99 protein-coding genes and 10 pseudogenes are annotated in these 98,570 nt (G+C 60.7%); 72 read left to right on the top strand and 37 right to left on the bottom strand.

The annotated features are described in order from the left end of the window. The 10 genes and pseudogenes from NKJ08_RS12315 to tatB form a co-directional block, all read right to left on the bottom strand. A partial coding sequence (locus NKJ08_RS12315) for a UPF0149 family protein (protein WP_352781860.1) occupies nucleotides 1-270 on the bottom strand: 270 nt, incomplete at its 3' end. 71 nt (nucleotides 271-341) lie between these two features. Continuing rightward, complete coding sequence (gene tnpC / locus NKJ08_RS12310) at nucleotides 342-1,916, bottom strand: IS66 family transposase (protein ID WP_352780890.1); 1,575 nt, start codon at nucleotides 1,914-1,916, stop codon at nucleotides 342-344. Nucleotides 1,917-1,964: 48 nt separating this feature from the next. Continuing rightward, nucleotides 1,965-2,318, bottom strand: coding sequence for an IS66 family insertion sequence element accessory protein TnpB (gene tnpB / locus NKJ08_RS12305; RefSeq protein ID WP_352466297.1), 354 nt, complete (start codon nucleotides 2,316-2,318; stop codon nucleotides 1,965-1,967). After that, nucleotides 2,315-2,782: an IS66-like element accessory protein TnpA gene (gene tnpA, locus NKJ08_RS12300; RefSeq protein WP_352466296.1), complete on the bottom strand. Its 468-nt coding sequence runs from the start codon at nucleotides 2,780-2,782 to the stop codon at nucleotides 2,315-2,317. The genes tnpB and tnpA overlap by 4 nt, the downstream gene beginning before the upstream one ends. Nucleotides 2,783-2,826: 44 nt before the next feature. Beyond that, a pseudogene (locus NKJ08_RS12295) lies at nucleotides 2,827-3,228 on the bottom strand (ABC transporter permease); the annotation flags it as partial. An 88-nt stretch (nucleotides 3,229-3,316) separates the two neighbouring features. Next, a complete protein-coding gene (locus tag NKJ08_RS12290; protein ID WP_348625954.1) occupies nucleotides 3,317-3,994 on the bottom strand; it encodes an ABC transporter ATP-binding protein in 678 nt (225 codons plus the stop codon). A gap of 36 nt (nucleotides 3,995-4,030) precedes the next feature. Beyond that, nucleotides 4,031-4,501 carry a hypothetical protein gene (locus NKJ08_RS12285; RefSeq protein ID WP_352781859.1) on the bottom strand — a complete coding sequence of 157 codons (471 nt, stop codon included), beginning with the start codon at nucleotides 4,499-4,501 and terminating at the stop codon, nucleotides 4,031-4,033. A gap of 94 nt (nucleotides 4,502-4,595) precedes the next feature. Then, a pseudogene (locus NKJ08_RS12280) lies at nucleotides 4,596-6,339 on the bottom strand (alkaline phosphatase). Nucleotides 6,340-6,768: 429 nt separating this feature from the next. Further along, nucleotides 6,769-7,701: a CDP-diacylglycerol diphosphatase gene (locus NKJ08_RS12275; protein ID WP_352781858.1), complete on the bottom strand. Its 933-nt coding sequence runs from the start codon at nucleotides 7,699-7,701 to the stop codon at nucleotides 6,769-6,771. Next, complete coding sequence (gene tatB, locus NKJ08_RS12270; RefSeq protein ID WP_352781857.1) at nucleotides 7,676-8,044, bottom strand: Sec-independent protein translocase protein TatB; 369 nt, start codon at nucleotides 8,042-8,044, stop codon at nucleotides 7,676-7,678. The genes NKJ08_RS12275 and tatB overlap by 26 nt, the downstream gene beginning before the upstream one ends. A 226-nt stretch (nucleotides 8,045-8,270) precedes the next feature. On the opposite strand from tatB, the gene NKJ08_RS12265 reads away from it, so the two are divergent. Both NKJ08_RS12265 and NKJ08_RS12260 read left to right on the top strand, forming a co-directional pair. Further along, nucleotides 8,271-8,837, top strand: coding sequence for a hypothetical protein (locus tag NKJ08_RS12265; RefSeq protein ID WP_352452000.1), 567 nt, complete (start codon nucleotides 8,271-8,273; stop codon nucleotides 8,835-8,837). Between the two features lie 282 nt (nucleotides 8,838-9,119). Further along, nucleotides 9,120-9,437, top strand: a complete 318-nt coding sequence (locus NKJ08_RS12260; protein WP_352495680.1) for a hypothetical protein — start codon at nucleotides 9,120-9,122, stop codon at nucleotides 9,435-9,437. Between the two features lie 124 nt (nucleotides 9,438-9,561). Here NKJ08_RS12260 and NKJ08_RS12255 read toward each other — a convergent pair whose 3' ends face one another. Beyond that, nucleotides 9,562-10,164: an inorganic diphosphatase gene (locus NKJ08_RS12255; RefSeq protein ID WP_352508708.1), complete on the bottom strand. Its 603-nt coding sequence runs from the start codon at nucleotides 10,162-10,164 to the stop codon at nucleotides 9,562-9,564. 537 nt (nucleotides 10,165-10,701) lie between these two features. On the opposite strand from NKJ08_RS12255, the gene NKJ08_RS12250 reads away from it, so the two are divergent. Continuing rightward, nucleotides 10,702-12,057 (top strand): multicopper oxidase family protein, encoded by a 1,356-nt coding sequence (locus NKJ08_RS12250; RefSeq protein ID WP_352781856.1) that lies wholly within the window; start codon nucleotides 10,702-10,704, stop codon nucleotides 12,055-12,057. 294 nt (nucleotides 12,058-12,351) lie between these two features. Then, nucleotides 12,352-12,657 carry a hypothetical protein gene (locus NKJ08_RS12245; RefSeq protein ID WP_352495683.1) on the top strand — a complete coding sequence of 102 codons (306 nt, stop codon included), beginning with the start codon at nucleotides 12,352-12,354 and terminating at the stop codon, nucleotides 12,655-12,657. An 80-nt stretch (nucleotides 12,658-12,737) separates the two neighbouring features. On the opposite strand, the gene NKJ08_RS12240 is transcribed toward NKJ08_RS12245, so the two are convergent. Beyond that, on the bottom strand, nucleotides 12,738-13,358 hold the full coding sequence (locus tag NKJ08_RS12240; RefSeq protein ID WP_352781855.1) for a transglutaminase-like cysteine peptidase: 621 nt from the start codon (nucleotides 13,356-13,358) through the stop codon (nucleotides 12,738-12,740). A gap of 230 nt (nucleotides 13,359-13,588) precedes the next feature. Between NKJ08_RS12240 and NKJ08_RS12235 the strand changes: the two genes are divergently transcribed. Further along, nucleotides 13,589-14,116, top strand: a complete 528-nt coding sequence (locus NKJ08_RS12235; protein WP_352452006.1) for a DedA family protein — start codon at nucleotides 13,589-13,591, stop codon at nucleotides 14,114-14,116. A gap of 241 nt (nucleotides 14,117-14,357) precedes the next feature. On the opposite strand, the gene NKJ08_RS12230 is transcribed toward NKJ08_RS12235, so the two are convergent. After that, complete coding sequence (locus NKJ08_RS12230; RefSeq protein ID WP_352781854.1) at nucleotides 14,358-15,188, bottom strand: universal stress protein; 831 nt, start codon at nucleotides 15,186-15,188, stop codon at nucleotides 14,358-14,360. 467 nt (nucleotides 15,189-15,655) lie between these two features. On the opposite strand from NKJ08_RS12230, the gene NKJ08_RS12225 reads away from it, so the two are divergent. Continuing rightward, complete coding sequence (locus NKJ08_RS12225) at nucleotides 15,656-16,465, top strand: IclR family transcriptional regulator (protein ID WP_352781853.1); 810 nt, start codon at nucleotides 15,656-15,658, stop codon at nucleotides 16,463-16,465. A 99-nt stretch (nucleotides 16,466-16,564) separates the two neighbouring features. Next, nucleotides 16,565-17,620, top strand: coding sequence for a tetratricopeptide repeat protein (locus NKJ08_RS12220; RefSeq protein ID WP_352781852.1), 1,056 nt, complete (start codon nucleotides 16,565-16,567; stop codon nucleotides 17,618-17,620). 647 nt (nucleotides 17,621-18,267) lie between these two features. Here NKJ08_RS12220 and NKJ08_RS12215 read toward each other — a convergent pair. Continuing rightward, nucleotides 18,268-18,489 (bottom strand): hypothetical protein, encoded by a 222-nt coding sequence (locus NKJ08_RS12215; protein WP_352781851.1) that lies wholly within the window; start codon nucleotides 18,487-18,489, stop codon nucleotides 18,268-18,270. Between the two features lie 139 nt (nucleotides 18,490-18,628). Continuing rightward, nucleotides 18,629-19,975, bottom strand: a complete 1,347-nt coding sequence (locus NKJ08_RS12210; protein WP_352781850.1) for a hemolysin family protein — start codon at nucleotides 19,973-19,975, stop codon at nucleotides 18,629-18,631. Between the two features lie 11 nt (nucleotides 19,976-19,986). On the opposite strand from NKJ08_RS12210, the gene NKJ08_RS12205 reads away from it, so the two are divergent. From NKJ08_RS12205 to copD, 12 genes are all read left to right on the top strand, one after another. Continuing rightward, nucleotides 19,987-20,223, top strand: coding sequence for a hypothetical protein (locus NKJ08_RS12205; RefSeq protein WP_352781849.1), 237 nt, complete (start codon nucleotides 19,987-19,989; stop codon nucleotides 20,221-20,223). Beyond that, entirely contained in the window at nucleotides 20,220-20,360 is a 141-nt protein-coding gene (locus tag NKJ08_RS12200) for a hypothetical protein (protein ID WP_352781848.1), read from the top strand. The genes NKJ08_RS12205 and NKJ08_RS12200 overlap by 4 nt, the downstream gene beginning before the upstream one ends. 31 nt (nucleotides 20,361-20,391) lie before the next feature. Next, on the top strand, nucleotides 20,392-21,066 hold the full coding sequence (locus tag NKJ08_RS12195; protein ID WP_352623835.1) for a response regulator transcription factor: 675 nt from the start codon (nucleotides 20,392-20,394) through the stop codon (nucleotides 21,064-21,066). After that, complete coding sequence (locus tag NKJ08_RS12190; protein WP_352781847.1) at nucleotides 21,053-22,459, top strand: sensor histidine kinase; 1,407 nt, start codon at nucleotides 21,053-21,055, stop codon at nucleotides 22,457-22,459. The genes NKJ08_RS12195 and NKJ08_RS12190 overlap by 14 nt, the downstream gene beginning before the upstream one ends. A 26-nt stretch (nucleotides 22,460-22,485) precedes the next feature. Continuing rightward, the gene (locus tag NKJ08_RS12185; protein WP_352781846.1) at nucleotides 22,486-23,559 is read left to right on the top strand and encodes an ABC transporter substrate-binding protein; all 1,074 of its coding nucleotides are present in this window, start codon (nucleotides 22,486-22,488) and stop codon (nucleotides 23,557-23,559) included. 212 nt (nucleotides 23,560-23,771) lie between these two features. Next, a complete protein-coding gene (locus tag NKJ08_RS12180) occupies nucleotides 23,772-24,875 on the top strand; it encodes an ABC transporter substrate-binding protein (protein WP_352781845.1) in 1,104 nt (367 codons plus the stop codon). Between the two features lie 120 nt (nucleotides 24,876-24,995). Beyond that, the gene (locus NKJ08_RS12175; protein ID WP_352781844.1) at nucleotides 24,996-26,666 is read left to right on the top strand and encodes an ABC transporter permease; all 1,671 of its coding nucleotides are present in this window, start codon (nucleotides 24,996-24,998) and stop codon (nucleotides 26,664-26,666) included. Continuing rightward, complete coding sequence (locus NKJ08_RS12170) at nucleotides 26,659-27,723, top strand: ABC transporter ATP-binding protein (protein ID WP_352781843.1); 1,065 nt, start codon at nucleotides 26,659-26,661, stop codon at nucleotides 27,721-27,723. Before NKJ08_RS12175 ends, NKJ08_RS12170 begins: the two co-directional genes overlap by 8 nt. Before the next feature lie 333 nt (nucleotides 27,724-28,056). Beyond that, a complete protein-coding gene (locus tag NKJ08_RS12165; protein ID WP_352781842.1) occupies nucleotides 28,057-29,064 on the top strand; it encodes an AI-2E family transporter in 1,008 nt (335 codons plus the stop codon). A gap of 285 nt (nucleotides 29,065-29,349) precedes the next feature. After that, nucleotides 29,350-29,892 carry a hypothetical protein gene (locus NKJ08_RS12160; RefSeq protein WP_352452020.1) on the top strand — a complete coding sequence of 181 codons (543 nt, stop codon included), beginning with the start codon at nucleotides 29,350-29,352 and terminating at the stop codon, nucleotides 29,890-29,892. A 276-nt stretch (nucleotides 29,893-30,168) separates the two neighbouring features. Further along, on the top strand, nucleotides 30,169-30,510 hold the full coding sequence (gene copC / locus NKJ08_RS12155) for a copper homeostasis periplasmic binding protein CopC (protein WP_352781841.1): 342 nt from the start codon (nucleotides 30,169-30,171) through the stop codon (nucleotides 30,508-30,510). A gap of 2 nt (nucleotides 30,511-30,512) precedes the next feature. After that, a complete protein-coding gene (gene copD, locus NKJ08_RS12150) occupies nucleotides 30,513-31,370 on the top strand; it encodes a copper homeostasis membrane protein CopD (protein WP_352781840.1) in 858 nt (285 codons plus the stop codon). A gap of 780 nt (nucleotides 31,371-32,150) precedes the next feature. On the opposite strand, the gene NKJ08_RS12145 is transcribed toward copD, so the two are convergent. Further along, nucleotides 32,151-32,291 carry a hypothetical protein gene (locus NKJ08_RS12145; RefSeq protein WP_352577933.1) on the bottom strand — a complete coding sequence of 47 codons (141 nt, stop codon included), beginning with the start codon at nucleotides 32,289-32,291 and terminating at the stop codon, nucleotides 32,151-32,153. 400 nt (nucleotides 32,292-32,691) lie between these two features. Between NKJ08_RS12145 and NKJ08_RS12140 the strand changes: the two genes are divergently transcribed. After that, entirely contained in the window at nucleotides 32,692-33,336 is a 645-nt protein-coding gene (locus NKJ08_RS12140) for a DUF1007 family protein (RefSeq protein WP_502906326.1), read from the top strand. 21 nt (nucleotides 33,337-33,357) lie between these two features. Then, nucleotides 33,358-34,071, top strand: a complete 714-nt coding sequence (locus tag NKJ08_RS12135) for a HoxN/HupN/NixA family nickel/cobalt transporter (RefSeq protein WP_352527389.1) — start codon at nucleotides 33,358-33,360, stop codon at nucleotides 34,069-34,071. Nucleotides 34,072-34,235: 164 nt separating this feature from the next. Here NKJ08_RS12135 and NKJ08_RS12130 read toward each other — a convergent pair whose 3' ends face one another. Genes NKJ08_RS12130 through NKJ08_RS12120 form a run of 3 tightly spaced genes read right to left on the bottom strand, consistent with a single transcriptional unit; the run spans nucleotide 34,236 to nucleotide 36,205 of the window. Continuing rightward, entirely contained in the window at nucleotides 34,236-35,024 is a 789-nt protein-coding gene (locus tag NKJ08_RS12130) for a hypothetical protein (RefSeq protein ID WP_352527311.1), read from the bottom strand. Between the two features lie 11 nt (nucleotides 35,025-35,035). Continuing rightward, nucleotides 35,036-35,773, bottom strand: coding sequence for a HupE/UreJ family protein (locus NKJ08_RS12125; RefSeq protein ID WP_352495696.1), 738 nt, complete (start codon nucleotides 35,771-35,773; stop codon nucleotides 35,036-35,038). Between the two features lie 48 nt (nucleotides 35,774-35,821). Then, nucleotides 35,822-36,205, bottom strand: coding sequence for a hypothetical protein (locus NKJ08_RS12120; protein ID WP_352495698.1), 384 nt, complete (start codon nucleotides 36,203-36,205; stop codon nucleotides 35,822-35,824). 106 nt (nucleotides 36,206-36,311) lie between these two features. On the opposite strand from NKJ08_RS12120, the gene NKJ08_RS12115 reads away from it, so the two are divergent. From NKJ08_RS12115 to NKJ08_RS12070, 10 genes and pseudogenes are all read left to right on the top strand, one after another. Further along, complete coding sequence (locus tag NKJ08_RS12115) at nucleotides 36,312-36,593, top strand: metal-sensing transcriptional repressor (RefSeq protein WP_352495699.1); 282 nt, start codon at nucleotides 36,312-36,314, stop codon at nucleotides 36,591-36,593. Nucleotides 36,594-36,602: 9 nt separating this feature from the next. Next, nucleotides 36,603-37,946 carry a cation diffusion facilitator family transporter gene (locus NKJ08_RS12110; RefSeq protein ID WP_352495723.1) on the top strand — a complete coding sequence of 448 codons (1,344 nt, stop codon included), beginning with the start codon at nucleotides 36,603-36,605 and terminating at the stop codon, nucleotides 37,944-37,946. 67 nt (nucleotides 37,947-38,013) lie between these two features. Then, a complete protein-coding gene (locus NKJ08_RS12105) occupies nucleotides 38,014-39,336 on the top strand; it encodes an MFS transporter (protein ID WP_352781839.1) in 1,323 nt (440 codons plus the stop codon). Between the two features lie 9 nt (nucleotides 39,337-39,345). Next, the gene (locus NKJ08_RS12100; RefSeq protein ID WP_352781838.1) at nucleotides 39,346-39,786 is read left to right on the top strand and encodes a YqaA family protein; all 441 of its coding nucleotides are present in this window, start codon (nucleotides 39,346-39,348) and stop codon (nucleotides 39,784-39,786) included. Between the two features lie 163 nt (nucleotides 39,787-39,949). Then, a complete protein-coding gene (locus NKJ08_RS12095) occupies nucleotides 39,950-41,512 on the top strand; it encodes an ABC transporter substrate-binding protein (RefSeq protein WP_352781837.1) in 1,563 nt (520 codons plus the stop codon). Nucleotides 41,513-41,540: 28 nt separating this feature from the next. Continuing rightward, nucleotides 41,541-42,482: an ABC transporter permease gene (locus tag NKJ08_RS12090; RefSeq protein ID WP_352781836.1), complete on the top strand. Its 942-nt coding sequence runs from the start codon at nucleotides 41,541-41,543 to the stop codon at nucleotides 42,480-42,482. Between the two features lie 4 nt (nucleotides 42,483-42,486). After that, entirely contained in the window at nucleotides 42,487-43,398 is a 912-nt protein-coding gene (locus NKJ08_RS12085; protein ID WP_352781835.1) for an ABC transporter permease, read from the top strand. Further along, nucleotides 43,395-44,408, top strand: coding sequence for an ABC transporter ATP-binding protein (locus tag NKJ08_RS12080; RefSeq protein WP_352663507.1), 1,014 nt, complete (start codon nucleotides 43,395-43,397; stop codon nucleotides 44,406-44,408). The genes NKJ08_RS12085 and NKJ08_RS12080 overlap by 4 nt, the downstream gene beginning before the upstream one ends. Further along, entirely contained in the window at nucleotides 44,401-45,384 is a 984-nt protein-coding gene (locus tag NKJ08_RS12075) for an oligopeptide/dipeptide ABC transporter ATP-binding protein (RefSeq protein ID WP_352781834.1), read from the top strand. Before NKJ08_RS12080 ends, NKJ08_RS12075 begins: the two co-directional genes overlap by 8 nt. 36 nt (nucleotides 45,385-45,420) lie before the next feature. Continuing rightward, nucleotides 45,421-45,525, top strand: a pseudogene (locus NKJ08_RS12070) (YqaA family protein); the annotation flags it as partial. Between the two features lie 220 nt (nucleotides 45,526-45,745). Here the strand turns inward: NKJ08_RS12070 and NKJ08_RS12065 are convergent. The 7 genes from NKJ08_RS12065 to NKJ08_RS12035 form a co-directional block, all read right to left on the bottom strand. After that, nucleotides 45,746-46,519: a sulfite exporter TauE/SafE family protein gene (locus NKJ08_RS12065; RefSeq protein WP_352781863.1), complete on the bottom strand. Its 774-nt coding sequence runs from the start codon at nucleotides 46,517-46,519 to the stop codon at nucleotides 45,746-45,748. Between the two features lie 181 nt (nucleotides 46,520-46,700). Then, nucleotides 46,701-47,426 (bottom strand): LamG domain-containing protein, encoded by a 726-nt coding sequence (locus tag NKJ08_RS12060; RefSeq protein ID WP_352517440.1) that lies wholly within the window; start codon nucleotides 47,424-47,426, stop codon nucleotides 46,701-46,703. Next, nucleotides 47,410-48,807 carry an ABC transporter permease subunit gene (locus NKJ08_RS12055; protein WP_352527319.1) on the bottom strand — a complete coding sequence of 466 codons (1,398 nt, stop codon included), beginning with the start codon at nucleotides 48,805-48,807 and terminating at the stop codon, nucleotides 47,410-47,412. The genes NKJ08_RS12060 and NKJ08_RS12055 overlap by 17 nt, the downstream gene beginning before the upstream one ends. Next, nucleotides 48,794-49,588 carry an ABC transporter ATP-binding protein gene (locus NKJ08_RS12050; protein ID WP_352517438.1) on the bottom strand — a complete coding sequence of 265 codons (795 nt, stop codon included), beginning with the start codon at nucleotides 49,586-49,588 and terminating at the stop codon, nucleotides 48,794-48,796. Before NKJ08_RS12050 ends, NKJ08_RS12055 begins: the two co-directional genes overlap by 14 nt. A 45-nt stretch (nucleotides 49,589-49,633) precedes the next feature. Further along, on the bottom strand, nucleotides 49,634-50,527 hold the full coding sequence (locus NKJ08_RS12045; protein WP_352527320.1) for a DUF1259 domain-containing protein: 894 nt from the start codon (nucleotides 50,525-50,527) through the stop codon (nucleotides 49,634-49,636). 54 nt (nucleotides 50,528-50,581) lie between these two features. Beyond that, a complete protein-coding gene (locus NKJ08_RS12040) occupies nucleotides 50,582-50,989 on the bottom strand; it encodes a hypothetical protein (protein ID WP_352527321.1) in 408 nt (135 codons plus the stop codon). A gap of 3 nt (nucleotides 50,990-50,992) precedes the next feature. Beyond that, nucleotides 50,993-51,466, bottom strand: coding sequence for a chromate resistance protein ChrB domain-containing protein (locus NKJ08_RS12035; RefSeq protein WP_352517436.1), 474 nt, complete (start codon nucleotides 51,464-51,466; stop codon nucleotides 50,993-50,995). 132 nt (nucleotides 51,467-51,598) lie between these two features. On the opposite strand from NKJ08_RS12035, the gene NKJ08_RS12030 reads away from it, so the two are divergent. Next, entirely contained in the window at nucleotides 51,599-51,772 is a 174-nt protein-coding gene (locus NKJ08_RS12030) for a hypothetical protein (RefSeq protein WP_352517435.1), read from the top strand. Nucleotides 51,773-52,058: 286 nt separating this feature from the next. Here the strand turns inward: NKJ08_RS12030 and NKJ08_RS12025 are convergent, their stop codons facing one another. After that, nucleotides 52,059-52,877, bottom strand: coding sequence for a DUF1259 domain-containing protein (locus tag NKJ08_RS12025; protein ID WP_352527322.1), 819 nt, complete (start codon nucleotides 52,875-52,877; stop codon nucleotides 52,059-52,061). A 433-nt stretch (nucleotides 52,878-53,310) separates the two neighbouring features. Here NKJ08_RS12025 and NKJ08_RS12020 point away from each other — a divergent pair. From NKJ08_RS12020 to NKJ08_RS12010, 3 genes and pseudogenes are all read left to right on the top strand, one after another. Beyond that, nucleotides 53,311-54,290, top strand: a pseudogene (locus NKJ08_RS12020) (chromate resistance protein ChrB domain-containing protein). A gap of 10 nt (nucleotides 54,291-54,300) precedes the next feature. Further along, a complete protein-coding gene (gene chrA, locus NKJ08_RS12015; RefSeq protein ID WP_352527324.1) occupies nucleotides 54,301-55,710 on the top strand; it encodes a chromate efflux transporter in 1,410 nt (469 codons plus the stop codon). Nucleotides 55,711-55,799: 89 nt separating this feature from the next. After that, the gene (locus NKJ08_RS12010) at nucleotides 55,800-57,101 is read left to right on the top strand and encodes an MFS transporter (RefSeq protein WP_502906331.1); all 1,302 of its coding nucleotides are present in this window, start codon (nucleotides 55,800-55,802) and stop codon (nucleotides 57,099-57,101) included. Here the strand turns inward: NKJ08_RS12010 and NKJ08_RS12005 are convergent. The 3 genes and pseudogenes from NKJ08_RS12005 to NKJ08_RS11990 form a co-directional block, all read right to left on the bottom strand. Next, entirely contained in the window at nucleotides 57,048-57,590 is a 543-nt protein-coding gene (locus tag NKJ08_RS12005) for a hypothetical protein (RefSeq protein ID WP_352527325.1), read from the bottom strand. The genes NKJ08_RS12010 and NKJ08_RS12005 overlap by 54 nt on opposite strands. A 370-nt stretch (nucleotides 57,591-57,960) precedes the next feature. Next, nucleotides 57,961-58,293: pseudogene (locus NKJ08_RS12000) on the bottom strand (NAD/NADP octopine/nopaline dehydrogenase family protein); the annotation flags it as partial. Further along, a complete protein-coding gene (locus tag NKJ08_RS11990; RefSeq protein WP_502906325.1) occupies nucleotides 58,286-59,014 on the bottom strand; it encodes an NAD(P)-dependent oxidoreductase in 729 nt (242 codons plus the stop codon). The pseudogene NKJ08_RS12000 and the gene NKJ08_RS11990, both read right to left, overlap by 8 nt. 159 nt (nucleotides 59,015-59,173) lie before the next feature. Here NKJ08_RS11990 and otnC point away from each other — a divergent pair, with 159 nt between their 5' ends. The 14 genes from otnC (at nucleotide 59,174) to NKJ08_RS11920 (ending at nucleotide 71,302) form a co-directional block, all read left to right on the top strand. Continuing rightward, nucleotides 59,174-59,839, top strand: coding sequence for a 3-oxo-tetronate 4-phosphate decarboxylase (gene otnC, locus NKJ08_RS11985; protein ID WP_352527326.1), 666 nt, complete (start codon nucleotides 59,174-59,176; stop codon nucleotides 59,837-59,839). A 95-nt stretch (nucleotides 59,840-59,934) separates the two neighbouring features. After that, nucleotides 59,935-60,444 carry a flavin reductase family protein gene (locus NKJ08_RS11980; protein ID WP_352527327.1) on the top strand — a complete coding sequence of 170 codons (510 nt, stop codon included), beginning with the start codon at nucleotides 59,935-59,937 and terminating at the stop codon, nucleotides 60,442-60,444. Between the two features lie 52 nt (nucleotides 60,445-60,496). Further along, nucleotides 60,497-61,588: an LLM class flavin-dependent oxidoreductase gene (locus tag NKJ08_RS11975; protein WP_352527328.1), complete on the top strand. Its 1,092-nt coding sequence runs from the start codon at nucleotides 60,497-60,499 to the stop codon at nucleotides 61,586-61,588. A gap of 61 nt (nucleotides 61,589-61,649) precedes the next feature. Beyond that, nucleotides 61,650-62,474: an ABC transporter substrate-binding protein gene (locus tag NKJ08_RS11970; RefSeq protein WP_352527329.1), complete on the top strand. Its 825-nt coding sequence runs from the start codon at nucleotides 61,650-61,652 to the stop codon at nucleotides 62,472-62,474. 55 nt (nucleotides 62,475-62,529) lie between these two features. Further along, complete coding sequence (locus NKJ08_RS11965) at nucleotides 62,530-63,192, top strand: amino acid ABC transporter permease (protein WP_352527330.1); 663 nt, start codon at nucleotides 62,530-62,532, stop codon at nucleotides 63,190-63,192. A gap of 2 nt (nucleotides 63,193-63,194) precedes the next feature. Next, nucleotides 63,195-63,851, top strand: a complete 657-nt coding sequence (locus tag NKJ08_RS11960) for an amino acid ABC transporter permease (RefSeq protein WP_023718647.1) — start codon at nucleotides 63,195-63,197, stop codon at nucleotides 63,849-63,851. Further along, nucleotides 63,848-64,606, top strand: coding sequence for an amino acid ABC transporter ATP-binding protein (locus tag NKJ08_RS11955; RefSeq protein ID WP_352527331.1), 759 nt, complete (start codon nucleotides 63,848-63,850; stop codon nucleotides 64,604-64,606). Before NKJ08_RS11960 ends, NKJ08_RS11955 begins: the two co-directional genes overlap by 4 nt. A gap of 36 nt (nucleotides 64,607-64,642) precedes the next feature. Next, nucleotides 64,643-65,404 carry an SDR family NAD(P)-dependent oxidoreductase gene (locus NKJ08_RS11950; protein WP_352527332.1) on the top strand — a complete coding sequence of 254 codons (762 nt, stop codon included), beginning with the start codon at nucleotides 64,643-64,645 and terminating at the stop codon, nucleotides 65,402-65,404. A gap of 18 nt (nucleotides 65,405-65,422) precedes the next feature. After that, nucleotides 65,423-65,842, top strand: a complete 420-nt coding sequence (locus tag NKJ08_RS11945; protein WP_352527333.1) for a RidA family protein — start codon at nucleotides 65,423-65,425, stop codon at nucleotides 65,840-65,842. 149 nt (nucleotides 65,843-65,991) lie between these two features. Further along, entirely contained in the window at nucleotides 65,992-66,747 is a 756-nt protein-coding gene (locus NKJ08_RS11940) for a GntR family transcriptional regulator (protein ID WP_352781833.1), read from the top strand. A gap of 213 nt (nucleotides 66,748-66,960) precedes the next feature. Next, the gene (locus NKJ08_RS11935; RefSeq protein ID WP_031193895.1) at nucleotides 66,961-67,836 is read left to right on the top strand and encodes a MurR/RpiR family transcriptional regulator; all 876 of its coding nucleotides are present in this window, start codon (nucleotides 66,961-66,963) and stop codon (nucleotides 67,834-67,836) included. 270 nt (nucleotides 67,837-68,106) lie between these two features. Beyond that, entirely contained in the window at nucleotides 68,107-69,183 is a 1,077-nt protein-coding gene (locus NKJ08_RS11930; RefSeq protein WP_352781832.1) for an ABC transporter substrate-binding protein, read from the top strand. A 61-nt stretch (nucleotides 69,184-69,244) separates the two neighbouring features. Then, the gene (locus tag NKJ08_RS11925; protein ID WP_352781831.1) at nucleotides 69,245-70,060 is read left to right on the top strand and encodes an ATP-binding cassette domain-containing protein; all 816 of its coding nucleotides are present in this window, start codon (nucleotides 69,245-69,247) and stop codon (nucleotides 70,058-70,060) included. Between the two features lie 39 nt (nucleotides 70,061-70,099). Beyond that, nucleotides 70,100-71,302 carry a sugar ABC transporter permease gene (locus NKJ08_RS11920; RefSeq protein WP_352781830.1) on the top strand — a complete coding sequence of 401 codons (1,203 nt, stop codon included), beginning with the start codon at nucleotides 70,100-70,102 and terminating at the stop codon, nucleotides 71,300-71,302. A gap of 238 nt (nucleotides 71,303-71,540) precedes the next feature. On the opposite strand, the pseudogene NKJ08_RS11915 reads toward NKJ08_RS11920, so the two are convergent. The 6 genes and pseudogenes from NKJ08_RS11915 to iolD all read right to left on the bottom strand — a co-directional run bounded on the left by NKJ08_RS11915 (nucleotide 71,541) and on the right by iolD (nucleotide 78,699). Further along, nucleotides 71,541-72,550: pseudogene (locus tag NKJ08_RS11915) on the bottom strand (Gfo/Idh/MocA family oxidoreductase). 97 nt (nucleotides 72,551-72,647) lie between these two features. After that, nucleotides 72,648-73,781, bottom strand: coding sequence for a Gfo/Idh/MocA family protein (locus NKJ08_RS11910; RefSeq protein WP_352781861.1), 1,134 nt, complete (start codon nucleotides 73,779-73,781; stop codon nucleotides 72,648-72,650). 32 nt (nucleotides 73,782-73,813) lie between these two features. After that, nucleotides 73,814-74,884, bottom strand: a complete 1,071-nt coding sequence (locus tag NKJ08_RS11905) for a sugar phosphate isomerase/epimerase family protein (RefSeq protein ID WP_031193888.1) — start codon at nucleotides 74,882-74,884, stop codon at nucleotides 73,814-73,816. A 125-nt stretch (nucleotides 74,885-75,009) separates the two neighbouring features. Continuing rightward, nucleotides 75,010-75,825 (bottom strand): SDR family oxidoreductase, encoded by an 816-nt coding sequence (locus NKJ08_RS11900; protein WP_352494519.1) that lies wholly within the window; start codon nucleotides 75,823-75,825, stop codon nucleotides 75,010-75,012. Then, nucleotides 75,822-76,727 (bottom strand): myo-inosose-2 dehydratase, encoded by a 906-nt coding sequence (iolE, locus tag NKJ08_RS11895; protein WP_352527338.1) that lies wholly within the window; start codon nucleotides 76,725-76,727, stop codon nucleotides 75,822-75,824. The genes NKJ08_RS11900 and iolE overlap by 4 nt, the downstream gene beginning before the upstream one ends. A 127-nt stretch (nucleotides 76,728-76,854) precedes the next feature. Continuing rightward, complete coding sequence (gene iolD, locus NKJ08_RS11890; RefSeq protein WP_502906324.1) at nucleotides 76,855-78,699, bottom strand: 3D-(3,5/4)-trihydroxycyclohexane-1,2-dione acylhydrolase (decyclizing); 1,845 nt, start codon at nucleotides 78,697-78,699, stop codon at nucleotides 76,855-76,857. A 108-nt stretch (nucleotides 78,700-78,807) separates the two neighbouring features. On the opposite strand from iolD, the gene iolG reads away from it, so the two are divergent. The 11 genes from iolG to chrA (NKJ08_RS11840) all read left to right on the top strand — a co-directional run bounded on the left by iolG (nucleotide 78,808) and on the right by chrA (NKJ08_RS11840) (nucleotide 88,310). Beyond that, nucleotides 78,808-79,827, top strand: a complete 1,020-nt coding sequence (gene iolG / locus NKJ08_RS11885) for an inositol 2-dehydrogenase (protein ID WP_352527340.1) — start codon at nucleotides 78,808-78,810, stop codon at nucleotides 79,825-79,827. Beyond that, nucleotides 79,820-81,256 carry an NAD-dependent succinate-semialdehyde dehydrogenase gene (locus tag NKJ08_RS11880; protein ID WP_352527341.1) on the top strand — a complete coding sequence of 479 codons (1,437 nt, stop codon included), beginning with the start codon at nucleotides 79,820-79,822 and terminating at the stop codon, nucleotides 81,254-81,256. The genes iolG and NKJ08_RS11880 overlap by 8 nt, the downstream gene beginning before the upstream one ends. Before the next feature lie 12 nt (nucleotides 81,257-81,268). Continuing rightward, the gene (locus NKJ08_RS11875) at nucleotides 81,269-82,081 is read left to right on the top strand and encodes an HpcH/HpaI aldolase family protein (RefSeq protein WP_352527342.1); all 813 of its coding nucleotides are present in this window, start codon (nucleotides 81,269-81,271) and stop codon (nucleotides 82,079-82,081) included. Beyond that, nucleotides 82,081-83,067, top strand: coding sequence for a hydroxyacid dehydrogenase (locus NKJ08_RS11870; protein ID WP_352776818.1), 987 nt, complete (start codon nucleotides 82,081-82,083; stop codon nucleotides 83,065-83,067). The genes NKJ08_RS11875 and NKJ08_RS11870 overlap by 1 nt, the downstream gene beginning before the upstream one ends. A gap of 275 nt (nucleotides 83,068-83,342) precedes the next feature. Continuing rightward, nucleotides 83,343-83,897, top strand: a complete 555-nt coding sequence (locus NKJ08_RS11865; RefSeq protein WP_502906329.1) for an ATP-binding cassette domain-containing protein — start codon at nucleotides 83,343-83,345, stop codon at nucleotides 83,895-83,897. After that, entirely contained in the window at nucleotides 83,795-84,082 is a 288-nt protein-coding gene (locus NKJ08_RS39010; RefSeq protein ID WP_502906330.1) for a P-loop NTPase family protein, read from the top strand. The genes NKJ08_RS11865 and NKJ08_RS39010 overlap by 103 nt, the downstream gene beginning before the upstream one ends. Next, the gene (locus NKJ08_RS11860; protein ID WP_352781828.1) at nucleotides 84,072-84,794 is read left to right on the top strand and encodes an ABC transporter permease; all 723 of its coding nucleotides are present in this window, start codon (nucleotides 84,072-84,074) and stop codon (nucleotides 84,792-84,794) included. The genes NKJ08_RS39010 and NKJ08_RS11860 overlap by 11 nt, the downstream gene beginning before the upstream one ends. Beyond that, nucleotides 84,791-85,165, top strand: a complete 375-nt coding sequence (locus NKJ08_RS11855; protein WP_352781827.1) for an ABC transporter permease — start codon at nucleotides 84,791-84,793, stop codon at nucleotides 85,163-85,165. Before NKJ08_RS11860 ends, NKJ08_RS11855 begins: the two co-directional genes overlap by 4 nt. Nucleotides 85,166-85,227: 62 nt before the next feature. Then, complete coding sequence (locus tag NKJ08_RS11850; protein WP_352781826.1) at nucleotides 85,228-85,524, top strand: hypothetical protein; 297 nt, start codon at nucleotides 85,228-85,230, stop codon at nucleotides 85,522-85,524. A 384-nt stretch (nucleotides 85,525-85,908) separates the two neighbouring features. After that, nucleotides 85,909-86,886 (top strand): chromate resistance protein ChrB domain-containing protein, encoded by a 978-nt coding sequence (locus NKJ08_RS11845; protein WP_352781825.1) that lies wholly within the window; start codon nucleotides 85,909-85,911, stop codon nucleotides 86,884-86,886. Nucleotides 86,887-86,894: 8 nt separating this feature from the next. After that, entirely contained in the window at nucleotides 86,895-88,310 is a 1,416-nt protein-coding gene (gene chrA, locus NKJ08_RS11840; protein ID WP_352780190.1) for a chromate efflux transporter, read from the top strand. 560 nt (nucleotides 88,311-88,870) lie between these two features. Here the strand turns inward: chrA (NKJ08_RS11840) and NKJ08_RS11835 are convergent. Beyond that, nucleotides 88,871-90,226 carry a phosphatase PAP2 family protein gene (locus NKJ08_RS11835; protein WP_352531439.1) on the bottom strand — a complete coding sequence of 452 codons (1,356 nt, stop codon included), beginning with the start codon at nucleotides 90,224-90,226 and terminating at the stop codon, nucleotides 88,871-88,873. 515 nt (nucleotides 90,227-90,741) lie between these two features. Here NKJ08_RS11835 and NKJ08_RS11830 point away from each other — a divergent pair. The 12 genes and pseudogenes from NKJ08_RS11830 to NKJ08_RS11780 all read left to right on the top strand — a co-directional run bounded on the left by NKJ08_RS11830 (nucleotide 90,742) and on the right by NKJ08_RS11780 (nucleotide 98,534). Further along, a pseudogene (locus tag NKJ08_RS11830) lies at nucleotides 90,742-91,516 on the top strand (phytochelatin synthase family protein). 770 nt (nucleotides 91,517-92,286) lie between these two features. Further along, nucleotides 92,287-92,909 (top strand): annotated as a pseudogene (locus NKJ08_RS11825) (IS256 family transposase); the annotation flags it as partial. Nucleotides 92,910-93,043: 134 nt separating this feature from the next. Further along, entirely contained in the window at nucleotides 93,044-93,220 is a 177-nt protein-coding gene (locus tag NKJ08_RS39005) for a hypothetical protein (protein WP_502896259.1), read from the top strand. Nucleotides 93,221-93,231: 11 nt separating this feature from the next. After that, nucleotides 93,232-93,972: an ABC transporter ATP-binding protein gene (locus NKJ08_RS11815; protein WP_352532646.1), complete on the top strand. Its 741-nt coding sequence runs from the start codon at nucleotides 93,232-93,234 to the stop codon at nucleotides 93,970-93,972. After that, on the top strand, nucleotides 93,969-94,448 hold the full coding sequence (locus tag NKJ08_RS11810) for an ABC transporter ATP-binding protein (RefSeq protein ID WP_502900789.1): 480 nt from the start codon (nucleotides 93,969-93,971) through the stop codon (nucleotides 94,446-94,448). The genes NKJ08_RS11815 and NKJ08_RS11810 overlap by 4 nt, the downstream gene beginning before the upstream one ends. Nucleotides 94,449-94,485: 37 nt before the next feature. Next, on the top strand, nucleotides 94,486-94,680 hold the full coding sequence (locus NKJ08_RS39000) for a hypothetical protein (protein WP_502900788.1): 195 nt from the start codon (nucleotides 94,486-94,488) through the stop codon (nucleotides 94,678-94,680). 1 nt (nucleotide 94,681) lies between these two features. Further along, nucleotides 94,682-95,551 (top strand): branched-chain amino acid ABC transporter permease, encoded by an 870-nt coding sequence (locus tag NKJ08_RS11805; protein WP_352780871.1) that lies wholly within the window; start codon nucleotides 94,682-94,684, stop codon nucleotides 95,549-95,551. Then, nucleotides 95,548-95,952 (top strand): annotated as a pseudogene (locus NKJ08_RS38995) (ABC transporter permease subunit); the annotation flags it as partial. The gene NKJ08_RS11805 and the pseudogene NKJ08_RS38995, both read left to right, overlap by 4 nt. 249 nt (nucleotides 95,953-96,201) lie before the next feature. Next, nucleotides 96,202-96,393: pseudogene (locus NKJ08_RS11795) on the top strand (ABC transporter permease subunit); the annotation flags it as partial. A 98-nt stretch (nucleotides 96,394-96,491) separates the two neighbouring features. Next, nucleotides 96,492-97,112, top strand: coding sequence for an ATP-binding cassette domain-containing protein (locus tag NKJ08_RS11790; RefSeq protein ID WP_502906328.1), 621 nt, complete (start codon nucleotides 96,492-96,494; stop codon nucleotides 97,110-97,112). After that, nucleotides 97,046-97,444 carry an ATP-binding cassette domain-containing protein gene (locus NKJ08_RS11785; protein ID WP_502906327.1) on the top strand — a complete coding sequence of 133 codons (399 nt, stop codon included), beginning with the start codon at nucleotides 97,046-97,048 and terminating at the stop codon, nucleotides 97,442-97,444. Before NKJ08_RS11790 ends, NKJ08_RS11785 begins: the two co-directional genes overlap by 67 nt. 85 nt (nucleotides 97,445-97,529) lie before the next feature. Next, nucleotides 97,530-98,534: a Gfo/Idh/MocA family oxidoreductase gene (locus NKJ08_RS11780; RefSeq protein ID WP_352781824.1), complete on the top strand. Its 1,005-nt coding sequence runs from the start codon at nucleotides 97,530-97,532 to the stop codon at nucleotides 98,532-98,534. Nucleotides 98,535-98,570: the final 36 nt, after the last annotated feature.

Below are 98,570 nucleotides of genomic sequence, written 5' to 3'. Positions count from 1 at the left end.
CGGACGCCAGGTCTCCGGCGTTTCGCCGAGCCCGACCGAGATCCGGTTATAGTTGGCAACCAGCGTCTGAACGGCGAGCGCCTCGGTTGTACCTTCGAGCGCCATCAACGCTTGCTCGCCTGCAAACAAAGGAATCCATTGGCGCGGGTCGATAAAGCGCGGACCGATGATGAGCGCAGTCAGATAGCCGTCGAGCCCATCCATGCCGAAGACCGGCGGATGCGGCCGCTGCTTGTGCAGGAACGTCTCGAAGGCCGCATCGTCCAGCATCGGGCGCGAAGGCGCAATCGAGGACGCCGCAGCGGGCCGAGCGGCGACGGGCCCCCTTGACCGACGAGCGATCATGCCGCCACACGCTCCAGTTGGCCCCGTGCTTCCCGGTCCGTCTTCCAATTCCACGGCAAGAGCTCGTCGAGCCGATTGACCGGAATGGAACCCGAGACGATCTGCTCGAGCACGTCGGCGAGCCAGGTTTCGGGATCGAGACCATTGAGCCGTGCCGAGTTGACCAGTGATGCCAGCACCGCCCATGTCTCGCCACCGCGAGCGGATCCGGCAAAGAGGCTATTCTTCCTCGTCAGGCAAACTGGTTTGAGCGAACGCTCGACAACGTTGCTGTCGACTTCGATCCGGCCGTCCTCGAGGAAGGCGATCAGCCCATGCCAATGCGCCAGCGTGTAGGCAATGGCCTTGCCGAGCGACGACTTGGCCGAGACCTCATCGATCAGCATCTCCAACTGCTCCTTCAGTGCCGCCATGAGCGGAGCGCTCTCGGCCTTGCGCACCGACAGGCGCTGCTCGGCGCTCATGCCGCGGATGCATTCCTCGATCCGGTAGATCTCGGCAATAGCGGCGACCACCGCCAGCGCCTCGCTCGAGCCCGTCGTCTTGACCACCTCGACGAACTTGCGCCGAGCATGGGCCAGACAAAAGGCAAGCTGCAAGGGTGCGATATTGCTCTTGCGCCGCCGCTTCGCCAGGCTCTTGTAGGCCGCATAGCCATCGACCTGCAGAATGCCGTCGAATGTTGAAAGCTGTGCCTCGATCTCTCCGGTTCCCCGGCTTTCTGCAAACACATAGCCGACTGCCGGCGGTGCCGGTCCCTGCCAGGGACGATCATCGACGGCCTGCGCCCACAACTGGCAGACTTTCGTCCGCTTGCGTCCCGGATCAAGTCGCGGCAGAGGCGTTTCGTCACAAAACACCCGCGGCTGCGAGCGGATGAAGGCAAGCAGGCGATCGTAAAGCGGCCTCAGCCACCAGGCGGCCCGTCCGACCCAGCCGCCGAGCGTGCCACGGTCGAGATTGATGCCGTAACCCGAGAAGATCTGCGACTGGCGATAGAGAGGAAGATGCCAGGCGAACTTGGAGACGACCACATGCGCCACCAGCGCCGTCGTCGCCATGCCCCCGTCCATTACTCGCGCTCGCGCCGGCGCCTGGACGACATGGGCCTCACAGGCCCGGCAGGCGTATTTGGGCCGGATCGTGCGGATCACGCGTAGCAGTGCCGGAACGATATCGAGGGCCTCACTGATATCCTCGCCGATGCGATGGAGGGGAAGTCCGCAACACGAGCAGACCGCGCTCTGCGGCTCGATCACTTCCTCGCAGCGCGGCAGATGCTTCGGCAGGGCACCCATGTTGCGCGACGCCGACCGGTGCTTGCGTCGCGGCCGATCCTTGTCTTCGACGGCATCGTCGTTGGCCGCGGCCGGCACCTCGCAGAGGTCACCGAGATCGAGCGCGATCTGCACCGGATCGAGCACGGCCAGCTTCTCCGATTTTACCCCGAAGATCATCTGCCGAAGCAGATCGGCATAGACGCGCAGCTCCGCGTTCTCGGCTTTAAGAGCCAGAACCATTCTCTGCAATTCGGCAGGATCCGATGGCAACGAATCAGGGCGGGGCGACATGATCAACCCTACCAGGCGACCCCGAATCTTCAAGCAAATCCAGTCACTTCACGCCGCTCTGACCGGTCTTTTGACGTGTTTCTTCGCCACCCTCGTCCAGTCGAGGCCAGCCACCAGAAGGGCGAACTCCTCGCGCGTCAGCCGGACCTGGCCGTCGCGGATCGGCGGCCAGGTGAAGCGCCCCGATTCGAGCCATTTCGAGGCCAGAACCATGCCGCTTCCGTCCCAAAAAAGAAGGCGCAATCTGTCGCCGCGCTTGGGGCGGAAGACAAAGACGTCACCGCAATAGGGATCGGCTGCAAGAGCCGAGGCGACCAGGGCAACAAGGCCATTGATGCCGCGGCGGAAGTCGACCGGCTGCGTCGCCACCACCACCTTCACGTCGCCGGCTAACGCAATCACTGCGGCACACGCAAGGCACCCACGATGGCGGCCGCCAGGGCCGGATCGACCGAACCCGTCAGGACGAGGCGGCTTTCACCGATCTCGAGCTCGATCCGACCGGTCGACCTGGGCGCCTCCTTATTCCGTGCGTCACTATGCTCGAGCTGTCGCTCCTCGCCCGCGATCGTAATTGGCACAAACTGCAGGGCTGGCGTCGTCTCCGCAGCCGCTTTCGCCTGCACCAGCCCCACGTGCCGTCGCCAGACCGAAAGAAGACCTCGATTGATCCCCCAACGCCGCGCGACAGCCGAGATGTTGGCGCCCGGCTCCGCGCTTTCCGCAACAATCCGCGCCTTCTCCGCCGGCGTCCAGCTGCGCCGTTTCCGCCGGCCTGTGATCACCTCGACCCGGCGATAGTGACCCTCTTCATGCCTGCCTTGATGACTGTCTTGATGACTGGCATCAGGGTCCTCCCACTCCATGCGCCTGCGCTCCTCGCTGCCGCAAATCAGGCGGCAAATCTCCCCAGTGCATAGCCCTCAGGCAAGATGGGGTGCTCGTCACGCTCACCGTCGACCAGCGCTTGCGTCGTGCCGACGATCGGGAAATCCTCGACGAAATCACCGAACCCGACGGGGGCCGCCCAGGCCACACGTTCGTCCCTGATCAGCCCCGCCAGTACATTGCCCGGCATGAGCGTCAAGGGCGCTGCCTGTAGGAACACGGCGGACAGCAGCAATTGGGTCTCGCTGCCGGGCGCGCCGACGACCAGATCGAAGGCGCCCGCCGCACGTGCGCTACCCAACCGAAGCGCCCGCTCGCCGAGCGTGACAGCGACGCCGAGCGCGGTCGCGAGCGCGATGAGCAGCGCCACCGCAGCCACGCCGATCCAGTGTCGCTTCAAGTCCGCAGCGATAAACCGCAACAAGGGTCATTTCCTTCGCGTGAGGGCGGCCGCAGAACCGGCAGTATGGTTACCTCGGCTGATCGGATTCGCGACCGATCGTGCGCGGACGTCAAAGAAACGCCTCATCATGCGTGGCCGCGGGCTTGCCGGTGTCGCTGACGACGGCGCCAGACTCCAGATGGATCACGCGATCGAGGCCTTCGATGAGGCGTTTTTGGTGGCTCGCCACGATCAGCGTCGCACCCGCCTGGTTGGAGAGTCGCAGCAACAGGTCCGCGACAGAGGCCCCAGAATCGGCATCGAGACTGGCTGTCGGTTCGTCGGCCACGATGATTGCCGGCCGCCCGACCAATGCCCGAGCCACCGCGATCCGCTGCATCTGTCCACGAGACATGGTTTCGACCGGCTGATCGGGACGATCTATATCGACCAGCTCGAGCAACTGCATGCCGTCCGCTCTGAAGTCGGTATTCGAACGGAGCCGCGACAGTCGGCTCGGCAACAGCACGTTATCGAGCGCCGAGAGGCCGGGGAACAGGTGGATCTCCTGCATGACAAGGCCGACATGCATAGCGCGCCAACGGTCGCGACCAGCTTCCGAAAGACCGGAAAGATCGGTCTCGCCCCATCGAACCGAACCCTTCCGAACGCGATCGAGTCCGGTGACGACGTTCAGGAAGGTCGTCTTCCCGCACCCGGACGGACCGGTAACGGCAACCTTTTCGGTTGGCGCGATTTCCAGCGCCGACAGAGCCAGCGCAGGCCTGCCAAGACCCTGAAACGACATCTCAAGGTCACGGATCGTCAAACGGAGCATTTGCGGTCAGGCCGTGCGGAAATGCGCATCGACGATGCGAAGCAGGCTGACGAAGCCGGTTTCCGGGTCGGTCCATGAACCGACCTCCAGCCGCCCGCTCACCTCGATCGGGGCATTGGCCTGCTCGAAGGTCTGCGCCTCGTCGAGGTAGATGACCACGATGTTGTCCGGCCAGTCGGCGTCGGAGGAACAGAACGGGCAAAGCGCCATCGGGATTTCCGTGAGCACGAAGAAATTCGCCTCGGCCTTGAGCGGCGGCGCCATGAAGCCTTGCATGGAGACTTCCGCTTCCGCGAGCCCTTTCACCTTGTCCGAAAAGCTGAGCCCGAGAACGCTGATCTTTCCATAGAGCTCATCGAAGCCAAGGGTTGCCGTTGCCGTTGCCGTGGAAGCGGAACTCGCGCCAGTCATCTTGACCAGTGCGACGGCCGAGCCAAGCAGCACCAATTTGCGGCGGGTGATCGGGCGCTGTTTCATAAGCGAAACTTGCTTCCGGCGTTCTGCTCCAGGCGCCGTAGCGTCAGGAGCCATGGCGCGACTTGGTTCATCAAGCCAGATCGGCTAAAGTGCATCAGTTCGTTGCCGGCGCAAGAGCCAGGGTATCGGCAAGCACGCGATAGACGTCGCTCTCTTCCATATAGCCCTTGAATTCCTCGGCGCCAGGGCCGGTCGCCTGGAGCACGACATCGTCAACGGCGTGGACGGCCGTGCCGGCCGTCTTCGGCAGATTGCCGACGCGCAGGACCGCTCCCGGAACGTCCTTGTACTTCTCGTTGGCGATGTACTGCTTCGCCCCGTTCTGCACGGCCGGCTCGAACGGACCATCCAGCTTCGGACGGAAGGTTTCGTAGTAGTCGGGAAAGTTGCTGGCGAATATAGCCAGTCGCCGCGTGACGTCCACCTTGTCGGGATAACCGTCGCCGTTCTCGTCGGTGTAGTTCGGGAAGCCCGCATCGGCATAGACGCCGACCTTGTCGCGCATCTCCTCGCCCGGTTTCTGGTCGTCGATGGTACCGATGATCGACACGCCGTGCGTGTGATCGCCCGTGGCGACGATCAGCGTGTCCGGATGCGTCTTGGCGAACTCCATCCCGGTGCCGACGGCTTTGTCGAACTCGATGGTCTCGAACAGCGACCGCTCCCAGTCCATCGGATGCGACATCTTGTCGACGGACGCCGCTTCGACCATGAGGAAGAAGCCGTCCTCGTCCTTGGAAAGCTGATCGAGTGCGGTCTGCGTCATCTCGACAAGGCCGGGCTGGTTCGGGAACTTCTCGACGCTGCCCTTCTTGAGGAATTCACGGTCGAGTGTCGTGTCCATGTTGCCGGTGTGGAAAAGGCCGAGGATCTTGCCGGTGTTGGTTCCCTTGGCGGCCACGAGTTCGGTCTTGTCGGTCGCCAATGTGTAACCGGCATCCCTGAACATTGCGATGTAGTCCTTGTCGTCCTTGCGCTTCGAGCCCGGCGTGCTCTGCGGCAGGAAGTAGGCGGAGCCGCCGCCAAGGACGATTTCGGGCTTGACGACGAAGAACATGCCGACAATGTCAGCCTTGTCGGCGCGCAGGCGGGTATGGGCGACGACCGCCGCAGGGGTGGCGTCTTCCACCTCGGCGGTTGAGACAACGCCGATCGACTTGTTGCCGGTGCGCCGCAGCGCCTCTGCGATCGTCTCGACCCTGGGGTCGTCAAGGCTGGCCTTGGTGCGATCCGCATAGACGCCGAGCGCGTTGACAGCCGTCTTGTGGCCCGTCATGTAAGCCGACATCGTGTTGGCGCTATCGGTTGAGATCGCATTGGTCGCGGACGTGCCTATGAAGGCCATGTGATCGAGGGTCGTCCATGTTGAGGCGCCCGTTGGTTTTGCCTTCCGTCATGCCCTTCGACATGATGCGGGCGCCGGTGCGATGCGCGACCGAAAGCCCGTCGCCGAGGAAGAAGATGACGTTCTTGGCCTTGGGCGTTGCCGGGGTGCCGAAAACCTGCCAGCTCACCGACTTCATTTCGTCGCCGGCCTTCGCCTCCAGCTTGTAGGTACCAGGCTGCGAAATGCTGGCTGCGCGGATCAACAGCGCCGAAGCGTCGAAATCTTCTTCCTTCTCGAGGAATTCGAATTTCTTGCCCAACACGGTTTCCGCCGGCTGGCCGTTGATCGTAACCGTGACTTGGTCGGCGCTAACGACCTTGTCGAACTCGACCTTCACGTCGAAAGGCGACTGCGCCAGGATCGTGGCCCGATCAAGCGGGTAGACCGTCGCTGCCCCCGCAACGGTGTTCAAGCTTGTTGTTATTGCGAGTGCAGCGATAAGACGGTGCATGGCAGGCTCCGGGTGGGTTCACGGACAATGTTCGGCGATGTCCGTGTCAGCGATGTGACATGGCAGGAAACGCGCGCCGACCAAAAACGACGAATTTGCCACGTGTCGACGTCACAGACCACGAACAAGCGGTCATTATTGCGTCCGAGCGATGACAACCGCGACCCATCTTGCGCGTTTCGAGGCGCATGGTGCGCAGCTCGTCTCGGGCTGTCCCTTCATCGGATCGTCGAAGAGCCGACGTTAGCCGGTGCGGGCCTGCAGATAGGAGAGCATGAGGAACTGCGGGGCGGTCACGCAGCTTTGCTGCGCTGATCGGGTCTTGGATTGTCGTTTGCCATGCCCGGATACCATTCCGCGAAGACTGCTTTGAGACTTCCGTCGAATGTCCGGGTGCGGCTATTGCTTCGCCAGTTGCCTCGTGGGCGCTCAACGCGAGGTGCAGTCGTGATCAAAAAGGCGCTCGGCCGCTGAGCTTTCCCAATTGGTCAGGATGTAAAATCCCGGTCTTGCGCCGGCGAGTTCGGCGCCAACGACGACGACATTTACGTGATGCATGGCGCCCCGGGCCTGCGGCAGGCCGGAAGCGATGATGCCGACTACGTTGGTCGTTTCCAAATCCGGCTTGTCGACTGCCTTGATCCAATAGCGTTTCCCCATCAGAGCCAAAGGGAGAAGCTGCCACGGACCTTCCACCTTCGGCCCCTTCAGGACAAGTTTCTTTTCCACCGACACCGCAACGCAATCGATATGGATGTGGAACTGATCCTGGGATCGCTCAGTCCTGGAATTCACAGCCATGGCGATGGCCGTTCGTGGAAGGTGACGTCCGAGGCTCGCCGAGACCTTGCTTCGTGCTTTCCATGCCCGATTCCAGAGTTGGGAACTGCCCTGCCAACGGACAGACGGGGTTTCAAGGCCGGCAACAGCCGTAAGTGGCGTCAACAGAAACTCGGTCCGGTATCGGGGTGATTTAATGAGAGCTGATCCAGGCACGCCCTGCCTGGGCAGGATCACTTCCTCGCAGGGGAAAGCGCTGCCAAGATGCGCTGCGGCAAGAGCGCAGGTCTGCACAACCTGCCAGAGCGCGTTGCGATGCGCTGAAGCGGAGCCGACGTCGGTGACCGCCGCAGTCAGCAACACGATTGTCAAACAGACCACGGCTGCAGCACGGCAGTGCTGGAACAATGGTAACCTGTGAAGGGATTTTATAGCGAGGGGAATGCCCGAGATGAGGTTTTGAGTCCCGGCGCGCAGTCGGCGAAACCGAAACGGTGAAGGTGGAGCGGCTGGGAGCCTCGCGATGGTTCCGATGGGCGACTGCTCTTCTGCCCGATCACTGGTTTGATGACGTTTCGGCATTAAACCTCGCATCCTTGGCCGTGACCGACGTCAGTTCAGATTCTGCGCCCCGCTCAGCGGCCGGATCGAGATTGCTGTCCTTCCCTACTATGGCCTTGTCAGCGCTTCGCGGCACGTCGTCCATCGCATTCTGAAGCATCGAGCGGGTTTCCTGCAGGTCGAGTTCCTTCTCGGCTTGACGTACGGCGTCGTCAAACTGCTTTCGAAAATCGCCCGCAATCCGATTGAATGTCTTCATCATTGCCCCCGCCGATCGCATGACTTTTGGAAGCTCCTCCGGGCCGAAAACAACCAGCGCCACCACGAAGATAACCAACAGGTGGGTCATGCCAAGTCCGAACATCGGTACGTCCTCTCGCGCATATCGCCGGCAGCGACAACCTCTCCGCGGTTTGCGGCGACCGATCCGGTTGAATGCCTCGACCTACGGCGCCAAATCCAACCATCATACCCTCTCGCCTGAGCCATTCCAGTATGCGGCCGCGGGAATGTCGTTCATACTTCGAGCCATGTGGCACCACTCGTCAACCCGAATATCAGGCGCACGTCTGGTAGGGATATTCGCAACCGTGCTCGCAGCAAGCGGACTCCTCGCTGGAGCCGATGGCACAAGGCCCAGAATATTTGAAGCAGGCGCCTACTCCTTTTCCGACGAACTCGGCGGATTCCGGATCATTGCCGCTTCGGGAGCCGGAACAAGGGCCGATCCCGTCGTGATCACCGAGGAACTCGAGTCGGCAAGCCCGGTAACCCTCACCATACGCGCCATCCGGCCGGTTCAGCCATTCGGTGCCTCCGGCAACTATGCCACCGGGTTCATTTCCCTAAGGATCGTTGCCCTCAACAACAGCGGTCACGCCTGGGTCGAATTCGAGTTCGAGTTGCAGGAGATTCTCAACCAGCCAAGCGATTCCAGCGACGGGCTTTCGTTCGACCAGGCGCGCCGCGAAACGGATGCAATTCGGTCCGATAGTTTCGCCGAATTCAGTCGTGAATTCGAACCTTATGACCATCTTCTGTTCCGGAAAGGCGAGGTCGATCCGCTGAGCACGGTTTCGTTCTCATTCCTGGTGACTGATTTCACGCCGACTGCGCGGCTCTATCTCGTTCAGGACCCGCGCATTCCCTCAACCTGAACGTGTCGCGCATCATCGCGGCCGTTGGTTCGAACAACGCTGCTCGTCATGCATGCCGGCAGTTTGGCAGGTGTCGTTGGGCGCGGCATGCCGATGGATTTGCTGGTCATTTTGGTCGCTTGGCCGTGCCTTTGATTCGGGCCACAAAATACGGACAACAGGGCAAAAACCGACGCGAACGACGATTGAGGATCGTGAGCGCCCGCGGTACGAGTTCTCCGCCGAGTTACTTGTGAAGCGTTCACACTAGCGACAGTTCCGGATCGTGCTATGATCTTGCGCATGAGGACGATCACGGCCTCTTACATTCTGGTTTTCGCGGCGCTCGCTGCAACGCCCGCGCGGGCCGAATGCCAGTGCCTCGCCAACGGCCACATTTTCCATCACGGCGAAATCGCTTGTCTGCAATTGCCGTCAGGTCCTGAACTCGCGCAGTGCGACATGGTTCTCAACATTTCGTCATGGAAAAAAATTCAGGATGGATGCCCCGAGGCGACGGCGCCGTTTGGCTTGCCTGTCAAAGGGGACGAGCAGAAACCAGGCGAAGGCGGAGATAAAGCCAACGATTTGGCTTTATCAACAGCAAACGCCCGGAGCTAAAGCGAAGCGCAGTTTGCGCGCATCCAACAGTGCGACGCAAGCCCAACGCATACCCTAGCGGTGTTCCAACACCGCTAGGAACCAGCCCTATGGATGAGCTTCCTGTTGAGATTCTGCTTTCCTGTCAGTCCTTCTTGTTCCGGTAGCTTTCAATGGCTTTGCCAACCATGTCGATGGCGACGTTGGCGCCACCAAAGCCGTTCAGCTCAACGGCCTTGCGGCCTTCAGGTAGCTGCTTGTAAACTCGAAAGAATGCCTCGATGCGCTGTCGTTCGATGGCCGGAAGATCATCGATGGTCTTGACCCCGTCATATTGCGGATCGATATCCGTAGCCGGCACAGCGATGATCTTGTCATCCGCTTCGCCGCCGTCGACCATGTTGAGCACGCCGATGGCGCGGACTTTGATCAGAGCACCGGGCACAACGGGTTCCCGGGTGAAGACAAGCGCATCCAACGGGTCGCCGTCGCCGCCCAACGAACTGGTAACGGAACCATAGTTGGCCGGATAGACGACCGGCATGGACTGATATCGATCGACGACGACATGGCCTGTCTCGGCATCGATCTCATATTTGGTGAAGCTTCCCGCCGGAATCTCGATAACCGTGTAAAATTCGCTGGTGTCTTTCGGCTGCGGAAAATCGAAAGCTGTGACGAATTCGGCGAAAGCGGGCTGCGTGCCCAGCAGGGCCGCAAGCGCCATGACAGTCGGCAACGCGCGCATGGTTGTCTCCAAAGGTTGGACGGGCAGGGCGCCCTGCATCCGCCTAGCCACCGTATGTGACGGCAGCATTACAGGGTTCCGTTATTGAAATTGGATGACCGTATTTGCACCGATCCTGCGGCGAGCAGAAATGGGCCGAGATAGAGCGCTGACGAGTGATGAGCGTCTATGGGCGTTTGCGTTTATGGGCGTTTAAGAGACGGTGGCCGCTTCAAATGTGCTGTTTCAGGCGAGCCCATTTCCGGCAAGGGGATAGCTTGCGTCGTAACTCCTGCCAATCGGGCACGCTACACCCACAACACGCCGTTCGGCGAGAGCTGCCACGTAGACGCCTCGCGGCTCAGTGCGACGTTGTGTGGCAATCATCAAAAAGCAAGTGAAACTCCAACTTCAGTTGAAGTCCTTCGGAGACTACGCCACCTTGACCTTGAATCATTGCCAGGGTTCGAAATTCGTGAACGAAGAGACAACAACACCACGTCCGCTATACTCCATTGAAAGGGCTGCTTCATGTCGGGAATGTCGCGGAGGGGATTCTTGCTGGGCGGCACGGCAGCAGTAGCTGTCGGCGCTGCAGGCGGGCTGATTGCCGGCAGGGCCGTAGCAGCCGATCTGACCTTGCCGGTTTCAGCGATCAGTCGGTCGATTTTGCCCGGCACCGTCACCAAAGGGATGATGAGTTTCGGTGCGGGCGGGCCGCCGCCCACTCTGCGTTTATTGCGAGGTAGGCCGTTTTCCATAGACGTGGTCAATGATCTCGATGAAGCGACGAGTGTGCACTGGCATGGATTGCGCATCGCCAATGCCATGGACGGCGTGCCTTATCTCACCCAGCGTCCCATCGCGGCGGGCGAAAGCTTCCGTTACACTCTGACACCGCCGGATGCCGGCACCTATTGGTATCATCCGCATTGCAACACGCTCGATCAGATGGCCCGCGGTCTGACAGGCATGCTTGTTGTCGAAGATGACGAAGATGCCGGTTTCGACCAGGATTTGCCGCTCAATATACGCGACTTCCGTCTCGGCGAAGACGGCCAGTTCATCGAATTGTTCAAGGCACGCAACGCTGCGCGCGGCGGCACGCTGGGTACGGTCTCGACAGTAAATTGGGAAGTCACCCCGATTTACGATCTGCCGGCGGGCAGCCTTGTGCGCCTGCGTTTGGCAGTCACGGATGTCACCCGTATCGGCACTTATGACCTCGATGGCGGAACGGCCAAAGTGATCGCTCTTGATGCCAACCCGCTGCCGCAGCCTGTTGCGCCTCGGGGCATTGTCATCGCGCCCGGCCAGCGCGCCGATATCGCCCTCCGCGTGCCTGATGGCGAAGACGAGATCGTCAGCCTGAATCTCAGAACAGCCAAGGGACCTCGCGTTCTCGTCCGATTCCGGCCTATCGGCGCCAGCGCGGGGCGGACGCTTGGCGAACTCAAGCCGCTGCGGCCGAATCGCGTACCGGAGCCGGATCTTGCCGATCCCGAGACAATGGACTTCGTCTTTGGCTGGTCGCCCAATGGTGATGCGCCGGCGCCGGGTGTTTGCGGCACGCTCGGCTACACCTTCTGGTCGATCAACCGCGTCGCCTGGCGAGGGGACGCGCCGGGGCCAGTTGATCCGCTCGCGGCTCTAAGACGAGGCAAAAGCTATGTTCTGCGCCTTCGCAACGAAACGCCGAACGATCATCCGATCCATTTGCACGGTATGTCTTTCCGTCTGCTACGCTCCGACAAGCGCAAAATTGCGTCGCTTGTAACAGATACGGCCCTTCTTAAATCGCAAGAAGTGATGGAAGTGGCGTTGGTCGCTGACAATCCGGGTAATTGGGCATTCCATTGCCACGTCATTGAACATCAGAAGAGCGGCCTGACCGGTTATTTGCGTGTGGAATGACGCGGTCCTCATCCAGGGTTGCGTTGCCGAGGGCGTGAGAGGGTCGAAATTGGGCGAGGCGGAGCGTCCGAGTTCTCGCCGCGCTAATGGCGCTACTGCTCACGGGCGCCGGAGCGGCCGGCGACGGGTGCTGATCTGTGCATCTGATCGAGCCTCTGCTGAGTGGCCTCCCGGGCTCGCTCGCCAACGCCGGTTCCCATGCCACCGCGGTCGCGATTGCGTTCGTCATCATCACGGCGCTGTAGCTCATGCTGGGCGATCTGGCGCCCGCTCCGGATCGTGCTATGATTTCGCATGAGGACGTTCCATGCCTCTTGCATCCTGGTTTTCGCGGCGCTTGTTGCAACGCCCGCGCGGGCAGAATGTCAGTGCCTCGCCAACGGCCGGACGTTCCATCACGGTGAATTCGCCTGTCTGCAATTGCCGTCTGGACCGGAACTCGCGCAATGCGACATGGTTCTCAACATTTCGTCATGGAAAAAAATTCAGAGCGGCTGCCCGGAGGCGACAGCGCCATTGAGTGTGCTCGTCGAAGGGGGCGAGCAGCAATCAGGCGAAGCCGGACACAAAGCCTTAACAACGACGAACACTCCGACCTAAGACGAAGAGCAGGCTGCGCATCAGCCACAGAGATCTCTTTCGGCAAGGCGTCAACTTTGGGGTGAACTGTTACACTACCGTCACTTGATTGCGCTGACCAGCGGGTTGTCGCCATCGAGGGAGACCCAGCGCCCCGTGTCGGTGCCGGCTTGCCTCTTCAGGAAGCGGTAGCCGGTCTGGTCCCAGCGGCGCACCGTGTCGGTGAGGTTGTCGAGGATGAAGTCGCCCGTGTCGGTACGAACAGTCAGCACTGCATGACCCTCGCCGTCGGGCTTGCGAACAACCGTCATCAGCAGATCCGACACAGGAATGCCGCTGTTTATCAGACGGCGACGCTTTTCCAGCGCATAGTCTTCGCAATCGCCGAAACCACTGTCCGGATAAGCCCAGAATTCGTCCTGTCCGTACTGGTCGAGATCGCTCATCGGCTTGACGTTGTTGTTGACCGTCAGGTTAACGCTCGTAATCTGCCGCCAGAGTTTTCCGGTCATGTGCTCCGGACCATTGTCGCGTGAGCGGATCTCACATTCGGCCCGATGGGATTTGCAGAAATCGTAGTGACCGATCGGCTGCGAGGTAAAGCCACCGATCGGCATCGACTGTGAAGCCGTCGCCGCCGACCACGTGGACATTATCGCAATGATTGCAACGACCGCACCGCCGCCCAACCGTACGCCCAACCGCACTCGTGAGGAACTCATCCGACCCGCCCAACCACCTTTGTTAAGAATGAGTTAAGGTCGATCCCGTGGGTTCTGTCAATCAGAGCGGGAGGAAGATCCTTCTGAATGGTTACTTGCGCCGTGTGCGTTGCTCGGCCGCTACACGTCTGCACGATTTCCCTTTCCTGCGCGGCAGGTCTTTGCCAGAGGGACCGATATGGTGAGATGTCAACCGTCGGTCACGCTTGGTGCGAATTGGAAAGTGATGAATGAGCCTCGATGAGGTCACGCAAGCGACGATCGCGTTTATCCGGACGCATGAAGCATGGGGTGTTCCGCTGGTGCTCGTGCTGGCCTTTGGGGAATCGCTGGCGTTCATCTCTCTGTTGTTGCCTGCAACCGTGATCCTGATCGGTGTCGGTTTTCTCATCGGCGAAAGCGGTATCGCATTCTGGCCCCTGTGGCTTGCCGCCGCCATTGGGGCGGCATTGGGGGACTGGCTGTCCTTCTGGATCGGCACGCGGTTGGGAAACGGGGTTTCGCACTATTGGCCCCTGTCACGTTATCCAAACCTCATTCCGCGCGGTCACCTGTTCTTCGAGCGATGGGGGGTGGCCGGGGTGTTCTTTGGGCGCTTCTTCGGTCCTTTGCGCGCATCCGTGCCATTGGCGGCGGGCATCTGTAAGATGCCCGCCTTGACGTTTCAGATTGCCAACATCACCTCAGCCTTCGTCTGGGCCACAGGTATTCTGGCTCCCGGCGCCTTCGGCCTCAAATGGCTGCAGGCGTGGATTTGATGGGCACCAAAGGCGGACCGTCATTGTCTGCCTCTGGCAAGGGCAGGAATCAATCGTAGGCGGCGCGAACGGGTATGCTCCCCAGTTCAGTTCGAGTTCGAATTTCGAAGGCGAAACAATCCGCAACTCAAGAGAATTAGGCACGGTTTCGTCTTGAACTCGTAGCTGGTTCCTTTGACGCCGCTGGCGCAACCGTAGGAGCCAACTTGCCGCCGCTACTCGAGGCCAGATTTGCAGATTTCTAGTGCGACAAAAGGACAGGCAGGCGCAGATCGCCCAGAACGCCCTTGGTTGCGCCACCCACGACAAAATCTCTCATCCGGGAATGGCCGTACGCACCCATGACAAGCAGATCGGCGCCCATGCCGACAGCGCGCTCCTGAAGCGTAACGCCAATGGGGCGATCTTCCGCATCGATTGAGACTCCCTCAGCGGGAAGGCCACGCATTCTCAGGCTTAAAGCAAGGCTTTCGCCAATATCGCGCAGCGGCTTTTCGATTGTCACCGTCAGTACGGTTATCTTTGCCGCACATTGCAGAAACTCATACGCGTCGGCAACGGCCCGGGCCGCAACGCGACTCCCATCCCAAGCGATGATAACATGATCGATTGCACCAACATTTGCGCTTTCCGGCAGAATTATGGTCGGTCGGCCCGAACCAAACAGAACCGCGTCAACGGTCATGCGCGCAGTCTGGTTATTTGGCTCCAACCCAATCAAAGCAAAATCGAAATAGCGTGACTTCACTGCCGCAACATCGCTGACAGATGCCGGCTGAACAGCAATCTCCTCGGTTGTCAGGGACGATCCGACACGTGCCGCTTCAGCTTTCAATGCCTCCAGCAAATCGAGCCCGTGCTTGCGGCTGGTCGCTTCTGTCTCCCGGATCATTTCGGGAAGGTTGATCAAGTATCTCGACACCGGGTTGGAAATACCCGGGATATCGACATTGATCGTTAATGCGTGAAGCGCCGCGCCAATGTGCTTGACCACCGCGATTGCGTTTAAGACGATTTTGGTGGAATTCGCTTCCGGATACGTCACCAGAGGAAGTAAGGCAATCTTATTCATCAAACCTCAGCTCCATGATTTCGGCCGCTGTCGAGCGACCAATGGCCCAACGCGTGTTACACACCTCAAGCCTCCTACTTCAGCCCGCCAAAAAACTCAGACGACCGAGGTTCGCTATCGCCTACCTCGATATTCCAAGGCGATCTTGCGCCGCATCGATTCCGTCCTGAACGGTCGTGGCTATAATGGCAGGCATCGATGACGAGAAATGTCAACAAAGATTAGCCCGTTTGTTGCCATGAGCGCAGTGGCGCCCGCAAGCATTGTTTTGACAGTAGCGGCAGCCGAGGATGTGGCGGAAACTCCGCTGTTCACGATCCGCGCCGGGGACCATCGGGGTTTGACATCTGGAGATCCGCGTTCTGCGATCATCCTCCTGAATCCGGATACCGGCCAAACCTGGATGCCTAGCGAAGCTGTAACGCAGCCTGCCGCAACCGACGCGCCAGTGTTGTGCTCCCTACATTATGTCCGGCAGGCTCCAAGCAGACACAAGAGCGGGAGGGGTTGAAGCTGTCGATCGCGCGCTTTCGATCCTCGGGTGCTTCACAGAGCGCGACGAAGGTTTAAGCTTGGCCGAGATTTCTTCTAGAACAGGCCTCTACAAAAGCACGATCCTTCGGTTAACGGAATCCCTTGTCCGGAGTGGCTACATTGTTCGCATGGCGGACAAGCGCTTTGCTGCCGGCCCTACGCCGATGATATTGGGCTCATTCTACCGTCGTCGTTTTAAGATGGAGGCCTTCGTTCGGCCTCTCCTTTTGAGCCTTGTTGAACGGGCGAATGAAAGCGCATCGTTTTTTCGAAAGGAGGGAAATCGCAGCATTTGCCTGTTTCGTGCAGACTGTCGCCATTTGATCCGGGATCAAATCCGAGAGGGCGATGTGCTTTCGCTTGACCATCATGCAGCTGGCCAAGTGCTTGCTCGGTTTAGTCTCGCTAAGCCTAGAATGCGAATAGCTCTTATGGCGAAGATTCCGTTTGTATCGCTCGGGGAGGGAGATTCTGAAACAGCGACGATGGCCGTACCGGTTTTTTCTGGCAGCGAGGGCCTTGTCGGAGCGCTGGCTGTTTCTGGACCGCTGACCAGATTTACACCGGAAAAGCTGGTCAACATGAGACCACTTTTGCTGGCGAACGCCTATCGACATCCCTTGCGAGTAGCCAATATTTACAAGCGCGCTCATAGAATGGTCGCCACTAGCGCGTGTGTGCCCAAGGGCACGGGAGCAGCAGTTGGGGCGGATTGGTGGCCTTTTTGCCTTTGGAGCGGTTAAGCGTGATGACAAGCGAGGCTGCAAATCGGCTACTCTGCTCGATTTATGGCAAGCGGCCCCGCCAAACATGATTGGAATCGACATCGGGCGCTTGAGGACATGACTGCCAGTGAGTGTCCGAGCAACAACGCGCACAATCAAAGCGATAGTGGCGATCTGATCCGCTGGGCGGTGGCTGCTTTCAATTCCGGTAATCACGACCAAGCGATGCATCTGTGCGCATTGGGCCTGGGGCAGCACCCGGGCGATCCAGCGCTTTGCCATCTTCTGGCGGCGGTCCTGTTCGCAAGAGCAGACATGCCGGGGGCCCGTGCGCGCATCGAAGCGAGCCTTGCCGTTCGCCCGGACAATGTGCCTGCCTTGATTCTGGCATGCAGGATTGCCCGTGCCGAAGGCAGGTTTGAAGCGGCGTTGCAACAGCTGGATCGCGCAGCCAAGCTATCATTGCAGGCGGAAATCCTCATCGAGCGAGCACGTACCCTTGATCAGGCAGGCGACGCCCCGGCCGCGCGCGAATGCTGGACACTTGTCTTGCAGCGGGATCCGAAATCCCAGGAGGCAGCGGCGCGCCTCGGGCGCCTTGCCTGGCAACGCGGTGCGCCTGCCGAAGCGGAGGGCTTCCTCGAACGCGCTGCCGCCGGCGGTGGGCATCCGGCTGCGTGGTTTGACCTCGGGCTGGTGCGTCAGGACATGCGCAAGTTCGGCAGCGCCGCTCAAGCCTATCGGCGGGTGCTGAAGATGAGTCCGGACGCCCCGGAAGCTGCCGTCAATCTGGGTGTCGTCCTGCAGGAAGTCGGCGACCTCGACGGGGCCATGGCTGCGTATTCGATTGCCTTCTGCGCCCATCCACGTTCGGCGACATCGCCATGGCACTCACATCGGCGTCTAGCGGCCGGCTGTGGCTTGATGAGGAAGCGCTGTGTCGCTCACTCGCTGGTGGAGCGTCCCCGCCTGGCGCGAAACCGCTTGCGGTACACACCGGGCGTTGACAGGACATCCGTGACCGTCTGCGCATACGATGCCTGCCGCTTTTCGTCGAACACCTCGTATTCCAGCTGCGGCCCAATCCGTGGAACCGCAAAGCACTGCGCGACCGAGGTTCCTTTCCTGAGCACGCCGGAAACTCGGGCTCAGTCCAGACCGCCGGGAAATTGATGCCTCCATCGTTGAACCGGTCGGAATCCACCAGGCCCGTCACCAGCCTGAAGGGAAGATCCTCGCGATTGACCGGATGCGTCGCGAAGAGCGACCAGCCGTTCTCGACCTGTATGGTCCAGAAGCTGTTGAATTTGAGGGCGGCTTGACCGGGAGTGGCAAACGGGCTGCCGGCGAGTTGCCCCGGCGTGTGGAAGCTCAAAGGCGCTCGGGGATGGTTCCCGGTGACCGGGTCTGGAATCTGCCAGTCCCAGGAAAAGGTCCGTTTGTCGACGAGGACGTCGCATGGCAGGAGGATCATGAAGCCATAGGTCATTGCGTCGATGATCGGCGGGCACTGCTTGAGCGTACGAATGTCGCGGCCGTGGATCGCCGAAAAGGAAGTGGCGGGCATTGCGCGCAGCCAATCCGGTAGAGCGCCGCGCGCCAGGATCGGGCGTGGCAAATGCTCGACCAACATTGGATCACATCGGAAAATGACACGCATCGTCGTCTCCCGGCATTGCGGTACCATGATTGCCGATCACACTCCAAGCGGCGATAAGGTAAGGGCAATGCTCCGTTGACACTTTGGACAAGTTGGCGAGTTTTTCTTCAATACAGGCGAAACCCAGCCGTCCGCTAGCCCCAAGCCGTTCCAAAGGCCATCAGGGAAGGGAGCAACGCAGGTAACAAACTGCCGCGTCATCATGACCAACGGCAGAATCACCACCACGACTGCCGGGTTTACGGGATAAACGAAGGGCGCCGCCGAGCAACCAGGGAAAGATGAAAATGACGACGCCAACGACAATAACAATAACATGCAGGCGAAAAAGCTCGCAAATATCCGCCAGCCACCGTGTCTTTGCGAGAGCGACCGTCGACATCGTCGCTTGCGAAAACGAGGCAGCATTTTGTCGTCACGACAATCCGGGAATCCTGTCCCGCCTGATGCGTGATTTTCGATGATCGTTGAACGGGTCTCGGGGATTGTGCCACGTCTGCCTTGCAGGAACCCGGGCATTCTTACTCCGATGTTTCTTGCCGCTCCGTGGGAGAGTTCCTTCGTGCGAGCAGTTTCTCGATCCGCCGGCCATCCATGTTCACGATCTCGAAGTGCCAGCCGCCATAATCAAAATGTTCCCCGACCTCAGGCAGATGCCCTAGTCGAAACAGGGCAAATCCTGCGATCGTATGGAAGTCGCCTTCAGTTGGCCGTGCTCGAAAACCAAGGCGATCGAAGGCGTCCTGGGCCGACATCATACCATCCACGAGAAGGGAGCCGTCTTCACGCTCGACGATATCCGGCTCTTCGCCTTCAATGTCTGGCAGGTCGCCGGCGATGGCTTCGAGCAAATCGGTCTGGGTAACAATTCCTTCCAGGCCTCCGTACTCGTCGAGGACCATTGCTACCCTGACGGGCGCCTTCCTGAACTGCTCCAGCACCTTGAAGATCGGCGTTGATTCATGAACGACGAGCGGCTCACGGATGATCGCCATCGGATCGAGAGGCTGGCCGTCAAGGACTTGGTCGAGCAAGTCCTTCTTCAGGACCATGCCGAGCGGTTCATCGATACCGCCCTTGCCGACAAGGAGTTGCTCATGGCGGCAATCGCGGATCGTACGAAGAATCTCGGTTCGGTCATCGTCCACGTCGATCCAGTCGATATCCGGCCGAGGCGTCATGATGTCGCTGATGCGGCGCTCGCCGATATTGAAGACCCGCTCGACCATCTCCCGCTGCGCCTGCTGCAACAGCCCGCCTTCCTGACTGGCCGAGATCAGAAGCTTCAGCTCGTCTGGCGAGTGCAATGAATCCTCACCGGTTCCCGGGTGCAGGCCACAGAGTCGCAGAACGAGGTTGCCGAGACCATTCAGCATTAGAATCGCCGGCCTGAGCAGGAAGAGGAACAGACCGAGTGGACGCACGACCCAGAGCGCAGTGTCTTCGCTGCGCTGGAGTGCCAGACTTTTTGGTGCGAGCTCGCCAAGCACGATGTGAAGCGCGGTGATGATGATGAAAGCGATCGCGACGGCGACAGTATGTGAGCCCGCAGTCGCCAACGACCCCAGCAGCCCGACGAGGAGAGGCTCGACGAGATGCGCGAGCGCAGGTTCGCCGATCCAGCCGAGTGCCAGCGATGAAATGGTGATGCCGAGCTGGGTCGCCGCCAGATTGGCATCGAGGTTGTCGACGGCCCGCTGGAGCGCTGCCGCGTTCAGCCGCCCAGCCGCGGCAAGTTCGGCAACTCGGCTTCGGCGCACGGCGACCAGGGAAAACTCGGCGGCGACAAAGAAGCCGTTTGCGCCCACGAGTAGGAGAACCGACAAGATTCCAAGAATGTCGCTCAAACTGCCATCGCCTGTCGGCATGATATCCTCTTATGACGCAATTGGGTACGTTCTCTGAAGCGCAATTGATGGCATTGCGCAATCGCTATCAGCATCACGATCGCCAGAAGCATAATCCCCTGATGGCGATGGTGGTGCATCTACCAGCGACTGACCACGGTGCGGTCGAACACGTTGAATGCGGCAAAATGCGTATCCAGCCGTGGCTTGCAGCGCGGGTCATGTACCGACGCGCCCCGTTCTTGGCGTGGATGCAAGGATCAACATGACGGCAGACGACATCGCGCAGCCCGTCGATAAAGCACAAATGATTGGAGAGCTTGAACTGCTGACGGTAACAGGGCTGAAGCCAACGCGTGATCTGCAGATGATGTCAAGCGCCTCTCCGCAAAGAGGCGACGCTTGATAGGCTGCTGCTTCCGTGCAAATGCTCCGGCATGCGAATTCTCCTCGTCGAAGACACGCGCGACGTTGGCGAGGCTATCAGCCGCCGCTTCGAAACGATCGGCCACGCAGTCGATTGGGAGACGGACGGCCGTGCTGCCGCAGAAATCCTCGATTTCACCTGCTACGATCTCGTCATCCTCGACGTCATGCTGCCCAGCCTCGACGGGTTCGAAATCGTTCGAAGGCTCCGGCAGGCAAGAAATACAACCCCGGTTCTGATGTTGACGGCCCGTTCCGAGATAGAGGACCGCGTTGGCGCGCTCGATCTCGGCGCCGACGACTATCTGGTCAAACCGTTCGATTTCCGCGAATTGGAGGCGCGCGCCCGTGTTCTGCTGCGGCGAAAAAGCGGCGAGGCGACCAACATCGTACAATGCGGCGATGTCGTGCTCGACCGCGGCAGCCGCTCGGTCCGGGTAGGCAGGCGCGAGGTGCAATTGAAACGACGAGAAATGACGTTGCTTGAGATACTGGCGTCGCGGCCAGGCCGCGTCTTCAGCAAGGATGAACTTATCGATCAGCTTTTCGGGTTTGACGAGCCGGTCAATCAGAACGCGATCGAACTTTATGTCGGGCGGCTGCGCAAGAAACTGGAAGGCGCCAAGGCGCAGATCGTCACCGTGCGGGGCGTGGGATATCAGCTGGCTTCCGATGATACCGGCTGAGCCTTCCCTTTTCACGCGCCTGGCGGTCCGCATCTCGCTGGTGCTGGGCCTGGGCGCGGCTCTTCTGGTGAGTGCGGCGTGGTACTACGCACGAACCGCCGCCGATGACGCCTATGACCGGCTTCTGCTTGGTGCGGCCATCCAGATGGCAGACAGCCTTACGGTTGAATCCGGTTCGCTCATCGTCAACCTGCCGGTGTCGGCTTTTGAGCTCCTGGGCCTCGCCAGCCGCGATCGCATCTTCTATCGCGTCATCGACCCTTCCGGCGCGACGCTGACAGGTTATGCCGATCTGCAATTAGAAGTTGATCTGGCAGCAATACACGATGTTCCGGTATTGGAATCGGCGCATTATCGCGGCGAACCGGTCCGCATTGCGGTGGTGGCGCGCGCACTGTCCGATCCCGCCGTATCCGGTTGGGCGCATGTCATCGTTGGACAGACTACGGAAGCGCGCCGCGCGCTCGCAGGTGAACTGACGCTCAGAGCGACCGTCCTGCTGGCAATCATGAGCATATTGGCATTGGCTGGGGCGATGGTGGCCATTCGCTATTCTCTGCAACCGGTCAAGCACCTGGGAGCGACGCTCCGCCGTCGCGATCCACAAGACCTGACGCCGGTAACGGTCGTCGTCCCGCGAGAATTGCGGCCCTTCGTCACTTCCATCAATTATTTCATGAGTCGACTCGACGAGCGCGTGAAACTCCTGCAGCGTTTCATCGCCGACGCGGCGCACCAGATCAGAACGCCGCTGACGGCGCTAACCGCACAGCTCGATCTGTTGAGTCACGCCAAGCTGGACAAGTCGAGCCGCCAGCATCTCGATCGCGTACAGCAGCGCGCCGGTGAGCTTGCCCGCCTGACCAACCAGTTGCTCAGCCACGCCATGGTCATCCATCGTGCCGATTCCGTGCAGCTTCAGCCGCACCACCTGGCAGACGTCGCACGGCGCGCTTTCCGTGCGGCGGTTCCGATAACCATCGATCCGGACATCATCGTCTCCTTCGAGGCGCCTGACGACGAACCTGTCGTGCTTGCGGACGCCGTCAGCCTGCGTGAAGCGATCGTCAATATCATCGACAATGCCCTGCGCCATGGAGTGGTGTCGCGCCTTGAGGTCAGGGTACGCAGCGACGGTACGCTTGCCCATGTCGAGGTCGAGGATGACGGACAGGGCATTCCGCCGAGCGAGTGGGAGCGGGTTACGCAGCGCTTCGAAACGTCCAAATCTCACGACGGCAGCGCAGGTCTGGGTTTCGCCATCGCGTCGGAGGTGGCGGCGGCTCACGGTGGCGCGCTGACCTTCCGCGAGAAAAGCCAGGATGGCGGGAAGGGCACGCAAGGGTTCACCGTCACCTTGACGTTGCCCATCGCCAGGGAGAAGGCAGGGTGATAGCGGGAACATCGCGGACATTCGCTTTGCTGGCTGCAATCGTCTTGTGCATCGATCAGGCGGCAAGAGCTGCTGAAGGAAGCAGCGCATTTTTCCCTTCTCCGCAGCCGGAGAAGGATCGACTGTCGATCCACGCTGCGACCGATCTGGCGGCGATGGAACCACTGATCCGAGATTTTCAGTCCGTTTTCCCCGCCGTGGCAATCGACTACGTTGAATATGTCACCAACGACTTGCAAAAGCGTGCCAGCGAAGCCTGTCGGACGGGCGCGGTGCTGGGCGACATCTTGTTGTCGCCGTCGGTGGACCAACTCGTGAAGCTCGCCAATGACGGCTGCGCGGCGCCGCACGTGTCGGCGGAAACCGCGCATGTCGCCAATTGGGCAAACTGGCGCGACGAGGTATTCGGCTTTACCTACGAACCGGCCGTCTTCGTCTATAACGCCCGCCTCGTGCCGTCCGGCGACGTGCCGCGCACCCACATCGAACTCGCCGATCTTCTCAGGCGGCGGATCGATTTTTATCGCGGACGGGTCGGAACGTTCGACATCCGACTTTCGGGCATCGGCTACCTATTGGCGTTCAGTGATGCGCGGCAGACGACGGCGGTCTACGGTCGGCTTCTGGAAAGCATGAGCCGAGCGGAAACTGTGGTGCGCTGTTGCACCGCGGAGACCCTTCAGGACGTTGCAAACGGGAGCCTATATATAGGCTACAATATGATCGGGTCATACGCCTACGCGGCGGCCAGGGGCAATTCCGACTTGAGGGTCGTTGTCCCGCGGGACTATGCGCTGATACTCAGTCGTGGCGCGCTCATTCCGAAGACGGCACCGAATATGGACGTTGCCAAACGGTTTCTCGACTACGTTCTGTCAGCCCGGGGACAGAAGGTTGCCAGGGATAGCGCCTTCTTCTTTGCCGAGAACGGGCAATTGCCTGAGGGAGCGGACGGCCCGGAAAAACTTGGCGAGTCTGGTATCGCGCGCGCCATACGCATCGGCCCTGCGTTACTTGCCGTACAGGACGAGGCGTTGCGCCGCCGCTTCATCGAGGATTGGAGCAAGTCCATGATCGATGCGCAGGGCCACCGACCGTGACGCGCGTAGGATGCCGCCCCAAGATTTCAACAATCCGGCAGTACGTCGATGTGGCCGCTCCGGCTGTCGTCGACAATCTGATCACGACCCATCGGGCCCAGTCGCCTGAGCAAACCTCGACATCGCCGTGACAGGTTGGTGACAGGTCAGGATGATACTCGCCCTTTGTGCCTCGAGGAGGTACGATTTAGGCGAACTTGGAGGAGACCCTAATGAAAAATCGTCTTGCGACGATGATGGCCGCGTTTTCGCTATCAGCCGCTTTCGCGACGCTTGCCGCCGCTGCCGAGATCCCCGCCGGGTATCCGGACAACTACAAGGATCTGGTGGCCGCCGCCACCGCGGAAGGACACCTCAGCATCTATTCGACGACCGATGCGGCGCTGGTCCAGCCCTTGCTCAAGGACTTCGAAGCAGCATTCCCCGGCATCGCCGTCGAATATTCTGACCTCAATTCCACCGAACTCTACAATCGCGTCATTGCCGAAACCGCTTCGGGCCAAGGCACGGCAGATGTCGCATGGTCTTCGGCTCCCGATCTGCAGATCAAACTTGCCTCAGACGGCTATGCGCAGGAATACAAATCCGTGGAGGCGGCCCACCTTCCGGCCTGGGCGTCCTACAAGGACATGATCTATGGTGCCACCGCCGACCCGGTGACTTTCGTCTATAACAAGCGTCTCGTGCCTGAAGGCGATGTTCCCGCAACCCACGCCGATCTTCTCAAGCTGATGAGCGGGAAGACCGCAGAATATGATGGCAAGATCGCGTCCTACGATCCGGAAAAATCCGGTGTCGGCTTCTATTTCTACAACCAGGACGCCAAGAACTGGACCGATTCCTGGGCGCTTAACAAGGCTTTTGGCAAGGCCCATATCAAGCTCTACAGCTCCGCCGGCTCGATGATCGAGAAGGTCACGTCTGGCGAACATTCCATCGCCTATGGCATCTTCGGCTCATATGGCCTCGCCAAGCAAGCCAAGGACGAGAACCTTGGTGTGATAATCCCGAAGGACTATGTCCTGGTGACCACCCGCGCCACCGTCATTCCGGCGGAAGCCAAGGATCCCAATGCTGCGAAGCTATTCGTAGACTATCTGCTGTCGGCGCGCGCGCAGAAGCTGATCGCCGACGACATCAAGCTCTATGCCGTTCGTGATGACGTTGAAGGGGCAACCACGCTGGCGTCCATAAAAGCCGCCGCCGGTGACAACGTTCACCCGATCGCGCTCGACGACAAGCTGCTCGAAGGTCTCGACGAGACGACACGGCTGGCGTTCCTCAACGAGTGGCAGAAAGCCATGAAGGGCGAGTAATCGCTTGATCGGGAGTGCCTCCACAGTCGGCTCTCTCACCCTTCTTGCTGTTAAGAATCATCGGAACGGCGCGCTTGCGCTCTTGCTAGCGGACGGCCCCCGGCTTTGTTCGAGGCGATCATGCCCTTCCGTGTCTTTCGTGTCAGCACCAACCTCCTCGCCATCCTGGTGGTGCTGGCACCGGTCACCCTGATCATCTATCAGAGTTTTCTGTCCGCGCCTTTCTTCCAGAAAACCGCGCATCTGTCGCTGAACGCCTACAGCTTCATCCTCGCGGACGCGGATTTCTGGCTAGCGCTGACGACTTCGCTCAAGCTCGCGGTGGGCATGACGGTGATCGCAGTTCCGGTGGGAATCCTGCTCGCGTTCATCATCGTGCGCACCGACGTGCCGGGCAAGCGCTGGCTGGAGCCGATTATCCTGATCCCGGTTTTCATGTCGGCGGTGGTGCTGGCCTTCGGCTATGTGATGACACTGGGACCAGTCGGCTTCGTCTCGCTGGCGGTCAAGTCGATGATCGGCTACGTGCCCTGGAATGTCTATTCGGTGACATCGATCGCGATCATTGCCGGGCTGACCCATGTCCCACATGTCTATCTCTATGCATCGGCGGCGCTCCGCAACGTTGGCGCCGACCTCGAAGAGGCGGCACGCACCGCCGGCGCCGGCCCTTGGCGCGTCGCCGCCAGTGTGTCGCTGCCCATGGTGATGCCGGTGGTGCTCTATGCGGCGGTTCTGGTGTTCTTCCTCGGTTTCGAACTTTTCGGCCTGCCGCTGGTGCTTGGCGATCCGGAAGGCGTGCTGGTTCTCGCCACCTATCTCTACAAGCTCACCAACAAGCTCGGTGTTCCTTCCTACCAGTTGATGGCCGTAGTGGTGGTGGCGATCATCATGATCGCGCTGCCGCTGGTGGTGCTGCAGCGCTACATGCTGCGCAACGCCAGCCGCTATGTGTCTGTCAAAGGCAAGGGCAGTCGGCACAACCCCATCCGGCTGGGCGCTCTTCGCTGGCCGGCCTTCGCGCTTGTGGTGGCCTGGTTCGCGGCCACCGTGATCATACCGGTGGCCGGCGTCGCAATTCGTTCACTGGTGACAAGCTGGGGCGTCGGGGTGAATATCTTCCAGGTGCTGACGTTGGATCACTATCGCGATCTCGCTGACTATCCGAATGTCGTCAGCGCCATTGTCAACACGGTCGGCGTCGCGGTGGTCGGCGGCGCGGCTTCGATCGCGGCCTATACTGCCGTGGCACTCGCCGGTCATCGCTCGAGCGCACCCCTGACCAAAGTCGTCGACTACGTGGCCATGATACCGCGGGCGATGCCGGGCATTGTGGCTGGCCTCGCCATGCTGTGGATATTTCTGTTCTTCAAGCCGATCGCACCCCTGCGTGCCACGATGATCTCGGTATGGCTCGCCTATACCATTGTGTGGTTCGCCTATGGCATGCGGCTGATTTCCGGAACGCTCCTGCAGATCGGCAAGGAGCTCGAGGAAGCCGGCCGGTCAGTTGGCGCCAGCGAGGGCCAGGTTGCCAGGGACATCACCCTGCCGCTCATCCGCGGCGGCATGTTCTCAGCCTGGCTGTTGATCTTCCTGATCTTCGCCCGTGAATATTCGACGGGCGTCTATCTGCTCGGACCGGGAACCGAAGTGATCGGCTCGCTCATGGTTTCCCTTTGGGGCACCGGCGCGATCGATCTGGTCTCCGCTCTCGCCGTCATCAACACCGTCATTATCGTGACCGGTCTTGCCCTCGCGATGCGCTTTGGAGTCCGCCTCAATGACTGACATCATCATAGACGGTCTGCGCCTCAGTTACGGCAACCTTGAAATCCTGAAAGGTGTGTCCTTCTCGGTCGAACCGGGTCAGATCGTCGCCTTGCTCGGCGCTTCCGGGTCCGGCAAGACGACGCTCTTGCGAGCGGTCGCGGGTCTGGAGACACCCAACAGCGGCAAGATACTGCTCGGTGACAAACCGCTTTTCGATGCCGGGCGGAACATCAATCTGGCGCCGGAAACGCGCGGTCTCGGGCTAGTATTCCAGTCCTATGCGCTGTGGCCGCATCGGACGGTGTCCGAGAATGTGGGTTATCCCCTGAAGCTGCGCAAAGTGTCCCAGGCAGATGTTGCGAGCCGCGTCCAGAAGGCTTTGGACAGCATCGGCCTCGGCAAACTGGGCGAGCGCTATCCGCATCAGCTCTCCGGCGGACAGCAGCAGCGCGTGGCGCTGGCCCGTGCGCTGGTCTATGAGCCGAACGTGATTCTGCTCGATGAGCCGCTGTCCAATCTGGACGCCAAGCTACGCGAAGAAGCGCGGATCTGGCTGCGCCGCCTCATCACCAATCTCGGGCTATCGGCGCTGTGCGTCACCCATGATCAGGTGGAAGCGATGGCGCTCGCCGACCGCATCCTGCTGCTCAACGGCGGCCAGATCGAACAGGACGGAACGCCCAAGCAAATCTATAACAAGCCGAAGAGCCTGTTTGCAGCAGAGTTCATGGGTGCCAGCAATCGCCTTGACGGCGTGGTCACCGCCATCAACGGCAACCGTGCGGAAATTGTCGTGAACGGCATCCATCTTGTGGGCAGTGCCCAGCAGGAGTTGACCGTCGGCGCCAAAGTCACCGCACTCGTCCGGCTTGAGCGGGTGACATGGTCCGGGGAGGACGGCCCTGGACGTATCGCCATGACCTGCGTCGAGAGCCTTTTTCTTGGCGATCGGCATGAAGTCATTTTCGAAGGCAATGACCTGACCATCCGGACCTATTCCCGGGACGCCCTTCCGTCCGGCCAATACCATGTCGAGTTCCCGTTCGAGGATCTGATGGTCTTCGCGGCGGAATGAACTTCGGCGTTCACCACGAAGAGCATCATTCTTGCCAACCGGCATGAACATTCTCGAGCGGCTGACCTGCCACGAGCATTTCCTCCATCTGAGATTAGGGTCCGGCCTCGATTGAATGGCGGACTGATGAAGAGAAAGCGGTTTACCGAAAAGCTGATCATCGCGTCCTGCGTGAGCATGAGGCGGGGCAAAAGCGGGCAACCTGGCGCGCAAGCATGGGACCTCCGAGGCGGTTAGCCTTACACACGTGTTGAACGCGTGTTCGCTTGCGCATCACCGGGTATCAAAGCTAATGAAACCCGGAGAGGACTTGGCTGCTTCTGCAGGTGAAAAGTGCTGACTTTCTCACGGTTCTATCTCGCGTCGTGTCTGCTCGCGCTTATAGCGCTGGTCGCCGTTCTCGAACTCGGGCTGCTTCCGGCACTGCTTTCGGGCCTTCTCGTGTTCAATCTCGTTCATTTCGCCGCACCGATGCTCCATCGAATCGGCGTTTCCAACAGCCTGACGAAAAGCCTTGCGCTGACCTTGGTGGCATTGATTTTCACGCTCCTGATAGCCGCCGCTATCTTTAGCGGCATGTCGCAATTGACTGGCGGTTCGGAGAACGTCGTGACGCTCCTCAAGAAGATGGCCGAGATCATCGATACCGCGCGCGTCCATCTCCCGACCTGGGCGATGGCCTATTTTCCATCAAACATCGAGGAACTGGAAGTCTTCGCGGCCCGGTGGCTCCGCGAACATGCCGGCCAGCTTCAACTCGTCGGGCGGGATGTCGGCGTCCTTGTGGTCCACATTATCGTCGGCATGGTGATCGGCGGCTTGATCGCGGTGAGCTCGGCGGCGCCATCGCGCGAGCCCGGCCCACTGGCGGTCGCGCTGGCAGATCGTGTCAACATTCTGAGCAAGGCCTTTCGCAACATCGTGTTCTCGCAAATCCGGATTTCGGCGTTGAATACGTTTCTGACGGCGGTCTATCTCGTCGCTGTTCTGCCGTCCTTCGGCATCGATCTGCCATTCATCAGGACAATGATAGCGCTGACTTTCGTCGCCGGCCTTCTGCCGGTCATCGGCAATCTGATCTCCAACACCGTGATCGTGGTTGTCAGCCTCAGCATCTCCTTCCTTGCAGCACTCGGCTCGCTTGCCTTTCTCATCGTCATTCACAAGCTCGAATACTTTGTAAACGCCAAGATCATCGGTTCGCGGATCAATGCGCGTGCCTGGGAGCTACTTCTGGCGATGCTTTTTATGGAAGCGTGGTTTGGTATGCCAGGTCTTGTCGCCGCGCCGATCTATTATGCCTATCTGAAGGCTGAACTGACGATGCGCGGGCTAATCTAGGGTTGGGCAGGTGGCGATTTGACGACGCAAGCAAGGTTGCTGGGAAACCGCGCAAATTTGGCCACTCGCTGAACAGCACCATCTTGGTTAGTGAACCCTCAGGAGTTTCGTGACCGATTTGAAGGCCCCCGTTTAATAGCACGCCCCCTGCAAAGACATTAGACAGCGCTAAAACGTAAATTGTCCGGAGGCATGTAATCTGCTAGTGTTTGATCACCGACAAACGGCTTCGGAAAGCCGTGCGTCGGACATCATGCACAAGATCAACTCAACCGGAGAACGGCCATGAAACGGCTTCTGACGGTCGCTGCCCTTTTGGCGGCAGGCAGTTTGGTTACGATGCAAGGCGCAGCCGCCGACGACGCTGCGATGATCAAGAGCGCTGAATCTGCTGCACCCCCTGCCGTGGCAAGCGGCGCTGCGGTCTACGCCGCGGATGAAAAGGGCGCCATGCGCACCCTGCGCGAGGGCAAGAACGGCTTCTGGTGCATGCCAGACAGCCCGTCCACGCCCGGCCCGGACCCAATGTGCGGCGATGCCAACGCGATGGAATGGGCGATGGCATGGATGGAAAAGAAGGAACCGCCCAAGGGCAAGGTCGGCTTCATGTACATGCTGTCCGGCGGTACCGATGGCAGCAACACCGATCCCTATGCGACGAAGCCCGAGGAAGGCAACAATTGGATAGAGACCGGCCCGCATGTGATGATCGTCAACGCAATGGACATGATGCAGGGCTATCCGACGGACCCCAAGCCTGACACATCCAAGCCCTATGTGATGTGGCCGGGCACTCCATACGCACATCTCATGATCCCGGTTAAATAGCTGAAATGGAGTCACGCGGGCGCAAACGCTTGTTTCGCCCGCGCTTGTCCTGATAATTACAAACGCTTGCGGCGTCCGTGACCTTCAATCGAGAGTCTCGGCGGTCGGTAGCGTGTTGGCCTGATCTCCCATCACTTTTCCGGCAAATGGAAAATTTCGTGACAGCTCGAACGGTGGCGGCCCTGCAATACCAAATATTCGTATATTCGTCAGGAAGTGCATAGTCTTTGATGACCGTCGTCGCGGGAGGAGTTCGCGTTGAACCGGACTATCCGAATGATCGCCACACTTGCGCTGTGGAGCGTGCCATTATCCGGCCAGGCGCTTGCGCATGCTCGATTGGTCGAGGCTACTCCAGAGATCAATAGCAACATTGCCGCTCCGCCCACTGAGATTCGACTGCGCTTTAGCGAACCCATTGAGGCTCGATTCTCGGGCATCGATCTGTCGGGGCCGGATGGTGCGAAGATCACCACGGAGATCGCGGTGCAGGATGAGGACATGGTGTCACCTGTATCAAGGTCCCTTGCGCCGGGTGTTTATCAAGTTGATTGGCACGCGCTGTCAGCAGACGGGCACAAGGTGAAGGGCAATTTCAAATTTGAAGTCAGACCGTAGAAATGGACGTTGATGGCACTCTGGCCTTCGCCCGGTGGGTCTACTTCCTCTCAGTGATGATTCTATTCGGGTCGGCACTCTTCCCTTTCTATGCGCTAGACAGAACCGCGGCTTCCGCGCTTGCGCCTCTACCCCGTAACATCAATCCTGCCCTCGCACTTGCGGCCGCAATCTTCGCGGCAATTTGGCTGCTGTGCTTTACGGCCGGGCTCTCCGGACGCGAGGGTATGGTTGACACCTTGCACGGCGTTCTCATGGAAAGCGACTTCGGAACTGTTTGGTTTGTTCGCCTTTCGCTCGTTCTCCTGCTCCTGGTGATCAGCTTCTCGGGGCGGCCCGAATTGGTCGTCGGGCCGGCTTTCTTGCTACTGACCTGTGAGGGTTGGCAGGGCCACGCGGCGGCGTTGGGCCTTCTAGCCTCACTGACTCAAGCTCTCCATGTTGCAAGTGCCGGGGCGTGGATAGGTGGCCTCCTGCCCCTCGGCCTGCTAATCGCGGCAGCGCAGCGGCATCCATCCGAAGTCGCAGGCGTGGAAACCGTCCTGTGGCGCTTCTCCCGCTTTGGTATGGTGGCGGTTGCGCTCATTTTTTTTACGGGCGCTATGACCACTTGGCTAATGCTTGGCTCGTTCCCCGATCCGCGCAACAGCTACGGTCGAATTCTCCTGTTCAAGATCAGCCTATTCGTCGCGATGGTCGGTTTGGCGGTCTACAATCGATACGCCCTGGTCAGCCGCATGAAGTCCGAACCGGCCAAAAGTTTGGGAACATTGTCTCGCAACGTTGCGCTGGAGCAGATCATTGGGTTTGGGGTGCTTATGGATGTAAGCGCGCTGGGGCTTATGGATCCGTACGCGTGACGCGCTGACTTTGCAATTATCCGCTGGCAACCGTTTCTGCAATTCGCGATCGACACTCACCTCTATCCGCTTGGCGCACAGAGTGGCTGGCCGGTCTGGCTGCCGATCTCAACCAACGTTAGGACGTGTGGAGCGCGGATATATGCCTGCGACCTAGACACGATTCCATGCGTAAACGAGTAACTGCCAGCCCCAGCCGGCTAGCGTTCATCGCTCCTTTGATCCCCACCCTGGTGGAGAAGCCTCCCGAGGGCCGAGGGAATGGACACACAAGTTCGACGGCTACCGCGGGTCTTCAATGCGGACCGCGTCGGAGAATAACTGGCGAATGATACTACGGGGCGACGGCGCAGCCGCCGACAGTCGGATGGAGGTCGATCTCGTCGCAGCCGCTGGGCCCGCCAAATGGCACTCTTGACTAACGTGCCAGAGGGTCCATTTTTTGACCCTGCGGTGTGCTGATGTCGAAGCCCTCTTTATCCCGGCGCTCGCTGCTATATGCCTGAGATCGCCGCTGGTGCGTGCCGATAAATGTCGATCTGGCGTTGGAAGCTTTTCACGGTATTTGTCTTGCCCATGGACCTGACTTCGAACGAACCGTCCTGCGGCCAGGAGACGCGGATGGACTCCGTTGTCCGGCGACGCAGCACTTGCCCCCGTCGGTGACGTAGGCGCCTTCCAGGGCTGGGAGGCGACCGGTGACGACCTCCCGGCCAAAACCATGATCGCGGTGACAAAAGCCACTTGAATGGCAAGTCCGTGCAAACTTGCTCCATAAAGCTATTCGATGTCGACCGCGCGCCATTCGAGGAGCGTTTCTTCGCCCGGACGGATGCCGAAACAATCGGCGAGGACAGAAACGGAATGCAAGTTTCCAAACTCTACATATTGACAGCCGGCAATCGCAAGCAGCTTGTCCATTTGACGTTCCCGAGGTCCCGGATCACATCGAACACGGTCATTGCAAGCTCGATCGCCGACGACTAGGGCGGATCAGCTGGTGTTATCTGCACGGGACGCGGGGCTTTTTGCGTTTGCAAGGAACTCGCGATAGGAATGCTCTGAATCGATCAGGAGCAGGAAATTGAGCGATCGGCAAAAGATTATCTGGATGATAGTGCTGGCAATCCTTGCTGGTATCGCGGTGATCATGCTCAAACATTCGCTGAAGGGCGACCTTGGGTAGCTGCCTCCTTAAATGAAGCAACACAGCCCTGATCGATCAAGGTTGGTATGGGCTTTGGCCCGTCCCATTTCGGCCTGCTTGCAATGGCAGGTGTCCTGCCTGATGCGGAATCGACGAACGAAATGTGAGCGAAAAATGCAACTGACAGGCATGGTATCAGGCGCGGCGCTGTTGCTCGCTTCCGCCGCGGCAGCGAACGCCCATCCACATGTGTTTGCCGAAGCGACGCTGGACCTGACCGTCGGTCCAGACAGAACGCTCAAGTCGCTTCGGCATCTCTGGCGTTTCGACGACCTCTTTTCCAGCACCGTGCTGATGGAATTCGACAAGAATTCCGACCTTGTCCTTGATGCGAAGGAACTCGATGAAGTCGCTCTCACCGTCCATGCGTCGTTGGCCGAGTACAACTACTTTCAGATGGTGACCTTGAACGGCAAGGACGTGACGATGGCGCCACCGCCGAAGTTCAGCGTCAGCTATGAAAACGATCAACTCGTCGTCCAGTTCGAAACGCAGCCAAAGGACCCGTTGGCCCTTGCTGGAAAAGTCAGTATCGGTGTCTACGATCCGACCTTCTACACGGCAATCGATTTTACCGACGACGACAAGCTTGCGGTGGCCGGTCTGCCGCAAGGCTGCTCGCGCGAGGTCGTGCGTCCAGATCCGGACACGGCCATCGCGCAGAACCAGAAGAGCCTGACAGACGCGTTCTTCAGTGATCCGACGGGGACCGATCTCGGCAAGATTTTCGCGACGCGCCTCGAATTGACGTGCGGCTGACCCGGAGCCGGTTCGATGGCCATGTTCCAGACGCTGGTCGAGTTCCAACGCACGATCTACCTGGCGCTGGCCGAGCAGATCAAACTGCTTGCGGCCGGCGGCGGTTGGCTGGCGTTCACGGCCTTTCTGCCGATGGGCATTCTGTTCGGTGCGGCGCATGCGCTGACGCCGGGCCATAGCAAGGCTGTCCTGGCCACCTATCTGGCAGGATCGGACGCCAGCGTCCGGCGTGGGCTTCTGGTGTCGCTGACACTCTCCTTCACGCATGTAACGATTGCCGTGCTGATCGCGGCGCTCTCGTTGCCGTTGGTATCGATTGCCCTGGGCAGTGTTGGCCGCGCCCCGCTGCTGGAAGACGTCAGTCGGGGCCTGCTTGGCCTGATCGGCATTTGGATGCTCTGGCGCGCATTGAGCCACGGCCATCACCACAAGCATGAGGGCGAGGCCGTCGGCGTCATGGCCGGCCTGATCCCATGCCCGCTGACGCTTTTCGTGATGACCTTTGCGATATCCAGAGGCGTTCCGGTCGCCGGCATTCTTTTTGCAATCACCATGATGGCCGGCGTGGCGCTGACGCTGTCTTGCGTTGCGATGCTGTCGATCCTGTTTCGTGAACGTCTGGTGCATTTTTTCGATAGCCGGCCACGCCTGTTCGATGCCATTTCCCGAGCCATTGAGGGCGCTGCCGGCTTGGCGCTTGCCGGCGTAGCCGTTTGGCAGATCACGTCGGGCTGAAATGCCGTGAACCAGATCGAGCGGTGGATCAAGACCCGTTTACCTGAAGGTCAGCCGTGTCTTCGTCGCGGCGCAAAGCTTCGACGCGCATCTGCGCTCGTCGGTGGAACAGACGGATAGGTGACGCCCGACGGTCGAAGTGGCGCCGGGCGACCCTGTATGCGTTAGATCATACGCTTGATGTCGATGTAGTCGCCTTCAGTCTGGATCGTCAAGGTCACGTCGCTGCCACCGCGGTTGCGCCAGAACCAACCGTGATTTCCATCGAAGGCGGCTTCAATGGCACCTTCGTCAGCTGGAACGCTGCGACCCTTTTCATAGCTGACGGACTGACCGCCGCCATCGCCGTGCGTCTCGAAGTTCACCACGCCACCGTCAGCTGTCCAGGAAAAGTTTGCCTTGGCGCCCTGCCGCATCACGAGCTTGACTTCGGCACCCTGGCCTGGCGCCAACGTGAAGGATAGCTCGTCTTGCCTTCCATCTGGCTGGATCGGGGCTTCCGAGGTTGCTTCGGTGGCAGGCGTTGTAGCAATGGCCGGAGCCTCGGCAGGAGCGATCTCTCCAACTGTCACATTGTCTTGGGCAACGGCCTCCCCAGTTGGCGACGGCTGCAAAGCAGGCCGTTCGGCGGTCAGGGCGACGAGGAGGTTTTCAATTCGGTCCATGCGCGCCATCAACTCGGCTGGAGGGACCATTTGCGTCATCCGCTCGGTTGGTGCCTTCGCGCTGGCCATTTCGTCGGCTGCCGCCTCGGCTGCCAGCTGTGTCTTGATTTCGCCCATTCTGGTGAGGCCGAGCAATCTGCCTGCTCCGGTCGGGTCGATCGCATACTCGGACGGCATGACGACCGTGATGAGCAATGCGAAAGCCGTCAGCGCGGCAATGAAGGTGGAGCGCTTGAGCTGCGCTGACGTCGGCAAATCGGCGCGGCTGGGAAGGTCGGTGTTGTACATGATTCGGTTCCTTATGCGGCGACGAACAGGCCGGTGAGCTGATATCCGATCAGCAGGAAACCAGCCGTCATCATGATGACGTTTGCGGTATAGGCGTGGCGCCAGAAACTTCGTGTCCGGCGCCAGTAGCCCATCACGATCAGGATGGCGCCAAGAGCCAAGAGCTGGCCGATCTCGACGCCGACATTGAAGGCCAAAAGGTTGGGCACCAGGCCGTCCGGCGAGATGTTGTATTCGATGATCTTCGTCGACAGGCCGAAACCATGGAAGAAGCCGAAGACCAGCGTCGCGATCTTGGTGTTCGGCTGGAAGCCGAGCCATCGCTGGAAAGAGCCCATATTGTCGAGCGCCTTGTAGACCACGGAAAGGCCGATGATCGCGTCGATGATGTAGCTGTTGATGCCGACGTTGAAATAGACGCCGAGCAGCATGGTCGTGGAGTGGCCGAGCGCGAACAGGCTGACATAGATGCCGATATGCTTCATCCGGTAGAGGAAGAAGATTACCCCGAACAGGAACAGGATGTGGTCGTATCCGGTCACCATGTGCTTGGCGCCGAGATAGATGAAGGGCAGCACGTTGATGCCCGAGATTTCCTGGATGTAGCCCTTGTCGCCGGCAGCGACAGCATGGGCAAAGGCCGCTCCGGTCAGCAGCGGCAGGGTCAGGAGAGCGATAAGCAGGGGAAGGACGGATCGCCCACACGTGCGACGCGCGCGTGGTCGGCCCCGGTCGAAGGGTCCTTGCATAAAATTTCCAATCTTCGTCGTTGAGGGTGGCCGCGTGAGCGGCCGCGATCATGCGGCGAGGAATGGCCTCGGCGGTCGCTCAAGCCGGAATGTCGTGCCCGGATCGAGGAAAGTCGGCGGATAATTCAGCCAGCTCCGTTCGACCTGCGGAAAGGTCGGTGCGAACCCGACAGGCGTGCTCGCCGTCTCGTGCGAATGGTCTGCCGCATCGTGCCCGTGAAAATGGCCAGCGCTCTGCTCGTCGGCAACGCCGTCATCGTGTGCGTGGTCATGATCTTCGATCTGCGCGGCGGCTCCGCCGTGACGTTCAACCGCGGTGGCAATCGCGATCGGATCGTGTGAGGTCGAATAGCCGAAAGGACGCAGCACGCCGAACATCATCGCTAAAGCGATGACCAGACAAAAAACTGTGCTGTGGATCCGATTCGGCATGAACGGCGATTATTCTCCAAAATCCTAACGAATGGTTGTTGACTGCACCGGAATCGAGGCCTCTTTGAGGCTTGTTGTATCCCCTCCAAGAGGATGGTATCAAGAGATGAGCGAGCAGCCTCATACCCACGAAACCCATCCCGATATCGTCAAGCGCCTGAAGCGGGCTGGCGGACATCTGAAGGGCGTGATCGAAATGATCGAAGCGGGCCGGCCCTGCCTCGATCTTGCCCAGCAGCTCCATGCTGTCGAGAGGGCCATCGCGCAAGCCAAGAAGACCCTGATCCAGGATCATCTCAACCATTGCCTTGAAGACGTCGTCGGGCCGCTGGCGCGCGAGCAGCGCCGCTCGATCGACGAGTTCAAGGATATCACCAAGTACCTGTGAGAGAACACCATAATGGATAAGATACGCGACTGGTTCGGCTTCGGTCCGATGACGCAGGGCTTCGGCGGCCATGGACATGATCATGGTGATGGTGATGGCGGCCATGGCCACACCCACGGCGTCATCGATCCGACGATCGCCACGACGACGCGCGGCATCTGGGCAATCAAATGGTCATTCGTCGTTCTGGCCGTCACGGCAGCGCTCCAGCTTGTGGTCGTGTTCCTCTCCGGCAGCGTGGCGCTGCTGGCCGACACCATCCACAATATCGGCGACGCGGTCACCGCCGTCCCGCTGTGGATCGCCTTCATGCTGGTCCGCCGCAAACCGAGCAAGGCGTTCACCTACGGCCTGGGCCGCGTCGAGGATCTGGCCGGGATCGTCATCGTTCTCATCATTCTTTTCAGCGCCATCGTCGCAGGCTATGAGGCGATCGACAGGCTGATCAATCCGCGTCCCATCGCATTTCTTGGCTGGGTCGCCATCGCCGGCCTCATAGGCTTCATCGGCAATGAAGCGGTGGCCGTATTTCGCATCCGCGTCGGCCGAGAGATCAACAGCGCGGCGCTGATCGCGGACGGCTACCATGCCCGCACCGACGGCTTCACCAGCCTGGCAGTCGTCCTTGGCGCTATCGGCGTGTGGCTGGGCTTTCCGCTTGCCGATCCGATCATCGGACTGCTGATCACCGCGGCGATCTTCGCCATCGTCTGGCAGTCGTCGAAAGCCGTGTTGACGCGCATGCTCGATGGTGTGGAGCCCGGCATCATCGATGAAATCCATCATGCCGCCGAACATGTGTCCGGCATCGAGCGCGTTGGAAGTGTGCAGGCGCGCTGGATCGGCCATCGCCTACATGCCGACGTCGCCATCAGTGTTCCGGATGCGGCGACGGCCAAAGACGTACTGGGCGTCAGCGAAGCCCTTAAGGAGGAACTGTTCGCCCACTTGCCGGCGTTGGCGGAGGCGAATGTCCGCCTCGAAAGCTCAGCCGGTTCGACCGCCAAGCGGGGGGAAACCTCTCATGCTCATCATCATGCACCGGAGCCGTTCAAGGTAGTCTGCGATCTGGCTGCAGGGACATTGGAAATCGTCGATACACCGGCTGGCGAGCGGATGCGGCTGACCATCGATCGCCACGCCGATGATTTGACAGCGACGGTGATTATCGACCGACCCGAAGGGCCAGAGACGCTTCGCCTCGAGCCCGCCGCTGACAACCATCATCGGCTTGAGAGCACCGTCGCCCCTGCCGAGCCGCATGAGTTCCAGGCGAGGTTGATCCTGGCCGCGAAGGGTCGCGAGCAGGTGCTGCCGTTCAAGATGGTCGAACCCGAAGGTCACCACCACTGAGACAGGCGGGCTGTTTGCGCTATGTTCCTGGCTCGACGAACCCCAATCCGCTGCAAGAACGCAAAATATGCTTCAGGTCCTGGCCAATCGCACCTACCGTCATCTCTTCCTGGCCCAGGTCATCGCCCTGATCGGCACTGGCCTTGCCACCGTAGCACTCGGGCTGCTGGCCTATGATCTTGCCGGCGCCGATGCCGGCGCGGTGCTCGGCACGGCGCTCGCTATCAAGATGATCGCCTATGTCGGCGTGGCGCCTGTCGCCGCTGCGTTCGCCGAGCGCCTGCCGCGCCGCACCATGCTGGTTTCGCTCGACCTCATCCGGGCTGCGGTCGCGGTGTTCCTGCCCTTCGTTACCGAAGTCTGGCAGGTATATGTTCTCATCTTCGTCCTGCAGTCGGCGTCGGCAGGCTTCACTCCGGCCTTCCAGGCCTCGATCCCTGACGTGCTGCCCGAGGAGAAGGACTACACGCGGGCCCTGTCGCTGTCGCGACTGGCCTATGACCTGGAAAGCGTCGTCAGTCCCATGCTGGCGGCGGCGCTGCTTTCCGTCATCAGCTTCCACAGCCTGTTCGCCGGTACGGTTATCGGCTTTCTCGCCTCGGCGGCGCTGGTGGTGTCGGTGGTCCTGCCGAGCCCTAAACCGTCGCAGCCGCGCGGCGTTTACGATCGTACCACGCGCGGAATCCGCATCTATCTGGCGACGCCGCGATTGCGCGGGCTGCTGGCCCTTAACGTTGCCGTCGCGGCGGCAAGCGCGATGGTGATCGTCAACACGGTCGTCCTGGTGCAGGCGCAGTTCGGCCTCTCGCAAAGCGACACGGCGCTGGCGCTCGCAGCGTTCGGCGGCGGATCGATGATTGCAGCCCTTGCCCTGCCGCGGCTGCTGGAGAACGTCCCGGACCGGGTTGCGATGCTCTCGGGCGCCGCGATCCTGGTCGCGGGCGTGCTGGTGGGACCGCTCGCCGGCAGCTATTATCTGCTGCTGCCGCTCTGGTTCGTGCTGGGGCTCGGCTATTCGTTGGCGCAGACGCCTTCGGGCCGATTGATCAGACGTTCTGCCGATGCCGTCGACCGGCCCGCTCTGTTTGCGGCCCAATTCGCGCTTTCGCATGCCTGCTGGCTGATCACCTATCCCATTGCCGGCCGCGTCGGTGCCGCGATGGGATTGCCCTTCACCTTCGTTCTGCTCGGCGTTATAGGCGCCGCTGCCCTGCTTGCCGCGATCTGGCTATGGCCGAAACACGATCCCGACGTGCTTGTGCATACGCATGTCGACCTGCCTGAGGACGACCGTCATATCGGGGACGCAGTATGGTCGGAAGCGGGCTATGAGCATTCGCATGGCTACGTCGTCGACGATCGGCACCCGAAATGGCCCAAGGCAAGCTGAGAGCTCGAAATGCCTGGCGAGCTCGCCATCTATGGCGGTCTTTTCCTGACCGCGTTCGCGGCGGCGACCATCCTGCCGATGCAATCGGAAGCAGCCCTTGCGGGGCTGCTCCTGACAGGAAGCTATGCTCCGGCTCTGCTCATCGCCTCCGCAAGCGCAGGCAATGTGCTCGGCTCGATCGTCAACTGGTGGCTCGGCTGGGGCGTCGATCGCTTTCGCAATCGCAAATGGTTCCCGGTGCGGCCCTCTGCGCTGACGCGCGCGACGCGATGGTATCAGCGCTATGGACGATGGTCGCTGCTGTTGAGCTGGCTTCCTCTCGTTGGCGATCCGCTGACGGTTGTGGCGGGAGCGCTGCGGGAGCCATTCTGGAGCTTCCTTGCGATCGTCACGATCGCGAAGGTCGGCCGCTACCTTGCGCTGGCGGCGATGACGCTGAGCTGGATTTAGCGCCTGTCGAGACCCGCGCCGGCATGGCGACATCACGCGAGACGGCGCTTTCCTTTGCCAAACGCAGCGCTGCGCGCCAACTTGGATTGGCGCCGAATATGTCTATACAAATGGGAATGCATGTGTACAATCGCTACCAATCAATCAAAAATGGGGAACTGAAATGATCACTCTCGACCGCCGCAATTTCCTTGTTTCCACCGCCGGCCTTGCCTTCGCCGCTGCGCTGCCACGCACCGCCTTTTCCGAAACCAACGACACGCTGAAGATTGCCATCGCCGCGGAGACCGGCGATCTCGACCTGCTGCAGAATGTTTCAACGCTGAGCACCTACACCATCGTCTTCGATGCGCTGATCCACTACGGCCAGAACGGCGCGCTTGAGCCGGGACTTGCCACCAAATGGACCATTGCCGACGATCAGCTTTCGATCGCTTTCGATCTGCGTGAAGGCGTGACCTTCAGCGACGGCACGCCGTTCGATTCCACCGCAGCCGAATGGAACCTCAAGCGATGGATGGGGGTGAGCGACTTCTCCTGGATCGGCATCTCCGATGCGTTCGACAGCATTGTCACGGACGGACCAAACAAGCTGACGGTCAAGCTGAAGCGACCGGTGCCGGCCGCACTCCTCGAACTCACCATCGTCCGCCCAGTTCGTTTCCTGTCGCCCAAGGCAGTCGACAAGGATGGCAAGCAGACGGCGCCGATCGGAACCGGTCCATGGATCGTCGAAAAATACGATTCGAGCGGCACCAGCCTCGTTCGCAACGACAAATACTGGGGCGAGAAGCCGCTTTTCAGCCGCATGGAACTGAAGGTGGTTCCCGATGAACTCGCTCGTGCCAACGGCCTCCGCTCAGGCGACCTCGATGTCATCGGTGGCGACTGGGTGGCGACGCTATCGCCGCGCCGCGCCCGTGCGCTGGAAAGCGACGGCATGAAGGTTGTTGCCGAGCCGGGCACCGCGACGATGCTGCTCGGCTATTCGCCGACGTCGAAGATCATCGCCGACAAGGCCGTTCGCGATGCCGTCTATGCATCGGTCGACCGGGCGGCGATCGCCAAGGTCCTGTTCGAGGGCTTTGCCGACCCGGCCGCCGATCTGTTCCCGGCGAACGTGCCGTCGTCGGGCAAGCGGCATGACGTGCCGGTGCGTGACGTGGCGGCGGCCAAGAAGATACTTGCCGACGGGGGCTGGGCAGAGAGCGGCGGCGCCTGGACCAAGGCTGGCTCTCCTCTGACCATCGACTTTCTGGTTTCCGAAGAGTCCCTGCCGGGATCGCGGCGCATCGCCGAAATGATCCAGGGTCAATTGTCCGAGGTCGGTTTCCAGGTCCAGGTCTCTTCTGTCGACAATGCCACCATGCATGAACGGCGTCCGGCCTTCGACTATGATCTCGCTTTCTTCACCACCTATGGCGCTCCCTATGACCCTCACGGGACCCTTGGCAATGCCTTCGTCTCGACGGCGGACAGCGGGCCTGACGGCAAGATCTATGTCTCGGACGCGCTCGACGGCATAGTCAAGGCTGCGCTCGAGGCGAGCGGCGCCGAACGCGACCTGAAGATGCAGGCTCTCTACGATTGGCTGCACGACAACACCGCCATCTGTCCGCTTGTCGTCAGCCAGCGGCTGTGGGCTCACAATCCGCGCGCAGAGAATTTCTCGCTTCCGGCGACTGACTACGACTTGCCGTTCAAGGCGATCACGCTGAAGGCCTGAAGACTTCGAGCCCGAGTGAGGCCTGACGATGAAACGCACGATCCTGCGACGGATGCTGCTTGCCTGCCTTTTGATCCTGGCGGCATCCGCGCTGACATTCGCCCTGGTTGCGGCGGCTCCGGGCAATGTTGCGGCGCTCATTGCCGAGCGTGCGGCAGGTCCTGGTGCTGACGCGCAAATGATCGCCAAGATCGGCAACGAGCTCGGTCTCTACGACCCGTTGCCGATCCGCTACGGACGCTGGCTTTCCGGCGCGTTGGCCGGCGATTTCGGCATCTCACTGCGAACGGGAAAGCCGATCTCGTCGGAGTTTGCCGCCCGCATCCCGATGACGGCGGCTCTGCTTGCCGGCGGCGGCGTTCTCGCCTTCATTTTCTCGATCACGCTCGGCATTGCCGGCGCCGTCAGCAATGGCGGCTTCATGGACAGGTTCCTGCATGCATTTTCGCTGATCGGCGCGTCGACCCCGAACTTCTTCGTGGCGGCGCTGCTGGTCATCGCGTTTTCGGTGATGCTCGGCTGGGTGCCCACCTTCGGCACCAGCGGCTTCACCTCATGGCTTCTGCCGTGGGTGACGATCGCGCTGTTCCCGGCCTCCGTTCTCAGCCGCGTCGTTCGGGTCAACCTCCAGGAAGCGATGTCGCGGCCGTTTGCGACAACCGGCTTCGCCAAGGGCTATACCAGAACGCAGGTGCTGCTGCGCGAGGCGCTGCCCAACATCGCCATTCCGTTCCTGACGACATTCGGCGCGCAATTCACGCTGATGATCATCGGATCGATCGTCGTCGAGACGGTATTTGCATTGCGCGGCGTCGGTGCCTTTTTCATCGAGGCGATACGCTTCCGCGACTTCATCGGCATGCAGTCGGTGCTGCTGCTGTTTGTCGTCTTCTTCGTCATGGTCAATTTCATCGTCGACATGATTTGCATCGTCGCGGATCCGCGAATGCGCCGGGCGCGGGGAGCATGAGGCGATGAACATTTCCGCTATCAGGGACATCAAGGACTGGCCGTGGCTGGTGCTGGTCCCCGTCATCGGCTTCGTGCTGGTCGGCATCTTCGCTCCGGTAATCATGCCTTACGATCCAAGCACGCAGGACTATTCGGCGACACTGGAGGGCGTGAGCTGGAGCCACTGGCTCGGCACCGACTATCTCGGCCGTGACGTCTTGAGCCGTATCATCGGCGGCGCGCGCATCTCCCTGGTGGCGATGGTGATCGTGCTTGTCGCCGCCTTGGCGATCGGGGTCACGATCGGCTCCTTCGCCGGCTATGTCGGCGGCCGTGTCGAGCTCGTCCTTATCAGCATCATCGATATTGCGCTGGCACTTCCCAGCCTTGTGATCGCGCTGGCGTTGATCGGCATTCTGGGCACCGGCTACTGGTCGATGATCACGGCGCTCACCCTGGCGTGGTGGGCGAACTATGCCCGCATGAGCCGCGCCGTCGTCACCGCCGAGCTGCAGCAGCCCTATATCGAGGCGGCCCGCGTGATGGGCGCCGGTCATCTCTGGATTTTTGCCCGCCATATCCTGCCGCATGTGCTTGCTCTCGTCGTGGTCTACGCAAGCGCCGACGCCGGCGCGCTTGTGCTGGCCATCGCGACGCTCAGCTTTCTCGGACTTGGCGTCGCGCCGCCGACACCGGAATGGGGCCAGATGCTGGTCGACGGCATGAGCTACATCGAGGAGGTGCCGCGCCTCGTCGTGCTGCCCGGCCTGGCACTGACGCTGGTCGTGGTCAGCTTCAACCTTCTGGGCGAAGCCTTCGCATTGCAAAAGGTGCCGCGGCCGGTTCGCGGCGCGACATTGCGCAAGCGCCGTAACGCGCGTGCTCGCGAAGAAGCCGAGCGCAACGCCGTCGAAACGGGAACGACTTCAGCATGAGCGACGGTCAGCCGATCTATTCGATCGAAGATTTGGTCATCGACCTCTACGCCACCACCGTTTCGGTGCGGGCGGTGGACGGGGTGTCGTTCAACGTCCGTCCCGGAGAAACGGTCGCGGTCGTCGGCGAAAGCGGTTCGGGAAAGACCGTAATGACGCTCGGTCCGCTCGGCCTGCTGCCCGAGGGCGTGACCGTGGACATGAAGGGATCGGCGCGAGCCGACGGAAGCGAACTGCTCAGCATCGGTTCCCGGCAATTGTCGGACCTGCGCGGGCGCTATTTCGGCGTGATTTTCCAGGACCCGATGAGCGCGTTGAACCCGATGCTGAAAATCGGCCCGCAGCTGGCCCGCCAGGCGCGCCGCTTCGCCGGCCTGTCGCATGAGGCCGCGCGCAAGGAAGCGGTCTCGCTTCTGGCACGCTCCGGCATTCCGGACCCTGAGGATCGCTACAACCGCTATCCGCACGAAATGTCGGGCGGCATGCTGCAGCGGGCGATGATCGCGCTGGCGCTGGCGGCCCGGCCGCGCGTGCTGATCGCAGACGAGCCGACCACGGCGCTGGACGCCACCGTCCAGGCGCAAATCCTGGAGCTCATCCGTCAGATCCAGCGCGAGGATGGCATCGCGGTCGTGCTGATCACGCACGATATCGGCGTGGTCGCTTCCGTCGCCGACCGCGTCATCGTGCTTTACGCCGGCCAAGTGGCGGAGGAGGGGACGGCGATGGATGTGCTGACCCGGCCGGTCCATCCCTATACGCGCGGGCTGCTCGCATCGGTGCCGGATTTTCGCGCCGACGAACGCGCGGCGACCCGCGAGATACCGGGCCTGCCGCCAAACCAGATCCGGCTGGAACCGGGTTGCCGGTTTGCCGAGCGCTGCGAACTGGTCGAAGCCGGTTGCCGGCAGCACCGGCCGCCGTTGCAGACGATATCCGCGTCGACAAGCCCGCACCGCGTGGCTTGCCCGGTCGTGCTGAAACGAGAGGGGATCGCCGTCCATGTCTGATGCCGCAGCGATCGAGGTCAGGGGATTGAAGGTGCATTTCGCCAACCGGTCGGGTGTCGGCGCGGTGCGGGCGGTCGATGGCATAGACCTGACGGTCACGCGCGGCGCGTTCCACGGCATCGTCGGCGAGTCCGGCTGCGGCAAGACCACGCTGGCGCGCACCATCGTCGGTTTGCAGAAGGAGAGCGAAGGCACTGTCCTGATTGGGGGAAGGGATCGCACCGAATGGCTGAAATCGGACAGGAAGTCGTTCAGCCGCGAAGTCCAGTTCGTCTTCCAGGACCCGTTGGGGTCGATGAGCCGCCGCCAGTCCGTCTACCAGACACTGGAGGAGCCGCTGCAGATCCATCGCTTCGGTTCATCAGTCGAGCGCCGGCGCCGCATCGCCGAGCTTCTGGATCTGGTTGCGCTGCCTGAGACGGTGCTCGACCGTTTGCCAAGGTCGCTCTCCGGTGGCCAGCGGCAGCGCGTTTCGATTGCGCGCGCGCTTGCGCTGAAGCCGTCCATACTGGTCTGCGACGAACCGCTCAGCGCGCTCGACGTTTCGATCCGGGCGCAGATCGTCAACCTGTTCACGTCGCTCCAGAAGCAGCTTGGTCTGACCATTGTCATTGTCGCGCATGATCTGGCGATCGTGCGCGAGGTCTGCTCGGATGTGACCGTGATGTATCTCGGCCGCATCTCGGAAGCTGGCGTGACCCGGCCACTATTTCGCGAGCCAGCCCATCCCTACAGCCAAGCGCTGCTGTCGGCTGTTCCTTCTCCCGATCCTCGCATCGAAGCCGGGCGCCGCCGGATCATTCTCGCCGGCGATCCGCCAAGTCCCAGCGCGCCGCCTCCGGGGTGCCGGTTCAACACGCGCTGTCCGGTGGCGATCGATGTCTGCCGGGTCGAGGAACCGATGCTGCGATCGGTGCCGCATGGCGGCGTGGCAGCCTGTCATCTGGCCGATAGCGGCCGCCGCCCGGTTATCTGAAAGATGGCGTTTCTGCCCCCAACGCGTTTCGCGAGGCTGACTGTCATTGCCGGTGTCCTGCGCGAGCTTTTTTTGCTGGTCACTGCCGCCAAGGTCGGCCGTTATCTTGTTCTTGCCGCTGTGACGCTGAGCGTGATCTGACCTCGCGAACCTTTTCGAAGCTGAGCTGGTTAGATCGGCTGGTTCGAAGGAACCAGCCGAAGAGTCCCGTCCGATATAGACGTTTGGGAAGCCTAGCTCTTTTTGACGGCGACCTTGTCGAGGGCTGCGCGCAGGCCTTTTGCCAGCCTCTGCGCGTCGCGGGACCGGCCAACCAAGCTACGGTACAGCGCGCGAAGGGCTCCAGCCAACATGGACATTGTTAAGACATTCCTGTGGCCGCGCGCCAGGCCTGCACAACCAAGCTGTGCTGGTTCCAGATCATCAGCGCTCCACTGACAGCCATGAGCGCGACCACAAGGCCGCGGAACTGTCTTCTACTCAGGCGTTCGAGCCAGGGCTTGGCCAGCAGATTGGCAAGCGCGGCGCCCAAACCCGCGGCTGCGCCGTATATGGCCGCCTGACCACCGAGCGCGCCGAGTCCGGTGAATACCGCGACCTTGACGACATCGGTCACAAACGAGTTCACGGATTTCGTGGCGACCAACGTGTCCTTCTCCGAACCGTAGTTCAGATAGAGCGAATTCAGGACGGGTCCCACCGTGCCCATCAGCGCCGACAACAGCGCGACGATCAGGCCGGCCGGGAGGAACCACCAGCGGCGGGCTCGGTAGCTCCGCTCGCGCGCGCCGCCGCGAAATTCCCAGACTGCACTGATCAGATAGATCCCTATGAGTATCTGGAGCCATTCCGCCCGACTGTTGGCGAAGAGCCAGGAGCCCGCAGCGGCGCCGGCGATGGCGCCGGGCAGGTACCAACGGACCAGGCTCCAATCGATGTCGCGCCGGAAGGCCAGGGCGCGGATGGGATTGCCGATGAGCTCGGTCAAGGTGATGACCGGCGCAACCGCCGCGCTCGCTGTGATGAAAGTCACGGCGGGGATCAGCAATAGACCTCCGCCTCCGGCCGAGAGGGTGTTCAGCGCCCAGGTGAGGAACCCCGCCAACGCCAGGAGGCCTAGTCTAATCCAGTCCATCGGATCAGAACGAAGCGGGCCTTCGATCGTTCCGAACGCATCGGTTCGCAAAAACCCGGCCCGCCTTTGAGTCTCGTGTGCAATGGAAATAATCACCCGTTACCGGGCCAAACGCGGGCGCCCGGAAGACCGGACTCCGGCGCACCGTACTAGCTTTGAAAGCTGGTTGAAAGCGTACCGCCTAACCAGCCGGAGTTACGGTGAAGTCATCAAAATACACGTGACTGTCGGCCTTCGACCACAAGCCAACACGCCCGGTCACCGGCTCAGGCAGCGTGTCCTGCAGGTAGAGCTTGCCGTCGACATAGCCTTCGACCTTGGTGCCGGCGATGCGCACCTTCAGGTCGTGCCATTCATGGGTTGAGGTTGGGGTGTTCTTGACCCAGGTCACCGACGAGCGTTTCCCCTTTTCGAACTTCCACAACACAAGGTTGTTCTCCAGAGGGTTGGCGCGAATCGTGAGATAGTCGCCATTGGGCTTAAGGTTGAACAATATCCCTGCACCCTGGTCGATGCGGCCGCTGATGCCCTCGAAACGGACGGCGATCTCTCCATCGCGGAAATCCGGCACGCCCTCAAGAACAGCATAGGGGAAGTATGCATAGGCCTGGACGCGGTCGAGGAACTCGGCGTACCGCTCCCCATAGAGGGCCCGCGCCTTGTCTGCGAGACCAGCGGAAGTCTGTCCCTCCTTCCATTGGCGCCCGTCGACGGCCAACACCTTGTTGTCGCCTTCCGTTTCGATCCGCCAAATGCCTACCACGCCGGGCATCGCCTTCGAATCTGTGCCAACTTCCTCGTCCGAAAAATTGACGATGTCCGGCGAGCCCGCCGAAGCGGGCAGCAGCAAGGCCACCAAGCCGACACCTGCCGCGGCAATTGTCTTGAGGCTATGTAAGATGTTCACGGCTGATCTCCTTCTGGCTTGAAGTGTATTTGATGGCCGGTGCGCGGCGGCTCCGCCACCAAGCAACCCAGACGAGCAGCGGCAGGCCGCCGACGAACCAGGGAAGCGCGATCCACGGAGCCGCGACGAGCGGATAGCCGGGATAATCGCCGGCCCCGGTCGCCGGCACGGGCAGGGGTACATTTGCGAGCCCATAAAGGAGCGGCAGTACCTCCTCGGTGCCGGTCGATCGACTGACGGCCGACCGGCCGCCATAGCTGTACTCGACTTCGCCATACGACTCATCGCTTGCGCTGCCGACAACACTCTGCTGGTCGCCTGCAAAACGGATGACAATCCGTGGAATGACCCGCTCGAGCTTCGATAGGACGCTTGTTCGCAAATCGGCGTACCGGGGGTCTTCGGGCGCCAGGTGAACGGTGACGGTCAACTGATCGCTGAGGTGCGCCAGGGCCTGTTGGTCGGCAAGCGAGAAAGAGTTCCGTCGGTCCTCGGTCGCATCGGCCGACCATCTGATCTGGGTAGCCGCGACCATCACAAGACAGGTCGCCACGAGGCAGATGAGCGAACGGACAAGCTTGATGCGCACGGTAGCACCCATGGGGAGCCAGATGGCAGCGAGTGCGGCAAATCCAAGAATCGCCGCAAGCACCCCGACGACCAAACTGAGCGACAACAATCCGAGCTCAAAGGTGTGCAGCGTTTGCGTGAGCGACAGCCGCGACGACCAGCCAAGGAGGTCGGGTTGGCTGGCCGCCGCGAAGTCGATGACCCACGATCCGAGTGTGAAGCCGAGTGTGACAATCGCCGCGGTTGCCGCGCTCTCGGTAAGCGCAGCTGCGAATAACGCGATGGCGCCGACCAACAGGCCGTAGAGGAGATGTCCGAGAACAAGATTCAGGGTCTCGGCGACGAACAGATGTCCGCCCATGAACTCCCAAATCGCGAGCGCAGAGAGCGCAGGGATACTGGCAATGAGCCAAGCTGCGAAGACGGCGACCAGCTTGGCGCCAATCAAAGTCGGCGGTCGATAGGGCAGCTGGATCAGGAGCCGCAAGGCGCCGGACTCCTTTTCGTTGCCGAGCACGCGTATGGCAACAAAGGGAAACAGCAGCGTAACGGCGACGTAGAAGCCGCCGAACGTCGGAACCAGTACGCCGTCCAGCGGGGATAGTGCGCTCGCGAGCCCAGGCGAGGTGAGGGCAGTAGCGCTCGTTTCGCCGTAGAGCGACACGGCCTGAAAGAAGCTGAAGCCGACGAGAGGGCAGAGCATCAGCAGCATTGTCCAGAGCGGCCGGCCGCTCGCCATTTCCCGCAGCTCCTTGGCCAGCAAGGGGCCGAAGGGAGCGTCGAGCGGTACCGCTGCCTCAGGTGAGCGCAAGGAAAACCTCCTCCAACCCACCGGAGAGGATCCCCGCACGCTCCCGCAAGTCGCCCAAGGTCCCGACGCCGCGCACGTGGCCTTCTGCGAGCAAGACGAAACGGTCGCATATGCGGTCGGCATCGAGCAGCTGGTGTATGGCGAGGACGAGGCTGCGCCCCTGCGCCGCAACCTTGCGCAGCACGTCCATGATCTCGCGGGTCTGTCGCAAGTCGAAGCCGTCGAAGGGCTCGTCCATCAGCAGCAGTGGATGCGGCGTAATCAGGGCAAGCGCCAACATCAGTCGACGGGCATACCCTTTGGACAATGCAAGCACCCGCTTGTTCAGCACCGGTGCAAGTCCGACCGCCCTAACTGTGTCCGCGACGTCGAGGTCCGATGTCCGGTAAACACCGGCGAAGAACGCGAGCACCCGTTCGACATACTGGTCGCGCCACGGCCGGAGGCCGTCGGGGAGGTAGAAGATCGATCTCCGGCGCAATGCAGGTGGCAGAGGGGCGCCGTGCCAGAAAATCGTCCCCGAGTCGGCGGGAAGAACGCCGGCAACTGCTTCGAGCAACGTGGTTTTGCCGGCTCCGTTCGGTCCGATGAGACCGAGAACTTCGCCGGCTTCGACCGTGAAGGCAACGTCTGCCAACGCTGTTTGCGGGCCGTAGCGCTTTGTCAAGGCGTCGACCCGAAGGGCGACTCCGCTCGCTGGCGGTGTTGCGATTTGCGCCTTGTCAGGCATCCGGCTTCGCATCAACATCGGCTGATTCCCTCCCGGCGTGCGATTGGGCATTGCCCGGCCGAACTCCGCCGTTGGACGCGCGCGCGGACGCCCAATCTAGCTCTTTTTGACGGCGACCTTGTCGAGGGCTGCGCGCAGGCCTTTCGCCAGCTTCTGCACATCGTCGTTCGCCCAGAAATGCATGAAGAAGAGCCGCGGCTGCTCATCGAGCATGTGGCTATGCAATGCCGTGATCTCGATGCCGTTGCCTTGCAACGCCCTGATAACCGGATTGACCTCCTTGGCAGTCAGCACAAAGTCACCTGTGATCGCCGTTTTGCCGCCGCCAGTCGACTGGAAGTTGATCGCTATGGCGGAGCCCAGGGCGGCCGGCACATCCATGCCATTTTCTTCGACCGGTTCTGCGCGCGGTATAGTGAACTGGTAGACCGCGCCGTTGGCCTTGCCTTTGTAGCCAATAGCTTGGTCGACACCCGCCGTGTCGAACTCGATCTTCGAAGCGGCCGCCGCCTGCGAACCGGCGGATGCAGCCATCGGCGTCTTCGTCAGAGCCAAGCCGGCATGAAGCGCTGTGGCGAGTGCTACGGGATCACCTTGGCCGAAGAGGTGCATGTAGAGCGTCATCGGCTGCGCGCGCAGCAGGTGGTTGTGCACCGCGGTGATCTCGATGCCGCCTTCTTCAAGCTTCTTCATGACCGGGTTCACCTCGTCCTGCGTCAGAACGATGTCGCCCATGACCATTGCCTGATTTCCCATGGGATCGAAGGCGATCCAGCCTCCGAGCGCAAAGCCTGGCTTCAGGGACATGCCGTCGAGCGATACCTTCAGGTCGGTTCGTGGCAAGCCAACTCTATAAACGCCGCCAGGCATTTCCGATCCGGATTTGCCAAGTGTCTGCGCGACAGTTTGCCAATCGGGTGCCGCTGACGCCGGTTGGAGAAGCGCCGACATCGCTATCAGCATTGCGCCGGTGATGTGTTTTGCACGCATGGATTTCTCCTTGTGGTCTGCCCCAATATGCCCAATGACTTTCAATCCGAGACGCTAGTCGCGTGCAGAGGGCTTCTGCAGCACGCCCTCCAGGAAGAACGTCCCATCCGGGTCACGAAGCTGTACTGCGGTATCTGAGATCCATACCTGATAGCAGGTCTCTTCGCCTTCAACGGAAATGCAGAGCTGCCCCTTCTCGACGCGCCACTTGCCGGCGTTCTTCTTGCCCATGTCGTAGCGCACGATCCGTCCGTCGCGGCCGAACGCATCCGCCCAATGAACGTCGTCCGTGAAATCCATGCCGGCGAACTTGGCCTTGATCTCCTTGCCCTTGAGGTGCCGGAACGTGTCCGCCGCGTCCGCGGCATTCACAGCAATCAGGCTGAAGCCAAAGGCGATGGCGGCCATCAGCCGCCGACCAACCGTAGCAGTTCCCGGGCTGTTTCTTTCGAGGGTAATCATCTTTTAGGCCGCCGCCGTAGGCTTCATGGCCGGCGGCCAGCTGTGCGTCTCCGCTTTGCGGCGCGAGGCCCAGGCATAAAGGGCATCGTAGATGACGAAGCCGTGCCTCAGCACCTCATGGTCGTCCGGCGTGACGTCCCGGAGCCCCATGGAGATCGCAAGCAGTCCCGCCGACTGTGGCATGAGATCGTGCCGATCGGTGTCGGCGCCGCGCACGATCGAGGCGATCGTCACGATCGCCGGATCGCGCTCGAGGCCGTATTTCGAGACGAAGGTATCGAAGCTGCAGCCGTCACCCACATGCGTGAACTCGACACCGGGCACGTCATAGGGTGTAGCGCCCGTCTCCTGGGCAACTGGGATCACCCGATCCGGCGGCACGAACAGGAATTCTGGCTCCGTGTCGATGAAGCGGGCGATCAGCCAGGGACAAGCAATACGGTCGATCACCGGACGTTCGCGGGTAACCCATTTCATGGCCTTGTCTCCCTTTAGGTTGGCGCCACTCAGCGCGGCCTACTGCTGCGAGACCGCCAACGCTACGCCTGGTTAAAGAATGATACAAGTGTTACATTTATCTTACCCGTGATACGGTTCACTTATGAGTGAATGGAACAGCCCTGGCTGCTCCTTATCCATCAGCTGCCGAGCAAGCCGGCCTCTCCGGGTGAAGATCTGATGGCGCGCACCGAAATCTTGCGGGCCAAGACGGGACATGTTCTGGACATCGGCGCAGCGCTGGCGGTTATCCTGCTCGGCGTTTGGCCGCTGATCCGGAGATAGGTTTTCGATCTTGGCCCACCCCGCCGCACATCCATGTTTGGGGTCCGCCGTGACATCGACTGGATCGATGCCAACGGCTGTCCCGAAGAGATGTGCCGTTCGGCCCTGCCAGCATCGACGAATATGGCAACTTCGACGGAACCGCCACCCAGGCCGACCTTCCCACCGCCGTCGCGCCGCCAACCCGAGCGCGCTGCGCCGAAGTTCTTGGCTTTCGACACATTTCCGCTGCCATTATATCGCGAGCGCGCGGCGGTCGCATGACTCCTGTGGCGACTGCGACCGGCTATTGCTGCGTGTTGAGTGCCCGCCTCAAGCTCTGTGCCAACGCCTGAGCATTGCCGATGCCCCAGTAGTGCAAGAAGATGATCCGCGGGTCTTCAAAGAACATGTGATTGTGCACCGCCATTACTCCAATCGCTCCAGCTTGCAGTTCACGGATGACCGAAGAGACTTCATTTTCGAGCATCGCAAAGTCGCCGCAGACCGCGGCGCGCTCGTCCGTGCCCTGGAAGCCTGCCCATGTGTTATAGCCCATTGCGGCATCAATATTGAGCTCGCCACAGCGTGTGCAGACGACGGGCACGGATGGGCGCCCCAGGACAAACTTGAGCACGCCGTCCTTGCTCTCGCCCTTGTGCTCGACAATCGCCTCAAGCGGCGGCGCGTCCAAGCTACTATTCACTTTCTTGATGGCGGGTTCGACAGGATGCTTCTGGCGCACGATCTTTATCGCTTCAAAAATCCTATGCGCTCCTGTCGCCAACGCAGTTTCATCAGCCGTACCCTCGACATGCATAAACATCACGCGCGGCTGCTCGCGGACGAAATGATTGTGTAGGGCTGTTACGTAAAGGTTCGCCTGGATCGCTGCGGCCATCGCGTCCTCGATTTCATCTTCGAGCACGACGATGTCGCCCATCAACGTGGCATGATGTGCCCCCTGTTTAAAACTAACCCAGGAGGTGAGGCCCATAAACGGAATGATCTCAAAGCCGTCCAGGGTCATTCTCACTTCACTGCGCGGGACCGATAACTTGAGCACGTCACCCGTGGTCTGTCCCTTCAGTCCGGTAAGGGATTCAATAGCTTGGGTATCGAGCATCTTAGACCTCCTCGTTTCATCGAGCACTAACCGAACCAGATTTCCGTTGGCGCCACACAATGAATCGAGTGCCGAACGCCAACGCCAGCGTCACCATTAAAGGTGCAGGGGTGGTATGAAAAAGAGCAGTACGAAGCAGCCAGCCCACCTGGGATCATTGCCAGCAGAAGGGCGGGACCGGCCCGCTCGGCGGTCGCACCAAGGGCACCGAAAATACCCGTTCCGATGATCATGCCGGCAGTCATGAGCGTAGCTGCGGTGCGTCCGACGGCCCGAGTCGCGGATGATCCTGACTGGCTAGCCCCACCCGAGGCTGTCATTTCGGCACCTCCTGTCAGGCATCAGCGAGACAGTCTGCGAGACGTCAACGCTACGCCTGAATATAATATGATACAAGTGTTGCATTTGCCTTTCTCGGTGATACGGTGTGCTGATGAGCGAAGGGGAACTTGGGACCGAGCAGCGCTGGCTGCTCTTGATCCATCAGCTGCCGACCAAACCAGCCTGTTTCCGGGTAAAGATCTGGCGGCGGCTGCAGGGTATCGGCGCAGTTGCGGTCAAAAGCACAGTCTATGCGCTGCCCGCCGATGCAGAAACGCAGGAGGATTTCGAATGGCTCCTGAAGGAAATTATCGACGGTGGCGGTGAGGCGATGGTGTGTGAGGCGCGTCTGATCGACGGCCTGACGGACGCACAGGTTCGGGCGCTGTTCGATGCCGCGCGGGACATCGACTATGCAGAGATCGCCAAGGCAGCGCGCGATCTAACGGCGGCTATCGACTCCGACAAGACCGAGGATCGGCGCGCGTATGCCCGCGCGCAACTCGGTCGAATGCGCAAGCGGCTTGCCGAAGTCGTGGCGATCGACTTCTTCGGCGCCAGCGGGCGGCTCGCCGCCGAGGGACTGATCGCCGAGCTCGAGGCTCAGCTTATAGAGGACAAGGCCATGACCAAGGAACCGAAGAAGACGGCCGAGCTGGGTGAGGTCAAGGGCCGGACCTGGGTCACGCGGCTGGACGTGCATGTCGACCGCATCGCCTGCAGCTGGCTGATCCATCGCTTCATCGATGCCGATGCAACGATCCGCTTCGTGGCGGGCAAGGGACACGTGCCAAAGGAGGCGAATTGCGCTTCGACATGTTCGAAGGCGAAATCACCCATGAAGGGGACCGCTGCAGCTTCGAGGTACTGCTCAATCGTAGTGGCTTAGTCGACCCGGCGCTGCAGGCCATCGCCGAGATTGTCCATGACATCGACCTCAAGGACGGCAAGTTCAGTCGCGAGGAAACCACCGGCATCGCCAGCCTGATCGCTGGGATCGCCATGGCCAATGCGGAAGACGAGCAACGGATCGCCGAGGGTGCTTCGGTATTCGACAACCTCTATCGATATTTCCGCCAGAAGCGCGGGTGAAGGGGAACCAATGACCAGCGTTCGTGCCGTCCATCCGAATGCGCTCGGCGATGACCCTTCGCATGGCATCCCCTTCGGCGAAGCAGTGCGGGTCTGGGCGCGTGTGGCGGCGTTGAGTTTTGGTGGCCCGGCCGGCCAGATCGCGGTAATGCATCGCATCCTCGTTGAGGAGAAGCGCTGGATCGGCGAGACGCGGTTCCTGCATGCGCTGAACTACTGCATGCTGTTGCCAGGACCGGAGGCCCAGCAGCTCGCCGTCTACATCGGGTGGCTCCTGCATAAAACCCGAGGCGGGCTCGTGGCCGGCACGCTGTTCGTATTGCCGGGCGTGATCGCCATCATGGCGCTGAGCTGGATCTATGCGATCTTCGGCAATGTTGGCGCGGTGCAGGCGCTTTTCTTCGGCCTGAAGGCCGCCGTCCTCGCCATCGTGCTCGAGGCGGTTATCCGCGTCGGCAAGCGGGCGCTCAAGAACAACGTCATGGTAGCGGTCGCTGCCGCCGCTTTCATTGGGCTTTTCCTCTTCCATGTCCCGTTCCCGCTCATTGTCCTGACGGCTGCAGTGATCGGGTATGTCGGCGGGCGGGCCGGGCTGGCACCTTTCATGGCGGGCAACGGCCATGGCAAGGTCGGCGGCAAGCAGGTCGCCGATGCGGAATCGGCGCTCGGCGAAGGCATTCCTGCTCATGCTCGCCCGCCGGTCAGCTGGTCGTTGAAGATCGGCGGTGTGTTTCTGGTGCTATGGCTGGCACCTGTCCTCGGCCTTTTCGTGCTGTTTGGGTCCGGCAATGTCTTCGCCGATATCGCGGTGTTTTTCTCGAAGATGGCGGTCGTGACCTTCGGAGGCGCCTACGCCGTCCTCGCTTACGTGGCGCAGCAGGCTGTCGATACATATGGCTGGCTGAAGCCAGGCGAGATGCTGGACGGCCTTGGCATGGCGGAGACGACGCCTGGCCCCTTGATCATGGTAACCCAGTTCGTTGGCTTCATGGGCGCGTATCGAGCGCCGGGATCGCTTAATCCGCTGCTCGCTGGAACGTTGGGCGGCCTGCTCACCACCTGGGTCACCTTCACACCTTGCTTCCTCTGGATATTTGTCGGTGCGCCGTTCGTGGAAACGCTGCGCAGCAACAAGGCCTTGTCCGCCGCGCTGGCGACCATCACGGCGGCCGTGGTGGGCGTGATCCTGAACCTGGCGGTGTGGTTCGCCCTTCACGTTCTGTTTGGAGCACTGCGCGAGGTCAAAGGGTTCGGCATGACGGTCGATGTGCCCGCATTCAGCTCCGTCAATATCCCGTCGCTCGTCCTGACATTGAGTGCGCTGCTGGCGGTGTTCCGTTTCAAGATCGGCATGCTCCCGGTGCTCGCCGGCTGTTCGATCCTCGGGCTGCTCTACGGGATGGCGACGGGAGCGATCTAACCCCGTGCAGCCAGCGCCCTGACCCGTGGGGTGAGGAGGTGGAGGCATCGTTGACGTTACAGTGGCTGGCACATGGCTTGCGCAAAGCTATTTCGAAGCAACGGTTCAGGCTCCTTCCTGCGGGTGCTGAGCCGACGGCCGCGAACCTGCTGACATCCAGGGGACTCCGGGCGTTCGGTGACGGTCTGGTCAGCATCCTGCTTCCCGCCTATTTGGCCACGCTCGGCTTCGACGCCTTCGAGATCGGAACCCTGTCGACGGCGACGCTCGCGGGTTCAGCCGCTCTCACCCTGGCTGTTGGGATCGTCGCGCATCGCTTCTCCCGTCGCGCGCTGCTGACCGCAGCGGCCGTCCTGATGATAGCCACGGGGATCGTCTTCGCTGTGGTTCACGATTTCTGGCCGCTGCTTCTCATCGCGTTCGTCGGCACGCTGAACCCATCTTCAGGGGACGTCAGCGTGTTTCTACCGCTCGAACATGCGCAGCTTGCGCAGAGCGTCACCGACCGCGACCGCACGGCGCTCTTTGCGCGCTACAGCCTCATCGGCTCTCTCGCCGGCGCCGTCGGAGCGCTGGCCGCAGGAGCGCCCGACTTTCTCCGCGACGCCATCGGCCTGGAAATGAAACAGGCCCTCCAGGCAGCTTTTCTATTTTATGCCTCGCTTGGGTTGGCGGCGGTGCTCCTCTATCGGCGGCTGCCGAGTGACGCGCCTGACGCAAACAGAGTGTCGGCACAGCCATTGCGCAGGTCTCGCTCCATCGTTCTAACGCTCGCCGCACTCTTCAGCCTCGATGCTTTCGCAGGCGGCTTCGTCGTCCAGTCGTTGTTGGCCCTTTGGCTCTTTCAACGGTTCGGCCTGTCGCTCGCCGCGACCGGCGCAATCTTTTTCTGGACGGGTGTCCTTTCGGCTGCGTCCTATTTGGTCGCTGTGCGAATTTCCCAGCAGATCGGACTCGTAAACACCATGGTGTTTACGCACCTTCCGTCGAGCCTCTGTCTGGTGCTCATCCCGTTCATGCCGAGCGTCGCTCCGGCTATCGCTCTTCTGCTGATTAGAAGCGCGCTGTCGCAGATGGACGTGCCGACTCGCACATCGTACGTCATGGCCGTGGTGACGCCCGAAGAGCGGGCTGCCGCGGCGAGCATCACCGCCGTCCCGCGCAGCCTCGCGGCGGCCGCCAGTCCAGTCCTCGCAGGGGCTCTCCTTGCCGTCTCCAGCTTCGGCTGGCCCCTGATCATCGCCGGTGGGCTGAAAATTATCTACGACCTTCTGCTGCTCGCGACATTTCGCAGTGTTCGCCCTCCAGAGGAGCACGGGGGCGGGAGGAATGACATGTCAGTCGGCCATGATCGAACTGGCAACGACGCGCGGGTTTCCTGGTGGCGTTGAAGGCACGACCACCAGCCGGACAAATTGCTTACGTCCGCCGGCAACGAAGATGTAGAGACGCGAGAACTCCTCCGTATCGCGATCTTCGGCAATCTTCTCGGCATCCGTACGGGTGAAGAAACTCTTCCGAAATGCCTCTTGATCGATATCGGGAAATGCCAGCGTACACGTCTGCACCGGTTTGCCGCTCATCGTTGCCTTGGTGGTGCCGATGATGGTTCCTGCTGGCAATCCTTCCTCCGCTTCGGCCACCAGCCATGCCTCCACTGAGGTTGGATTAGCGATTGGCGCGAGTTCGGCGAAGCCTGCTTCGGCAATAAGTGTCCACCTGCGCTCGTGCGCGGTCTCTATCATGCGCTCGAAATTGGGACCCTCGGCCAGACAGGTACGGTGAAATTGTTCGACAGCCTGATCCGCATCACTGGCGGCCTGCGCCGGCGACATCGTCAGACCCAAGATGGTCCCTGCCAACGCTAGAAATCGGAACATGTCTATCTCGCGTAGCTGATTGTGGACGAACCACTTATCCTGAACGGGCTACGACACTCGTTGTTCCGGACTGTCGGCGCCTGCATGGCCGGTATTGATCTGGTGGCTTGATGGAGGCGCGAAGCGCCTGCGCAGTTGATGCAATGTTCAGGCATCTGGCAACTGATGGAACCATGCCGCACTGGGTTTCGATGACGGACCCTGCTACAGACCCACTCACACCGCCGGGCGGGACCATTTGATCTCGTGCTGAGTTCCTGGAGACATCTCCCGGCGCTCGCCGAGGAACCTGCATGTCGTGCTCGCCGGCAACCAGCCCCGGTGGTTTTTCGGGCACTTGGCCTATGTCCCAGTCCACTGTGGAAACTTGTTAAAATCCCTTACGGCAAAGGTTTTCGAGGTCCGCTTTTGCCATTCCCTCGAAGCCCAGCGCGGGAAGAATATCATTATCTCCCTTAAGATCGCGACCGTAAGCCGCCGAGAATATGGCAATTCCAGATTCATGGAGAATCGCTGAATTTCCGCTGATCTTCCCCAACAAAACGGTCGGCAGCAGCCCGAACGGAACGTCCTCGAGAATATAGCGGCTTTCGATGGTTGACGGGCCGAAGCCGCCGCGGCCTTGGCGATCCATCTCCTGGTTCATTTCCGAAACGGTGGCCATGGGGACGTGAAACGACAATGAAAAATGCTCTTCAACTGAATTTCGCAGGCGAACGCTCCGAATGGACGATGCCCCTGCCCGCCGTCATCCAGTTCACGTCGCCGGGCCGGATTGTCTCGACATTGCCGGCGCTGTCGCGATGAACCATCTCGCCCTCGAGTAGATAGCTCAGCGTCGAAAGGCCGATATTATGGATGCCTGCCAGATGCTGGTTGATCATCTTCACCGAAGCGCCGATGCCAGGTTCGTGGCCCAGGTGATAAACCTTCGCCGCGACCGCATCCAGGACATGCCGCGCCCGTGCGAAGGCATTCGGGCTACCCGACGCCATGATCGTCAGGGCGCCGCTCGCAGCTTTTTCTGCGCCGCCCGAGATCGGGGCATCGAGATAGAGGATGTCGCGCTCCGCGAGGCGCGTGGACAGGCGTCTCGCCTCCGATGGCGCCATGGTCGCCGACGAAATGAACACCGACCCCGGCGCCATTGCGGGGCCAATGCCGCCATCGCCGAAAAGCACCGCGTCGGTCTGCGCGCTGTTCACGACGACGCAGAGGACGACGCTCGCATTGGCAACAGCTTCACTCGGTGATACCGCTATCCGCGCGCCGGTTGCAACCAGCCTTTCCGTAGCCGTCGCGGAGGGATCGTAGCCCACGACCGCGTGTCCGCATCGCACAAGCGAACTCGCCATACCAAACCCCATCGATCCCAACCCGATGACGGCGACGTTTGATTTTCCCGCGCTTTTGTCAGCAGACATGCGTATCCAACCTCTTGCTTTCAATCCAATCATAATGCAGATTATCTACAATCTGCAACGGGCCGTCGCCGCACTTTTTGAGATTTTCAGGTTGGCGTCCGTGGTGGGCTCAGTGCGTTTGGCTTCGGAGCCATGCGCCTAGAATCTCGGGTGATATGGATGCGAGAGACGAAGCTCCGTGAACAGATTGTCCGCTTCGGCAGGTCGCTGTTCGATCGCGGACTCACCCCCGGTTCCTCGGGAAACATCTCTGTTCAGCTCGACGAAGGCGGATGGCTTGTGACCCCGACAAACGCGTCGCTCGGATTTCTGGATCCGGCGTCCATTTCCCGCATTGACGCAAAGGGCAATCTGGTCTCGGGCGATAAGCCGACGAAGGAGATCCCCCTGCATTCCGCGCTCTACGACACAGTCAAAGGATCTCGGGCTGTCGTGCATCTGCATTCGACGCATTCGGTCGCCGTCACGATGCTTCCCGAAATCGATCCGAAGTCGGTGCTGCCGCCGATGACGCCGTACTATCTCATGCGCGCTGGCCGAACTGCGCTGGTGCCGTATTTCAGGCCGGGCGATCCGGCGGTCGCCGAGGCGATCAAGGGATTGGCCGGCAATTATACGTCGGTCCTGCTGGCAAACCATGGGCCGGTCGTGGCCGGCAAGGATCTCGAGGGCGCTGTGTTCGCGATCGAGGAACTCGAGGAAACGGCGAAGCTGTACCTTCTGCTTCGCGGTCTCAACCCGCGATATCTTTCTGCGGAGCAAGTCGCGGATCTGGCCAGGCAATTCCCGCTTCCGGGCCCTGACGGAGCGCACGACCACCACTAAACAAGGCAGTTTCGTCTGGAGCGGGGTGGTCCAAAAATACGTTGACGTATTGTAGATAATCTGCAATTCTGAAGCTGGGAACAAGGAAGCAAATAATGCTCTCGCAGGACCTGAGTACCGAGCATTTCCGGCAATCGATGCGGCGCGTGGCGTCCACGGTCTGCGTGATCTCGTGCAGGCACGATGGGCGCCGATATGGCATCACCGTCACGTCGGTCACGCCGCTCAGCTTCGCTCCCATTTCGATCCTTGCCTGCGTCAACCGCAACTCGTCGATCAACGTGCCGCTCAAGGAAGAGGGGCAATACTGCATCAACGTGCTTCGGGCCTCGCAGGCCGACATATCCAACTCTTTCAGTGGCGGACGGCCAGCCGAGAGGCGTTTCGACATTGGCGAGTGGACCGAAAAGGACGGCATACCGTACCTGGCAAGCGCCCAGGCGAACCTGTTCTGCGAAATGGATCAGGCGATCTCCTATGCCACGCACGACATCATCATCGGACGGGTCGCAGGGGTGGCATTTGCCTCCGATGTCGACCCCCTGATCTACCAGAACGGCGCCTACGCGCTGACTTCACCCATGGTCCTGCAGAAGGCTGGATAGGACTGTTTGCCAGCGTCGACAGCCGTCGCCGAGGGATCTTAGGAGCAAATGAATGCAGCTTGGCCTTTTTAACCTGATGACGCTTCGCGATCATCCCGACGGTGCCCAGGGCGTGATGCGCGATACCCGCAAGATGGTGGAGACCGCTGATGAGCTCGGCTTCGATGTCGCGTGGTTCGCCGAACACCATTTCGCCAACTATTCGAGTTCGCCGTCGCCGCTGATGATGTGTTCCTACGCGGCGGGGTGGACCAAGCGGATCAAGCTTGGCCCGGGCGTAATCGTGCTGCCGCTTTATAACCCGCTCCGTGTGGCCCAGGAGATCGCTGTCGCCGACACACAGACCGAAGGCCGCCTCATCATCGGCATGGGTACCGGCTATCAGCGCTATGAGTTCGACCGCTACAACATCGTGCTGGACGATCGGGTCGACGTTTTCCTCGAGTATTGGGACGTCATCGAAAAGGCGCTTGTCGATGGCGAGGTAGAGTACAAGGGAAAGTACATTTCCCTCCCCAAGACCCATTTCGCGATCAGCACCCAGCAGAAGCCCCTTCCGCCGATTTTTGTGACCTCCTCCCACCCCAAGCTCCTCGAGCGCTTCAAGAAGTGGAAGGCGGTTCCGTTCCTTGCAGCCAGCACGCTCGGATCGCCCGTGCTCTACAAGATGGTCAACGGGCTCAACGACGCCTGGACGTCCATCGGCGAGCAGCCTTCGACCAAGCCCTTGGCGATCATGCAGTACCTGGCCATAACCGACAGCCGCAGCGAGGCATTGGTCGTGGCGGAGCGGGCCCGGTACGTGGGGCGTATGGCACATTATCTTCGCCAGGCTTCACCGCCGCTGGACGACAACAGCTACATCAGCAACCAGGCGTACGAAGGCGAGTACACGCTCGACCAATATGCGGACAACATGGTGGTAGGCGATGCGCATGCCGTTGCCGAGAAGATGGTCGCGGACATCAAACGTCTCAATCCAAGCAACTACACCTGCAACTTCTCCTTCGGCTGCATGCCAATCGAGTTGGCGCATCGCTCGCTCGTTCGATTCAAGAACGAAGTCGTGCCGCTGATCGAGAAGGAAGTGGGACCTATCGAAGCTCTCGGCGTGTCACCCGGGCTGGCGAGAAAGGCGAGTTGAGCGGCCTCACAAATGCTCAGCCAACAAAAAACTAGTGTGCAATACAAGAAAGGGGAATGAAATGAAAACGATTGTAAAGGCTCTGCTGGCGACAGCGGTCGCTACTTTCACGCTTGCCGCTCAGGCGCATGCCGACTCGGCCCTCGACACGATCATCAAGAACAAAAAGCTGCGTTGTGGCATCATGCTGGACAGTCCGCCTGCCGGCTTCCGCGACTCGAACAACGAGCCCGACGGATATGACGTGACGTACTGCAAGGACATGGCAAAGGCGCTTGGCGCAGAGCCGGAAATCATCGAGACGCCTTCGCCGGATCGTATCCCGGCGCTGGTTTCGAACCGCATCGACGTCCTTATCGCCTCGACTACGCCGACCCCGGCACGTGCGCTGACCGTGGCGTTCACCCAGCCATACACCAACAACGTCATGGCAGTCGTGACCCGCAAGGACACCGGCATCGCCAAATACTCCGAACTGGCATCCAAGAAGCTTGGTGGTGTCGTTGGCACCACGCCTGAGCAACTCTTCAAGGATGAGCTGGGCAAGGGCTGGGAGGGTACGGGTGCGACCTACACCGGCTTTGCGAGCGATGCGGAAACCTTCCTGGCTCTGCAGCAGGGCAAGATCGACGCCATCGTGATTAATGTCGCCGTCTTCAACTCGCTATCGCAAAGTGGTCAGTTTCCGGAGTTCGTGATGGCCGGACTTGCCCCTCTCGCCGACTTCGGGTCGATTGCCGTCAAACGTGACGACCAGCAGTTCCTCAACTGGGCGCGCGTTTTCGTGTTCACTCAGGTTTCGAATGGGCGTTGGGCCGAGGTGTACCACAAGTACTACGGCAATGGCCCGCTGCCGCCGCTGACAGCTGAAGGCATTAACTTCTAACCATAGGGCTCATGCCGGCAGGAAAACCTGCCGGCATGAGCATGGGATGTTTGGCATGAACGGCTATCAGTTCTACTGGTCCATAGTCTGGGATTCACTGCCCCTGCTGCTGGCCGGAGCCTGGGTGACGATCCAGATCACCATTCTGGCCTTCATTGTCGGCACGCTCATTGCGATGCCCATGGCTGTCGCGCGCCAGCAGGGCGAGGGATGGGCCTACCGGTTTTCGACCTGGTGGGTGGAGCTGTCGCGCAACACGCCTGCTGTCTTTCAGCTCTATCTCTTCTATTTCGGGCTGGGCGCCTTCCACATCAACATCCCCAGCTACGCCGCCGTCCTCATCTCCGTCTCCTTCAACAACGCCGGATACATGACAGAAATTTTCAGGGGTGGCCTCAACGCCATCCCGCGACAGCAGCTGTCGGCTTCGCGCTCACTCGGCATGACCAGCCCGCAGAGCTTCATTCATGTGATCTTTCCGCAGATGTTCAAGGTGATCTTCCTTGCCTATGTCACACAAGGCATCTGGGGAATGCTGAACACCTCGCTTGGCATGCTGGTCGGACTGCAGGAGCTCTCGGGCGCCACGCAGTACGCGCAGTCCGCATCCTTCCGGACATTCGAGTTCTTTCTGGTCACGGCGCTGATCTATTACCTCATCGCCAAAGGGCTGCAGTTCTCGTCCCACCTGGCCTTCCGCCTCATATACAGGAGCTAGGCGTGCAGTTTCAGTTCGCAAACCAAGGCCTCGCCTGGTCGGATGCTTATTTCCTGGCTCAGGGTCTGCTCAACACTGTCAGGCTGGCCGCCGCAGCAACCCTTGTCGGCACCCTTGCCGGGATCGTCCTTGGCTGGTTGCGCACCGTGTCAATGACCGTGAGGATCGCCACGGCCCCCTTCATCGACATCCTGCGCAGCGTGCCGATGATCATCCAGCTGATACTCGCCAACAGCCTCCTATCGATCCTGGGCTTCGGCACTTCACCCTTTTGGTTCGGTACCGTCGCGCTTGGTGCCTGGATGTCGGCGGTAACTGCCGAGGTGGTCCGGGCGAGCCTCCTCTCAGTCCCGGTTCAATACCGCAAGAGCGCTCGCTCGCTCGGCATGAACGGCTACCAGGAGCTCTTGTACATATCCATGCCCCTGGCATTCAGGACGGGATTGGCTCCGTGGATCGGGCTCGTCCTCAGCCTGATCAAGGACAGCGCTCTCGCAGGCGTGGTCGGCTACATCGAATATATGCGTTCCACGCAGATACTCATCACCAGGACACATGAGACCTGGCTGCTGCTGATGGGTGCGGGGCTTTTCTATTTCCTTATCTGCTATCCTGTTTCCCGGTACAGCCGGCACCTCGAAAGAAAGGTCCGCGTATGATCCGCATCAGCAACGTCCAGAAGGCCTTCGGATCGGTGATCGTGCTCAAGGGCATCGATCTCACGGTCGAAAAGGGCGAACTCGTGTGCCTCATCGGCGCGAGCGGGTCGGGAAAATCAACGCTCCTGCAATGCATCAACGGGCTCGAACCGATCCAGGGTGGCGAGATTCTCGTCGACGGCATCAGCGTCCACGATCCGAAGACGGATATCAACAAGCTGCGCAGCAAGCTGGGCATCGTCTTCCAGCAGTACAACGCTTTCCCGCACCTCACGGCGCTGGAAAATGTCGCGCTGGCACCCCGGGTGGTCACAAAGCGAAGCCGCGCGGTGGCGCGCGCACTTGCGCAGAAGCACCTCGAGCATGTGGGGCTCGGCGACAAGGGCGACAGCTTGCCGTCTCAGCTCTCAGGCGGCCAGCAGCAGCGTCTCGCCATCGCCCGAGCGCTTGCGATGGAGCCGAGCTATATGCTCTTCGACGAGGTCACCTCCGCGCTCGACCCCGAACTTGTCGGCGAAGTGCTTGAGACCATGCGTCTCCTAAAGAGCGAAGGCATGACGATGGTGGTTGTCACGCACGATATCAATTTCGCTCGGGAATCGGCGGACCGCGTGGCCTTTCTCTGCCAGGGCGAAGTCTGCGAAATCGGCACGGCCGAAGAGGTGATCGACAATCCCCGCAAAGAACAGACACAGAAGTTCCTGCGGCGCGAGAATCGCAAGCCCCTTGAAATCGTCAGAAGCTCAGTCGCCTAGCGAATTCCATCCAAACGCAGCATCGGAGGGTAACTCATGATCTCGTTCAATCTCACGGGAAAGGCGGCGCTCGTCACCGGGGGCGCGTCGGGCATCGGCCTCGAAACCGCGCGCATGATAGCCAAGGCAGGCGCCAAGGTCGCAATCAACTATCTGCTGGCGGACCAGCGGGGCGAGGCTGCTCTCGTTGAGCTCCAAAAGGAGGGGCTCGACGTCATCGGTGCTCCAGGCGATGTCGGCGACGCCGGGCAGGCCAAGGCAATGGTGCTCGAGGCGGTGGCGAAGCTCGGCCGTCTCGATCTGCTTGTCAACAACGCGGGAATACCTGGCGTGAAGGTCCCGGTGCCGATCAACGACCTGGACAGCATAACCGAGGAGCTTTGGGCAAATCTGCTGAACGTCAACCTTATGAGCGTTTTCAGGTGCTCGAAGGCCGCGGCGCCTGCTCTCAAGCTGGCCAAAGGTTCGATCGTGAACACCGCTTCGATCGCCGGCTTCGGCGCCGTGGCCAGCACCATCGCCTATAGCGGCTCCAAGGCCGCCGTCATCAACCTGACGAAGAACCTGGCGCGTGCGCTCGCGCCCGATGTGCGCGTCAACGCGGTGGCGCCCGGCGTCGTCGAAAGTTCGTGGGCGATTGAATGGTCGGAGGAGCGTCGCCAGAGCACCCTCGCCAGCACACCTCTGAAGAAAGTCTGCACCACGGCGGATGTCGCGGAGCTTATCGTGTTCCTCGGTTTCGCCGGCGCGCTGATCACCGGTCAGACGGTGGCGATCGACGGCGGCATCTCGATCTGATCAGCAATGGAGAACGCCATGGAACTCGTGAAGCTAAAGTCCGGCAGCATCCTGGAAGAGAAGGAAGGCTATTCGCGGATCGTCGCCCTCGACAACTGGATCTTCATGTCCCTGACCGCAGGACGCGACTACAAGACCCGTGTGATGCCTGAGACGGCCGTCGAGCAGGCAAGGCAAGCGATGAAGAACGTCGAAGGCGCGCTTGCGGCGGTCGGCAGCAGCCTTGCGGATGTTGTGCGGCGACGCATCTTCATTCCGCGCCAGGAAGACGTCCCGGAAGTCATGGCCTATATGGGCGAAAAGTTCCGGGACATCTCTCCGGCAAGCTGCGTCAGCTGTGGTCCGTTGGGCGGACCTGAGTATCTCTTCGAAATAGAGCTCACTGCGTATCGTGGTGCAGGCGCCCTTCCGGCGAAGAACCTGTCGGTCTCGCTCTAACGGCAAGCCAGGCGAGACAGAATGTTTTCCACTTATTCCGTAAGGATAGCTTAGTGGCAGGCTTCTCATTAGATTATCGCATTCGTATATAGTCTACATTCCGAATGCCTGTGCAGCCGATCTCCTGCGGTCGGCTTATGAGGATCTTGATGCGACACGCAAATCAAATAGGCGCCATTCTGGCTCCCATGACGCAGATGGAAAGCACGCAGTTCGCTGCGGAGCAAATCCGGAACGCGATCATTGCTGGGCACTTCAAGCCCGGCGACCGTCTCGTCGAGCAACAGCTTACCGACATGTTGAACGTCTCCCGGCATCCGATCCGGGAAGCATTGCGCCTGCTTGCTCGCGAGGGGTTCGTCGAGATCAAGCGGAACAAGGGAGCATCTGTCAGGGCGGTGGACGCAGACAGCGTCATCGAAGTTTACAATATCCGGATGGCTCTGGGAAAAATTGCCCTAGACCATCTGCTCGCCGAGCCAGGTCGCCTGGCTTCGGTTGACCTCAAGCGCCTCGAAAAATTGGCTGAGAATGCCGTCAAGTTCGCTAACCTCGATAGCCAGGTCGAGACCGTTCGCAACGATCTTGAGTTCCAGCAGGCGATCATTGATGCAACGGGATTACAGCGGACCATTCGCTACTTTTCTGAGCTGACCGCAGACGTGAGGCGCTTCAACCATCAACTCGGGGTCGTTTATACTGACCGAAGGGGCGATGCCGAGAAGTATGTTGTCAAGCTATTCGAAAGCTTACGGGACGGAGATCTGCATACTGCGCATGAGATCTGGAATGCCAAGTTCTCGAAGGCTCTTCAGCGCTACCTTTCGCTGATTACCGACAGTGAATCAGATGGGGCGACCCGCAACAGCGTTGGGGTGAAGGCCAGTCGACCCTCAAGGCGGTAGCAAGGCACTGCCTTGCACGTCCTCCCGATTTCGGCATCTAGGTCATGATGCGGCTCGGGCTTGATCGCCGCCATAGGGCGTCGAGCTAGGTGTGACCTGCCAATTTCCATCTGAGCTGCACGCGCTTTTGCTTAAACAATGTTGCACCTGATTTCACTAGCAGAATCGACGCAGACGCGTCATTGTGCAATGAATATTGCGAAAGAGTGCAACATGAAACCGACCGCTGAAGCGCCGCGTGACTATGAAGAGCTCATCCGGCTCATCCACGACCGCTACGACGAAATGAGCAAATCCTACCAGAAGATCGCGCTCTATCTCACCCAGAATCCCAACGACGTCGCTGTCAGGTCGGTGAATGCGATTGGGGATAGCAGCGGAGTGCATGCCTCGAGCTTCGTGCGCTTTGCGCAGGCGCTCGGCTATGAAGGCTTCAAGGAGCTCCAGTCCCTTTTTCAGAAGCGTCTGTCGACCGCCGCGCCCGGCTTCGAGGCCCGTATCAAGGCGCTGGAAGGCGAATTGGGAGCGCGAACAGATCGCAGCGAAGTCGGATTCATGCGCGACCTCGTGGTCCGCGACATCGCCTCGCTGCAGGACATGCTGACGCAAATACCGCCCGAGGACCTGGCCAAGGCTGTGACCCTTCTCGAAAAGGCCGACGCGATCTACCTGATCGGGCAGCTGAGGTCGACGCCTGTGGTCGAACTTCTCCGTTATATCCTGACGATGTTGGGCAAACGTTGCGTGCTGCTTGATCCGGGCGGCGGACTTGCCACGCATATGGCGCGCATGATCCGCAAGACCGATGTCTTGTTTGCCGTGTCCTTTCGCTTCTACGCCAATGAAGTCGTCAACGTCGTGGAGGAAGCCGCGCGCAGCGAAGTTCCGATCATCGCCATTTCCGACAGCACGCTGTCCCCGCTGGCCAAGAACGCCAGTGTCCTCTTCGCCGTACCGGAGCATGAATATACATTTTCCCGATCGCTTGCCGCCCCAATGTGCCTCGCCCAGGCGCTGACAGTTGCGCTCGCGGCGCGACTGCAGAACAACGCTGTCAGTCCGCGCATACCCACCGTCACCGGGCAGTAGCGGTTCCCCGACAACAACCCAGGCGTTCCGCGTCCTTGGCATTCCGGTTGCGAAGCAAGCGCAGCAGGTGCACTCGAGTCTGCGATTCGCAATAGAAATTGCGCACTCCGCACGATGCAAAGATTTCATTGTCGCATCGTTGACACATCATTCATTGCCGAATATTTATATTTTGCAATTTTCGTTGCAGCTCGTCCTCAATCCGGATCGGGAGTTGTCCCGCGCCGTCATGAAGGAGGAGACGAACTCAATGTTCCTTGGGAGGAAACAATGAAGCGACTTCTGACTGCATTTCTGACGGCAACCGCTATGGCCGGCGCCTTGGCGACGGCACATGCTCAAGATGCCAAGAAAGTGTTCTTTCTGCTGCCGAATACCACGACAATTCGCTTCACAAGCCGGGACGCGCCGTTCTTTGTCGCGGCGATGAAGGAGAAGGCGCCGAACGCTCAGGTGACGGTGCAGAATGGCGAAGGGGATCCGGCGCGGCAGCAGCGGCTGGTCGAAGACGCCATCACCCAGGGTGCCAGCGTGATCGTGCTTGCGGCGACGGACGCAAACCTTGCCGCTGGCAGTCTCAAGGCGGCAGCCGATGCAAAGGTGCCGGTGGTCCTTTATGATCACGATGCGGTCGGCGGCAAGGCCGAAGCGCACGTCGTCTTCGACTCGCTGTCAGTTGGACAAGCGCAAGGCAAGCGCGCCGCCGAGCTGATCAGCGCAATGAAGAAGTCGCCGGTCAAGGTTGCGCGTGTGAAGGGTAATGAGGGCGAATACGGTACAGGCCAGTATGAAAAGGGCCAGAACGAATTTCTTGAGCCGTTGATCGATTCCGGCAAGGTGAAGGTCGTCTGCGAGCAGTACACGCAAAACTGGGATCCGGCGCTGGCTCAATCCTTCGCCGAAGACTGCCTGACCCGCAATGGCGGTGATGTCGATGTCTTTCTCGGCATGAACGACGGCACCACCGGCGGTTCGGTTGCCGCGCTGATCAGCCAGGGCGCCAAGCCTGGCGATAAGCTGGTGACGGGCGGGCAGGACGCGACCGTCGAGGCATTGCGGTACGTCGCGCAGGGATGGCAGGACAACTCCGTGCTCAAGGATCTCAAGGTCGAGGCGACCTATGCGGCGGACGTCGTGGCTTCGATCCTGGATGGCAAAGGAGTGCCAAAGGATCTGATCAACGGCAAGGTGAACAACAAGTTCATGGATGTGCCGGCTGTCTTCCTGCCGGTGAAGAACATCACCCTGGACAATCTCTCGGACGTCGTCACTGCAGGCGTCTGGACCTGGCCAGAAATCTGCAAGGGCATCGAAGACACCGAAGTCTGCAAGAAGAACAACAAATAGCGAGATCGACCGAAGGACAGCGGCGCTCGCTGTCCTTCGGCTACCTGATGGGAGGAGCCTGATGGTCAAAGCGGAAGCAACCCGCGGCGGCGCCGATCTTCATGCGGCGAACCAATCCACGCCGCTTATATCGATGCGCAACATCCGTAAATCGTTTGGGTCGGTCCATGCTCTTCAGGGAGCTTCGGTGGACGTCCACGCCGGCGAGGTGGTGGCGCTTGTCGGCGACAACGGCGCCGGCAAGTCCACGCTCGTCAAGATCATGGCCGGCGTGTTCGGCTTCGACTCCGGTGACTACAGCATCGAGGGCCAACCGGCCAAGATCGCCAGCCCAGCCGACGCCACCGCCCTTGGGATCCAGACCGTCTATCAGGATCTCGCGCTCTGCAACAATCTGGACGCCGTGCAGAACCTGTTTCTCGGGCGCGAGCTGACTGGTCCGGCGTGGTTCGGCCGACGGATCCGTCGCGCCGAATGCGAAGTTCGTGCCCGCGAGGTGCTGACGCGCATGCGACTTGGCCAGCTGTCACTGACGCGTCCTGTCGGAGCAATGTCCGGCGGCCAGCGACAGAACATTGCCATCGCACGTTCCATCCTGTGGACGCCGAAGGTCGTCATATTCGATGAGCCGACAGCCGCACTCAGCCACTCCGCCGCCGAGCAGGTCTCGGCCCTGGTTCGCACCTTGGCCAACGATGGGCTCGGCATCGTCGTGGTCAGCCACGACATCCACAATTTCGTCGTCAACGCCACCGACCGCATCGAGGTCATGCGCCTAGGCGCGAACGTCGCGAGTTTCAAATCGAGTGAAGTGACAGGCGAGCAAGTGGTCAACGCGATGGTCGGTGGCAACGAGGCAGTCAACCTCGCTGGCTGAGCCCCCTGGGGCGAAAAGTATCAGAAGGATACGTCAAAAATGGCAAACTCGGCCGCCGCTTCCGGTGACGTCAAACGCCGCACTTTCGGCGAAGTGCTCAACAGCGACATGCGTGCGCTGCCCGTCATAATCGGGCTCGTGGCGCTGTGGGTGTTCTTCGCGCTCCAGAGCAATGTCTTCCTGACACCGCAGAACCTGTCGAACCTGCTCGTCCAGAGCACGGTTGTGGGCATCATGGCGATCGGTCTGATGTTCGTGCTGCTGGTCAAGGAAATCGACTTGTCGGTCGCGGCGATCAACGGCGTGACATCAGTCCTGATGGCCAAGCTGGTTGTCGACTACGGCGTTTCGCCCTGGCTGGCGGTGACGGTCGCAATCGTAATGGGTGCTGCTATCGGCAGCTTTTCGGCGCGCTGGGTCACGTTTGTCGGCGTACCGTCCTTCGTGGTGACGCTGGGGCTCGGACTGGCTCTCAATGGCTTGCAACTCGTGCTTTTGCCTCCGACCGCCCGCTACGGTTTGATGGGAACCGGTATCGACAAGATTGCAGAGACTAAGATTTCGGGGATCACGTCATGGAGCGCGCTGGCGATTGGGCTCGTCGCGTTTGCCGCTCTGGTCCTGTCGGGCATTGCCCGCAGAAAGCGCGCCGGTCTGGAAGCTTCCCTGTTCAGCCGCTTTGTGCTGCCGCTCGGCGCGGCCGCGATTTTTGGCGCCATCGTCGTGATGATCCTCAACGCACATCAGGGCATACCAGTTGTGGTTTTGATCTTTGCGATCCTGCTCGGGATAGGCGGGTATATCCTCAAGGAAACCCGGTTCGGCCTCTATCTTTATGCGGTCGGCAACAATGACGAGGCTGCGCGACGGGCCGGCGTCAAGGTTGCGCGCATCAAGATGGCGGCCTTCGCTATTGCCGGCGCTATCGCTGCGCTGGCTGGCGTACTGGGCGCGTCGCGGGCACTAGGCGTTGGCGTCTTCTCCGGTGGCGGAGTAGGGGGCGGCACGCTGCTGCTGGAATCAATTGCCGCCACCGTCATCGGCGGCGTCAGCCTGTTCGGCGGCCGCGGCTCCATTCACGCGGCCCTGTTGGGCGCGCTTGTTATCGGAACAGTCCAGAACGGGCTCAACCTGATGGGCGTCGAGAACTACGTTCGCCTCATCGTGACGGGACTGCTTCTCGTGCTGGCGGTATCGATCGACAAGCTGATCGAAAAGGCCATGGGTCAGCAGAATTTCTGATTTGCGTTGGGTTCGACCCAATCACGCTGAAACGATCGGCGGAAACTGGAAGGCAGTAGTCGCCGGCTTACCTGGGCTGCTATGAAAATCCGGTATTGCGTTCAGCGTAGGTGCTCGATCCGTCATGCGATGGTCAAGGCAAGTCGACGCCAAGGCGTGCGGCATGGTCGAAAAGTGCATCGAACGTCATGCCGCCAAAGCTGTCGGAGACAAAAGCCCAGTTTCATCTCGCTATCATCTACCGGTCATACAGGGACGGCTTTTCCGCCCTCGCTATGGCGACACGCTGACCCTCGTGAAGTGCTTTGACACCGGCTTCGGCGACCAGAGCCGTGCAGTAGCCGTCCCAGACGTCTGCGGCGACCGCCGGGAATTCTCCTGTGCGAACGAAGTGAAGGAAGGCCTTGTCCTGGAGCCGGTAGGCTTCGGCAAAACGCGGGCGCCAATCCGATGCATAGCGCTCGAAGGCCATGACAGCGCCGTTCTGGCGCGTTGTGGCAGGCACATTTAGAAAGATCGATCCCTGTTCGCCGACGAGTTCGCCACGCACGTCATAGCCATAGGCGGCGTTGTTGTTGATCTCGATGTTGACGAGCTGACCCCTGTCTGTTTCGAGAACCATGAGACCGGCGCGCCAGTCTTCGATGCGTCGACACCCCCCGGCTGGAAAACCGAGATTGCCGTATGATCGGCGCCCAGTACGAAGCGTGCGACGTCGAATTCATGCGGTGCGGAATTGGTGATCGCCATCTGGCCGGTGAAGTTGGCCGGCGCTTCCACGTTCCGATGGAAGTTATGCATCATGATCGCCCGGCCAAGCGAGCCGTTGTCGAGCGACGCCTTCATGTCGCGATAGGACGGATCGAAGCGGCGCATGAAACCAAGCTGGACGAACCGTCGGCCGCGCGACACTTCCGCCTCGATCACGCCCAGACACTCCTTCGAGCTTTGCGACAACGGCTTTTCGCAGAGCACCGGCTTTTCGGCCTCGATCGCGGCGAGCGGCAGCGGTGCGTGGGTCTCGTCGGGGCTGGCAATCACCACGGCGTCAACGTCGCTGCGCCGGATGGTTTCCAACGGGTCCGTGGCGGCATAGGTCGCGCCGTAGTCCTGTGCCACCTTTAGGGCTCGCTCCGGTGAGGCGTCGCATACGACCTGGAGGCTTGCCGCCGGCAGGTCTTCGGCGACAATCCGGGCATGGTCGGCGCCCATGATGCCCGCGCAGATGATTGCTATTCTGATCGACATCTATTGCCCTATTTTCTGAGAGCCGACTGGCGAAGAGACTTGTCTCCAAATGCCGCAAGGACAACGATCACGTCCGGCAAACCGCTCCAATGACCTGTCAGACGGCGTAGGGTTTGAGCCAGGGTTGCCCGTCGGCTTCGGCGCTATCGACCACTGCATCGACGAATGCCACGCCCTTCAGCCCGTCATAGGCGGTCGGCACATTCAACCCTATTGCCGTTGCCTTGCGCCCCTCACGACGAGCGTGGATGGCTTCGGCAAAGCCGCGATAGAGGTTGGCGAAGGCCTCCAGATAGCCCTCGGGATGGCCGGGTGGTGTGCGGGTTCGCACTTTCGCTGCCTCGCTCAAATCGTCAGCACCCCGCTTCATAGTCTCGGTGCGGCTGAACAGCGGTGAGAACGTCAGCTCGTTCGGTTGCTCCTGGAACCAGGTTAAACTGCCCTTCTCGCCAAAGACACGCAGTCGAATCCCGTTCGAGCAGCCGAGTGCGACCTGTGACGACCAAAGCAGCCCTCGCGCGCCACCTTCGTAGCGCAGCAGCACATGGGCGTTGTCGTCAAGCACGCGTCCCTCGACGAAGGAAGCGAGGTCTGCTGTCAGGGCCTCCAGCTTCAGCCCGGTCACGAAGCCAGCCAGATGATAGGCGTGCGTGCCGATGTCGCCGATCGAGCCGCCACGCCCCGATCGCTTCGGGTCGGTGCGCCAGGCGGCCTGGACATTGCCTGCCGCCTCGATGGCCGTCGCCATCCATTCCAGGGGATACTCCACCTGCACGACCCGGATCGCGCCGAGCTTGCCTGCTGCCACCATCTCGCGCGCCTCATGCACCATCGGATAGCCCGAATAGGTATAGGTCACGCCCATGAAACGTCCGGTCTCGCGCACCAGCTGCTCGAGCGCGATCGCGTCTTCGAGTGTGTTGGTCAGCGGCTTTTCGCAGATCACCTCGTAGCCGGCCCCGAGAAAAGCCTTGGCGATCGGAAAATGGGTGTGGTTGGGCGTGCAGATCGCCACCACGTCGATACGGTCCTCGCGATTGTTCTCCGCGGCGATCATGGCCTTGAAGTCGTCATAGGACCGGGTGGGATCGATGCCTTGCGTGGCCGCGAAGCGGTGGCCGCGTGCCGCGTCCGCGTCGAACGCGCCGGCGACAAGCTGGAAGGCGCCATCGAACCGGGCGGAGATGCGGTGGATGTTGCCGATATAGGCGCCTTCGCCGCCGCCGACCATGCCAAGCCGAAGCGGTCGCCGAAAATCAGCAGTCACGAGCGTGCCCCCCTGTCGATACCTAAAATGGCATCGTTGATCGTGCGGTCCGCACTGGCCTTGACGAAGTCGTCGAAGGCGCGTTCGGAAACGCGGATGATGTGATCGGCGATGAAGCGGGCTCCCTCAGCCGCGCCGTCCTCTGAATTCTTGAGGCAGCATTCCCACTCGAGCACCGCCCAGCCGTCGAAGTCGTAGCCGGAGAGTTTCGAGAAAATCGCCTTGAAGTCAATCTGTCCGTCGCCTGGGGAGCGGAAGCGGCCGGCACGCCGGATCCAGGGCTGGAAGCCGCCATAGGCGCCGGTCTTGCCGTCCGGCCGGAACTCGGCATCCTTGACGTGGAACATTTTGATGCGCTCGTGATAGTGGTCGATGTAGGCGAGATAATCGATCGCCTGCAGCACGAGATGGCTGGGGTCGTACATGATGTTGCAGCGCGGATGGTTGCCGACGCGCTCCAGGAACATCTCGAAGGTCAGCCCGTCATGCAGGTCTTCGGCAGGATGGATTTCGTAGCACAGGTCCACGCCACTCTCGTCGAAGGCATCAAGGATTGGCCGCCAGCGCCGAGCCTGCTCATCGAAACCGTCGTCGATCAGCCCATCCGTCCATTGCGGATAGGGATAGAGGAACGGCCACAGCAGCGAACCTGAGAAGGTGACATGGCGGTCTATGCCGAAACGCCTCGACGCCTTGGCGGCGAGATGAAGCTGCTCGACTGCCCACGCCTGCCGTGCGGCCGGATTGCCCCGCACCTCGGGTGCGGCGAAGGAATCCGCCGGATGATCGTAGGCGGGATGCAGGGCCACAAGCTGACCTTGCAGATGCGACGCCAGTTCGGTGACAACCAGGCCGTGTTCGGCGAGCTTGCCGGCATAGTCATCGCAATAGGTCTGGCTTTCAGCCGCTTGCTTCAAATCGATGACGCGCTTGTCCCAGGTCGGTATCTGCACGCCCTTGAAGCCCTTGGCCGAGGCCCAGCCGGCCAATCCCTCGATGCTGTTGAACGGTGCTTCGTCGCCCGCGAATTGAGCCAGAAACACAGCTGGCCCCTTAATGGTCCGCATCTTGCTCTCCTTCTGGCGGCAGGGCCGCCGGTTCATCCGTTATCGGAGCCGCCCAGAAGAGTGATGTGGGTCCTCACAGGGCAGCTGCTTTCTTTTCCGTATCCGCTTCGACGGTTCCAATGGCTTCAGAGCGCCATCGCCTTCTCAGGCACGGCCATGGGACCGGGTGCGGCGCCAAGCACGGTCTGGTCGTAATCCACCACCGCACCCGTCATGAGACCCGCATCGTCCGAAACGAGAAAGTTGACCGCTCGTGCCGCCTCGCGGGGGTCGATCAGGCGTCCGAAGGGCAGGTGTGCAACGGCTTTCGCTTCCCAGTCGGGATCGCCCTTCTCGCTCGCCTGCAATTCCCGCTCGTGGTCGGACGCCATCCAGCCGATATCCAGCTGGTTGACGCGGATGCGGTTCTTCATGACGGAAAATGCCGTGTTGCGGGTCAGTGTCGCCAGTGCCGCCTTGGTGGCGCAGTAGACGTTGATGAACGGCTGGCCGGCCTGCTGCGAAATCGAGCCGATGTTGCAGATCGCACCCTCGATGCCATGGCCGATCATGTGCCGGATGGCTTCCTGCATGAGGAAATAAGGTCCGCGTACATTCACGGCGAACAGGGCGTCGAACAATTCTGGCGACGTGTCGAGGATCGTGCCTCGGTCCGTCCGGGCACCGGCATTGACCAGCACGTCGATTCTTCCGAAAACGCGCTCCGCTTCCGCGATCACGCGGCGGCAATCCTCGACATTGCCAAGATCGGCGTTGACATAGTGCACGGGCACGCCCGTGGCGTGCGAAATGTCTGCGGCCACCGCGCGGCCCTTGGTTTCGTTACGACCAAGTGTGACGAGGCCAGCGGCTCCGGCTCGGGCGAGCTGGCGAGCGATAGCCGCGCCCAGTCCTTGCGTCGATCCGGTGACGACGCAGATCTTACCATCCATCCGGTTCATGCCTTGTCCTCCACTGTGTAGCCAGCCGCGGCCATGACGCGCAGCAATTCCTTGTGACCTATCTTCGCCATTTCGAGCGGCGGGCTTTTGACGGGATCCTGCTCGGCTTCAACGACGAACCAGCCTTCGTAGCCGTGGCTCGCCAAGCGCTTGATGATCGCCTCGAAGTCGAGCGAGCCGTCGCCGGGCACGGTGAAGGCTCCCTTGACCACCGCGTCGAGAAAACTTTCCCGGGTGCGGTCGAGCCCGTCTACGACTGCCTGGCGGATATCCTTGGTGTGTACATGCGAAATGCGGGCGTGGTGCTTGTCGACCACCCGCAGCACGTCGCCGCCGGCAAAGGCCATGTGGCCGGCATCGTAGAGCAGGGCCAGACCCTCGCCGGAATGCTTCATCAGGAAGTCGAGCTCTTCCTCGGTCTCGATCGGCGCGGCCATGTGGTGGTGGTAGGAAATCGGCATGCCCTCGCCCGAACACCATTCGGCGAAGGCAGTCATCTTGCGACCATAGATTCTGATCTCGTCTTCCGAGAGCCGCCGCTTGGTGGAAAGCGGCGCGGAGCGATCACCCTGTATGGTGCCTGCCGTTTCGCCGTAGACGATGCAGGGGGCATCGACGGCCTTGAAGAGCTGCATCTGCTGCGCGATGCGGTCTTTCTCCGCTTCGATATCGCCGTCAAGCAGCAGACCGGAGAACCAGCCGCCGCAGACGCTCATACCGTGCTGCCTCAGAGTGGGTTCGAGCACCGCCGCGTCCATCGGGAAACGGCGACCGGTCTCCATGCCGGTGAAGCCGGCCTCGCGGGCCTGCCGCAGACACTCCTCCAGCGAAACGTCGTCGCTCAATTCGGCGAGGTCATCGTTCCACCAGGCGATCGGCGCGATGCCAAGCTTGGCTCTCATCTTGATCTCCATCATCATTCCAGCTGCCGCCGCCAACTTTTGGCGCCGCGAAAAAAACTGCCGGAACAATGCTCAGGGAGTGTGGCATCGTTCCGGCAGAGGACGCCCCGGGGGGCGTCCGAAAAACCTAGACTCCTATGCGCTGCCGTTTGCGGCCTTCGGCTTGAACCGAATGGGCCTCGCGCACCTCGGCCCGCTCGCTGACCTGCGGCACGCCGACATCCCACCAGGCGTCGCCGGGTGTCCAGGTGTAGCCATCGGAGACGATGGTGATCACCGTGGTGCGATCCGTCCCTTTGGCCCACTCCACAGCCTGGCCGAGATCCGCAAGGCTCTCAACCCGCCGCGTGAGGGCGCCCATGGCCTCGGCGTGTTTTGCAAAGTCGACCGAAAACGGCTCCTTGACCCGGCAATCCTTGATCATGTTGTTGAAGGACGCGCCGCCCTTGGCATTCTGCAGCCGGTTGATCACCGCATAGCCGCCATTGTCACAGACGATCAGGATCATCTTGTGGCCGACGAGAACCGATGAGTAGACGTCGGAATTCATCATCATGTAGGTGCCGTCGCCAATCATCACGATCGGCGTGCGGGTCGGATCCGCCATCGCCGCACCCCATCCGGCCGAGATCTCATAGCCCATGCAGGAAAATCCGAACTCGCAGTCGAACGTGTTCGGCTCCTTCACGCGCCAGTTCTTCATGACTTCCCCGGGAAGCCCGCCCGCCGCGGTGATCAGCAGATCCCGTTCGCCGGCCTTCGCGTTGACCACGCCGACGACCTGCGCGTAGGTCGGAACCGGGTCATTCGTAGGCTTCTGGAATCCGTCGAGCGCGGTGTTCCATTTGGCAAATTCGACCTTGCCCTTTTCGGTCCAGCCGCTTTCGGCTTTCCAGTCACCGAGCGCGGCCTCGACCTCGTTGATGGTTTCCAGCGCATCGCCGACCACGGCGAGAGCCCGGTGCTTCGTGGCATCCCACCGCGCGGCGTTGATCGAGACGAATTTGGCGTCGGGGCTGAACGCACTCCACGATCCCGTCGTGAAGTCCATGAGCCGCGTGCCGACGGCCAGGATCACATCGGCCTCACCCGCAAGCGCGTTCGCCGATGTCGAGCCGACGATGCCAATGGGCCCGATATGGGCAGGATGGTCGTGCGTCACCGTGCCCTTGCCGGCGATGGTTTCGGCAAGCGGAATACCGCGCGCCTCGGCGAATTTCGCAAGAGCGGCCTCCGCACCGGAGTAACGCACGCCGCCGCCTGAAATGATCAGCGGACGCTTTGCCGCCTTGAGAAGACGCACCGCTTCTTCGAGACGCGCGCGATCCGGCCGGGGGCGCGGAATCGCATGGACCGTGGGTTCGAAGAAGGACTCGGGATAATCCCAAGCGACTTCCTGCACGTCTTGCGGGAGGGCGATGAAAGCTGGCCCGCAGTCGGCCGGATCAAGCAGAACCGCGACCGCCTGGGGCAGCGAGGAAACGATCTGTTCGGGATGGACAATGCGGTCCCAGTAGCGAGTCACCGCCTTGAACGCGTCGTTGACGTTGACTGTAGGATCGCCGAAGTGCTCGACCTGCTGCATGACCGGATCGGGCCGGCGGCTGACAAAGGTGTCGCCGGCCAGCATCAGTACCGGAAGCCGGTTTGAATGGGCGACGCCCGCGGCGGTCACCATGTTCAGAGCCCCCGGGCCTATGGAGGTGGCGGCGATCATGATCTGGCGCCGGCGCTTCGCCTTCGCGAACCCGATCGCGGCCAGTGCCATCGACTGCTCATTCTGGCCGCGCCATGTGGGAAGGACGTCCTGCGCGGCCTCCAGGGCCTCGGACAGGCACGTGACATTGCCGTGACCGAAAATGGCGAACACGCCCGCAAACAGCGGAACCTTGCTGCCGTCGACGATGGTGAACTGATTGCTCAGATAGCGCACAAGCGCCTGCGTCATGGTCAGACGAATGGTCTTCGTCATCACTACCTCCCTAGCGAATTTCCGTTGTGCAGACTATTACGAAATAGCCATTGACAAATCAACCTCTTTGCAACGATCATTGCAAAAATATTGTTGCGGAGGAATGCAATGCTGAGAATTGGCGTGCTCGGTTGCGGGCGCATCGGGCGCATGCATGCGGCCAATATCGCTGCACACCCACGAACGAAACTGGCGGCGGTGTATGACGTCAATCGCGCCGCCGCCGACGAAGTGTCAGCCATGCTCGGCCTTCCCGCGTTGGACTCGGCCGACGCCATGTTTGACACGGACGATGTGGACGCCGTGTTGATCGCGACGGCCACCGATACCCATGTCGACTACATTGAGCGGGCAGTGGCGGCCGGAAAGCCAGTGTTGTGCGAGAAGCCCATCGACCTTGACCTGATGCGTGTCGATCGCTGTGCCGCAAACATCCGTGGAAGCAAGCTGCCCATCATGATTGGCTTCGTCCGCCGCTTCGATCCCGGGCATGCTGCGGTGCGGGCGGCCATCCAGAGTGGCGAGCTCGGCGAGCTCCACCAGGTGATCATCACGTCGCGGGATCCTGGCATGGCGCCAGCTGCCTACACACGCGTGTCCGGCGGCATATTTCGCGACATGACAATCCACGATTTTGACATGGCTCGCTTCATGCTCGGTGAAGAGCCCGTTGAGGTCTTTGCGACCGGCAGCCGGCTGGTCGACCCGGACCTGATGGCCGAGACGAATGACTGGGATACGGTGACCGTGGTTTTGCGCACCGCCAGCGGCAAGCAGTGCATCATCAACAACTCACGACGCGCGGTCTATGGATACGATCAGCGCGTCGAGGCTTTCGGATCGGCCGGCATGGCGATTTCCGAGAACCGACGCGCGCATGAGGCCCGTATCTATGCCGATGGGCTGAGCGATCGGGCGCAGCCATACCTTCACTTCTTTATCGAGCGATATAGGGAAGCGTTCAACGCTGAAATCGACGACTTCGTCGACGCCATCGAAAATGGACGCCAGCCGTCGGTCGTATTCGAGGACGGACGCCTTGCGCTGGTCCTCGCCGAAGCAGCGATCAAATCTGTCGCAGAGCGTCGGGTGGTCAGCACCAGCGAGATCGGTGACGGCAATGTATGACAAATACGGACTTTTCATCGACGGTGAATGGCGCGCCGCTTCCGACCGAAGCACGGCGACCGTAGCCAGTCCCGTCACCGAACGCTCACTGGGCGACACTCCAACCGCGACGCTGGACGATACACAATCTGCCTTGGCGGCCGCCGAACGTGGCCTTTCTGCCTGGCGAGCAAAGAGCGCGTTCGAGCGCGCCGACGCGCTTCACGCTATCGCCGACGAAATGGGCCGGCGCAAGGACGAAGCCGCCCGCATGATTACGCTGGAGACGGGCAAGCCCATTGCCCAATCCGAACGCGAGTGGGTTCTGGCGACGGATCAGTTCCGGTGGTACGCCGAGGAGGCTCGGCGTGTTTATGGCCGTATCGTCGAGAGCCGTGTCCCCGGAGGTCGCTTCGAAGTGCTGCATGAGCCGATCGGCGTCGTGGCGGCCTTTACGGCATGGAATTTTCCGGCCGCGCTCGTCGCCCGCAAGGTCGCCCCGGCGCTTGCCGCCGGTTGTTCGGCCATCCTTCGGCCTTCGAGCCAGACGCCAGGGGTCGCGATGGTGATGATCGACTGCCTGCGTGCGGGCAGGCTCCCCCCAGGCACGGTCGGTCTTCTCGTCGGGTCCACGGCCACAACCTACGTGCCGCTGATGGCGTCGGCGCTTGTGCGCAAGGTTTCGCTGACCGGGTCTACACGGGTCGGGCAGCAAATGCTGCGCGACGCAGCCGATACGGTGAAGAAGGTGTCGATGGAGCTTGGCGGTAACGCGCCTCTCATCGTCTTCGACGACGCGGATATCGAAAGCGCGCTCAACGTGTCCGTGCCCACGAAGTTCGCCAATGCCGGGCAGGTTTGCGTCACGCCAGACCGCTTTTTCATCCACGAAAAGGTCCATGATGCTTTCGTCGACGGGTTCGTCACGCGGGCGAAGGCCCTGAAGCTGGGTGATGGTCTCGATCCGACGGTGCAGATGGGCCCCTTGATCAATGCCAGGAGGACCGACGAAATCGAACAAATCGTTACCGACGCGGAAAAGGCCGGTGCCAGGATTGCCGCAGGCGGCCGCCGCTCGCCGGCGTTCAACGCCGGTCATTTCTTTGAGCCGACGGTCCTTACCGATGTTGCTGACGACATGACCGTGTTTGCCGAGGAGAATTTTGGTCCGATCGCGGCCATCACCCGTTTCTCGTCCGAAGAGGAGGTCCTGGGTCGGGCAAACGCCTCGAAGATGGGGCTTTCTGCCTATGCCTTCACCCGGGATGCGGGGCGCGCCCGCAGAGTTGTCGCGACGCTCAAGGCCGGAATGGTCGGCATCAACAGCTTTGCGCTAGCGGCTTCCGAGGCGCCGTTCGGCGGGACCAACCATTCCGGCATGGGCCGGGAAGGCGGCGCGGAAGGTATCCGGGACTATCTCGATACCAAGCTGGCTCAAATCGTATTCTAAGGAGCGTTTTTCATGATCAAGAACAGGCTCAAGCAGCTTTGGGCCGATGGGAAGCCGACCATCAATGGCTGGCTTTCGATCGGCAACAGTTTCACCGCCGAGATCATGGCGGCGCAAGGTTACGACTGCATCGGCGTCGACCTCCAACATGGAGCGCTCGATTACAGCGGCCTGCTGCCAATACTCCAGGCGATGCGTGCCTCCGCTACGGTGCCGCTCGTCAGGGTGCCTTGGCTGGAGCCAGGCATCATCATGAAAGTGCTCGACGCAGGTGCTTACGGCGTCATCTGTCCGATGGTGAATACCGCCGAACAGGCGGCCGAGTTTGTTAGCTACGTGCGCTATCCGCCACTCGGCAGCCGAAGCTTTGGTCCGACACGTGTGAATTTCGCGGCCGGTGCCAATTACGCTTCTGAATCCAATGGCGAGATACTTGCCTTTGCCATGGTTGAGACGGCCGAGGCGATGGACAATCTCGACGCGATCGCTTCGACCCCTGGACTGGACGGGATCTACGTTGGTCCGGCCGACCTGACCCTCGGCATGACCCAGGGCCGCTTGCCGCCTGCCTTCGACCGCGAAGAACCGGAGATGATCGAGGCCATCCAGCATATCGTGGCGGCCTGCAAAAAAGCCGGCATAGCCGCGGGATTGCACTGTGGAACTCCGGCTTACGCGGCGCGTGCGATCGGGTGGGGCTACAACATGACCACCGTCTCCAACGACGTGCGCATGCTGGCCGGTGCGGCGGAAGCGAACGTCAAAAAGTTCAGGGAACTCACGGGCGGATCAAGCGTCAGCGCCGGTTCCAAGGGAGGGTACTGATGCCGCATGTTCTGGTTGCCGGGAAGCTGCACCCGGCTGGAATCGCGTTGCTCGATCATGCCGCCGGCGTCACCTACGACTATGTCGAGGAAGTGTCGGAGCCAAGCTATGCCCACCTGATCGACAGGGCCGATGGATTGGTGATCCGCACACAGCCTCTCTCGGCCGCGACCGTCGAGATGGGGCGCAGGCTCCGGATCGTGTCCCGTCACGGTGTCGGCTACGACTCTGTTGATTTGCCGTCCCTCAACAAGCGCGGCATCACGCTCGCCGTCGTCGGAGACGTCAATTCCATATCTGTCGCCGAGCACGCCATGATGATGCTCCTTGCCTGTGCCAAGCATGCTGTGCGCGGGGACCAGTCAGTTCGCGAGGGCGCCTGGAATTGGCGAAACAGGCTGGAAGCTTCGGAACTGGCCGGCAAGCGTCTGCTGATTCTAGGCTACGGCCGCATCGGCCGGCATCTCGCGAAGATGGCGGCTGCCTTTTCCATGGAAATCGCCGCCTACGATCCGTATCTCGAAAAAATCGGATGGCCGGAAGGCCCTGCGAAAACCGTCTCCGATCTGGCGTCGGCCCTTCGATGGGCGGATGCCATTTCCGTGCATGCGCCCAAGGGCGATAAACCTGTTATCGGCGAGCACGAGTTTTCCCTCATGAAGCCGGGAGCCTGGCTCGTGAACACAGCGCGCGGCGGCGTAGTTGACGAAAGGGCACTTCTTGCAGCCCTTCAGTCCGGCAAGGTGGCGACCGCCGGCCTCGATGTCTTCGACGAGGAACCGCCCGCTTCCGACAATCCACTCCTCTTATGCGATCAGGTGATCCTGTCGCCTCATATTGCCGGCCTCACAATCGAATGCGGTGAACGGATGGCCATGTCGGCGGTGCAGAACGTGCTCGATTTCTTTGAGAGCAGGATCGACCCCGCGCTGGTGGTCAACGGCAAAGAGCTGGAGGGCCAACCCGCGTCGTTGAACGGCCATTGAAAGCCGCACAAAGGTCTGTCAGTCCGGCGCCACAAGAAACATTGCAACAAAGCGATGCTGCCATCCCGGCAATCATCAGATTTCGATTTCGCACCAAGCTGCGCCGAAAAATATCTTATCAAAAACAGTTAGTTAATCCGCATAGAAAATAGTTGTTGCAAATTATAAAACTCTGCAATAAGCATTGTTGCACAAGAACTTCATACGCAATATCCATTGCAGAATGAGGCGAGGCGAGACTCCAAGAGCCGCCGTGTCCATGGGAGGATGACCACGTGTCTTTGCTTGAAGTGCAGGGCGTTGGCAAAAGCTTCGGGGCAATCCGCGCGCTGTCAGACGTCAGCTTTTCGATCGAACCCGGTGAAGTGGCCGGCCTGATGGGCGACAACGGCGCCGGAAAATCGACAATGGTCAAACTGATTTCGGGAAATTTTCCCCCGACCGAAGGGCAGATCAGAGTCGGCGGCAAGGCCTGCCACTTCCACAAGCCGCTCGATGCTCGCGCCGAGGGGATCGAGGTCGTGTATCAGGATCTCGCACTGGCGGACAATCTAACCGCTGCGCAGAACGTGTTCCTGGGTCGAGAACTCAAAAAGGGTGTCTGGCCTTTCCGGATTCTAGATAAGCAGGCGATGATCGATCGCTCCGCGGAGTTGTTCGGCGAACTGAAGTCAGAAACGCGGCCACGCGATCTCGTAAAAAAATGTCGGGCGGTCAGCGCCAGGCAATTGCGATTTCACGGACCCGTTTGTCCAACGCCAGACTCGTCATTATGGACGAACCGACCGCTGCGATTTCCGTGCGCCAAGTTGCTGAGGTCCTGGAATTGATCCGGCGCATGAAAGCGGGCGGTGTCGCGGTGATCCTGATTAGCCACCGCATGCCAGACGTTTTTGCCGTCTGCGATCGTATCGTCGTTCTACGGCGCGGCACCAAGGTTGCCGACAAACCCACCGTTCAGACATCTCCGGAAGAAATCACCGGACTAATCACGGGAGCGATCCGTGCAGCCTAGTCAACCCGAAGCGATCCAGGAAAGCCACGCCTCGATTGCCGACGTCGTCGGCATCATGGAACAAACTGCGCTTCAGAAGTTGAGAAGTAGCCAGGCCTTCTGGGTCTCGGTCGCGCTCTTCCTCCTTGTCGCGTTTATGACCATGTTGGAACCGAGCTTCGGCACAGCCGAAAATGCAACCAACATCACCCGGAATTTCGCGCTGATCGCCATCATGGGCCTGGGCATGACCGTGGTGTTGATTACGGGCGGGATCGATCTTTCCGTCGGGTCAGTCATGGGCCTCGTGGCCATCGTGGCCGGTCTTCTACTGACCTGGCATTATCCTTGGTACGTGGCGTTCGCCTCCGGCCTTCTCGCTGGAGTTGCCTGCGGGTCGTTCAACGGCTTTTTCGTCGCCTATATCGGCATGCCGTCCTTCGTGGTCACGCTTGGCATGCTGTCGATAGCGCGTTCGCTGGCGGTGGTGCTGTCAGGCAACCAAATGCTCTATCAGTTTGGGCCTGACGCCCCGATCGTGAAAGCCATCGGCCAGGCAAAGTGGCCGGTGCACTCGCTGGAGGGATGGGCTCCTAACTGGATACCGCAGTTCTCGTCCCATTTCTGGGTGATGGTGATCATGGCGCTAGCCCTCGGCTGGGTGTTCATCTTCACCGCGTGGACGCCCGCCATCTGTTCGCGATCGGCGGTAACGAGAATGCGGCACGCATGACGGGCGTGCCCGTCGATCGGATCAAGTTCCAGGCTTATGTTTTCTCGTCCTTCTGCGCCTCGATCGCATCCTTGCTCCTGCTCGGTTACAGCGGCTCGGCGATCAATGCGGTGGGAACAGGTTACGAGTTGCGCGTCATCGCCGGCACCGTGATCGGCGGCGCCAGCCTGATGGGCGGCTATGGCACCGCGTTCGGCGCGGTTATCGGATCGGCCTTCCTCGAGGTCGTCCGCAACGCCCTGCTGATGGCAGGCATCGATTCCAACTGGCAGGGTGCCTTCGTTGGCATCTTCATCATTCTCGCCGTGCTTCTTGGCATGGGGACGTCCGGCAGATCGCTGAAGTCCTTCTTCACCATCAAGCGTGGCTAGAGCTCTGCCGGCTTATGCCGGTGGAATATCCTGAGGTGAACACAACAAACGGAGGAACATCGATGAAGAAATATCTTTTGGCGGCTGCGGTTGCCGCGTCCGCCCTGACGGCGGGGCAGGCCTACGCCCAGCAGAAACTCGTATTCGCGCTGGTGCCGAAGAACATGAACAACCCCTATTTCGACCAGGCTCGTGATGGCTGCAAGAAGGCCGAGGCCGAGTCCAACGGCGCATTCGAGTGCATGTACATCGGACCCGGCGAGCACGGTGGCGGTGAGGAACAGGTTCAGATCGTTCCGCATGAAGTCGCGTCGTTTTATTCCGTCGGTCATATGCTTACTCTCTATGGTGATGTGTAGAATCAAGCCGCGCCAGAATGGACGGCCGGCGGTTAGGTGTGAGTTTCACCTAGTAGGGGAGCGCGCCAGGCATACAGTTCGTCAGAGACGGTGATCCCGCAGCGTAGCATTCATGGTCGTCGTTGAGATGGTTAAGGTTTGAGCGATCGAGGGGCGGATTGAGATGGAGATGGTGCCAGGGCAACATGGTTGATTTTCGGCTTTTTGAGGGTTGCCGAGTCATGCCTGGCCTCAAACGCGTACAAGTTCTCGAGTGATGCTTCTGGTGTGGCATCGGTTTCCTCGCTCGGCGGCACGGCTCATCCCGTGAGGAAGCGAAAGCTATGCCCAAATGAAAAGTGATACAAGTGTTGCATTTGGATTTGTTCGTGATACGGTTCACTTATGAGTGAGGGGCAATCGCAGGAGCAGCGCTGGCTGCTCCTGATCCATCAACTGCCGAGCAAGCCCGCCTACTTCCGGGTGAAGATCTGGCGACGGTTGCAAGGCATCGGCGCGGTCGCAGTCAAAAGCACCGTTTACGCCCTGCCGGCGAATGCCGAGATGCAGGAGGATTTCGAATGGCTTCTCAAGGAGATCGTCGCTGGCGGCGGCGAGGCCATGATGTGCGAGGCACGCCTTGTCGACGGTCTTTCGGACGCCCAGGTCCGGGCGCTGTTCGACGCCGTTCGTGACGCCGACTATGCGGAGATTGTCAAGGAAGCGCGCGATCTGGCCGCAGCGATCAAGACCAACGCGACAGCGAAAAAACATGCAGAAGCGCGTTCGCAACTCGGCCGCTGGCGCACGCGGCTCGCGGACGTCGTGACGATCGACTTCTTCGGCGCCAGCGGTCGCCTCGCCAGCGAGGGACTGATCGCCGAGCTCGAGGCACAGCTTGTAGAGGACAAGGCCATGACCAAGGAACCGAAGACGGCGGCCGAGCCGAGCGAGCTCAAGGGCCGGATCTGGGTCACGCGCCGGGACGTGTATGTCGACCGGATCGCCTGCAGCTGGCTGATCCGTCGCTTCATCGATGCCGATGCGATCATCCGCTTCGTGGCGGGCAAGGGATACGTGCCGAAGGAGGGGGAATTGCGCTTCGACATGTTCGAGGGCGAAATCACCCATGAAGGCGACCGCTGCAGCTTCGAGGTGCTGCTTGCCCGCACCGGCATTGCCGATCCGGCGCTGCAGGCCATCGCCGAGGTCGTCCACGATATCGATCTCAAGGACGGCAAGTTCAGTCGCGAAGAAACCACCGGCATTGCCAGCCTGATCGCCGGCATCGCCATGGCGAACGCCGGCGACGAGCAACGGATCGCCGAGGGCGCTTCGGTTTTTGACAACCTCTACCGATATTTCCGTTCGAAACGCGAGTGACCTGAACCATGGCCAATGCAGAGAGCACCATAAAGGCGCCAAATCGATCAAGCGACACGCCCGGCCATGGCATTTCGTTCGCTGAGGCCACACGGGTGTGGGCTCGCGTGGCCGTGCTCAGCTTCGGCGGTCCGGCCGGTCAGATCGCCATGATGCACCGCATCATCGTCGAGGAAAAACGCTGGATAGGCGAGACCCGGTTCCTGCATGCGCTCAATTACTGCACGCTGCTGCCCGGACCGGAGGCACAACAGCTTGCGATCTACATCGGCTGGCTCATGCACAAGACCAGAGGCGGCCTCGTTGCCGGTATCCTGTTCGTGCTGCCTGGTGCGATCGCCATCATGGCGTTGAGCTGGATCTATGCAATCTTCGGCAACGTCGGCGCGGTTCAGGCCCTCTTCTTCGGTTTGAAGGCGGCTGTCCTCGCCATTGTGCTGGAAGCGGTGTTGCGGATCGGCAGGCGGGCGCTCAGGAACAATGTCATGGTCGGGCTCGCGGGGGCGGCCTTCATCGCTCTCTTTTTCTTCGATGCGCCGTTTCCGTTGGTCATCTTGATCGCTGGTATCATCGGTTTCGTCGGAGGGAGATCTGGCTGGGCTTCATTCCTCTCAGGTAACGGACATGGCAAGGTCGGCGGCAAGCAGGTCGCCGATGCCGATACCGCGCTCGGCGAGGGGGTGCCGGCTCACGCCCGGCCGTCTGTCAGTTGGTCGCTGAAGATCGCGGCAGTCTTTCTGGCGCTCTGGTTGGTGCCTGTCCTTGGGCTGCTAGCATTTTTTGGCCAAGGCAATGTCTTCACCGACATCGCCATCTTCTTCTCCAAGATGGCAATGGTCACCTTCGGCGGCGCCTATGCGGTACTCGCCTATGTCGCGCAGCAGGGCGTGGACCACTATGGCTGGCTCAAGCCGGGAGAGATGCTGGACGGCCTCGGCATGGCCGAGACCACGCCGGGCCCGCTGATCATGGTCACCCAGTTTGTCGGCTTCATGGGTGCCTACCGCGCGCCGGGAGTGCTTAGCCCGCTGGTCGCCGGAACACTCGGCGGTCTGCTCACGACCTGGGTAACCTTCGTCCCCTGTTTCCTATGGATATTCCTTGGCGCGCCGTTCATGGAGACGATGCGCAGCAACAAGGCCTTATCAGCAGCGCTGTCTGCCATCACGGCGGCGGTGGTCGGTGTGATCCTGAACCTGGCGGTGTGGTTCGCGCTTCACGTGCTGTTCCGCGAACTGCATGAGGTCAGCTGGCTGGGCATGACGCTGGACGTGCCGGTGTTCAACTCCATCAACCTGTCATCCCTGGTGCTGACACTCGGGGCGCTGCTCGCGGTATTCCGTTTCAAGATCGGCATGATCCCGGTGTTGGCGGCATGCTCGATCCTCGGTGTGCTCTATGGCGTTGCAACGGGCTCGATCTAAGCCGTGGGCGCAACCACTCTGCGGCAGGAGTACCCTCGTCGTCGATCTGGCTCAAGCGGCCATAGCCGACGACATCGGCAATCAGGACGGCTGCGAGATGACGTTCCATCCCCCAATCCTTCGCGGATTGTTACCCGCTTTCCAAGCTTACAGCAGGTCGCAGGTTGATGCCATTGCCGCCGCCCCTGAAAGACAGCTTTTCGGGTCTGTGTACCTTGCTGCATGAGAGCCCGAATGTCGGACAAGGGTCATTCCTTCGCCTCCAGCAGGATTCGGTACTCGGGCGGCGCCTTCAGCAAGGAGTCGATAGCGCCACCTGCTGACGTTTGCGCCGGACGCAGCCAAGTTCACGAGTGGACTCCGAAGCGGTCTATAGATCGGGCGCAGGGAAACGGCAACTTGGAAGCCTTGTTGCGTCTCAGGTCCATAAAGCGTCAGAAGATGAAAGCGCGTGGAGCCTTTCTGATACGTGGCGAATAAAGTTCCGTTCTATCCTTTGACCTCGACCGGCGATCGGCAAGAAGGTTCCGAACGGGTCGATCAGGTGTCCTCTCCTTCCACTAGTCTGCTCCGTCCTTTCTCGCCCGCTCGATGAATTTCTCCGCGACCGCTTTGCCGAGCGCGGCACCGGCCTTGTTGTCCATCGCGTAATGGATGCCGGCCCAGATGCGGGAATCGCCGGCCTCTTTGCCAACCTTGCGGATGAATTCCGCATGGCTGGGAAACAGGTACGCCAGGATCTCGCATCGGGCAGTTGAAAGAGTGGAATGGTTGGACGGATAGCTGGGAAACGGCGGCACCGCGAACAAGGGAGTGATACTCGGGTCAAGCATGTTGGGGCGCGGGTACCAATATGCGAACTTACCGTCGTTGCTTGCAATGAACGCATCGAAATGGATCGTTGCGAGCATCGCGTAAGCCCGCGCGGCGCGCGGCGCGTTCGAATCTGTCTTGTCCTCAAACATCCACTTGCTGGCATAGTCATACCAGCTGGTGAACAGGCCGGCTGGACTTTGCCAGTAGAACGCTTTGGAGCTGTTGGGGAATTTTCGCTCAAATTGTCGGACAGCATCCGTCTCAGCCTTCACGGCCGCGGACTGACAGTCGGGTGGGGCCGGCGGCCTGAATTCATCGGGCGATGCCAGCACGATCGGTTTCCAGTTGGGCATGGTTGCATTGCCTGGTTTATCTCCGACCCACTTGCACGGCCCGGTCGGGACTTTGCCGGTCCAGACAGCGTCGGAGCCATCGGCTTTTGCCCGCGCAATCACCTGCTCTGCCACTCGTCGGCCCAGTTCAAGCCCGGCGGAAGAGTCGCTCGGGAACTGGACACCGGCAAGGACACGCGACTGTGCTGCTTCTTCAGCCATTGCTTGGAACGAGGACGCCTCGTCCGGAAAGAAATGGGAAAGAATCATCGCGGCGGCTCCGGCGGCTGCCGCGTGTTCAGATGGATAGGAGGGACTCCGAGGCGTAGGCAGCGCAGTCGGTAATGTCGCATCCGCCTCGCTTGGGCGGGGGCGATTGTAGAAGTACTTCGATTCCCATGCTGCAATGGTGGCGTCGTAGATCGCCATCGTCAAATAGGTGTATATGCGGTGCGCATTGGGCGGGATCTTTTCGCCTGTAAGAAGGCGATTGTTGACGAGGTCGATCCATCGGTAACCGGGCGAGCCGGCATCCCAAAACGTGATCATCACGGCGGCCTGCGCATCGTTCTTTGCGATGATATCTCGGAGCTGCTCCAGCTCGGCTGTGGAAGTATCCGGTGGGGGCGGGACTCGGAAGTCCTTACCCGACGTGATCACCCACGTCTTCCACGTTCCAGCCTTTGGCTCTATCAGATCCGATTGGGCGAAAGCGCAGTTCACTGACAAAAGGATCACTGCGCAGGCCTTGCATAAAGCGCTGAGCATGTTTGGCCTCCATGGTTAGTCCCCGGCCCAAAGACGGACGCTTTTCTGGCTTTATATCTGCTCCGTCCTAATTTAGCGATCGCTAATTATAATGCCGGACACCGCCGGGCAAAAGGATCAAATATGCGAATAGGGCAGCGTTGTTGATGTCACATCGGAAGACCGCTGTCTTCCTGATTTGCGGCCCGATTGCCGCTGTGACGGCGGCTGAAAATCCCTCGCGAAGTCGATGTTTGCCAACCGGCTTCTTCAGCAGGGCAACGTCAGCTTCCCAGCCCTTCGAGACGTTCCGGTTCGATTGCGGGAATGTCCGCGCTGGGTCAGATCGCGTCATGCGACGCTCGCAACTGAACGACCGCCAAAAGGGTCGAACTCGGTCGTTCAGAGCGATTTGGATGGTTTTGGCGGCGAGAGCAGCCGGCCAGGAGGAGATCCCGAACTTTGAACGAAGTTGTCGGCCGGGCGCGCCTGATACGGCCCCTCCTCTCGAACCCGACCTTCGACCCTGAACGGGGATGGTGATACACGCCCGTCCTTCTGGTATAGTGGCACGATCACCCAGCGGAGACGTTGCCATGTCTAAGCACTTCGTTCATGGGGCAGTGGTCGCATTGGGGCTGTTCGTCACCAGCGCAAGCGCCGAAACCCTGAAGCTTCCTGACAATCTGGCCGGCTTTAGTTCTGATATTGGCGAAAACTACTTCGTCGAAAGCGATGCACGGGAGGCCTATTTCCCTCTCGCAAGCAACTTTCTGACGCAGAAGACACAGTCCTATTGCGGTGTCGCCAGCATCGTCATGGTGCTGAACGCGCTCAATGTACCGGCGCCTTCGGTTCCGGAGTACGAGCCATATCGCACTTTCACGCAGGACAATGTCCTCGATGAACGAACGGACGCCATTCTCGCCCGAGATGTTTTGGCGAAGAAAGGTATGACCCTCGATCAGATCGGTGGAATTCTTGCGACGCAGCCGGTCAAGGCAGAAGTCCATCATGCCGCCGACAGCTCAGTCGACGAGTTCCGCAAGCTGGCGAGTTCCCATCTCGGCCAGTCGAACCATTTCGTGATCGTCAACTACCTCGGCAAGGCAATCGGGCGGCCATATCTCGCCGCTAGCAGCCTATGATGGGAAATCAGACCGCTTCCTCATCCTTGATGTCGCACGGTATAAATACCCTCCAGTGGGGGTGAAGACATCTGAGCTTTTCGATGCCATGAACACCCAGGACTCCGACAACGAGAACAAGACCCGCGGCTTCGTCCTGGTATCGGCGGCTTCTGTTCAATAGTGAGTCTGTGAGCGAGGGGTCACGCGCATTGATGCGGGGCCCCACAAACCATCCCGCCCCCGCCCGCCGATGAACCCGGTGGGTGCCGACCCGGCATGCGCTCGCCCCGGCGGCGGTGGTCTCACACGCTGGCGTTCTAGGGTCAAACTCTACCAACTGGCTGCCGCCAATGGCCGAGATGGATGGTTTGTTGCTGTTCGCCTCGTCCACTGGAACGAGTAAGGTGCGCCAGGAGCGGAAGCTTAGCAGGGGTCACGCCAGCGCCCAGTTAGCGCTACCAAGCAGACCTTCAGCCTGTGCCGGAAGCGGGGCCCGGCTTACCAAGTGGCATATCCAGGAAGCGCGTCCTCTCCTCAGCTAGGCACCGTTTTCGGCTCTACGCTATACCTGCGCGACGAGCCCCTTCCTTAATCGCAGCGAGGGCCAGAGGATTGGTGACGGGATAGGTTCGGATGAAGTTCTCGACGGTGAACCTTGGAAACTCGACGGCAATCCGCCTGGCGATCGACTGCCCCTGCGCCGGCTCTTGAGCAGCGCGTGGCACCGGGCACGGAACATCAGAGTGACGGGAATATCCGGCGGACTTTGGCACAGCGACGACAGACTGTCGGCATAGCGACCGGCGACGAACCGCGCCCGGGCGAGCTGCGCGTAGTACCAACTCGGATCCTGGGTAATGTGCTGAGAGTTCTGCAAATTCGCTGAGAGGGGGCGGTCATGGCAGGCTGGTGATGTCCAACGTCACCTGATTCCCGCGAAGGAACGCCACCATGACCAAGACTGAAAGTAAACCGCCAGCGCCGCCGTCAAAGACATTCTGCTTTCGGATCCGCAAGGTCTGCACGAAGTGATCCGTACGGTGATGCAGGAGGTGCTCGAGGCCGAGATGGACGAGGCTCTGGGTGCTTCGAAAGGCGAGCGCACACCGGAGCGTCTCGGCTACCGCTCGGGTTATTATGGCCGCACCCTTGTCACCCGTGTCGGCAAGCTGGAGCTGCGGGTTCCGCAGGACCGGGCCGGCCGCTTCTCCACCGAGCTGTTCGAGCGTTACCAGCGTTCGGAGCGGGCCCTGGTGGCCACGCTTGCGGAGATGAATGTGCAGGGCGTTTCGACCCGGAAGGTCAAGGCGATCACGGAAGAGCTGTGCGGCCATGCCTTCTCGGCCTCATCGATCTCGGCCATCAACAAACGCCTAGAGGAGAGCCTGAAAGCGTTTGCCGAGCGCCCGCTTCAAGAGCCTTTTGCCTACCTCATCCTCGATGCCCGCTACGAGAAGGTGCGCGAAGCCGGCATCGTCATGAGCCAAGCGGTGCTGATCGCGGTCGGCATCGACTGGGACGGCCGGCGCCAGATCCTGGCCGTGGAGATGGCCAATATAGCCGGGCGACCGGCAAACAGTGGACCCAACCGATCGGCTTTGCCCACGCGTTGTTCGAAGTCGCGGCAGACGTCTTGAAGCGTGCAGGCGAGCCTGGCGATGCGGGTGCGATTATCGCTGCCATATCAGATACCTCTCTGGATACGATTGTGGGAAAGGTCGACTGGAAGAACTCGACCATCAAAAACGTCGCCAAGACGCCGCTTGTCGGCGGTCAATGGCGCCGCACCCCAAACGGACCCCACGCCTACGACCTTGTCATCACGTCGAACCAGACGGCTCCGGAAATTCCGGCCGGGGCCGATTTCGAGGAACTTACCTATTAGGTCGTCGGCTCATGTTGCACATGGAGATCAAAGGGCTGCGCAAGTCGTTTGGTGCGGTGCGCGTCGCGGACGGAATTGACCTTGGTGTCGGGCGCGGAGAAGCCATTGGGATCATTGGACCCAATGGCGCGGGCAAGACCACCTTTTTCAATCTGATCGCGGGAGACGTGCACGGCGAAGCCGGCACGGTCGTCTTCAAGGGAGACGATGTGACGCGCTGGGGCGCGCGGCGAAGGGCGCGCGCCGGCATGGCGCGCACGTACCAGATCCCGCAGCCATTGAATGGCATGACGGTCTACGAGAACGTGCTGGTCGGTGCGGTCTTTGCCGGCGGCCGCTCTCAAAGCCAGTCCCGCCAGCACTGCGAGGAGATCCTCCGACAGACACACCTGTCGGAACTTGCCAACGATGCGGCAAGCTCGCTCTCGCTGCTGAACCGCAAAAGACTTGAGTTGGCGCGAGCACTGGGTTCGTCGCCCGAACTCCTTCTGCTCGACGAGATCGCGGGTGGACTGACAGACGCCGAGTGTTCCGATCTGGTGAAGACAATCCTCGACATCAATGCGCGCGGCGTGACGGTCATTTGGATCGAGCACGTGGTCCATGCGCTGCTTGAGGTCGTAGGCCGCCTGGTCGTACTCAACGCCGGCTCGGTTCTGAGGGACGGCGAACCCCATCAGGTCATGCGGTCGCCGGACGTGCGCGAAATCTACCTCGGCGTCGAACCGGAACCCGACGGAGCCGCATCATGACGCTGTTGCATGTCGAAGATCTGAACGCCTTCTATGGCGACCTTCAGGCGCTGTTCGGCATTGGACTGGCTGTAGGGGAGGGGGAGTGCATCGCGGTCATCGGTTCAAACGGAGCTGGCAAATCGACACTCCTCAGGTCGTTAGCCGGGCTGCACCGCGGTAAATCAGCCAAACGACTGAACTTCGCGGGCAGGGAGGTCGGCATGTTGGAGGCGAATGAAATCGCCGCGTTCGGCATGACGCTCGTACCGGAGGGACGGCGGCTTTTCTCTTCCCTTACGGTCGAGGAGAACCTGACGATCGGCCGATCGGCTGGCCGCGTCGGATACTGGAACCTTCCGCGCATCTACGAGCTGTTTCCGATGTTGCCGGAGCTTGCGCGGCGTCAGGTGACGAGGCTTTCTGGCGGGCAGCAGCAGATGGTCGCGGTGGGCCGTGCGTTGATGACAAACCCAACACTCCCTTCTGTGCGATGAGATTTCACTTGGTCTGGCGCCTGTCGTCGTCAAGGGAATGTACGAAAACTTCAGGCGGGTGCGCGGCCAGGGCACGGCACTGGTCGTTGTCGAGCAGGACATCGGCCAGGCTCTTTCGGTCGCCGACCGCATCTACTGCCTGCGCAGGGGCGCCGTCGCGCTGAGCGGGCGGCCCGCCGAATTCACACGGGATCAAATCGCCGCTGCATACTTCGGCGTGGCGGAGGCATGACATGACCAATCCAGCCGACATCATCGTTCAAGGGATCCTTCTCGGAGGCCTCTATGCCCTTTTCGCGACCGGCCTTTCTCTGGTGTTCGGGGTGATGAGGCTGGTGAATCTGGCCCATGGCGATTTTATCGTCGTCGCAGCATTCGCGGCCTTCTCCGTCGTTTCGGCCGTCCCGATCCACCCTTTCGTGGCGATCGCCGCCGTCGCGCCGTTGATGGCCGGCCTCGGCTATCTCCTCCAGCTTGGCCTGTTCAACCGGCTGCTTGGCAACGATCCGCTTCGTCCGCTGCTGGTGACGTTCGGAGTCTCGGTCGTTGTGCAGAACGCGCTGCTGATGATCTTCTCCGCCGATACGCGCCGCCTTTCTGCCGGCTCGATCGAAACGCAGAGCATCAACGTCGGCGCAGCTTCGGTTGGCGTGTATCCAGTTGTCGTGTTGTCGACAGCGTTGGCCGTGACGATGGCACTGCAGTGGATCTTCTATTCAACTGCCCTTGGGCAAAGGCTTCGCGCGACATCCGACGATTCCGAGATCGTCGGCCTGGTCGGGATCAATCACCTGCGGGTCTTTGCGATTGCCAGCGCCATCGCATTCGCGGTGATCGGCGTCGCGGGCGTTCTGATGGCCGTGCGAGGCAACTTCGATCCTTTCATGGGCCCCGCCCGCCTCCTCGTGGCCTTCGAAGCCGTCATCATCGGCGGTCTCGGCAATTTTTGGGGCACTCTCGCCGGGGGTCTTGTGATCGGGCTTGCCCAGTCGATCGGCGCGGCCGTCGATCCAGCCTACCAAACGATAGCCGGTCATATCGTCTTTTTCGCCGTCTTGTTGCTTAGGCCGAACGGCCTCTTCCCGAAGGTAGCGCACCAATGAACGAGACAAGCGGAGCGCTGCAAGCAAGCCGCTCACAGATCGACGCCCATCCCGCCGGCAGTTCCGAACTGCAGGTCACGGTGCGCACGACGTTGGGAATCGTTTGTTTGTGCACGCTCCTCGCGTCCGCGCCTTGGATGCTCGATTTGGCGGCCTTGCGTTTCACCACCGATTTCCTCGTTTACCTATCCCTCGCGGCAATATGGAACCTGCTCGCCGGCTACGGCGGGATGATATCCGTCGGACAACAGGCCTATATCGGTATCGGCGGATATGCGTTCTTCGCCTCACTTGTATTCTTCGGTCTGCCATTGCCCGCTTCGATCCTCATCGCCATGGCTTCGTCCGCCGCCGCGGCGCTTGTGTTTGCGCCGCTGCTCCTTCGCCTGAAGGGACCGCATTTTGCCATCGGGGACATGGGTCATGGCCGAACTGTGCCTGCTCGCGGTCGCCAATATGCCATACCTTGGAGGCGGTTCCGGAATGAGCCTTCCGGCGAGCGTCGCCAGACAGATCGCGGCAGACCGGGCCGGTCGCGAAGCGGTGATCTTCTTCTGCGCGCTTCTGCTGGCCTTCTCGTCGATTGCCGGCTCGGCAGCCATTTGAGCCGGAGCGAGAAGATGTAAATCGCGATCAACCCAAACCAGAAGGTCGGGATCGACCGCGTCAGCGCCCGCAACGCCGGCATTCCGACAGACCGCGTGACCATTGCGCTGTTTGTGTTGTCCGCAGTCAGCGCCACTTTTGTCGGGATCTGTCAGGCGATCCTGTTCAATTCCGCCCAGGTCTCCGGTGGCATGAGCTTTATCTTCAACGCCATCGTGTCCGTGGTCGTGGGCGGCGGGCGGTTATGATGAATCAGTCCTTCCGCGACCTGGCTCTGTATTTCAGGCCGCGGCGCGAGCGAAGCGTGCCGCGGGAGCCAGCAAACCCATGAAAAATGATCTGCTACAGCAGCCAAGCATCGATCAACGAGCACCGACCTTCAATTTCCTCGCCGATCAACAGTGTCAGGCCAGCCGGATCGCAGATGGGAGATGTGCCCGCCATGAACGACAAACCTGCCATTCTCGAACTGAGGAACGTCAACAAGTCCTTCGGACCAATCGACGTCCTGCACGATATTTCGCTCAGGGTACGCGCCGGCGAAGTGCTTTGTCTGCTCGGTGACAACGGCGCCGGCAAATCAACTCTCATCAAAACGCTCGCCGGTGTCCACAAACCCACCAGCGGCCAGATACTGATGGACGGTCAGCCGGTTACCTTCTCTGGACCTCGGGAGGCCCAGGCACAAGGAATAGCCACAGTGCACCAGTTCGGCGGCACCTTCCCGCTGATGAGCATCGGGCGGTCCTTCTTTGTCGGCGTAGAGCCGACCAAAGGCTGGGGGCCGTTCAAGATCTACGACCGCAAGCGCGCCAACGATTTCGCGGTGAAAGCGGTACGCGATTTCGGAATCACACGGTCGATGATGGTGACCGCCTGGTTGGGGGGTTGTCCGGCGGCGAGCGCCAGTCGCTTGCCATTGCCCGTGCTGTGTATTTTGGAGCGCGCTTACTGATCCTGGACGAACCGACCGCAGCGCTCGGCGTCAAGCAGGCCTCCCACGTGCTGCGTATCGTCAACGAGGCGAAGAGGCGCGGGCTAGCGGTGGTCTTCATCACTCACCAGGTCATGCACGCCATGGCCGTCGGCGATCATTTCGCGGTGCTGATCCGCGGTGCCATCGCCGCCGATTTTCGCAAGGGCGACAAGTCACGCGAGGAGATCACAGATCTGATGGCAGGCGGCGAGACCATGGCCGATCTCGAGGCCCAGGTCGAGGGTTACATGGAAACGCATGAGGGGCATCCGCCGTCCCTCCAGGTGGTGGAGGGATCAGCCGCCCCGTAGACCCTTCCCTGGAGGCCCAGCAAGTCGGCTGCGCATCACGGCGCGCCGTTGCCCGTAAATTCGAAACGCAAAGAATAGGACTGAGATGACAATTCGCATTGCGGTGATCGGCGCCGGCTTGATGGGCGCAGATCATGCCAAGATAGTCGCCGAGGAGCTGCCCGGCGCAAAGCTCCAATTGGTCTGCGACATGGATGAGCAGCGCGCTCGTCTGGTCGCCGATGCATTTGGTGCCTTCGACATTGCCACTGACCCCCAGGGCGCCATCACGCGGCAAGACGTGGACGCCGTGATCATTGCGAGTCCCGATTTCACGCATGCGCCGCTTTCGATGGCCTGTATTGCCATGGGCAAGCGCGTTCTGTGCGAAAAGCCCCTTTCACAATCGTCCGCTGACTGCATCGCCGTGATGGAAACCGAACAGAAGGCAGGGGCGAGATTCGTCCAGCTCGGCTTCATGCGGCGTTACGATCAATCCTACCAGGAGATGAAGCAGGCGCTCGATAATGGTCATCTCGGTCGGGCGCTGATGATGCACAATTTTCACCGCAATGTTGAAACGCCTGCGGCCGATTTCACCGGCTCTATGGCCATCACCAATTCGGCACCGCACGAATTCGACGTCGTGCGTTACGTGCTCGGGACGGAATACGCGTCTATTTCCGCGTTCCAGCCGCGCCGCTCGGACGCGCGTGTCGCACCTGTCTTCATGGTGTTGGAAACAGTGGACGGGCAGCTCGTCAATATCGAGATCAACAACAACGCCGCCTACGGCTATGACGTCCGCGCCGAACTGATCGGCGAGCGCGGAGCGGTGGCGACGAACAACATTGCCTACACCCGCAGGGAGTCGGCGCTTGCCCAAAGCACAAGCTACGACGCCGACTGGCGGACCAGGTACTATGATGCCTATCGCCGCCAGAACCGCGACTTCCTTCGCTTTGTCATGACCGGTGAGTTCCCCACGACCGCCTCGGATTGCTGGGACGGCTATTGCGCCGCAATCGTTGCCGAGGCTGGCGTGAGTGCGTTGAAGGAAGCCCGTCGTACGCCTGTCCAGATGATTGCAAAGCCGGAGTTCTACGCGTGAAGCTGGGTTTCGTTTCAGACAGTCTCGGCAATCTGC

Origin of the sequence: Mesorhizobium sp. M0244 (assembly GCF_040321795.1) — a bacterium.
GTDB lineage: Bacteria > Pseudomonadota > Alphaproteobacteria > Rhizobiales > Rhizobiaceae > Mesorhizobium.
Note: the sequence above shows the minus strand (reverse complement) of the source record. Positions and strands in the feature narration are given on the sequence as shown.

What these genes read in the sequence shown, in the direction of transcription:
- tnpC (WP_352780890.1), bottom strand. Translation starts at nt 1,916, where the DNA reads ATGTCGCCCCGCCCTGATTCGTTGCCATCGGATCCTGCCGAATTGCAG.
- tnpA (WP_352466296.1), bottom strand. Translation starts at nt 2,782, where the DNA reads ATGGAGTGGGAGGACCCTGATGCCAGTCATCAAGACAGTCATCAAGGC.
- NKJ08_RS12290 (WP_348625954.1), bottom strand. Translation starts at nt 3,994, where the DNA reads ATGTCGTTTCAGGGTCTTGGCAGGCCTGCGCTGGCTCTGTCGGCGCTG.
- NKJ08_RS12285 (WP_352781859.1), bottom strand. Translation starts at nt 4,501, where the DNA reads ATGAAACAGCGCCCGATCACCCGCCGCAAATTGGTGCTGCTTGGCTCG.
- NKJ08_RS12275 (WP_352781858.1), bottom strand. Translation starts at nt 7,701, where the DNA reads ATGCCGAAACGTCATCAAACCAGTGATCGGGCAGAAGAGCAGTCGCCC.
- tatB (WP_352781857.1), bottom strand. Translation starts at nt 8,044, where the DNA reads ATGTTCGGACTTGGCATGACCCACCTGTTGGTTATCTTCGTGGTGGCG.
- NKJ08_RS12260 (WP_352495680.1), top strand. Translation starts at nt 9,120, where the DNA reads ATGAGGACGATCACGGCCTCTTACATTCTGGTTTTCGCGGCGCTCGCT.
- NKJ08_RS12255 (WP_352508708.1), bottom strand. Translation starts at nt 10,164, where the DNA reads ATGCGCGCGTTGCCGACTGTCATGGCGCTTGCGGCCCTGCTGGGCACG.
- NKJ08_RS12245 (WP_352495683.1), top strand. Translation starts at nt 12,352, where the DNA reads ATGAGGACGTTCCATGCCTCTTGCATCCTGGTTTTCGCGGCGCTTGTT.
- NKJ08_RS12240 (WP_352781855.1), bottom strand. Translation starts at nt 13,358, where the DNA reads ATGAGTTCCTCACGAGTGCGGTTGGGCGTACGGTTGGGCGGCGGTGCG.
- NKJ08_RS12235 (WP_352452006.1), top strand. Translation starts at nt 13,589, where the DNA reads ATGAGCCTCGATGAGGTCACGCAAGCGACGATCGCGTTTATCCGGACG.
- NKJ08_RS12230 (WP_352781854.1), bottom strand. Translation starts at nt 15,188, where the DNA reads ATGAATAAGATTGCCTTACTTCCTCTGGTGACGTATCCGGAAGCGAAT.
- NKJ08_RS12225 (WP_352781853.1), top strand. Translation starts at nt 15,656, where the DNA reads ATGTCCGGCAGGCTCCAAGCAGACACAAGAGCGGGAGGGGTTGAAGCT.
- NKJ08_RS12220 (WP_352781852.1), top strand. Translation starts at nt 16,565, where the DNA reads ATGACTGCCAGTGAGTGTCCGAGCAACAACGCGCACAATCAAAGCGAT.
- NKJ08_RS12215 (WP_352781851.1), bottom strand. Translation starts at nt 18,489, where the DNA reads ATGTCGACGGTCGCTCTCGCAAAGACACGGTGGCTGGCGGATATTTGC.
- NKJ08_RS12210 (WP_352781850.1), bottom strand. Translation starts at nt 19,975, where the DNA reads ATGCCGACAGGCGATGGCAGTTTGAGCGACATTCTTGGAATCTTGTCG.
- NKJ08_RS12205 (WP_352781849.1), top strand. Translation starts at nt 19,987, where the DNA reads ATGACGCAATTGGGTACGTTCTCTGAAGCGCAATTGATGGCATTGCGC.
- NKJ08_RS12200 (WP_352781848.1), top strand. Translation starts at nt 20,220, where the DNA reads ATGACGGCAGACGACATCGCGCAGCCCGTCGATAAAGCACAAATGATT.
- NKJ08_RS12195 (WP_352623835.1), top strand. Translation starts at nt 20,392, where the DNA reads ATGCGAATTCTCCTCGTCGAAGACACGCGCGACGTTGGCGAGGCTATC.
- NKJ08_RS12190 (WP_352781847.1), top strand. Translation starts at nt 21,053, where the DNA reads ATGATACCGGCTGAGCCTTCCCTTTTCACGCGCCTGGCGGTCCGCATC.
- NKJ08_RS12180 (WP_352781845.1), top strand. Translation starts at nt 23,772, where the DNA reads ATGAAAAATCGTCTTGCGACGATGATGGCCGCGTTTTCGCTATCAGCC.
- NKJ08_RS12175 (WP_352781844.1), top strand. Translation starts at nt 24,996, where the DNA reads ATGCCCTTCCGTGTCTTTCGTGTCAGCACCAACCTCCTCGCCATCCTG.
- NKJ08_RS12170 (WP_352781843.1), top strand. Translation starts at nt 26,659, where the DNA reads ATGACTGACATCATCATAGACGGTCTGCGCCTCAGTTACGGCAACCTT.
- NKJ08_RS12160 (WP_352452020.1), top strand. Translation starts at nt 29,350, where the DNA reads ATGAAACGGCTTCTGACGGTCGCTGCCCTTTTGGCGGCAGGCAGTTTG.
- copC (WP_352781841.1), top strand. Translation starts at nt 30,169, where the DNA reads ATGATCGCCACACTTGCGCTGTGGAGCGTGCCATTATCCGGCCAGGCG.
- copD (WP_352781840.1), top strand. Translation starts at nt 30,513, where the DNA reads ATGGACGTTGATGGCACTCTGGCCTTCGCCCGGTGGGTCTACTTCCTC.
- NKJ08_RS12145 (WP_352577933.1), bottom strand. Translation starts at nt 32,291, where the DNA reads ATGGACAAGCTGCTTGCGATTGCCGGCTGTCAATATGTAGAGTTTGGA.
- NKJ08_RS12140 (WP_502906326.1), top strand. Translation starts at nt 32,692, where the DNA reads ATGCAACTGACAGGCATGGTATCAGGCGCGGCGCTGTTGCTCGCTTCC.
- NKJ08_RS12135 (WP_352527389.1), top strand. Translation starts at nt 33,358, where the DNA reads ATGTTCCAGACGCTGGTCGAGTTCCAACGCACGATCTACCTGGCGCTG.
- NKJ08_RS12130 (WP_352527311.1), bottom strand. Translation starts at nt 35,024, where the DNA reads ATGTACAACACCGACCTTCCCAGCCGCGCCGATTTGCCGACGTCAGCG.
- NKJ08_RS12125 (WP_352495696.1), bottom strand. Translation starts at nt 35,773, where the DNA reads ATGCAAGGACCCTTCGACCGGGGCCGACCACGCGCGCGTCGCACGTGT.
- NKJ08_RS12120 (WP_352495698.1), bottom strand. Translation starts at nt 36,205, where the DNA reads ATGCCGAATCGGATCCACAGCACAGTTTTTTGTCTGGTCATCGCTTTA.
- NKJ08_RS12115 (WP_352495699.1), top strand. Translation starts at nt 36,312, where the DNA reads ATGAGCGAGCAGCCTCATACCCACGAAACCCATCCCGATATCGTCAAG.
- NKJ08_RS12105 (WP_352781839.1), top strand. Translation starts at nt 38,014, where the DNA reads ATGCTTCAGGTCCTGGCCAATCGCACCTACCGTCATCTCTTCCTGGCC.
- NKJ08_RS12100 (WP_352781838.1), top strand. Translation starts at nt 39,346, where the DNA reads ATGCCTGGCGAGCTCGCCATCTATGGCGGTCTTTTCCTGACCGCGTTC.
- NKJ08_RS12095 (WP_352781837.1), top strand. Translation starts at nt 39,950, where the DNA reads ATGATCACTCTCGACCGCCGCAATTTCCTTGTTTCCACCGCCGGCCTT.
- NKJ08_RS12090 (WP_352781836.1), top strand. Translation starts at nt 41,541, where the DNA reads ATGAAACGCACGATCCTGCGACGGATGCTGCTTGCCTGCCTTTTGATC.
- NKJ08_RS12085 (WP_352781835.1), top strand. Translation starts at nt 42,487, where the DNA reads ATGAACATTTCCGCTATCAGGGACATCAAGGACTGGCCGTGGCTGGTG.
- NKJ08_RS12080 (WP_352663507.1), top strand. Translation starts at nt 43,395, where the DNA reads ATGAGCGACGGTCAGCCGATCTATTCGATCGAAGATTTGGTCATCGAC.
- NKJ08_RS12075 (WP_352781834.1), top strand. Translation starts at nt 44,401, where the DNA reads ATGTCTGATGCCGCAGCGATCGAGGTCAGGGGATTGAAGGTGCATTTC.
- NKJ08_RS12065 (WP_352781863.1), bottom strand. Translation starts at nt 46,519, where the DNA reads ATGGACTGGATTAGACTAGGCCTCCTGGCGTTGGCGGGGTTCCTCACC.
- NKJ08_RS12050 (WP_352517438.1), bottom strand. Translation starts at nt 49,588, where the DNA reads ATGCCCAATCGCACGCCGGGAGGGAATCAGCCGATGTTGATGCGAAGC.
- NKJ08_RS12045 (WP_352527320.1), bottom strand. Translation starts at nt 50,527, where the DNA reads ATGCGTGCAAAACACATCACCGGCGCAATGCTGATAGCGATGTCGGCG.
- NKJ08_RS12040 (WP_352527321.1), bottom strand. Translation starts at nt 50,989, where the DNA reads ATGATTACCCTCGAAAGAAACAGCCCGGGAACTGCTACGGTTGGTCGG.
- NKJ08_RS12035 (WP_352517436.1), bottom strand. Translation starts at nt 51,466, where the DNA reads ATGAAATGGGTTACCCGCGAACGTCCGGTGATCGACCGTATTGCTTGT.
- NKJ08_RS12030 (WP_352517435.1), top strand. Translation starts at nt 51,599, where the DNA reads ATGGAACAGCCCTGGCTGCTCCTTATCCATCAGCTGCCGAGCAAGCCG.
- NKJ08_RS12025 (WP_352527322.1), bottom strand. Translation starts at nt 52,877, where the DNA reads ATGCTCGATACCCAAGCTATTGAATCCCTTACCGGACTGAAGGGACAG.
- chrA (WP_352527324.1), top strand. Translation starts at nt 54,301, where the DNA reads ATGACCAGCGTTCGTGCCGTCCATCCGAATGCGCTCGGCGATGACCCT.
- NKJ08_RS12005 (WP_352527325.1), bottom strand. Translation starts at nt 57,590, where the DNA reads ATGTTCCGATTTCTAGCGTTGGCAGGGACCATCTTGGGTCTGACGATG.
- NKJ08_RS11990 (WP_502906325.1), bottom strand. Translation starts at nt 59,014, where the DNA reads ATGTCTGCTGACAAAAGCGCGGGAAAATCAAACGTCGCCGTCATCGGG.
- otnC (WP_352527326.1), top strand. Translation starts at nt 59,174, where the DNA reads ATGCGAGAGACGAAGCTCCGTGAACAGATTGTCCGCTTCGGCAGGTCG.
- NKJ08_RS11980 (WP_352527327.1), top strand. Translation starts at nt 59,935, where the DNA reads ATGCTCTCGCAGGACCTGAGTACCGAGCATTTCCGGCAATCGATGCGG.
- NKJ08_RS11975 (WP_352527328.1), top strand. Translation starts at nt 60,497, where the DNA reads ATGCAGCTTGGCCTTTTTAACCTGATGACGCTTCGCGATCATCCCGAC.
- NKJ08_RS11970 (WP_352527329.1), top strand. Translation starts at nt 61,650, where the DNA reads ATGAAAACGATTGTAAAGGCTCTGCTGGCGACAGCGGTCGCTACTTTC.
- NKJ08_RS11965 (WP_352527330.1), top strand. Translation starts at nt 62,530, where the DNA reads ATGAACGGCTATCAGTTCTACTGGTCCATAGTCTGGGATTCACTGCCC.
- NKJ08_RS11955 (WP_352527331.1), top strand. Translation starts at nt 63,848, where the DNA reads ATGATCCGCATCAGCAACGTCCAGAAGGCCTTCGGATCGGTGATCGTG.
- NKJ08_RS11950 (WP_352527332.1), top strand. Translation starts at nt 64,643, where the DNA reads ATGATCTCGTTCAATCTCACGGGAAAGGCGGCGCTCGTCACCGGGGGC.
- NKJ08_RS11945 (WP_352527333.1), top strand. Translation starts at nt 65,423, where the DNA reads ATGGAACTCGTGAAGCTAAAGTCCGGCAGCATCCTGGAAGAGAAGGAA.
- NKJ08_RS11940 (WP_352781833.1), top strand. Translation starts at nt 65,992, where the DNA reads ATGCGACACGCAAATCAAATAGGCGCCATTCTGGCTCCCATGACGCAG.
- NKJ08_RS11935 (WP_031193895.1), top strand. Translation starts at nt 66,961, where the DNA reads ATGAAACCGACCGCTGAAGCGCCGCGTGACTATGAAGAGCTCATCCGG.
- NKJ08_RS11930 (WP_352781832.1), top strand. Translation starts at nt 68,107, where the DNA reads ATGAAGCGACTTCTGACTGCATTTCTGACGGCAACCGCTATGGCCGGC.
- NKJ08_RS11925 (WP_352781831.1), top strand. Translation starts at nt 69,245, where the DNA reads ATGGTCAAAGCGGAAGCAACCCGCGGCGGCGCCGATCTTCATGCGGCG.
- NKJ08_RS11920 (WP_352781830.1), top strand. Translation starts at nt 70,100, where the DNA reads ATGGCAAACTCGGCCGCCGCTTCCGGTGACGTCAAACGCCGCACTTTC.
- NKJ08_RS11910 (WP_352781861.1), bottom strand. Translation starts at nt 73,781, where the DNA reads ATGGTCGGCGGCGGCGAAGGCGCCTATATCGGCAACATCCACCGCATC.
- NKJ08_RS11905 (WP_031193888.1), bottom strand. Translation starts at nt 74,884, where the DNA reads ATGCGGACCATTAAGGGGCCAGCTGTGTTTCTGGCTCAATTCGCGGGC.
- NKJ08_RS11900 (WP_352494519.1), bottom strand. Translation starts at nt 75,825, where the DNA reads ATGAACCGGATGGATGGTAAGATCTGCGTCGTCACCGGATCGACGCAA.
- iolE (WP_352527338.1), bottom strand. Translation starts at nt 76,727, where the DNA reads ATGAGAGCCAAGCTTGGCATCGCGCCGATCGCCTGGTGGAACGATGAC.
- iolD (WP_502906324.1), bottom strand. Translation starts at nt 78,699, where the DNA reads ATGACGAAGACCATTCGTCTGACCATGACGCAGGCGCTTGTGCGCTAT.
- iolG (WP_352527340.1), top strand. Translation starts at nt 78,808, where the DNA reads ATGCTGAGAATTGGCGTGCTCGGTTGCGGGCGCATCGGGCGCATGCAT.
- NKJ08_RS11880 (WP_352527341.1), top strand. Translation starts at nt 79,820, where the DNA reads ATGTATGACAAATACGGACTTTTCATCGACGGTGAATGGCGCGCCGCT.
- NKJ08_RS11875 (WP_352527342.1), top strand. Translation starts at nt 81,269, where the DNA reads ATGATCAAGAACAGGCTCAAGCAGCTTTGGGCCGATGGGAAGCCGACC.
- NKJ08_RS11870 (WP_352776818.1), top strand. Translation starts at nt 82,081, where the DNA reads ATGCCGCATGTTCTGGTTGCCGGGAAGCTGCACCCGGCTGGAATCGCG.
- NKJ08_RS11855 (WP_352781827.1), top strand. Translation starts at nt 84,791, where the DNA reads ATGACGGGCGTGCCCGTCGATCGGATCAAGTTCCAGGCTTATGTTTTC.
- NKJ08_RS11850 (WP_352781826.1), top strand. Translation starts at nt 85,228, where the DNA reads ATGAAGAAATATCTTTTGGCGGCTGCGGTTGCCGCGTCCGCCCTGACG.
- NKJ08_RS11845 (WP_352781825.1), top strand. Translation starts at nt 85,909, where the DNA reads ATGAGTGAGGGGCAATCGCAGGAGCAGCGCTGGCTGCTCCTGATCCAT.
- chrA (WP_352780190.1), top strand. Translation starts at nt 86,895, where the DNA reads ATGGCCAATGCAGAGAGCACCATAAAGGCGCCAAATCGATCAAGCGAC.
- NKJ08_RS11835 (WP_352531439.1), bottom strand. Translation starts at nt 90,226, where the DNA reads ATGCTCAGCGCTTTATGCAAGGCCTGCGCAGTGATCCTTTTGTCAGTG.
- NKJ08_RS11815 (WP_352532646.1), top strand. Translation starts at nt 93,232, where the DNA reads ATGTTGCACATGGAGATCAAAGGGCTGCGCAAGTCGTTTGGTGCGGTG.
- NKJ08_RS11810 (WP_502900789.1), top strand. Translation starts at nt 93,969, where the DNA reads ATGACGCTGTTGCATGTCGAAGATCTGAACGCCTTCTATGGCGACCTT.
- NKJ08_RS39000 (WP_502900788.1), top strand. Translation starts at nt 94,486, where the DNA reads ATGTACGAAAACTTCAGGCGGGTGCGCGGCCAGGGCACGGCACTGGTC.
- NKJ08_RS11805 (WP_352780871.1), top strand. Translation starts at nt 94,682, where the DNA reads ATGACCAATCCAGCCGACATCATCGTTCAAGGGATCCTTCTCGGAGGC.
- NKJ08_RS11790 (WP_502906328.1), top strand. Translation starts at nt 96,492, where the DNA reads ATGATCTGCTACAGCAGCCAAGCATCGATCAACGAGCACCGACCTTCA.
- NKJ08_RS11780 (WP_352781824.1), top strand. Translation starts at nt 97,530, where the DNA reads ATGACAATTCGCATTGCGGTGATCGGCGCCGGCTTGATGGGCGCAGAT.